At 60.3% G+C, this 110,905-nt stretch carries 106 protein-coding genes, 5 tRNA genes and 3 pseudogenes (1 of these 114 cut by a window edge); 65 read left to right on the top strand and 49 right to left on the bottom strand.

Translation table 11 applies throughout. The features are described from left to right. The 11 genes from AAZU54_RS12650 to tssB form a co-directional block, all read right to left on the bottom strand. A protein-coding gene (locus AAZU54_RS12650; protein ID WP_434727228.1) for a type VI secretion system Vgr family protein crosses the window boundary here: on the bottom strand, positions 1 to 607 show its 5' end (the start). Its footprint begins 1,481 nt before the window's first position; only the first 607 of its 2,088 coding nucleotides appear in the window; it begins with the start codon at positions 605 to 607; its stop codon lies off the left edge, out of view. 68 nt (positions 608 to 675) lie between these two features. Next, positions 676 to 1,194 (bottom strand): Hcp family type VI secretion system effector, encoded by a 519-nt coding sequence (locus AAZU54_RS12645; RefSeq protein WP_312151767.1) that lies wholly within the window; start codon positions 1,192 to 1,194, stop codon positions 676 to 678. Positions 1,195 to 1,322: 128 nt separating this feature from the next. Then, positions 1,323 to 2,129, bottom strand: a complete 807-nt coding sequence (icmH, locus tag AAZU54_RS12640) for a type IVB secretion system protein IcmH/DotU (RefSeq protein ID WP_312151768.1) — start codon at positions 2,127 to 2,129, stop codon at positions 1,323 to 1,325. 1 nt (position 2,130) lies between these two features. Beyond that, entirely contained in the window at positions 2,131 to 3,468 is a 1,338-nt protein-coding gene (tssK, locus tag AAZU54_RS12635) for a type VI secretion system baseplate subunit TssK (RefSeq protein WP_312151770.1), read from the bottom strand. 52 nt (positions 3,469 to 3,520) lie between these two features. After that, positions 3,521 to 4,309 carry a type VI secretion system lipoprotein TssJ gene (gene tssJ / locus AAZU54_RS12630; RefSeq protein ID WP_312151772.1) on the bottom strand — a complete coding sequence of 263 codons (789 nt, stop codon included), beginning with the start codon at positions 4,307 to 4,309 and terminating at the stop codon, positions 3,521 to 3,523. Further along, positions 4,306 to 4,890: an FHA domain-containing protein gene (locus tag AAZU54_RS12625; RefSeq protein ID WP_312151773.1), complete on the bottom strand. Its 585-nt coding sequence runs from the start codon at positions 4,888 to 4,890 to the stop codon at positions 4,306 to 4,308. The genes tssJ and AAZU54_RS12625 overlap by 4 nt, the downstream gene beginning before the upstream one ends. After that, the gene (gene tssG / locus AAZU54_RS12620) at positions 4,887 to 5,912 is read right to left on the bottom strand and encodes a type VI secretion system baseplate subunit TssG (protein WP_186556822.1); all 1,026 of its coding nucleotides are present in this window, start codon (positions 5,910 to 5,912) and stop codon (positions 4,887 to 4,889) included. The genes AAZU54_RS12625 and tssG overlap by 4 nt, the downstream gene beginning before the upstream one ends. Beyond that, positions 5,876 to 7,642, bottom strand: a complete 1,767-nt coding sequence (gene tssF, locus AAZU54_RS12615; RefSeq protein ID WP_434727227.1) for a type VI secretion system baseplate subunit TssF — start codon at positions 7,640 to 7,642, stop codon at positions 5,876 to 5,878. Before tssF ends, tssG begins: the two co-directional genes overlap by 37 nt. A gap of 3 nt (positions 7,643 to 7,645) precedes the next feature. Beyond that, the gene (tssE, locus tag AAZU54_RS12610; protein ID WP_186556813.1) at positions 7,646 to 8,056 is read right to left on the bottom strand and encodes a type VI secretion system baseplate subunit TssE; all 411 of its coding nucleotides are present in this window, start codon (positions 8,054 to 8,056) and stop codon (positions 7,646 to 7,648) included. Continuing rightward, complete coding sequence (gene tssC, locus AAZU54_RS12605) at positions 8,053 to 9,543, bottom strand: type VI secretion system contractile sheath large subunit (RefSeq protein WP_434727226.1); 1,491 nt, start codon at positions 9,541 to 9,543, stop codon at positions 8,053 to 8,055. Before tssC ends, tssE begins: the two co-directional genes overlap by 4 nt. A gap of 54 nt (positions 9,544 to 9,597) precedes the next feature. Then, on the bottom strand, positions 9,598 to 10,101 hold the full coding sequence (gene tssB, locus AAZU54_RS12600; protein ID WP_434727225.1) for a type VI secretion system contractile sheath small subunit: 504 nt from the start codon (positions 10,099 to 10,101) through the stop codon (positions 9,598 to 9,600). 354 nt (positions 10,102 to 10,455) lie between these two features. On the opposite strand from tssB, the gene vasI reads away from it, so the two are divergent. From vasI to tssM, 3 genes are read left to right on the top strand one after another with little or no spacing between them, the layout of a single operon-like run. Continuing rightward, positions 10,456 to 11,088 carry a type VI secretion system-associated protein VasI gene (gene vasI, locus AAZU54_RS12595; protein WP_434727224.1) on the top strand — a complete coding sequence of 211 codons (633 nt, stop codon included), beginning with the start codon at positions 10,456 to 10,458 and terminating at the stop codon, positions 11,086 to 11,088. Further along, on the top strand, positions 11,076 to 12,530 hold the full coding sequence (gene tssA / locus AAZU54_RS12590) for a type VI secretion system protein TssA (protein WP_434727223.1): 1,455 nt from the start codon (positions 11,076 to 11,078) through the stop codon (positions 12,528 to 12,530). Before vasI ends, tssA begins: the two co-directional genes overlap by 13 nt. Before the next feature lie 9 nt (positions 12,531 to 12,539). After that, on the top strand, positions 12,540 to 16,172 hold the full coding sequence (tssM, locus tag AAZU54_RS12585) for a type VI secretion system membrane subunit TssM (RefSeq protein ID WP_434727222.1): 3,633 nt from the start codon (positions 12,540 to 12,542) through the stop codon (positions 16,170 to 16,172). Positions 16,173 to 16,240: 68 nt separating this feature from the next. Here tssM and nhaA read toward each other — a convergent pair whose 3' ends face one another. After that, positions 16,241 to 17,431: a Na+/H+ antiporter NhaA gene (nhaA, locus tag AAZU54_RS12580; RefSeq protein WP_186556782.1), complete on the bottom strand. Its 1,191-nt coding sequence runs from the start codon at positions 17,429 to 17,431 to the stop codon at positions 16,241 to 16,243. A 560-nt stretch (positions 17,432 to 17,991) separates the two neighbouring features. On the opposite strand from nhaA, the gene AAZU54_RS12575 reads away from it, so the two are divergent. From AAZU54_RS12575 to AAZU54_RS12550, 6 genes and pseudogenes are all read left to right on the top strand, one after another. Beyond that, on the top strand, positions 17,992 to 18,957 hold the full coding sequence (locus tag AAZU54_RS12575) for an ABC transporter substrate-binding protein (protein ID WP_405129809.1): 966 nt from the start codon (positions 17,992 to 17,994) through the stop codon (positions 18,955 to 18,957). 15 nt (positions 18,958 to 18,972) lie between these two features. Continuing rightward, positions 18,973 to 19,935 (top strand): aliphatic sulfonate ABC transporter substrate-binding protein, encoded by a 963-nt coding sequence (locus tag AAZU54_RS12570; protein ID WP_312152416.1) that lies wholly within the window; start codon positions 18,973 to 18,975, stop codon positions 19,933 to 19,935. 93 nt (positions 19,936 to 20,028) lie between these two features. Further along, positions 20,029 to 20,658, top strand: coding sequence for a dermonecrotic toxin domain-containing protein (locus AAZU54_RS12565; RefSeq protein ID WP_186556777.1), 630 nt, complete (start codon positions 20,029 to 20,031; stop codon positions 20,656 to 20,658). Further along, positions 20,592 to 20,882 (top strand): annotated as a pseudogene (locus tag AAZU54_RS12560) (hypothetical protein); the annotation flags it as partial. The gene AAZU54_RS12565 and the pseudogene AAZU54_RS12560, both read left to right, overlap by 67 nt. Before the next feature lie 395 nt (positions 20,883 to 21,277). Continuing rightward, positions 21,278 to 22,132 (top strand): NEL-type E3 ubiquitin ligase domain-containing protein, encoded by an 855-nt coding sequence (locus tag AAZU54_RS12555; protein WP_434727221.1) that lies wholly within the window; start codon positions 21,278 to 21,280, stop codon positions 22,130 to 22,132. A gap of 101 nt (positions 22,133 to 22,233) precedes the next feature. Beyond that, positions 22,234 to 26,310 carry a dermonecrotic toxin domain-containing protein gene (locus AAZU54_RS12550; RefSeq protein ID WP_434727220.1) on the top strand — a complete coding sequence of 1,359 codons (4,077 nt, stop codon included), beginning with the start codon at positions 22,234 to 22,236 and terminating at the stop codon, positions 26,308 to 26,310. A gap of 63 nt (positions 26,311 to 26,373) precedes the next feature. On the opposite strand, the gene AAZU54_RS12545 is transcribed toward AAZU54_RS12550, so the two are convergent. The 3 genes from AAZU54_RS12545 to AAZU54_RS12535 form a co-directional block, all read right to left on the bottom strand. Beyond that, positions 26,374 to 27,945, bottom strand: a complete 1,572-nt coding sequence (locus tag AAZU54_RS12545) for a hypothetical protein (protein WP_186556774.1) — start codon at positions 27,943 to 27,945, stop codon at positions 26,374 to 26,376. Positions 27,946 to 28,106: 161 nt separating this feature from the next. Continuing rightward, complete coding sequence (locus tag AAZU54_RS12540; protein WP_186556773.1) at positions 28,107 to 28,601, bottom strand: DUF934 domain-containing protein; 495 nt, start codon at positions 28,599 to 28,601, stop codon at positions 28,107 to 28,109. Further along, positions 28,585 to 30,237, bottom strand: coding sequence for a nitrite/sulfite reductase (locus AAZU54_RS12535; RefSeq protein WP_186556772.1), 1,653 nt, complete (start codon positions 30,235 to 30,237; stop codon positions 28,585 to 28,587). The genes AAZU54_RS12540 and AAZU54_RS12535 overlap by 17 nt, the downstream gene beginning before the upstream one ends. 215 nt (positions 30,238 to 30,452) lie before the next feature. Here AAZU54_RS12535 and AAZU54_RS12530 point away from each other — a divergent pair, with 215 nt between their 5' ends. After that, a complete protein-coding gene (locus AAZU54_RS12530) occupies positions 30,453 to 31,541 on the top strand; it encodes an ABC transporter substrate-binding protein (RefSeq protein ID WP_405129815.1) in 1,089 nt (362 codons plus the stop codon). Between the two features lie 269 nt (positions 31,542 to 31,810). Here the strand turns inward: AAZU54_RS12530 and AAZU54_RS12525 are convergent, their stop codons facing one another. Beyond that, a complete protein-coding gene (locus tag AAZU54_RS12525) occupies positions 31,811 to 32,029 on the bottom strand; it encodes a DUF2970 domain-containing protein (protein WP_186556771.1) in 219 nt (72 codons plus the stop codon). 86 nt (positions 32,030 to 32,115) lie between these two features. Further along, positions 32,116 to 35,823: a methionine synthase gene (gene metH, locus AAZU54_RS12520; RefSeq protein WP_186556769.1), complete on the bottom strand. Its 3,708-nt coding sequence runs from the start codon at positions 35,821 to 35,823 to the stop codon at positions 32,116 to 32,118. A gap of 206 nt (positions 35,824 to 36,029) precedes the next feature. Here metH and AAZU54_RS12515 point away from each other — a divergent pair, with 206 nt between their 5' ends. The 5 genes from AAZU54_RS12515 (at position 36,030) to AAZU54_RS12495 (ending at position 41,524) form a co-directional block, all read left to right on the top strand. Next, positions 36,030 to 38,294: a fatty acid cis/trans isomerase gene (locus AAZU54_RS12515; protein WP_405129839.1), complete on the top strand. Its 2,265-nt coding sequence runs from the start codon at positions 36,030 to 36,032 to the stop codon at positions 38,292 to 38,294. Positions 38,295 to 38,495: 201 nt separating this feature from the next. Then, complete coding sequence (locus tag AAZU54_RS12510; protein ID WP_186556758.1) at positions 38,496 to 39,530, top strand: acyltransferase family protein; 1,035 nt, start codon at positions 38,496 to 38,498, stop codon at positions 39,528 to 39,530. A 58-nt stretch (positions 39,531 to 39,588) separates the two neighbouring features. Further along, complete coding sequence (gene nfuA, locus AAZU54_RS12505; protein WP_186556756.1) at positions 39,589 to 40,173, top strand: Fe-S biogenesis protein NfuA; 585 nt, start codon at positions 39,589 to 39,591, stop codon at positions 40,171 to 40,173. Between the two features lie 260 nt (positions 40,174 to 40,433). Continuing rightward, positions 40,434 to 41,039, top strand: a complete 606-nt coding sequence (locus tag AAZU54_RS12500) for an SCO family protein (protein WP_186556755.1) — start codon at positions 40,434 to 40,436, stop codon at positions 41,037 to 41,039. Continuing rightward, on the top strand, positions 41,039 to 41,524 hold the full coding sequence (locus tag AAZU54_RS12495) for a copper chaperone PCu(A)C (protein ID WP_186556754.1): 486 nt from the start codon (positions 41,039 to 41,041) through the stop codon (positions 41,522 to 41,524). The genes AAZU54_RS12500 and AAZU54_RS12495 overlap by 1 nt, the downstream gene beginning before the upstream one ends. Positions 41,525 to 41,622: 98 nt before the next feature. Here AAZU54_RS12495 and AAZU54_RS12490 read toward each other — a convergent pair whose 3' ends face one another. The 8 genes from AAZU54_RS12490 to AAZU54_RS12455 all read right to left on the bottom strand — a co-directional run bounded on the left by AAZU54_RS12490 (position 41,623) and on the right by AAZU54_RS12455 (position 47,248). Next, entirely contained in the window at positions 41,623 to 41,850 is a 228-nt protein-coding gene (locus AAZU54_RS12490) for a hypothetical protein (RefSeq protein ID WP_186556753.1), read from the bottom strand. 61 nt (positions 41,851 to 41,911) lie between these two features. Continuing rightward, positions 41,912 to 42,745, bottom strand: coding sequence for an AraC family ligand binding domain-containing protein (locus AAZU54_RS12485; protein WP_434727219.1), 834 nt, complete (start codon positions 42,743 to 42,745; stop codon positions 41,912 to 41,914). Further along, positions 42,742 to 43,056, bottom strand: a complete 315-nt coding sequence (locus tag AAZU54_RS12480; protein ID WP_186556751.1) for an AzlD domain-containing protein — start codon at positions 43,054 to 43,056, stop codon at positions 42,742 to 42,744. Before AAZU54_RS12480 ends, AAZU54_RS12485 begins: the two co-directional genes overlap by 4 nt. Beyond that, complete coding sequence (locus AAZU54_RS12475; RefSeq protein WP_186556750.1) at positions 43,053 to 43,754, bottom strand: AzlC family ABC transporter permease; 702 nt, start codon at positions 43,752 to 43,754, stop codon at positions 43,053 to 43,055. Before AAZU54_RS12475 ends, AAZU54_RS12480 begins: the two co-directional genes overlap by 4 nt. A 116-nt stretch (positions 43,755 to 43,870) precedes the next feature. After that, positions 43,871 to 44,533, bottom strand: a complete 663-nt coding sequence (locus AAZU54_RS12470; RefSeq protein WP_186556846.1) for a sel1 repeat family protein — start codon at positions 44,531 to 44,533, stop codon at positions 43,871 to 43,873. 175 nt (positions 44,534 to 44,708) lie between these two features. Continuing rightward, positions 44,709 to 45,800 carry a hypothetical protein gene (locus tag AAZU54_RS12465; protein ID WP_186556749.1) on the bottom strand — a complete coding sequence of 364 codons (1,092 nt, stop codon included), beginning with the start codon at positions 45,798 to 45,800 and terminating at the stop codon, positions 44,709 to 44,711. 36 nt (positions 45,801 to 45,836) lie between these two features. Then, a complete protein-coding gene (locus AAZU54_RS12460; protein ID WP_186556748.1) occupies positions 45,837 to 46,469 on the bottom strand; it encodes a LysE family translocator in 633 nt (210 codons plus the stop codon). 2 nt (positions 46,470 to 46,471) lie between these two features. Further along, on the bottom strand, positions 46,472 to 47,248 hold the full coding sequence (locus AAZU54_RS12455; protein ID WP_434727218.1) for a YqcI/YcgG family protein: 777 nt from the start codon (positions 47,246 to 47,248) through the stop codon (positions 46,472 to 46,474). A 160-nt stretch (positions 47,249 to 47,408) separates the two neighbouring features. Here AAZU54_RS12455 and AAZU54_RS12450 point away from each other — a divergent pair, with 160 nt between their 5' ends. After that, the gene (locus AAZU54_RS12450) at positions 47,409 to 48,329 is read left to right on the top strand and encodes a LysR substrate-binding domain-containing protein (RefSeq protein ID WP_264235919.1); all 921 of its coding nucleotides are present in this window, start codon (positions 47,409 to 47,411) and stop codon (positions 48,327 to 48,329) included. Here AAZU54_RS12450 and AAZU54_RS12445 read toward each other — a convergent pair. Beyond that, positions 48,326 to 49,222, bottom strand: coding sequence for a LysR family transcriptional regulator (locus AAZU54_RS12445; protein ID WP_392463255.1), 897 nt, complete (start codon positions 49,220 to 49,222; stop codon positions 48,326 to 48,328). The two genes, AAZU54_RS12450 and AAZU54_RS12445, sit on opposite strands and share 4 nt — an antisense overlap. A 121-nt stretch (positions 49,223 to 49,343) precedes the next feature. On the opposite strand from AAZU54_RS12445, the gene AAZU54_RS12440 reads away from it, so the two are divergent. The 7 genes from AAZU54_RS12440 (at position 49,344) to AAZU54_RS12410 (ending at position 60,148) form a co-directional block, all read left to right on the top strand. Then, positions 49,344 to 50,555 carry an MFS transporter gene (locus AAZU54_RS12440; protein ID WP_434727217.1) on the top strand — a complete coding sequence of 404 codons (1,212 nt, stop codon included), beginning with the start codon at positions 49,344 to 49,346 and terminating at the stop codon, positions 50,553 to 50,555. 78 nt (positions 50,556 to 50,633) lie between these two features. Then, a complete protein-coding gene (locus AAZU54_RS12435; protein ID WP_434727216.1) occupies positions 50,634 to 52,994 on the top strand; it encodes a DNA polymerase II in 2,361 nt (786 codons plus the stop codon). A gap of 81 nt (positions 52,995 to 53,075) precedes the next feature. Beyond that, positions 53,076 to 57,626 carry an NEL-type E3 ubiquitin ligase domain-containing protein gene (locus AAZU54_RS12430; protein WP_434727215.1) on the top strand — a complete coding sequence of 1,517 codons (4,551 nt, stop codon included), beginning with the start codon at positions 53,076 to 53,078 and terminating at the stop codon, positions 57,624 to 57,626. Positions 57,627 to 57,856: 230 nt separating this feature from the next. Then, a complete protein-coding gene (locus AAZU54_RS12425; protein ID WP_186556741.1) occupies positions 57,857 to 58,411 on the top strand; it encodes a DUF4174 domain-containing protein in 555 nt (184 codons plus the stop codon). Between the two features lie 95 nt (positions 58,412 to 58,506). After that, positions 58,507 to 59,526, top strand: a complete 1,020-nt coding sequence (gene sohB / locus AAZU54_RS12420) for a protease SohB (protein WP_186556740.1) — start codon at positions 58,507 to 58,509, stop codon at positions 59,524 to 59,526. Positions 59,527 to 59,679: 153 nt separating this feature from the next. Next, positions 59,680 to 59,753, top strand: a tRNA-Cys gene (locus AAZU54_RS12415). Between the two features lie 230 nt (positions 59,754 to 59,983). After that, positions 59,984 to 60,148, top strand: coding sequence for a hypothetical protein (locus tag AAZU54_RS12410; protein WP_186556739.1), 165 nt, complete (start codon positions 59,984 to 59,986; stop codon positions 60,146 to 60,148). A 175-nt stretch (positions 60,149 to 60,323) separates the two neighbouring features. Here AAZU54_RS12410 and AAZU54_RS12405 read toward each other — a convergent pair whose 3' ends face one another. Next, positions 60,324 to 60,923, bottom strand: coding sequence for a hypothetical protein (locus AAZU54_RS12405; RefSeq protein WP_312152000.1), 600 nt, complete (start codon positions 60,921 to 60,923; stop codon positions 60,324 to 60,326). Positions 60,924 to 61,386: 463 nt separating this feature from the next. Here AAZU54_RS12405 and AAZU54_RS12400 point away from each other — a divergent pair, with 463 nt between their 5' ends. After that, positions 61,387 to 61,578, top strand: coding sequence for a hypothetical protein (locus AAZU54_RS12400; protein ID WP_434727214.1), 192 nt, complete (start codon positions 61,387 to 61,389; stop codon positions 61,576 to 61,578). A gap of 46 nt (positions 61,579 to 61,624) precedes the next feature. Here AAZU54_RS12400 and AAZU54_RS12395 read toward each other — a convergent pair whose 3' ends face one another. Then, entirely contained in the window at positions 61,625 to 62,038 is a 414-nt protein-coding gene (locus AAZU54_RS12395) for a DoxX family protein (protein WP_312151998.1), read from the bottom strand. A 104-nt stretch (positions 62,039 to 62,142) separates the two neighbouring features. Next, positions 62,143 to 62,227: transfer RNA gene (locus AAZU54_RS12390), tRNA-Leu, on the bottom strand. Between the two features lie 226 nt (positions 62,228 to 62,453). On the opposite strand from AAZU54_RS12390, the gene AAZU54_RS12385 reads away from it, so the two are divergent. The 4 genes from AAZU54_RS12385 (at position 62,454) to AAZU54_RS12370 (ending at position 65,804) form a co-directional block, all read left to right on the top strand. Further along, complete coding sequence (locus AAZU54_RS12385) at positions 62,454 to 62,738, top strand: hypothetical protein (RefSeq protein WP_186556735.1); 285 nt, start codon at positions 62,454 to 62,456, stop codon at positions 62,736 to 62,738. 83 nt (positions 62,739 to 62,821) lie between these two features. Next, positions 62,822 to 63,964 (top strand): two-component system sensor histidine kinase NtrB, encoded by a 1,143-nt coding sequence (locus AAZU54_RS12380; RefSeq protein WP_186556734.1) that lies wholly within the window; start codon positions 62,822 to 62,824, stop codon positions 63,962 to 63,964. Positions 63,965 to 63,989: 25 nt separating this feature from the next. Then, on the top strand, positions 63,990 to 65,438 hold the full coding sequence (locus AAZU54_RS12375) for an ATPase domain-containing protein (protein WP_434727213.1): 1,449 nt from the start codon (positions 63,990 to 63,992) through the stop codon (positions 65,436 to 65,438). A gap of 12 nt (positions 65,439 to 65,450) precedes the next feature. Further along, the gene (locus tag AAZU54_RS12370) at positions 65,451 to 65,804 is read left to right on the top strand and encodes a response regulator (protein WP_186556732.1); all 354 of its coding nucleotides are present in this window, start codon (positions 65,451 to 65,453) and stop codon (positions 65,802 to 65,804) included. Positions 65,805 to 65,880: 76 nt separating this feature from the next. Here the strand turns inward: AAZU54_RS12370 and csrA are convergent, their stop codons facing one another. The 8 genes from csrA to AAZU54_RS12330 form a co-directional block, all read right to left on the bottom strand. Next, entirely contained in the window at positions 65,881 to 66,075 is a 195-nt protein-coding gene (gene csrA, locus AAZU54_RS12365) for a carbon storage regulator CsrA (RefSeq protein WP_186556731.1), read from the bottom strand. 253 nt (positions 66,076 to 66,328) lie between these two features. Then, positions 66,329 to 67,345, bottom strand: coding sequence for a DNA topoisomerase IB (locus AAZU54_RS12360; RefSeq protein ID WP_186556730.1), 1,017 nt, complete (start codon positions 67,343 to 67,345; stop codon positions 66,329 to 66,331). Positions 67,346 to 67,403: 58 nt separating this feature from the next. Next, entirely contained in the window at positions 67,404 to 68,495 is a 1,092-nt protein-coding gene (gene modC, locus AAZU54_RS12355) for a molybdenum ABC transporter ATP-binding protein (protein ID WP_186556729.1), read from the bottom strand. Between the two features lies 1 nt (position 68,496). Next, positions 68,497 to 69,177, bottom strand: coding sequence for a molybdate ABC transporter permease subunit (modB, locus tag AAZU54_RS12350; RefSeq protein WP_186556728.1), 681 nt, complete (start codon positions 69,175 to 69,177; stop codon positions 68,497 to 68,499). Continuing rightward, complete coding sequence (modA, locus tag AAZU54_RS12345) at positions 69,177 to 69,935, bottom strand: molybdate ABC transporter substrate-binding protein (protein WP_312155624.1); 759 nt, start codon at positions 69,933 to 69,935, stop codon at positions 69,177 to 69,179. The genes modB and modA overlap by 1 nt, the downstream gene beginning before the upstream one ends. Before the next feature lie 136 nt (positions 69,936 to 70,071). Continuing rightward, positions 70,072 to 71,145, bottom strand: a complete 1,074-nt coding sequence (locus AAZU54_RS12340) for an NAD(P)H-dependent flavin oxidoreductase (protein ID WP_186556726.1) — start codon at positions 71,143 to 71,145, stop codon at positions 70,072 to 70,074. A gap of 48 nt (positions 71,146 to 71,193) precedes the next feature. After that, entirely contained in the window at positions 71,194 to 71,364 is a 171-nt protein-coding gene (locus AAZU54_RS12335) for a hypothetical protein (protein ID WP_186556725.1), read from the bottom strand. Between the two features lie 5 nt (positions 71,365 to 71,369). Next, positions 71,370 to 71,672: a DUF1883 domain-containing protein gene (locus AAZU54_RS12330; protein WP_186556724.1), complete on the bottom strand. Its 303-nt coding sequence runs from the start codon at positions 71,670 to 71,672 to the stop codon at positions 71,370 to 71,372. Between the two features lie 162 nt (positions 71,673 to 71,834). On the opposite strand from AAZU54_RS12330, the gene AAZU54_RS12325 reads away from it, so the two are divergent. From AAZU54_RS12325 to AAZU54_RS12295, 7 genes and pseudogenes are all read left to right on the top strand, one after another. Then, positions 71,835 to 72,194, top strand: a complete 360-nt coding sequence (locus tag AAZU54_RS12325; protein ID WP_186556723.1) for a hypothetical protein — start codon at positions 71,835 to 71,837, stop codon at positions 72,192 to 72,194. Positions 72,195 to 72,339: 145 nt separating this feature from the next. Continuing rightward, positions 72,340 to 72,990: a c-type cytochrome gene (locus AAZU54_RS12320; protein ID WP_312156277.1), complete on the top strand. Its 651-nt coding sequence runs from the start codon at positions 72,340 to 72,342 to the stop codon at positions 72,988 to 72,990. Further along, positions 72,987 to 73,898: a c-type cytochrome gene (locus AAZU54_RS12315; protein ID WP_405129827.1), complete on the top strand. Its 912-nt coding sequence runs from the start codon at positions 72,987 to 72,989 to the stop codon at positions 73,896 to 73,898. Before AAZU54_RS12320 ends, AAZU54_RS12315 begins: the two co-directional genes overlap by 4 nt. 290 nt (positions 73,899 to 74,188) lie before the next feature. Then, on the top strand, positions 74,189 to 75,028 hold the full coding sequence (gene galU, locus AAZU54_RS12310; protein WP_016391540.1) for a UTP--glucose-1-phosphate uridylyltransferase GalU: 840 nt from the start codon (positions 74,189 to 74,191) through the stop codon (positions 75,026 to 75,028). 98 nt (positions 75,029 to 75,126) lie between these two features. Beyond that, positions 75,127 to 76,482 (top strand): glutathione-disulfide reductase, encoded by a 1,356-nt coding sequence (gorA, locus tag AAZU54_RS12305; RefSeq protein WP_186556721.1) that lies wholly within the window; start codon positions 75,127 to 75,129, stop codon positions 76,480 to 76,482. Between the two features lie 274 nt (positions 76,483 to 76,756). Further along, a pseudogene (locus AAZU54_RS12300) lies at positions 76,757 to 77,176 on the top strand (fimbrial protein); the annotation flags it as partial. Between the two features lie 53 nt (positions 77,177 to 77,229). After that, entirely contained in the window at positions 77,230 to 77,967 is a 738-nt protein-coding gene (locus AAZU54_RS12295; protein ID WP_405129829.1) for a fimbrial biogenesis chaperone, read from the top strand. A 16-nt stretch (positions 77,968 to 77,983) separates the two neighbouring features. On the opposite strand, the pseudogene AAZU54_RS12290 reads toward AAZU54_RS12295, so the two are convergent. After that, positions 77,984 to 78,037, bottom strand: a pseudogene (locus AAZU54_RS12290) (hypothetical protein); the annotation flags it as partial. Positions 78,038 to 78,124: 87 nt separating this feature from the next. Here AAZU54_RS12290 and AAZU54_RS12285 point away from each other — a divergent pair. The 4 genes from AAZU54_RS12285 to AAZU54_RS12270 all read left to right on the top strand — a co-directional run bounded on the left by AAZU54_RS12285 (position 78,125) and on the right by AAZU54_RS12270 (position 81,194). Then, the gene (locus tag AAZU54_RS12285) at positions 78,125 to 78,376 is read left to right on the top strand and encodes a FimD/PapC C-terminal domain-containing protein (protein ID WP_434727212.1); all 252 of its coding nucleotides are present in this window, start codon (positions 78,125 to 78,127) and stop codon (positions 78,374 to 78,376) included. Positions 78,377 to 78,546: 170 nt separating this feature from the next. Next, a complete protein-coding gene (ahpC, locus tag AAZU54_RS12280; protein ID WP_186556717.1) occupies positions 78,547 to 79,110 on the top strand; it encodes an alkyl hydroperoxide reductase subunit C in 564 nt (187 codons plus the stop codon). A gap of 124 nt (positions 79,111 to 79,234) precedes the next feature. Continuing rightward, positions 79,235 to 80,797, top strand: coding sequence for an alkyl hydroperoxide reductase subunit F (gene ahpF / locus AAZU54_RS12275; RefSeq protein ID WP_312152173.1), 1,563 nt, complete (start codon positions 79,235 to 79,237; stop codon positions 80,795 to 80,797). Positions 80,798 to 81,002: 205 nt separating this feature from the next. Then, positions 81,003 to 81,194: a hypothetical protein gene (locus AAZU54_RS12270; protein ID WP_186556715.1), complete on the top strand. Its 192-nt coding sequence runs from the start codon at positions 81,003 to 81,005 to the stop codon at positions 81,192 to 81,194. A gap of 1 nt (position 81,195) precedes the next feature. On the opposite strand, the gene AAZU54_RS12265 is transcribed toward AAZU54_RS12270, so the two are convergent. The 3 genes from AAZU54_RS12265 to nhaR all read right to left on the bottom strand — a co-directional run bounded on the left by AAZU54_RS12265 (position 81,196) and on the right by nhaR (position 84,131). Beyond that, positions 81,196 to 81,843, bottom strand: a complete 648-nt coding sequence (locus AAZU54_RS12265) for a YceH family protein (protein WP_186556714.1) — start codon at positions 81,841 to 81,843, stop codon at positions 81,196 to 81,198. Positions 81,844 to 81,908: 65 nt separating this feature from the next. Next, positions 81,909 to 83,120 carry a serine/threonine transporter SstT gene (gene sstT / locus AAZU54_RS12260; protein ID WP_405129830.1) on the bottom strand — a complete coding sequence of 404 codons (1,212 nt, stop codon included), beginning with the start codon at positions 83,118 to 83,120 and terminating at the stop codon, positions 81,909 to 81,911. A 117-nt stretch (positions 83,121 to 83,237) separates the two neighbouring features. Then, positions 83,238 to 84,131, bottom strand: coding sequence for a transcriptional activator NhaR (nhaR, locus tag AAZU54_RS12255; RefSeq protein ID WP_434727211.1), 894 nt, complete (start codon positions 84,129 to 84,131; stop codon positions 83,238 to 83,240). Between the two features lie 135 nt (positions 84,132 to 84,266). On the opposite strand from nhaR, the gene AAZU54_RS12250 reads away from it, so the two are divergent. Together AAZU54_RS12250 and AAZU54_RS12245 are read left to right on the top strand one after the other, a co-directional pair. Beyond that, positions 84,267 to 84,509 carry a hypothetical protein gene (locus AAZU54_RS12250; RefSeq protein WP_186556711.1) on the top strand — a complete coding sequence of 81 codons (243 nt, stop codon included), beginning with the start codon at positions 84,267 to 84,269 and terminating at the stop codon, positions 84,507 to 84,509. Positions 84,510 to 84,536: 27 nt separating this feature from the next. Further along, positions 84,537 to 85,289, top strand: coding sequence for a TerC family protein (locus tag AAZU54_RS12245; RefSeq protein WP_186556710.1), 753 nt, complete (start codon positions 84,537 to 84,539; stop codon positions 85,287 to 85,289). Between the two features lie 91 nt (positions 85,290 to 85,380). Here AAZU54_RS12245 and AAZU54_RS12240 read toward each other — a convergent pair whose 3' ends face one another. Beyond that, positions 85,381 to 85,557: a hypothetical protein gene (locus AAZU54_RS12240; RefSeq protein ID WP_186556709.1), complete on the bottom strand. Its 177-nt coding sequence runs from the start codon at positions 85,555 to 85,557 to the stop codon at positions 85,381 to 85,383. A gap of 156 nt (positions 85,558 to 85,713) precedes the next feature. Between AAZU54_RS12240 and AAZU54_RS12235 the strand changes: the two genes are divergently transcribed. Then, the gene (locus tag AAZU54_RS12235) at positions 85,714 to 86,457 is read left to right on the top strand and encodes a PA2778 family cysteine peptidase (RefSeq protein ID WP_186556708.1); all 744 of its coding nucleotides are present in this window, start codon (positions 85,714 to 85,716) and stop codon (positions 86,455 to 86,457) included. Positions 86,458 to 86,553: 96 nt separating this feature from the next. Here the strand turns inward: AAZU54_RS12235 and AAZU54_RS12230 are convergent, their stop codons facing one another. Next, positions 86,554 to 87,837 (bottom strand): NAD(P)/FAD-dependent oxidoreductase, encoded by a 1,284-nt coding sequence (locus AAZU54_RS12230; RefSeq protein ID WP_186556707.1) that lies wholly within the window; start codon positions 87,835 to 87,837, stop codon positions 86,554 to 86,556. A gap of 200 nt (positions 87,838 to 88,037) precedes the next feature. On the opposite strand from AAZU54_RS12230, the gene AAZU54_RS12225 reads away from it, so the two are divergent. The 4 genes from AAZU54_RS12225 to AAZU54_RS12210 all read left to right on the top strand — a co-directional run bounded on the left by AAZU54_RS12225 (position 88,038) and on the right by AAZU54_RS12210 (position 89,731). Then, positions 88,038 to 88,114: transfer RNA gene (locus AAZU54_RS12225), tRNA-Val, on the top strand. Between the two features lie 194 nt (positions 88,115 to 88,308). Further along, positions 88,309 to 88,385 (top strand) — tRNA-Val (locus AAZU54_RS12220). 138 nt (positions 88,386 to 88,523) lie between these two features. Further along, positions 88,524 to 89,093 (top strand): SPOR domain-containing protein, encoded by a 570-nt coding sequence (locus AAZU54_RS12215; RefSeq protein ID WP_312154634.1) that lies wholly within the window; start codon positions 88,524 to 88,526, stop codon positions 89,091 to 89,093. Positions 89,094 to 89,305: 212 nt separating this feature from the next. Next, positions 89,306 to 89,731 carry a GTP pyrophosphokinase gene (locus tag AAZU54_RS12210; RefSeq protein ID WP_186556135.1) on the top strand — a complete coding sequence of 142 codons (426 nt, stop codon included), beginning with the start codon at positions 89,306 to 89,308 and terminating at the stop codon, positions 89,729 to 89,731. A 3-nt stretch (positions 89,732 to 89,734) separates the two neighbouring features. Here the strand turns inward: AAZU54_RS12210 and AAZU54_RS12205 are convergent, their stop codons facing one another. From AAZU54_RS12205 to AAZU54_RS12195, 3 genes are all read right to left on the bottom strand, one after another. Continuing rightward, a complete protein-coding gene (locus tag AAZU54_RS12205) occupies positions 89,735 to 90,427 on the bottom strand; it encodes an endonuclease (protein ID WP_186556134.1) in 693 nt (230 codons plus the stop codon). Between the two features lie 6 nt (positions 90,428 to 90,433). Then, positions 90,434 to 90,676 (bottom strand): DUF1654 domain-containing protein, encoded by a 243-nt coding sequence (locus AAZU54_RS12200; RefSeq protein ID WP_186556133.1) that lies wholly within the window; start codon positions 90,674 to 90,676, stop codon positions 90,434 to 90,436. A 226-nt stretch (positions 90,677 to 90,902) separates the two neighbouring features. Beyond that, the gene (locus AAZU54_RS12195) at positions 90,903 to 91,991 is read right to left on the bottom strand and encodes an asparaginase (RefSeq protein ID WP_186556132.1); all 1,089 of its coding nucleotides are present in this window, start codon (positions 91,989 to 91,991) and stop codon (positions 90,903 to 90,905) included. A 395-nt stretch (positions 91,992 to 92,386) separates the two neighbouring features. On the opposite strand from AAZU54_RS12195, the gene AAZU54_RS12190 reads away from it, so the two are divergent. The 7 genes from AAZU54_RS12190 to AAZU54_RS12160 are packed head-to-tail and all read left to right on the top strand — an operon-like array spanning position 92,387 to position 99,312. Continuing rightward, positions 92,387 to 93,340 carry a sugar ABC transporter substrate-binding protein gene (locus AAZU54_RS12190; protein ID WP_186556131.1) on the top strand — a complete coding sequence of 318 codons (954 nt, stop codon included), beginning with the start codon at positions 92,387 to 92,389 and terminating at the stop codon, positions 93,338 to 93,340. A gap of 20 nt (positions 93,341 to 93,360) precedes the next feature. Then, the gene (locus tag AAZU54_RS12185; protein WP_434727210.1) at positions 93,361 to 94,914 is read left to right on the top strand and encodes a sugar ABC transporter ATP-binding protein; all 1,554 of its coding nucleotides are present in this window, start codon (positions 93,361 to 93,363) and stop codon (positions 94,912 to 94,914) included. Beyond that, positions 94,911 to 95,906, top strand: a complete 996-nt coding sequence (locus tag AAZU54_RS12180; protein ID WP_434727209.1) for an ABC transporter permease — start codon at positions 94,911 to 94,913, stop codon at positions 95,904 to 95,906. The genes AAZU54_RS12185 and AAZU54_RS12180 overlap by 4 nt, the downstream gene beginning before the upstream one ends. Positions 95,907 to 95,910: 4 nt before the next feature. Further along, positions 95,911 to 96,939 carry a LacI family DNA-binding transcriptional regulator gene (locus tag AAZU54_RS12175; protein WP_186556128.1) on the top strand — a complete coding sequence of 343 codons (1,029 nt, stop codon included), beginning with the start codon at positions 95,911 to 95,913 and terminating at the stop codon, positions 96,937 to 96,939. Positions 96,940 to 96,948: 9 nt separating this feature from the next. Next, positions 96,949 to 97,857: a ribokinase gene (gene rbsK, locus AAZU54_RS12170; protein WP_312152644.1), complete on the top strand. Its 909-nt coding sequence runs from the start codon at positions 96,949 to 96,951 to the stop codon at positions 97,855 to 97,857. Then, the gene (gene rbsD / locus AAZU54_RS12165; RefSeq protein ID WP_186556126.1) at positions 97,854 to 98,258 is read left to right on the top strand and encodes a D-ribose pyranase; all 405 of its coding nucleotides are present in this window, start codon (positions 97,854 to 97,856) and stop codon (positions 98,256 to 98,258) included. The genes rbsK and rbsD overlap by 4 nt, the downstream gene beginning before the upstream one ends. Positions 98,259 to 98,304: 46 nt before the next feature. Beyond that, complete coding sequence (locus AAZU54_RS12160) at positions 98,305 to 99,312, top strand: nucleoside hydrolase (RefSeq protein WP_434727208.1); 1,008 nt, start codon at positions 98,305 to 98,307, stop codon at positions 99,310 to 99,312. Here AAZU54_RS12160 and AAZU54_RS12155 read toward each other — a convergent pair. After that, positions 99,284 to 99,496: a hypothetical protein gene (locus tag AAZU54_RS12155; protein WP_186556124.1), complete on the bottom strand. Its 213-nt coding sequence runs from the start codon at positions 99,494 to 99,496 to the stop codon at positions 99,284 to 99,286. The genes AAZU54_RS12160 and AAZU54_RS12155 overlap by 29 nt on opposite strands. A gap of 286 nt (positions 99,497 to 99,782) precedes the next feature. Here AAZU54_RS12155 and AAZU54_RS12150 point away from each other — a divergent pair, with 286 nt between their 5' ends. Beyond that, on the top strand, positions 99,783 to 100,106 hold the full coding sequence (locus AAZU54_RS12150) for an I78 family peptidase inhibitor (protein WP_186556123.1): 324 nt from the start codon (positions 99,783 to 99,785) through the stop codon (positions 100,104 to 100,106). Positions 100,107 to 100,265: 159 nt separating this feature from the next. Here AAZU54_RS12150 and AAZU54_RS12145 read toward each other — a convergent pair whose 3' ends face one another. Beyond that, positions 100,266 to 100,478 carry a cold-shock protein gene (locus tag AAZU54_RS12145; protein ID WP_110993890.1) on the bottom strand — a complete coding sequence of 71 codons (213 nt, stop codon included), beginning with the start codon at positions 100,476 to 100,478 and terminating at the stop codon, positions 100,266 to 100,268. A gap of 164 nt (positions 100,479 to 100,642) precedes the next feature. Further along, a complete protein-coding gene (locus AAZU54_RS12140) occupies positions 100,643 to 100,945 on the bottom strand; it encodes a hypothetical protein (protein WP_186556122.1) in 303 nt (100 codons plus the stop codon). A gap of 332 nt (positions 100,946 to 101,277) precedes the next feature. Here AAZU54_RS12140 and thrS point away from each other — a divergent pair, with 332 nt between their 5' ends. The 11 genes from thrS (at position 101,278) to AAZU54_RS12085 (ending at position 110,611) form a co-directional block, all read left to right on the top strand. Further along, the gene (gene thrS / locus AAZU54_RS12135; RefSeq protein WP_186556121.1) at positions 101,278 to 103,200 is read left to right on the top strand and encodes a threonine--tRNA ligase; all 1,923 of its coding nucleotides are present in this window, start codon (positions 101,278 to 101,280) and stop codon (positions 103,198 to 103,200) included. Next, positions 103,200 to 103,751 (top strand): translation initiation factor IF-3, encoded by a 552-nt coding sequence (gene infC, locus AAZU54_RS12130; RefSeq protein ID WP_186556145.1) that lies wholly within the window; start codon positions 103,200 to 103,202, stop codon positions 103,749 to 103,751. The genes thrS and infC overlap by 1 nt, the downstream gene beginning before the upstream one ends. A 61-nt stretch (positions 103,752 to 103,812) precedes the next feature. Next, a complete protein-coding gene (rpmI, locus tag AAZU54_RS12125; RefSeq protein ID WP_008100408.1) occupies positions 103,813 to 104,007 on the top strand; it encodes a 50S ribosomal protein L35 in 195 nt (64 codons plus the stop codon). Positions 104,008 to 104,034: 27 nt separating this feature from the next. Beyond that, complete coding sequence (rplT, locus tag AAZU54_RS12120) at positions 104,035 to 104,391, top strand: 50S ribosomal protein L20 (protein ID WP_003250671.1); 357 nt, start codon at positions 104,035 to 104,037, stop codon at positions 104,389 to 104,391. Between the two features lie 109 nt (positions 104,392 to 104,500). Continuing rightward, positions 104,501 to 105,517: a phenylalanine--tRNA ligase subunit alpha gene (gene pheS / locus AAZU54_RS12115; protein ID WP_186556120.1), complete on the top strand. Its 1,017-nt coding sequence runs from the start codon at positions 104,501 to 104,503 to the stop codon at positions 105,515 to 105,517. Positions 105,518 to 105,548: 31 nt separating this feature from the next. Continuing rightward, positions 105,549 to 107,930, top strand: coding sequence for a phenylalanine--tRNA ligase subunit beta (gene pheT, locus AAZU54_RS12110; protein ID WP_186556119.1), 2,382 nt, complete (start codon positions 105,549 to 105,551; stop codon positions 107,928 to 107,930). 4 nt (positions 107,931 to 107,934) lie between these two features. Beyond that, positions 107,935 to 108,237, top strand: coding sequence for an integration host factor subunit alpha (gene ihfA, locus AAZU54_RS12105; RefSeq protein ID WP_009394049.1), 303 nt, complete (start codon positions 107,935 to 107,937; stop codon positions 108,235 to 108,237). Further along, on the top strand, positions 108,218 to 108,574 hold the full coding sequence (locus AAZU54_RS12100) for a MerR family transcriptional regulator (RefSeq protein ID WP_043213594.1): 357 nt from the start codon (positions 108,218 to 108,220) through the stop codon (positions 108,572 to 108,574). Before ihfA ends, AAZU54_RS12100 begins: the two co-directional genes overlap by 20 nt. A gap of 98 nt (positions 108,575 to 108,672) precedes the next feature. Further along, positions 108,673 to 108,749: transfer RNA gene (locus AAZU54_RS12095), tRNA-Pro, on the top strand. A gap of 638 nt (positions 108,750 to 109,387) precedes the next feature. Beyond that, positions 109,388 to 109,558 carry a hypothetical protein gene (locus AAZU54_RS12090; protein WP_186553617.1) on the top strand — a complete coding sequence of 57 codons (171 nt, stop codon included), beginning with the start codon at positions 109,388 to 109,390 and terminating at the stop codon, positions 109,556 to 109,558. A gap of 252 nt (positions 109,559 to 109,810) precedes the next feature. Then, positions 109,811 to 110,611 carry a hypothetical protein gene (locus AAZU54_RS12085; protein WP_186553616.1) on the top strand — a complete coding sequence of 267 codons (801 nt, stop codon included), beginning with the start codon at positions 109,811 to 109,813 and terminating at the stop codon, positions 110,609 to 110,611. The last annotated feature ends 294 nt before the right edge of the window (positions 110,612 to 110,905 follow it).

The raw sequence follows: 110,905 nt of genomic DNA, 5'->3' as shown, positions 1-110,905 counted from the left end.
CATCGTCGTCTTCGGCCTTGATCACGCTGCGGCTGATCAGGCCCATCTCCAGCAGGCGGTCGGTGATGATCAGTTGATGGCCGGTGGCGCTGTGCTCGAAGCTGTAGATAAAGCCTTCTTCGGCGGCCAGGCGGGACAGGAAGTCGAGGTCGGTTTCACCGGCCTGGACACAGAATTCGCGAACCTGATGGTCGAAACAGGCCACCAGGCTGACATTGCTCAGCCGCTGGGCCTGGAACATCAGCTCAAGGATTTGCGGCACGGTCTTTTGCTGGAAGGTCCGCCAGTTCGAGCGCAGGCTGGCGCGGGCCAGCTGTGGTTCGACCAGCGCCTGGTAGCGGGTGCGAGAGAAGCCGCTGTCACCCTGGCTGAAGCTGCTGACCAGGCCGTGCACGTAGCGCACCGGGCGTGGGCCGTGCCAAATGGTGAACAGCACAGGCTGGTCGAGCAGCTGGGCAAAGTCGACGTCGGCGTCTGCGCTGACCAGCTCCAGGTTGAGCTTGAACGGGGTGCTCAAGGCTTCATCGAGAGTGAACGAGACCACCTCGAATGCGGCGTCGCCGACCAAGGGTTGCAAGCTGTAACGAAGATCGGATTGGCGGGGCATACAAGTCCCTGTGCGCGGTCTGAGAAAGAAAATGCCCGGGCAGGCTGACCCTGCCCGGAGCACGGCTGTCAGGAGGCGATAGGTTTGCGCCAATCGTCAGAACCCTCGGTCCCCGAGGTTTCGTGGGTCCAGGTGATTTTGCGATAGGACAGGGATACTTCGATCAGTTGGGTGTAGTTCTCGTTCTTCATGTTTTGTACGTGCGGTAGCACGGTGTTGATGTCGACGATGGTTGCGTCCTCAAGCTTGGTCGTGAAGAAATGCTCCTGTTTGCCCTCCACTGAAGTGCGGTACCAGTTGATCTCGACGGTTGGCAGCATTTCTCCGCTGGCCAGTGCGCCATACATCAGCGGCGTGGCTTTGTTCAGCGCGCTGGTGAAGGTGAAAGGCTTGTGCACCCGTTGGCCGGCAGGTTGACCACTTTGCGGGTCGGTCGGGACGCTCACCTGGTGTTTGATTTCCTGTACCAGGATCTCGTCTTCATGACCCTCGACAAAGACGTTGCCGACCGAGTCGGAGGTGAAGGCTCCAGCAGTGATGTTGCCCTGGGTTTTGCCTTCGATCTTGATGTAAGCGGGTGTTGGCATGGCAGACTCCTGTGTCCATGTAAAAGCACGCAACCCTCAGGGGCAGGCGTGGCCATCGCGGGTCGATGGGCTTGTCAGCAAGGCATGGGCCTTGCTAATTCGTTGAATTCCAATCACGTGCTTGCCGGTCACTGCAGGATGCCGTTGAGCGACTGCAGCACCTCGGTGGTAATCACATGCAGGCGGTAGCTATAGAAGGTGTACAGGGCGGCAAGGGCGACTGCGCTGATCACCAGTGGGCTCCACCACGGCCATTGGCGGTTCATCCGAAAGTTACGCGGCGCGACATTGGTCAGTGGGTCGCTCAAGTACTCCGGGACCGGGCCTCGCAGTTCGCGAATCTGCCGGTGTAGCTTGACGATGAGGTTCTGCAAGGCCTCGTCGCCCTTGGGCAGGATGGCGTATTTACCCTTCAAGCCCATGCACAGGCACAGGTACATGAACTCCAACACCTGCTGATAGCGCTGCGGTTCGAGCATCATTCGCGAGAGCACGGTAAAGAACTTTTCCCCGCCCCAGGTTTCCTGGTGAAAATCGCTCAGCAGCGGCTGTTGGCTCCAGCTGGAGTTCTTGCCCCAGGGGGTGCTCATCACGGTTTCATCCAGGTACAGGCACAAGGAGTAGGAATAGGCCAGCATGTGCGCAGGCTCATAGTTGTGCTGGCGCAGCTCTGCCAAGACGCTAGTGATCTGGTTGTGGACGTCCTTGTACAACTGCTTGATGTCTTGATGATCGTCCAGTGTCTGCAAGCGCATGGCCAAGCCAAACAAGGGCATTGCCGCATCGATCATGAGGTTGCTGAAGGCGCCGCGCAGTTGAAATTGCGGGTCAGCTGGGTAGCCTGGGTAATCGGCTGGGGCCGCGCTATGGGGTTGTTCGAGCAGCCCGTGCAACTCGGTATCGATGGCGCCAGGGGTACTTTTCTTGTCGCTCATGTCATTCGCTCCTGATCGCCCAGAACTGCAACTCAAGCCCTGGGAACTCGCCGGCGATGTGCAAGCCAAAGCCGCTACTGTCGTTCATCACCTGCCAGGCCGGATTGCGTCGATCCAGCTCGAAGTAACTAAAGCCTGCATGGAACGGCAGCTCGCGTGGGGCTACCGGGAGCGGCAGCAGGGGAATACCAGGCAATTGCAGCGGCACCAGGTCGGTCAGTGCTTCAAGTGAGGTGACCTTGGCTTTCTGCGTGAACTGCTGGCGCAGCGACTCTACTGGCACGCTGGCGCGTATCGCCAGGATGAACTGCGCGCTGTCCAGCAGGCGCCGGTCTTCGAGGGTTGCGACCAACACACCGTATTGGCGTTGCTCAAGCGGCAGTGACACCGCCCGAGGTTGCAGGACAATGCTCAAGGTGCGCCGCAAGGCGTCCTCCAGCGGTTTGAAGCAAGTGTGCAACGCGCTGTGCTGATAAGCCGGATACTCCTGTGGCAAGCGACTCTCATCCGTGAAGGTCACCAGTTCGCCACAGGCTTGGCTCATGGCCAGGTACAACTGCTCAGGGTGGGTATGCGGCTGTCGCGCCAGATGCTGGAAGCACGGCCACCAGCGGTTCATGGCTTGCAGCAGATTGAAGTCACTGATGTCGGCCACCCCCGACTGTCCTGACGAACCTATCCGTGCCGCAAGGTTGCGAGCGCGCTCGCGCAGGGTGTTGCAGACTTCATCGAGAAAACGTTTGAGCGAGGGCACCGCTTGCACAGAGATGCAGGTGGGGTAGACGCTTTCGTCCAGCACCAGGCTGCCGTCGGGGCGACGCTCCAGGATGCGCCCCAAGGCTAGGCGGGTGTAGGCGCTGGCGTCTTCACTGTCTCGTTTGAGTTGCAGGTTGAGCACTGCCAGATCCACAGCCGCGATGTCGCCGTCGTCGGTATGGGTATCCTTGATATCTTCGGTGTTGGCGATGTAGCGATAGTTGGCGCTGCTGTCTGGCCAGCGTACTTCACGGCCGCCGTCGCTGCGCAGTGGCAGGCACAGGTACACGTCGTTCTGGTGCGTGAGGTTGTCGATGATTTCCAGCGGTGCAGGAGGCGGCAAGTCGCCGGGGATGTCGAACACCGTGCCGTCGGGCATGACGCCCCGAGCCCGGGTAATGGCGATCTTGCCAAAGCATAAGTACTCCTGATTCAGCTGCAATTCGCTGAACCCATAGAACGAGCTATTGAGGCTGCTCAGGCGCTGGTGAACGGCGGCTTCGCTGGCCCTCGCCAACTGCTGAAAGTGTTGCGGCTTGACGAACAAGCCTTCGCGCCAGACGACAGGGTTGCGTGAGCTCATGGGCGCTCCGAATCAGAAGGGAAGGTGCAGAGGGACAACAGCCAGGTGAGCATCAGCTTTCTTCCTTGAGCAGGATCTGTGAGTCGTTGATCTGTACGGCGAGCACCACCTTGCGACCCCGCGGCTGGACGCGCAGGACCTGCTTCCAGGTGGTGTCCTGTTGGTTGCTGTAATTAGCAATTACGGCAATGAAACGGGTGTCGGCATCGAGCGCTTCGAAGGGCACGAACTTGAACTGACCTGGCGTCAGGAGATAGTCGTCGTCACGTATGTAAGTGCTGCGCAGGGCCTTGGCCGGGTCTTGTTCCAGGCCCGAAAAGACGGCGTTATGCAGCAGTGAGTCGTCACGCAACTGGAAGATCTTGATGGCGATGGGCGTGGCGATCTGCTCAGCCGATACCGTCTGCGGCTGCGCCAGGCTCAGGTGCACTGCCGGGTCGTCGTAAGTGCCTGGGCTGCTGTCCTCCATGGACGAGCGCGGCAGGGTTGGTTGTTCCTGTTCCTGTTCCTGCTCTATAGGAGACACGGCTGGAAATTGCTCTTGCAGATACGCCAGCAGTACTTCGACCTTTTCAGTCAAGACCTGTGGGTTGCCAGCAGTGAGACTGACTGCATAGGGGCTTGGCTCCAGTACTGCATCGGCAACCGTGGCATCGAGGCTTCGTGGGTTGCCATTGAGGGTGGGGCTGGCATACAGGCTGAAAGCAACCTGGGTTGGCTGATCACTCGCAGCGCCCACCGGTATGCTGGGGTCCATCAATACCTGGCCAACCTTGCTCAAGACCGTGCAGCCCAGCAGGGGTAGAAACAGTGCAGCGATTATCAGGGGACGCAGCTTCACAGCTTTTCCCCTAGGCGGATATTGGTCATGGTGGTGTCTCCTGCAGGGTGCAAAGTAGATGGGGCTTCCAGTGCCAGTAGGGGGTCGCAGCCACTGTCGGCTTTGAACGCCTGGCAGATGTCGAGCACGGCGGGACAGGTGGGGGCTGCTGGCTCCAGGTCCAGGGTGCCGGCCGGCAGATCGTTCACCAGGGCATCCAAGAGGCGCTTGCCCGGCTCGAACAGTTCTTCCAGGGCGCCGCGACTGGCCTGCTGGCTGGGTGGGTCGCGGTGATAGTGGACCAACACGCGATAGGCGCCGATACGCAGGCAATCGCCTTCCTGCAGGCGCACCGCAGCTGTGCCTGCAAGGCTCATCTGGTTGTCATTGAGGAAGGTCTGGCCACAACGATCAACGGCGCAAAAGCTCTTTTCACGCCAACGAATCTCGCAATGGATGGGCAGAATGCGCCGCTCGCGATCGATCAACAGCCAGTCGGCGCCGACGCTGCCGAGCGTGCCGCCGCGGTTGTCGAACTGATGGCTGACGGTGACGCCATGCTGCAGTTGATCGGGATTGCTGATAGTCAGGGTCATCTTCATGAGCGCACCCTGATGAGTACCTTGGGGCTGGTCGCGCCGTGCCGATCATCGATAAAACTGGTCCAGCCCAGGTGGCTGCCTTGCGAGCGGCTCAAGTTGAACGGCGGCAGTTGCTGCTGTTTGAGGCGTAGCTCCAGGTCGTAGGCCAGGCCATCACGCAGGAGAAAATCAATCAGCGCCCGCAAACGCCCAAAATTGATACCGCTGGGCAGGAAGTCGCGTAGTTGGGCTTGGTCAAGATCACCAATCAGAATGGCGAACTTGCTGCTGCGGGTTCGGCTGCGATCACCGACAATGAAGGCGCTGCCCAACTGGCCATTGGTCAGGCCAAGACTGACCCTCTGGCGGACATCGAATGACACCGAGCGCTTTTCGAATTCGCGGATCTGTACCTGCCGCAGATCAAAACAGTGGGCGATGATCCCGGCCACCGTGCCGGGGGCGCGGCTGCGGCTGGCAATCACCCCGGCAAAGCTGAGCAGGCGGCTCCAGGGCAATGCCGTATCCACCCGCAGTTGCTCGTTACCCAGGCCGATCAAGGCGTAGATATAGGCAGAAAAGTGGTCGCTGGCTTGGGTCTGGAAGCGGATGTAATAGCGGTACTTGCGCCAGATCCGGTGGAGCAGGCTGAGCAAATAGTGATTGAAGAAATCGAAGAATGCCGGGCGCACGCCTTTGCCCTGGGCATGCTCGTAAGCGAGCTGGTCCAGGTAGTAGCTGGGCAGCGGTGAGTCTGTACCGTGCAGCCCCAGGAAGGTGGTGCAAACCCGGTAGCGGTCATCGTTGTCTGCCCGCTGCGGCAGGCGCTGCGCCTCCAGCACGTCGGCCACCGGAAAGGTCAGGCGAGGGTCGCTGCCAAGGCGTAGCCGCGGCTGCGTAGCATCTGCTGGCCTATGTGGCTCAAGGTCATCATCGTGCAAGCCATGCAGCCTCTCCAGCAATTGGAAGAAATTGTGCAGATGAGCTTCGGCGAGCAGCGTGTCGGCTAGATCAGCGGTTGTCTGCCGGTCAGCAAGGGCCATGTGTAGTGCTCGTTGTTGGTGGTGTTGATCACTTCCAGTTGATGGAAGGAATTGATGCTGGCGTAGAGGGCAAAGAAGTGCGACAGCACGCAGCCGAACAGGTACAGGTCGCCTTCGCAGCGAAAGGCGTCCTGATCGAGTTGCAAGTGTGTGCGCAAGCCGCGTACGGGCAGGCCCTTGATCAGCCAGTCCAATGGTTCGGTCTTGGCATGGCCAATGCCATCGAGGCGCTTGCGCGTGGCGCGTGCCTGCTGAATGTCATGCAGGGCAGCGAAGTCGTAGGCGCCGAGCACCGCCTTGAGCGGTTCGGCCGAGAGCAGCGAGAGATAGTTCAGCGACAGGTTGGAGATCAATGTCCATTGCAGCTGGCCATCCAGTACCGGTCGGTACGGCCGGGTCGGTCGGCAGATGTTGCGGTAGCTGGCCAGCGGTGGAGTGGCCTCGGTGGTGACACTGATATCGCCAATGCCCAATGCCAAGGGTAAATCCCGATTGGTACAGGTCAGGTCGACCGAGGCGGTTTCCAATTGCCCGACATACAGGCTTTCGTCAGCGCGGACGAACGCCATGCGGTGCACCAGCCCGTCGCCGCGCAACGACTCTTCAACCCGGCAGCGGTAATACAGCGCGGTGCGTCCCTGGGCGTGTTCGATTTCATGGGCGAACGATTCAAAGGGTTGGAACACGCGTAGCTGCTCACCTCGGCTGCCATCTGCGGTTACTCGCCAGCTGGCCACGCGGTCGACGCTGAAGATCTCGTAGGCCTTCGGGCGCTGACCACTGGGCGTCAGCCGCTCCTGCTCGGCCTGGCCAGACAAGTCGATGGGTTCGGCGCTGTGCTCGAACAGGTTGATGGCCGGCGTGCAGAACAAGCTGAAGTCAGCTTTGCTGATACGCATCGAGCCGGGCAGTGGCCGGGTGAAGTGAAATTCGATGCGCACCCTGCGGCTGTCCTGGTTCGGCCACAGCTGGGTGAGGCCGGTCAAGCTGAAGAAGTGGAAGCGCTGCGGGAAGACAAAGTACTCCTGCACAATCCGGTAGCCGTCGAAGACGTTGCGCGGATAAGGCAGCAAGGCCTCTTCGGGGCTAAAACCGGGAAAGCTGACGGTGCAAGCCGGTAGCCTGCGCACTTGACCGTTGATGATCACGCTGATGTTCTTCAGGTATTGCGATAGCCACAGGTACAGCATTTGAGCGCTGCCATGATCGCCACTGAGGTGGAAGTCCAAGCTGTGGCAGGCCAGGGTGTTCAGCGGGCGCTCAACCAAGGTGTTCAGGTCAATGGCAACGCTGCAGTTATCGAGTGTCTGTGTGGCACTGGCCTGGTGGATCTCAAAAGGATGAAGTGTGACCTCGGTACAGGTTCGATACTCGCAAGCGATGCCGTCCACAGGGCGGGAAAACAGCCGTGAGCCCTTGGCTACGCGTTGTGACTCACTCAGAGACTGCTCCAGCGGGGTGAACTGGATTATCGTTGCGCTGGGCAGCGGCCGTAGGTAATTGGGCCACAGCATCTGCAGCATTGAATGGGTCAGCTCTGGCAGGTCATCGTCGAGTTTCAGGCGCAGTTTTGCCGTGAGAAACGCGAAGCCTTCGAGCAGCCGCTCGACATCTGGGTCGCTACTTTCTTTACCTAGATATTGCGCGAGCTGCGGGTTGTCCCGAGCAAAGTCGGCACCCAGCTCGCGTAAATAACGCAGCTCTTCGCTAAAACGTTGTTTCAATGGCATGGGTTACCTCACCCGGGTGTAGCGGTTTTGGCCGTTGACCAGCAACTCGATCTGCAACTGCTCGGCACGGTTGTTTACCCGCACTTGGCAATCGAGGCGAAAGTGCAGCTCCAGCGGGGTATTGGCGTCCGGTACGCCATGCAAGGTGCGAATGCGGATGCGCGGTTCATAGCGTCCAATGGTGCGGCGGATGTCGGCACTCACTTGAGCCAGCAAATCACCGCTCCTCAGGTCGTGGCCGTTGAAGTCGCGCAGGCCCAGGTCAGGGCTGCTTTGCGAGCAGCCCTGACGAGTATTGAGCAGTGTCTCGAGGTGGTGCTTGATGGCCTCGAATGTCTGGCCTGCCTGTTCATGGCGGCATTGCTGTCGACTGGGTGGGTTATCTGCAGCCAGGCGATCGAACAGGCTGCTCATTCGGTATCGAGCCGACCGACCAGGGAGATCTCGAAATTCGCTCCCATGTACTTGAAGTGTGGCCGCACAGCCAGGGATACCTGGTACCAGCCCGGATCACCGGCAACTTCCGAGACTTCGACTTTGGCGGCGCGCAGTGGTCGACGGCTGCGTACATCGGCCGAGGGGTTTTCTTGGTCGGCGACATACTGCTTGATCCACTTGTTGAGCTCGCCTTCCAGGTCGGCGCGTTCCTTCCAGCTGCCGATCTGTTCACGCTGGAGCACTTTGATGTAGTGGGCCAATCGGTTGACGATGAACAGGTAGGGCAGTTGGGTGCCGAGCTTGTAGTTGGTTTGCGCCTGCTGGCCTTCTGGCGTCCTGGGGAACGTCTTGGGCTTTTGTACCGAATTGGCCGAGAAGAACGCCGCGTTGTCACTGTCCTTGCGCATGGTCAGGGCGACGAAGCCTTCTTCGGCCAGCTCGAACTCCTTGCGATCAGAGATCAACACTTCGGTCGGTATCTTCGCCTGCAGTTGACCCAAAGACTCGTACAGATGCACGGGCAGGTCTTCGACGGCGCCTCCGGATTGTGGGCCGATGATGTTCGGGCACCAGCGGTAGCGAGCGAAGCTGTCGTTGATGCAGCTGGCCATCAGGAAGGCGGCGTTGCCCCACAGGTAATTGTCATGCTGACCGTTGATGGTCTCGTCATAGCTGAAGCTGCTGATGGGTTGCTCATGGCGGTCGTAGACCGAGCGCAGCATGAAGCGCGGCAACATCATGCCGACATGGCGAGCGTCTTCGCTGTCACGGAACGATCGCCATTTAGCGAATCGCGGCCCCTCGAAAATGTCTTTGACCTCCTTGAGGTTGGGCAAATCTTCGAAACTGCTCAAGTTGAAGAATTCAGGGGCGGGTGCGGTAATGAACGGCGCATGGGACATTGCACCTACCGAAGCAACATAACTTAATAGCTTTATATCGGGCGAGGAGGGGCCGAAGTTGTAATTGCCGACCATGGCCGCCACCGGCTCGCCACCAAACTGGCCAAAACCTGCGGTATAGACATGTTTGTAGAGCCCGCTGCTGGTGATGTCGCCGGCATTGTCGAAGTCTTCGAGGAGTTCGGCTTTGCTGACGTGGAGCACTTCGAGTTTTATGTTTTCGCGAAAGTCGGTGCGGTCCACCAGTAGTTTCAAGCCGCGCCATGCCGATTCAAGTTGCTGGAACTCGGGTTGATGCAGGATAGCGTCCATTTGTTTGCTAAGGACTCGGTCGACCTCAGCAATCATCTGGTCCACGCGATGCTTGTTGATCAGTTGATCAGGCTCATCGCTTTTGAGGATGTTGGATATGAATGCAGCGACGCCCTGCTTCGCGACTTGATAGCCTTCTTGACTGGGAGTGAGCAGGGTCTCGGCCATGATCTGGTCGAGCAAGGTCTGGTTGCCGATTGTCTGGTCAGCACCGTCAGAGGTGAGGGTCTGGGTATTTTGGCTGGGCATGGTGACGCTCCGTTGTCAGTGCTTCATTGAGCTGATGCTCAGGTCTTGGCTGCTTCAATCTTGTTCGGTGGCTTCGATCACCAGGTCCAGCTCATGGGCAAGCTGCTTGCGTGCTTGCTCGTCAGTGAGCAGCTGTTGCAAGTGTTTGCGAAAGGCGGGGACGTTGCCCAGCGGGCCTTTCAGGGCCACCAGGGCTTCGCGTAACTCGAGCAACTTGTTCAGTTCGGGCACTTGGCGGGCGATTTGGTCTGGGCCGAAGTCATTGATCGAGTTGAATTGCAGGCGCACTGCCAGTTCAGCATCGGGGGCTGCGCTGAGGCTCGAAGGCACGGCCATGCTCAAGCTCACCGCAGCCTCGCTCAGCACGCTGTTGAAGCTGTGCTTGTCGATGCGCATGAGCTGGCGATCTTCCAGAGTGCGTGTATCGATCAGGCCGAAATTGCCCAAGACCAGCATCTTGTGGGGCAGTTCTATTTCGGCCTGCTGGTCGCCTGTGGCAGGTACGTATTTGATGTTGATACGTTCTTTGGGTGCAACGGAACTTGAGCTTTTAGCCATGCGCTACATTAACTCCCTGTTAAGTTTGTAGGATGTTTCTTACAGTGCTTCCTGTTAGGGTTGCTTTTGTAGGTTTATTCTGACAGTTGATGTTGCATTTGTACTTATTGTTTATTTGAGCTTTTGCTTTGTATTTAAACGATGCATGGATGAAAGTGGCTTGGTCGAGTTTAAAAGTGTAAAGAAATATTTGTTTGTGGCCTGGCCTGAATCTGCTCTAAGCTCTGCGCTTGTCGAGTTTTCTAGCTTTGTACGCGGCGCATTGCTCTTCAGGTAAATGCTTTGGAAGTGTGCGTCCGTATGGGCGTATGAGAGTGGAGTAGAGCTGCGGTGAACAAACAATGCACTTATGGAATGGGTGTTTTATTGTTGCTCGGCTTGGGGCAAGTGTTCGCCGAGCCTGAGCGCGATTGCACGCGAATTGTTTCCAATGTCGAGCGTTTGGCCTGTTTTGATGAGGCGGCCGGAACCCCTTCGCGGGTGCCGCTGGTAAAAGCCACGTGGTCAGCACCGGAGCTGAGCGCACCTAGCGTGGCTCGGGTCATGACCAATGAGGCCCCGCGAATGCCGGACGACCTGGCGTTTCGCATGAGCGTGCAGCGTGAGGGGCAAGTGGGGCAGACGCGACTGGTGATTTCGGCGCCTGCGATCGCCGCGGTCGAGCCGCGGCCCTACCTGGCCATCAGTTGCGTGCAGAACATCTCCAGATTGCAGTTGATCACCGCGCGACCTGTTGAGGGTAGCCGAGTGATGGTGCAGCTGCGCACCGAGCATCGGGCGACCGGTGCGCAGCCCTGGCAAGTCATGGAAAACGGCCAAGTGTTGGATGCTGGCCGGGGTCTACCGGCCATTGAGCAGATCAAGGTGTTGATCGGTGCCAAGCGGATCCACATCGTCAGCGATCATACGGCGCTCGATGGGCTGAGTTTCGATGCTCAAGGGCTGGACCCTTTGATTGATCAGGCGCGCCAAGCATGTCGTTGGTAGCCAGGGTGTCGAGCGATGACATCGCCAGGCTGCTGGCGCCCATTGACCTCAAGCTTGCCGCGGGTCTGTTCGATATCGAGGATGAGACCTACCAGGCGATCGATCAGGAGATGGTCAAGCTTGGCGGATTGCATGAGGGGGCTATCGATTGGCCATTCATCGAGGAAGCCTCCCGTCAGTACCTCAGTAGCCACTGCAAGCATTTGCGTATCGTCGGCCATCTGGGTGTCGTGTGGTTGCGCAAGCGCTGCTGGGAGCACTGGTGTCACACGCTGCAGTTGCTGGCGGGCATGGTTGAACACTATTGGGAAACCGCCCATCCCAAGCCCGGCCCAACGGGATTTCTGGGCAAGCGCAAACTGGTTGGTGTGCAGGTCAAGCGATTGACCGAAGCGCTGCCTCAGCTCGACCGCTTTAGCTACACACCGGCCTGTGCCGAAACGGCGCAGAAGGCAATTGCCTCCCTGTTGCAACAGGCGGGCTCGGCGCAGCTTGATCTGCCGGCGTTGCAGGCGCTTGAGCGCTTGCTGGTAAAGCACAGCGACTCTGTCATTGGAGTCGGTAACGAACCTGCTGGCAAGCCTGTTTCACCCGCCCGCAATGCTACCCCGCTCGCTGAAGCATTCCTCCCGGCCAAGACCACCGTGTCGCTCGGCAATGAGCGCGAAACTCGGCGCGCGGTGCTGAGCATGGCCGAGTTCATCAATCAGCAAGACCTGTATGACCCGACCGGCTATCAACTGCGAAGGTTTGGCTTGTGGGCGCACATCCAGGCTGCGCCGGGCGCCAGGCAGGATCATCGCACCGAACTGATGTCGGTCCCGGCAGACATCGTCAGCGGATACGAGGAGGCGCTGTCGAGTACCGCTATTGATCCGGCCCTGTTGCTGCGAGTGGAGAAAAGCGTCACTGCCTCGCCGTATTGGATTCGCGGCAGTTTCCTCGCTGCAAGCATCGCATCGCGTTTGGCCATGGCTGAAGTCGCCGAAGCGATCCGCTGCGCAACGGCTCGCTTCGTCCGTCGCTTACCCGCCGTGCAACAGCGGTGTTTCAGCGATGGCGTAGCGTTTGTCGATGAGCAATGCCTGGCATGGCTCAAGGGCGCGGAAGCATCGCCTGCCCAGGCCGCAGGCTCGCAAGAATTTTCTGGGCTGCGCGAAGCGTTGGTCGAGCAGATGGAGGTTGAAGGGGTGGAAGCGGTGCTGTTGCGCCTACAGGCCCTGCAAGCACAGCACAGTTCGCCGCGCGAGCGCTGCCATACCACGCTGATCGCTGCCGATCTGCTCGGTGCCCGTGGCGTGTCTTGGCTGGCTCACGACCTGTGTGCCAGTGTCGCCCGGACCATGCAGGCCACCACCGCCCAGCTGTGGGAGCCGGAGGTTTATCAAAAGCTCAAGCACTACGCAGGCACATCATCACTGATTGACCAGGACAAGGAGTAGCAGTCCCTGATGAGCACATATTGGAGACATCTGAAACGTTGGGGCTTGCCGCTGGCCACCCGCGCAGGGCTGGCCATGCCGCTGCTGCTCGCAGTGGGTGGGGTATTGTTGCTGGTCGCCATCTGGTGGCTTGGCCCGCAGTGGACTTGGCGTGGGCAGCAGCCACTGGCCAGTCTTGCGCACCGCAGTATCGCCAGTTTGCTGGTGGTACTGGTGCCCTTGCTGTGCGGGTCGCTGGTGCTGGGCGCGCGCCTGCGTGGCTTCCAAGCACAGCGTCAGCAGGAGGCCGCTGTCGAGGCAGATCCGAGCCTGTCGTTCGTGCAAGCACAGGAGCGAGCGCTCGATCGAGGGCTGGCAAGCTATCTGGACAATGCCGGCGGCCGTCGTGCGCTCTATCAGTTGCCGTGGTATCTGGTTGTCGGCGAGCAAAACGCTGGCAAGACCAGCTTCATCACCCGTTCCGATCAGCATTTTTCTCTGACCCGTATCAGCAAGGCGCAGGCCCTCAGTCGCCAGGATGACGACCTCGCCTATCCAGTGGACTGGTGGATCAGGAATGAAGCAGTGATCATCGATCCGCCCGGCGAACTGATTACCCAGCAGTCACTTGAGGGCCTTGTGCCTGACGCTGACGGCAAGCCGTCAGCCGTCCTGCCTGCGGGCACTCAGGCCAAGCTCTGGCTGCACCTGCTGGATTGGCTGGCGCGCAAGCGCAGCCGTAGAGCCTTGAATGGTCTGCTGCTTGTGGTCGATCTGGCATCGTTTTTGCATTCGACGCCCGAGCAGCGCATGGCTTTGGCTGATGTGCTGCGTACCCGCCTGTATGAGGTGAGCCGTCAGCTGGGCTCACGTTTGCCTTTGTACGTGGTACTGAGCAAGTTCGATCTGCTTGACGGTTTCGATCAGCTTTTTGCGCGCATGAGCCAGTCTCAGCGAGAGCATATGCTTGGATTCAGCTTCAAGCTCGATGCCATTAGCTCATTCGACGCGTGGCTGGATGAGCTGATCGCCCATTACGATCAGTTGATCGAGATCGCCCAAGAAATGGTGCTCGATAGCATGAGCGGCTTGAGCAGTGCTGAGCAGCGCCAGCGGCTGGTTTCGTTGCAGGGGCAGTTGATGGGGCTGCGCCCGGCATTGATGACGTTCCTTCGACACGCATTGGCCAGCGATCGCTTCACGACGCCGGCACTGGTGCGCGGACTGTACCTGTCTTCGGTGTTTCAGCAGGGAGAGATGAACAACGCGTTTGTCCGCGAAGCGGCGCAACCCTACAACGTTCTGCCACCGCTGAGCGATGGCAAGCCGCAAGGCAAAGCCCTGGTCTATTTTGCCCAGCAGGTGTTCAAGCGGGCGATATTTCCCGAAGCGGGATTGGCGGGTGACAACGTCAAGGTCGCTCGCGACAAACGCCGTCTGTTGTGGCTGAGTTCGGGCGTTGGTGTGCTGGCCTTTGCCGTGCTTGGGGCAAGCTGGCATCGCTACTTTGATCACAACCGGGACCAAGCGATCAGCGTGCTGGCCAAGAGTCAGGCGTTCAGCGATGGCGAAGTCGATCAGCGCCTGGATCCTACCGGCCGCAACCTGCTGGTGCCTTTGGATCAGATCCGGGATGCCGTTTCGGTGTTTGGCGACTATCGCGCTGCGTGGCCGGTGGTGGCCGACCTTGGTCTCTACCAGGGCCGTGCAATTGGTCCGATGGTCGATCAGGCATACCTGACGCTACTGTCGCGGCGTTTCCTGCCGGCCCTTGCCAGTGGGGTCGTCGACGCGATGAATGCCGCCGCCGATGGTAGCGAGCAACAGATGGCGGCGCTCAGGGTCTATCGGATGATCGAGGACCGGCAGAACCGGCGAGCGCAGTGGGTAGAAGATTGGATGGCACACCAGTGGCAATCTGCCTACCCTGGGCAGGGGCAGCTACAGCGTGACCTTATGCGGCATTTGCAGTACGCCTTGGCCTACGCCGACACCGATCTACCGCAGTTCCGTCAACGAGTCAGTGAACTCCAGCAGATACTGGGTAAAGTCCCGCTGGCGCAGCGTGTCTACGCAAGCCTTAAGCGGCAGGCTCAAGATCAGTTGCATACAGGCTTGGATTTGCGCCATCAGATAGGGCCTGCGTTCGACATCGTCTATCAGCCAACCTCAGCAAACGTGGCTGCGAGCGACGGCATCCTGCTGGCGCCATTGCTGACGGCGAAGGGTTTCAGGGACTATTTCGAACCGCACAGCGAGCACATCACGGACATGGCCATGATCGACCAGTGGGCCCTGGGTGAGCGGCGTCAACTGGACTACTCCGCGGCCGACCGCGCTGCATTGACTGAGAAGATCAGCAGCTTGTACCGCGCTGACTACATCGACAGTTGGCGCCGGGCGTTGAATGAGTTCGCGGTGACGGACTTTCACGACTTGAGCCATGGGGTGTCGGTCCTCGACCAGATCACAGGACCGGCAGCGCCGCTGCGCCGCTTGTTGGAGACTGTACGCGATAACACCACCATCGACTCGTTGACCGCCGCGCAGTCCAAGCAAGCAGGGGCTATCACGGCACTGGCGGGAGGCGGGGAGCCTGCTCAGCAACAGGCCGGAGGAATACGCAGGGCGTTTATAGGCTTGAATGAAATGCTTGAGGCGAGGGGTGAGCGGCCAAGTTATTACGACGAAACCCTTGGCGCGATCACCGCGCTCTATGACTACGCCAAGGCCGTGCAAGATAGCCCCGATCAAGGCAAGGCTGCCTTGCAGGTGGTGCTGCAGCGCTTTTCGATGAAGGGACCTGATCCGATTGCAACCCTGCAGCGGGTCTCAACCGGCCTGCCTGAGCCCATCCGCCAGCAGGTTAAAAAGGTCGCCGAGCAAACTGCCCAAGTGTTGGTAATCGAAGCCTTGCGAGAGCTGGAGCGGCGTTGGGATGCTGAGGTCTACAGCTTCTTCCAGCAGCGGCTTGCGGGGCGTTATCCATTCGTTGCACGAGCCCCCGATGCGGCGTTGGATGATTTCGAGGCCTTCTTTGGGCCCAAGGGGCGCCTGCAGCAATTCCAGGATCAATACCTTAAGGTGTTTCTGAAGGACAACCTCGATGCACTTTATGCCGACAATCGTGGCGGCTACCTGATACGCACCGATGTCATCGAGCAGTTGGAAGTAGCAGATCGAATCCGCGAAACCTTTTTCGATCACCGAGGCAATTTGAGTGTGCAGTTCAGCATCGAACCCTTGGGGCTCAGTGCGAACCAGCGTACCAGTGTGCTTGACCTGGATGGCCAGCTGATTTCCTACACCCATGGTCCTAGCTTGATCACCGGGGTGATCTGGCCCAATACCTTGAACCCGCAGGTGCGTAGCAACCTGACCTTGCTCAAGCTCAATGGCAACAGCAGCAGTCTTGAGTATCGTGGCCCGTGGTCGATGTTCCGCTTGCTCAGTCGGGGCGCGCTCAATGGGCGTACGGCGACCAGTGTCGACCTGAGCTTTCGTACAGGAGACGGCATGATGCGTTATCAACTGAGTTCGGAGAAAGCATTCAACCCGATCACCCAACAGCCGTTCAAAGGCTTCCGGCTACCGCGCACCTTGCTTGAGCAAGGTAGCCCGCGGGTGGTTCAGGCTGGGTTAACCAGCAGTGGCGTACGCTAGGCGCAAGAAGCGAGTCGAAAGCAAAACCGGGCCATCAAGGCCCGGTTTTTTATCGTGTGATAGACCACTTACTCGGTTGTCTTCGGCGCCCAGCGCAAGATCACGCAAGCGATCACCGCCGACAGCAACGACCCCAGCAGAATCCCGATCTTGGCCTGATCGATCAGCTCCGGCTGCCCTGGAAACGCCAGCTCGCCAATGAACAGGCTCATGGTGAAGCCGATTCCGCAGAGCATTGCCACCCCGTAAATCTGCAGCCAGCTGGCGCCCTGCGGTTTAGAGGCCAAGCCGGTTTTCACTGCCAGCAGCACCCCCGCGAACACGCCCAACTGCTTGCCTAGCAACAAACCCAGGGCGATCGCCAGTGGCAGTGGTGCCAGCGCATCGCTCCAGCTCAGGTTGGCGAACGAAACACCGGCGTTGGCAAAGCCGAATACCGGCACGATCAGGAACCCCACCCAGGGCGCGATGGCGTGCTCAAGTTTGAGCAGCGGGCTGTCGCTGGCGCCTGCGCTGTACGGAATCAGCAGGGCGCCGACGACGCCGGCAATGGTCGCGTGGACACCCGACAGCAAGGTGAAGTACCACAGCGCCGCAACGCCGATCAGGTAAGGCCACAGTGTCACTACGCGCATGCGGTTAAGGCCCAGCAGCAGGGCAACGATGCCCGCTGCAGCGCCCAAGGCGAGCAGGTCGATCGATGAGGTGTAGAACAAGGCGATGATCGCCACCGCGCCCATGTCATCGATGATCGCCACCGACACCAGCATCACCTTCAACGACAGTGGCGCGTGCTTGCCGAGCAGCGCCAGGGCGCCGACGGCGAAGGCGATGTCGGTGGCGGCGGGGATCGCCCAGCCGCTGGCCAGGCCCGGTTCGACCGCTGAAACCTTGAGGTAGATCAGCGCGGGTACGGCCATGCCCATTAGCGCCGGCAGCGCCGGCAGGCGGCGCTGCTCCCAGGTCGCCAGGCGGCCGTCGACCATCTCGCGCTTGATCTCCAGGCCAACCATCAGGAAGAAAATCGCCATCAGGCCATCGTTGACCCAGTGGTGCACGGTCATCGGGCCGAGCTTGTCAGTGAAGGTCGGGCCTACCGGTAGATGCAGCAGGTGTTGATAGGCGCTGGCCCAGGGGCTGTTGGCGATGACGATGGCCAGGGCGGCGGCGAGCATCAGCAGCACGCCACCAGCAGCCTCGCTGGCCAGCAAGCGCTGCAGCAAGGGCCGCCGCTCGGCGGTAGGTAGGGAAACGTTCATGGGAAGGTCCTCGTTCATGGATTCGCCCTCGATGCCGCTGCGGTTGGCCAACTAGCGAGCACAGCAAAGCGCTGGCGGGGGTTGACCCGAACCAGTGCGGCGGTAGGCGAGAAGAAGGGAAGGGGCGTGCGCAACCCAGCTAAAAAAAGCGGGAACGGAAAACGCCATAGACATTGGACAGCTGCGTGCAACATGGACGGACTCTCGGAAAACAAATGAATGTTCTCCGTATTCGGGATGGCTCCCGGGCGCACGCAGCACACGCCAGGCGGCAATTTTACAGAGTATTGGCGGCAATGTTCCAGTTTAATGCATCGAAATGTTGCTAATAGCCGGTTTTGCTCAGCAGCGGTTTATCCCTAGGCACGTGCGTTAGATGCGCTCCTCAAGCCGTCACGGGTCAGCAGTGGCATGAGCTGGCTCGAACTGGGTTGCTTGACCTTGCTTGTTAAAATGCATATTAGGTTATTCCTAAAATCAATTTAATTAATTACGCAATGCTCTATAGAGTCTGTTCCAGACAGCTAGTACCTGGCCAGGGACAACCCTTAAGGAGCACCATGCCAATCCGCTCGCGTTTTCTGCTTTTCGCCGCCGCTTTGCTGGCGGCTACCCAGGCGCTCGCCGCCGACCGCCTGACCCTGCGCATTGGCGATCAGAAGGGCAACATGCGCGCCCAGCTCGAGGCCGCCGATGCCTTGCGCGACTTGCCCTACGACATCCACTGGGCCGAGTTCCCCGCCGCCGCGCCGTTGGCCGAAGCATTGAATGCTGGCGCCATCGATGCCGGCATCATCGGTGATGCGCCGCTGTTGTTCGTACTGGCCTCCGGAGCGCCAGTCAAGGCAGTTGCGGTGGACAAATCCGATCCCTATGGCACGGCGCTGTTGGTGCGTCCGGATGCGCCACTACAGTCTGCAGCTGATCTCAAAGGCAAGCGCATCGCGACCGGCCGCGGCTCGATCGGTCATCATCTGGCACTCAAGGCTTTGGATAAGGCCGGCCTGAGTGAAAAGGACGTTGAGTTACGCTTCCTTGGCCCAGTCGACGCCAAGATCGCATTGGCCAATGGCTCGGTCGACGCCTGGTCGACTTGGGAACCCTATACCGCATTGGCCGAGTTGAGTGGCCAGGGTCGGGTGCTGGTCGATGGCCGTGGCCTGTCCAGCGGTAACAGTTTTCTCGCCGTGACCGATAAGGCGCTGCACGACCCAGACCGCCATGCGGCTTTGCAGGACTACCTCAAGCGGCTGGCTGGCGCCCAGGTGTGGGCGTATCAGCACCTGGATAGCTATTCGCACACCCTGGCCAAGATCATCGGATTTCCTGAGGACGCCGCTCGCCTGCAGTTCGAGCGGCGCCAGTTACGCTGGCAGGCTATCGACGCCAAGACCATCGCCGAGCAGCAGGAGACCGCCGACTTCTACCACGCCCATGGGCTGATGCCTCAGCGCCTGGATGTGTCACCCACTTTTGCCAAAGACTTCAGCGTGCCGAACGCCGAGGCCGTTGCGGCGCAACATTGATCGGGAGAACAGCTCATGCTTGCATTCAAACACTTGCGCCATCTGGCCGTTGGGTTAGTGCTCGGCGGCCTGCTACCGGGTATCGCCAGCGCCGAACAGACCCTGCGCATCGGTTACCAGAAGTCCTCGACCTTGCTCACCCTGCTCAAAGCCCGTGGCACACTCGAGCAGCGTTTACAGGCCGAGGGTATCCGGGTCAGTTGGCACGAATTTCCCAGTGGCCTGCCGCTATTGGAAGCGCTGAACCTGGGCAATGTCGACCTGTCGGCAGACGTTGCCGACACGGTCCCCGTGTTCACCCAGGCCGCTGGCGCGCGGCTGACTTACTTCGCCCGAGAAACGCCATCGCCTAGCGCCCAGGCGATCCTGGTGCCTGCCGATTCTCCGCTCAAGACCCTCGCCGACCTCAAGGGCAAGCGCGTGGCCGTGACCAAGGCGGCGGGCAGCCACTACCTGCTGATCCAGGCCCTGGCCAAAGCAGGCTTGACCTTCAAGGATATCAATCCGGCCTACCTGATCCCCGCCGATGGCCGCGCCGCATTCGAGAACGGCAAGGTTGATGCCTGGGTTACCTGGGATCCGTACGTAGCCAGCGCCCAGCGCCAGCAAAATGCGCGAATCCTCGCTGACGGCACCGGGCTGGCCAGCTATCAGCGCTACTACCTGGCTGGCAGTGACTATGCCAAGGCGCATCCGCAAGTGCTGGAGCAGGTCTACACCGCCCTGCGCGAGGTCGGCGCCTGGACCAAGGCCAATCCCGCGGCCGCAGCCCGAGTACTCGGCCCGCTGTGGGGCAACCTGGACAGCGCCACGGTGCAGCAGGCCAATGCCCGGCGCAGCTATGAGGTGCAGCCGGTGCAGGCGGATAACCTGGTTGAGCAGCAGCGCATTGCCGATGCTTTCTGGCGTGAAGGCTTATTGCCCAAAACGGTTGATGCGCATGCGGTGACGCTGTTCGAACCACGGGTGAGCCAATGATTGCCTGAATGGGGGGTGGCGCAGACATAGCTACCGCCGTCGCCGTAAGGAGGAATGATGTGCTGGCGGCTTTGCCACAAGAGAGCACGCAGCATGTCCAACGCCCCCATCCCCGATGACTCCGTCGATGCCCTGATCGCCAGTCGGCTGCCCGCCTGGCTGGTTACAGCCTCGCCAGCAAACGTGAACAAGTTGCATCAGAGCCTGTGCGCGCAACAGCGTGTCCAGCATCAGTTACACGCGTTGTTCGAGCGTGTCACGCCGCTGGACCACTTCGCCGAACCATTGCTCAAACAGGCGTTGGCGCCGCTGATGCTCGATGTGCGCACAGCCACGTTGCAGCTAAAGACAGTGGTGCACTTTTCGCCCTATGTGGCAGGTGTGCCTGAAGGTAATGCGATCGTGACCCGGACGCAGCCGCTGTTGGCGGCCGCGCTGCATAACTTCAGTGAAGGCGAAACACTGCCATTGGCCTTGTTGGAAAGCTCGGCGGTGCTCGATGCGCTCGGGCAGCGGCAGACGCTGACGGTTCAGGCGTTCATGAGGTTGTGTCGAACCCTGGATCTGGGCGAACGCTACCAAAACCACTTGCGCGCCCTGTTCACTCCACGCTTGGCGGGGCGGGTGGGCCGGCTAGGTTTCTGCGTCGCTCGCAAGTGGCGCGACGCATTCGCCGGGCCTGGCAGCGTCAGACCCGTACTGTGTCCGGTGGCTTTGAGTTGAGCCTGCGGGGCATTCGAGTCGGCTCGCTGCCCAGTTTGCCAGAGACGGTCGACTTCACTCACGTGACCCACCTGACCCTGTGCAACCTGGATCTTACCAGCATGCCCGAGGGTTTCTTGAGCCGCTTTGGTGGGGTGACGCATCTGGACTTGAGTGGTAATCAACTGACTGCCATTCCGAATGAGCTCGAGCATCTGACTCAATTGACAGAGCTGCATTTGCCGGGCAATCAGATTGTCATCGATGCTCAAGGCAGCCAGCGCATCGCAGGGTTGCGTCGATTGCAAGTGCTGACCCTGGATCATAACCCTATTGGCGGCGTACCAGAGCTCAGTCGGCTGGCCTGGCTGCACAGTCTGTCCGCGCGCGACTGCGGTTTGAGTGAGCTACCGCTGGGGGTGCTGCGTCATGCCAATCTGGTGCTGGCCGATCTGCGCGACAACGCTATCGTCGAACTCAGTGATGAGGCTATACACCTGCTGCAGGTGCGCCCAAGCCGTATCAACCTGCATGACAACCCATTGTCGCCAGACGCAGTTGAGCGTTTGCAAGAGTTGCTGCAGGCACACAGCCACATGCTGCGAGCCCTCATGTCGGGGCTCTGGCGCGTGATGCCTGGTTGGACAGTCTTACTGGCGCCGAGCGTGCGCGGCGCAGTGCGCAATGGGAGCGTCTGGTCGCGGAGGAAGGAGCAGGGGATTTATTTCGGTTTCTGGCTGACCTATCTCGTTCCAGTGACGCGCTTAATCAGCCGGAGGAATTGCGCCGCAGGGTTTGGCAAATCATCGAAGCTTGCGTGCACAACACTCAAGTGCGCGAGGCGGTGTTCCAGCAAGCGGCGGGGCCGCGCAGTTGCGCCGATCAGGTGCTGCTGATCCTGAGTACCCTGGAGGTACGGGCGTTGGTGGTTCAGCGTACGGCGGGGCTGCTCGATGCAACGGCCCAGGCCCCGTTGCTGCAACTGGGCAGTGAGCTGTTTCGCCTTGATCAGGTCGACCGGATTGCCACTGAGCACATCAGCCGGTTACGCCTGAACCCCGAGGCCGTGGTCGACGAGGTCGAGGTTCACCTGGCGTATCGAGTCGGCTTGGCCAGGCTGTTGGATCTACCAGGCCAGCCCAGTCACATGCACTATGAGCATTTCAGCGACGTCAGCTCCACCCAGTTGATAGCCGCCAGGGCCGCCATCGTGCGGGCCGAGACCATTACTGCGTTGAGCGAGTCACTGGCGGCGCGCGAGTTTTGGCAGGAGTACCTGCGGGCAGTCCACAGCGGGGCCTTCGAGACGCTCAATGCGCCGTTTCATGAGCGCCTCGAAGCACTGCTGGAGCAGGCATGGACACTCGGCGAGCGAGTCTATCTGGAGCGAGTCGCAGCGTTGTCGACCGAGCGCGCCTTGCTCCTGCGATTGACCCGCGAGGCCTATGAACGTGACTCACGTTGGCACACAAGGGGAAGGTCCGAGCGGCCCTGAGCCTGAGTAAACGTTGCAATGCACCATTGCTTTAAGTAATGCCGATGCTGGCTTGTGGAATGGTCTGCTTAGGGCCTTCTCATCAAGGACAGGATCGCCCAATGACAGCTGCATTGTTTCGTCAGGATAGCGTTGATGCGCTGATTGCCAGCCGGCTACCCGCCTGGCTGACCGACTCATCGGCAGAACACATCGGCCGGCTGCGCAGCAGCCTGAACCAGCAACAGCGCAGTCAGCACCAGCTGGCGGCGCTGTTTGCCAAGATCACCCCGCTCGATACATTCGCTGAGCGCGCGCTCGCCAATGGTCTGCAAGCGCAATTTCAGCTCAGCATCGATGTGCGTCAGGCCAAGCTGCGTCGCACCAGCAGCGCCATCATTGCCTCAGTTGCGCCCGGTGGGCTGGGCAGGACCGTGCAGGAAACCCGCGAAATCAGCCTGCTGGCAGCTGCGCTGCATAACTTCGCCGCGTCGGAAACGGCGCCGTCGGGTGGGCTTGAAACCGCCGTGCTGGTGGACGCCGATGACGAGGCGCTGCCGCTGTCGGTGCAGTCGTTCATGGCGTTGTGCGGTAGCCTGGACATTGGTGCGCAGTACCAGCAGCACTTGCGCTCAGTCCTGCCGGCGACCGGCGCTGCCGGAAAAAAAATCGAAGCGTTGCTGGAGGAGGGCGCTCGGGCAAGCCTTGATGCGGCTGTACGCCTTGCGGCGCTGCGCGGCGATATTGATCAGCGCAGCTATTTTCAGTTTCTTCCGGTCATGGCCAAGGCGCCGGTGGTGGCCGCCGATGCTTCGCGGCTGCTGCCTTTTGATCTGCGGGTGCTGGGTAAGCGAGTACGTGGGGCGGTGGCGTTCGAAGTGCGTCGCGGTGGTTTGGCCACTGCGCCATTGGAAGGAGTAGTTGCGTGGATTCCAGATGATCCGCAAGGCGCGCTGAGCCGCTACCGCACTTGGGATGAGTTGTTTTCAGACCTGGGCCGGCGCTTGCAAAGCCCAGGTTACAGAGCGTTTTTCCAGCGCTTTATCAGTGAACGTGATCGTGTCGCGTTCAGCAGTGCCCTGGCGCCTCTGTTGAGCGCTAACACAGCGGCTGCGATCGAACTTGACGGGCGCTACTTCAGCATCGGCACACCACTGTTCGCGCATCTACGTAAAGTGCGCATCGACACTTTGCTCGACGATGCGCAAGTGTTGGCCACGCCTAGCGCCGAGGTCGACAGCGCGCAGCGCGACAGGCGCCTGAGCGACTACGCCAGCGCCGGCCTGGATGTGCTTGGCTTGGCCAGTTTATTCATCCCTGCGCTCGGCTTGCCGTTGTTGGGTATCACAGCCCTGCAAATCGCCGAGCACGTGTATGAGGGGTATGCCGATTGGCGCTTGGGCGATCGTCAGGGTGCGTTGAATCACGTGTTGGGGGTGGCAGAGAATCTGGCTCTTGGTACGGCGGTTGCGGCAGTAGGGGTTGCTGCAGGCAGGCTGATCGAGCGCTCTGCTTACGTTGATGGGCTGATACCGATCCAGACCGCAACAGGTGCGCTGAAATTGATCAGCGCCGATCTACCCGGCTATGCCCTGGGCGATCTTGGTCTGCAAGTGGGCGAGCGTAGCGCTGTGGCCGGTCAGTTGCGGCTGCGCACCCCATCGGCGACGTATCAAGTGCTCGAACGTGCGCCAGGGGCAGAACTGCGCATCCAGCATCCGACCAATCCCCACGCCTATATGCCGTTGCTGGAGGACAATGGCGAAGGTGGTTGGCGCCATGAGCTGGAAACTCCTCAGGAGTGGCAAGGTGCCGCGCTGTTGTTGCGCCGCCTGGGCAGTCGTTGGGCCGAGCTGGACGAGCAGAGCGCAGAGCGAATCATGCACATTACCGGCTTCGATGAAGATCGCCTGCGCCGCTTGCATTTGGATCATGCGCCAGCCCCGGCGCGTTTGCACGATGCGTTACAGGCGTATCAACTGCGCGAACAACAGCCCGGCTTGATTGGCGTGGCATTCGCCCAGCAGTTCAGTGCCCTGCAGGTGCCATCAACACCAGCTCAGCAGTTGTTACGCCAGCACTTCTCCAGCCTGAGCGCACGCGCAGCGCAACAGATCGTTAGCCAGGCAAGTGCCGAGATGGTCGAGCAGATGCTCGCCTCCCAGCGCGTGCCGCTGGCCCTGGCGAGCGAGGCGCGTTGGTTGATCCGCGATTATCGGCTGGACCGCGCCTGTGCCGGTTTCTATCAGGCCTCGGCGATCAACGCAGATGGACAACGTTTGGCACTGGGCCTGATCGCCGACTGGGCGCCATGGTCGTCGGCAGTGCGTATCGAGTTGCGCGACCTGACTTCGACCGGCGCGCTGCTGGCTGAGGCCGGCCCGGCAATGGCCGCGCAAGTGCGGCTAATCGTCAAGACTGCGGAAGGTTATCAAGCCCTGGCAGCCACTGGCGCATTGCTGACGACTGCTGCACCGAGCGACAGCCTGTTCACCGCGCTGTGGCTGCATCTGGATGAGGCCCAGAAGCAGCTCATGGGGGGCGCTGGGCGCTCAGCACAACAGTTGGCAGAGGCCCTGGCAGTTCGTGCGTCGGCTCGACGCGAGCAAGTCGCTCAGTTGCTGGGTATGGCGCCGATCGAAGGCAATGTGCGCGCGCCGGTGCGCCTGGGTGATGGCCGTCTGGGTTACCCGTTGAGCGGTGGGCAGCCCGACAGGAGACTGACCGGATCGGTACTCACTACCGAAGATCAAACCGCTCGACGCTCGATCCACGCCGGCTTGCGTCAGCTGTTCCCGCATTGGCACGCGGCGGATGTGACCTGGATGGCCCATCAGCTTGCCCAACGCCCCGCAAGGACGGTGTGGACGGCCTTCAGCGAGCTGAGCAGCCAGGTACGTGGTTTGCGATCGAGTCTGTGGCGCTGGTACGTTCAGGCGACAGGTGCAACGTATACCAGTCGCCAGCGGGTCGGGCGTTTGCTCGCCCAGGCCTGGCAGCCCCACGACTTTGGCCCTGGCGGCATCAGTAGCTTGAGAATCGAGGGCGAGCGTGTCGGTACGCTGCCCACGTTGCCGGCCAACGTGCACTTCGCTCATATCCGTAACCTCAGCTTGAGCAACATCGGTTTGTCGACGCTCGAGCAGGCGTTCTTGGCGCGCTTTTCCAATCTAACCAGCTTGCTCCTCGGCGGTAATTCCTTGACCACGGTCCCGGACCTGGCATCGTTCACGCGCCTGACGCGATTGGACCTGCAGCGCAATCAGCTGAGCCAAGTTCGCGGGCTTGGCCAGCTTACCCAGTTGACTCAGTTGAGACTCAATGACAATCAGCTGAGCGAGCTGCCAGGGCTGGAAAACCTAAGGCGGTTGTCGCGCCTGGATTTGCAGGACAATCGACTGACTGGCGTGCCTGGTCTTGAAAACCTCGTTTTGCTAATCCAGCTGGATCTCAGCGGTAATCGCCTGACGGCGTTATCAGGGCAGCTCGAACGGCTGACTGGGGTGCAGTTTCTGAACATGGGCAGGAATCAACTCACGGCTGTACCGCAGGGGATCGAGCGGATGGTCGGGTTGAATCAGTTGAACCTGGCCAGCAATCAGTTGACTGAACTGCCAGACTCGCTGGGCCAGCTAGCAGGGTTGCTGCATCTGCATCTGGGAGGTAACAGGTTGTCTGTCGTGCCAGTTGCGCTTGGCAATCTGACGCAATTGAGGATTCTCAACTTGGCCTCCAACCAGCTCACTGAAATTCCGCTCGGTTTGGAACGGTTACGGCAAATGACCGAGTTGTATCTGGGTAATAACCAGATCGTCATCGATCTCGCAGGCGGGCAGCGGCTTGAGGCATTTAGCCGTCTGCAGATGTTGAGCCTGAACCGTAACCCGATAGGCATGATCGCGCCACTGCGCAACTTGGACCACCTGCGTCACTTGGCGCTACGCGAGACCGGCTTGACTGAGTTTCCGCTGGCGTTCCTTCAGGCCCATCCGCAGCTGCATGTAGATATTGCCGGCAACTTGATCGTGGAGTTGAGCGAACAGGCGCTGCAGTGGGTTCACCAACATCCGCATCGGGTCAATCTAGCCAATAACCCGTTGGATGAGGAGGCTATGGCGCGCTGGCGGGCTGCGCAGATGCGTATCGATACCTTGAGACGTCAGGGGCGCAGTGTTTCCTGGGAGCAAGAGAGGCTTTGACAGGGCTGGGATACCGCGCTCATTCGTGCCAAAAGGCCAGGATGAGCGCGGGGTGAAGCAGGCTTAGGCGGCAATCGCCGAAGGCGTAGATTGCAACTGCCAGCGGCTGCGCAAGCTTTGCAAGGCGTCATCGAGGATCGATGCGCCGGTTTGCTCGCGAGCGTTGCGCTCACGGCGCATCACATCATCGAGCACGCCCAGCAGGTTGCGCGACTGACTCGCCGAGGCCGGTGTGGTCACATCTTCGGTGAGTTCACCTTTGACGTAGGTGCGCACCCGCTCGCTCTGGCTGGCGTGCTGAGTAGCGCTGGCTTCTACCAGTCGACCTTTGTCATAGGCCAGGCGGGTGGAGCTGCTCGATTGGTCGTTGATCTCGTGGTAGCTGTAGTTCTGCGACTCGCGGTCCATCCCCAGCTGTATGTCCACCAGGGGGTTCAGGCCTTTGTGATAGGCAGCCTTGAGTTCGGCTTGCTGGTCTTGTTGCACTGAGCGGTTCAAGCCACTGCCCTTGAGGCTGGTTGACTGCGAAGCACGATAGCTGAAGCGGTCTGATTCCTCGGGGTGCAGAGGGTTGCTTTGCCCAGGTGTCTGGCTGATCGAGGCGGAAAAGTCCGCCAGGCCACTGAGCAAGGCGCGCGAGCCGGTATCGATCAGCGAGATACGGTCGTTGACCGCCTTCTTGCCATTGTCTGCGGCATTGAGCTGAGTGAATGCGTCCTTGAACTGGCGCATCAGGTTCTCGTCGCCCTTGCCACGTTTTTGCGCCGCGTCGAACTGGTTCAGGTAGTTGTCGATCGCCGCCTGACGTTGCGCCGTGCTGCCAAGCCGGGTGCTGGAGGCGTCGAGGTCGAGCTGCACGCGCCCCGACGGACCTTGTAGGGCGAGGCTGCGCGACTGCTCGTCCAGGCGCAGGTCGAAGGTCTGTGTTTCCCCGGCTACATCAAGGCTGGCGTTGAGCTGTAGCGAGGTGAACAGCGCAGGATCGACCTTTACCAAGTCGCCAATCTGTACCCGCGGTGGTACTTGGGTCAGGCCGTTGAGGGCGGACTGGAAACCGTCCGCCAGCCCGGCCAGGCCCTTGAGCTCGTCTGCGCTCAACTGGCCGCCTTGCACTTCTGCGCTTACCGCCAGCCCTTGTTCGCCGCTGGCCAACGACAGTGTCACTGTAGCGCCCGAAGCCGTGGTGAGATTGAACGTCACCTTGTTGGTGGCGTTTTCCCGCAGGCTGTCCTGTTGCAGGCGCAGTCCAGTGGCATCAGGTTGTTCAGTGCCTGAGAAGGTGAGCACAGACTGCGAGATGTTGCGCCCACCATTGGCCGCCAACTGGTCGAGCAGCGCCGCGCCAATGCCGGCGAAGCGGCCGCCATTGGACGAGGCTTGCACCGCGATGGTCATGGCCGTGCCGAGCTTGTTGCCGCTGTCTTTTTCCCAGATGTAGCGCACCTGGCCAGTGCTGGCCAAGCCGTTGGGGCTGTAGGTTTGCACCGGCGTGGTTTGACTCTGGCCAAGGCTCACGCTGGTGCTGGGTGTGGCCGCGGCGGTGCTGCTCTGGCTGCTGGTGCTAATGGGCGCCAGCGCACGCACTGGTGGCGTGTAGACAGGTGTGAAGCGCTGTGCGGCAGTGATCGCATTCATGGTCGGCTTCCGTGCAGATCTTAGGCTGTAGCCCTTGATATCGGCATGCCACTAGAAAACCTGAGGGTTTATTGCGCTCTGCGTGTTCAGCCAGGAGATTACGGCAGCGCAAAAACCAACCAGCCCGCGCAAGGGCGGGCTGGAGGGTGAAGCGATAACGATCAGCGTCGACGGAACAGCGGCAGCGGTTCGTCAGTGGCGGCCTGGTAGGTCACCGAGAAGTCCTTCAGGCCTTCAAGGGCATCCACTGGATCCTTGTCGGCGCGAATGGCAAATGCATCGAAACCGCAGCGAGCCAGGAAGAACAGCTGGTCGCGCAGGACGTCACCGATGGCACGCAGCTCGCCTTTGAACTGGTAGCGGTCACGCAGCAGGCGCGCATTGGAGTAGTTGCGCCCGTCGGTGAACGCCGGGAAGTTCAGGGCGATGACCTGGAAGTGTTCGACGTCGTCACCGATCTCTTCGGCTTCTTCGTCGCTGTCCAGCCAAATACCCAGGCCACCATCGCGCGCCTTGAGGGCATGCGCGTGGTCGCGCCACAACTGCAGCGGCACGATGTAGTCGTCGCAGTTGGTCAGCTCGTCGAACGAGGTTTCCTTGGGCAGCAGGTGCCAGGTTTCGTCGACCAGCTGGTTGTTCTTAATGATTCGCTGCATAGACGCGCTCCTTGAAGGGGTCGATGCCAATACGTTGGTAGGTGTCGATGAAGCGCTCTTCTTCGGTACGTCGCTCAACGTACACGTCGATCAGCTTCTCGATCACATCAGCCATTTGGTCTTGAGCGAAAGACGGGCCGAGGATCTTGCCCAGGCTTGCGTCACGCGCAGCGTTGCCACCCAGCGAGACCTGGTAGAACTCTTCACCTTTCTTGTCCACGCCGAGAATACCGATGTGGCCAACGTGGTGGTGGCCGCAGGCGTTCATACAGCCGGAGATGTTCAGGTCGATCTCGCCGATGTCGAACAGGTAGTCGAGGTCATCGAAACGGCGCTGGATCGATTCGGCGATCGGTATCGACTTGGCGTTGGCCAGCGAGCAGTAATCGCCGCCCGGGCAGCAGATGATGTCGGTCAGCAAGCCAATGTTCGGCGTGGCAAAGCCGCTTTCGCGCAGTTCCTGCCAAAGCGCATGCAACTGGCGCTGCTCGACGTCGGCCAGGATGATGTTCTGCTCGTGCGAGGTGCGCAGGAAGCCGAAGCTGTAGCGCTCGGCCAGGTCGGCAACGGCGTCGAGCTGCTTGTCGGTCAAGTCGCCTGGGGCAACGCCGGTCGGCTTGAGCGACAGGGTCACGGCCACATAGCCAGGGCGCTTGTGCGCGCGGGTGTTGCGCGAACGCCAGCGGGCAAAGCCTGGGAATTGTTGATCGAGCTCGGCGTAGTCGACGTTGTCCAGGGCCTGGTAGGCCGGGTCGACGAAGTGGCGCGAAACGCGCTCGACTTCGGCCTCGGTCAGGGTGGTGTTGCCGCCACGCAGGTGGACCATTTCGGCCTCGACCTTCTCGGCGAACACTTCTGGGGTCAGCGCCTTGACCAGGATCTTGATCCGCGCCTTGTACTTGTTGTCACGGCGACCGTAACGGTTGTACACGCGCAGGATGGCATCGAGGTAGCTGATCAGGTCCTGCCACGGCAGGAACTCATTGATGAACGAACCGACCACCGGGGTACGCCCCAGGCCACCACCGACCAGGACCCGGAAGCCCAGCTCGCCGGCCTCGTTGCGCACCGGCTCCAGGCCAATGTCGTGCACTTCGATGGCGGCGCGGTCTTCCTTCGAGCCGTTGACGGCAATCTTGAACTTGCGCGGCAGGTAGGCGAACTCGGGGTGGAAGGTGGTCCACTGGCGGACGATCTCGCACCATGGGCGCGGGTCGACGATTTCGTCGGCGGCGACGCCTGCGAACTGGTCAGTGGTGGTATTGCGCAAGCAGTTGCCGCTGGTCTGGATCGCGTGCATCTGCACGGTGGCCAGCTCTGCCAGAATCTCGGGGATGTCTTCCAGCGCCGGCCAGTTGTACTGCACGTTCTGGCGGGTACTGATGTGCGCGTAACCCTTGTCGTAGTCGCGAGCGATCTTCGCCAGCAGGCGCACCTGAGTCGAGTTCAACTGACCGTAGGGCACCGCGACACGCAGCATGGGCGCGAAACGTTGGATATAGAGGCCGTTCTGCAGGCGCAGAGGGCGGAATTCTTCTTCGCTCAGCTCACCGGCCAGGTAGCGGCGGGTCTGATCACGGAACTGCTTGACGCGGTCCTCGATGATCCGCTGATCGTACTCGTCGTATACGTACATAAAAGTCCTGTCTCAGGCTGCATGCAGCTAATCGCGCGCACGGCCGCGCACTCCGGTTCGGAGCCGGGGAACGATATCAGGTTGTATTTATGCGCTAAAGTGATGTTTTTGCATATGAAAAGAACTAAACGGACTAAGTGAGACTGACTGGCATTTATCCGCGCAGTCGGGGCGAATAGGTATAATCCGCGGTTTGCTCCGCAGGGATGTACCTCATGTTCAAGGCGCTGCTTCGCACCGTCGGTCAGGGTCTGTGCTTGAGCCTGCCCCTGGCAGCGGGCGCGCAGGCCGCTTCGGTGGTGTTTCTCAACCCGGGTCACTCCAATGAAAACTTCTGGGTCAGTTACTCGCGCTTCATGCAGGCGGCAGCACAGGACCTGGGGATGGAGTTGCGCGTGCAATACAGCGAGCGGCGTGCGGACCTTGCCCTGAGCCAGGCGCGGGCGATTCTCAAGGGGCCGCAGCGGCCCGATTACCTGGTGCTGGTCAACGAGCAATATGTGGCGCCGGAGATCATCCGCTTGTCACGTGGCAGCGGGGTCAAGCTGTTTCTGGTCAACAACGGCCTGACCGCGACCCAGGCCAGCAGTATCCAGGCCCAGCCTGAGCGCTATGCCCCGGTATTGGGTACCCTCACCGGGAACGACGAGCAGGCTGGCTACCAGATGTTGCGCGAGATGGTCGCGTTGCTGCCGCGCTCCAGTGGGCCGGTGGATCTGCTGGCGTTCGCCGGGATCAAGACCACTCCTGCATCGCAACTGCGCGAGCAAGGTATGCGCCGCGCTTTGGCCGATTTCCCCCAGGTACGCTTGCGTCAGGTGGTGTATGGCGGCTGGAGCCGGCAGCGCGCGTACGAACAGGCCCAGTTACTTATCGAGCGCTATCCGCAGGTCCAGCTGGTCTGGTCGGCCAATGACGAAATGGCATTCGGCGCCATGCAGGCGTTCGAGGCGGCTGGGCGCAAGCCAGGCGTGGATACCGTCTTCAGCGCCGTCAACAGCTCGCCTGAAGCCCTGCGTGCGCGCATCGATGGGCGCCTGGGGGTGTTGATGGGTGGGCACTTCAGTGTGGGTGGTTGGGCCATGGTGATGCTGCATGATGATGCCCGGGGCGTGGCGATCAACCGTGATGGCCTGCGCGAGCACAGCCTGCCCGTGCTGCAATCGATCGATCAGGCCAAGGCCAGGCGTTGGCTCAAGCTGCTGGAGGAGGACGATCATGGCGTTGATTTCCAGCGCTACAGCGCCGAGGGGCGCCCGGCGGATTATCAGTATCCTTTTCTTACGTCACCCGTCGACTATTGAAAGACCCTGCTTGAGGGAAGGGCATTGCTCGTCTTAACTGCTGGTGGTGAAGTGCATTCCCATAACCACTACAAGAGGCAATGCAATGGGAAACTCAACCAAGGTCCGCAAGCCTGACAGTAGTGTCGATGCCTGGGCGATCCTGTGCCTGATCGTTCTGGTGGTCGTCACCGCTGTGTATTGGGTCAGCCATCAGTAGCGCAAAAACTTCAGACCGTGGATTCAACCTGAACCGCCCGTGGAAGGGATTTCCACGGGCGGATTGCGTTTTAGCGGGCAGTCAGGTGCAGGGCCAGTTGCACCAGGCCGATCAGCACCAGGATGAAAATCAGGGTGAACAGCGTGCCGAGGGCGATGAAGTGGCTGGCCTTGCCGTGGGTGAAGTCACGGGCGCGGTTCTTGCCGCTTTGCACGCCAAAGGCGGCGGCGAGAATGCTGTGCAGCATTTGCCAGAAGGTGGGCGGTTTGCCCTGGCTTGAGTCGTCCATGAGGGGCTCCTGAAGGCTTTCAGAAACGATCAGGGACAAGTGTAGACCTTTCGATTTTTGGGGCCGCAAAGCGGCCCCAATCAATCTCAGCTGTCGTAACCCAGGTTCGGCGCCAACCAGCGCTCGGTCACGCTCAACTCCTGGCCCTTACGCGCGCTATAGCGCTCGACCTGATCCTTATCCACCTTGCCCACGGCAAAATACTGCGCCTGCGGGTGGGCAAAGTACCAGCCACTGACCGCCGCCGCCGGGAACATGGCGAAGTGCTCGGTGAGGAACACCCCGCTCGGGCCGGTCTGGCCAATCGCCGTGCCGTCGAGCAGGCGGAACAGGGTTTCCTTCTCGGTATGATCCGGGCAGGCCGGATAACCCGGGGCAGGGCGGATGCCGCTGTATTGCTCCTTGATCAGCGCCTCGTTGTCCAGGTGCTCGTCGCGGGCATAGCCCCAGTGCTCTTTACGCACCTGTTCATGCAGCCATTCGGCGCACGCCTCGGCCAGGCGGTCGGCCAGGGCCTTGACCATGATCGAGCTGTAGTCGTCGCCTTTGTCCTGATAGGCCTTGGCCACTTCTTCAGCGCCAATACCCGCGGTGGTGATGAAGCCGCCGACATAATCAGTGACGCCGCTGTCCTTGGGCGCGACGAAGTCGGCGAGCGACAGGTTCGGCTTGCCATCGGGCTTGATGGTCTGCTGGCGCAGGTGGTGCAGGGTGGCCAGCGTCTGGCCGTCGTCGCCATACACTTCGATGTCGTCATCGGCGACCTGGTTGGCCGGCCAGAAGCCGAACACCGCGCGGGCGCTGATCAGCTTTTCGTTGATCAGTTTGTCGAGCATTTCCCGGGCATCTTTATAGAGCGCCGTGGCCGCTTCGCCGACCACCTCGTCGGTGAGAATGCGCGGGAACTTGCCGGCCAGGTCCCAGGAGATGAAGAACGGCGTCCAGTCGATGTATTCGGCCAGCACCCGTAGGTCGATGTTCTCCAGCACCTTGACGCCGGTGAAGGAGGGCACCGCCGGCGAATAAGTGGCCCAGTCGTACTTGGGCTTGGCGGCGATCGACTGGGCGTAGCTCAGGCGCTCGGTGCGGGCACTGCGGTTGGCGGTGCGCTCGCGTACGTCGACATACTCCTGGCGAGTCTTCTCGACGAAGCCGGCCTTCAGCTCCTTGGACAGCAACTGGGTGGCCACGCCGACCGCGCGCGAGGCGTCGGTCACGTAGATCACCGCATCGTTGGAATACTTGGGCTCGATCTTGACCGCCGTATGCGCCTTGGAAGTGGTGGCGCCGCCGATCATCAGTGGCAGGTGGAAGTCCTGGCGCTGCATTTCGCGGGCAACATGCACCATCTCATCCAGCGACGGGGTGATCAGGCCGGACAGGCCAATGATGTCGCACTTCTGTTCGCGGGCGGTCTGCAGGATCTTCTCGGCCGGGACCATCACGCCCATGTCGACGATGTCATAACCGTTGCAACCGAGGACCACGCCAACGATGTTCTTGCCGATGTCGTGCACATCGCCCTTGACCGTGGCCATGAGGATCTTGCCCTTGGCTTCAGGTTTGTCGCCTTTCTCGGCTTCGATGAACGGGATCAGGTGGGCCACGGCCTGCTTCATCACCCGCGCCGACTTGACTACTTGCGGCAGGAACATCTTGCCCGCGCCAAACAGGTCGCCAACCACGTTCATGCCGCTCATCAGCGGGCCTTCGATGACTTCGATCGGCCGCGCCGCTTGCTGGCGGCACTCTTCGGTGTCTTCGACGATGTAGGCGGTGATGCCTTTGACCAGCGCATGTTCGAGGCGCTTGTCGACAGGCATCGAGCGCCACTCTTCGTTTTCCACTTCCTTGGCCGCGCCGCCGCCTTTGTAGTCGTCGGCAATGGCCAACAGGGCGTCGGTGCCTTCCGGAGTGCGGTTGAGTACCACGTCCTCGACCTTGTCACGCAGCGCGGGCGGGATCTCGTCGTAGATCTCCAGCTGTCCGGCGTTGACGATGCCCATGGTCAGGCCATTCTGGATCGCGTGGTAGAGGAACACCGAGTGGATCGCCTCACGCACCGGGTTGTTGCCACGGAACGAGAACGACACGTTGGACACCCCGCCACTGGTCAGGGCGTGGGGCAGGTGGTCGCGGATGTAGGCGCAGGCTTCGATGAAGTCCACGGCATAGTTGTTGTGCTCTTCGATGCCGGTGGCGACGGCGAAGATGTTCGGGTCGAAGATGATGTCCTCGGCGGGGAAGCCAACCTCATTGACCAGGATGTCGTAGCTGCGTTTGCAGATCTCGCGCTTGCGCGCCGCGGTGTCGGCCTGGCCGACCTCGTCGAAGGCCATCACCACTACCGCAGCGCCATAGCGCTTGCACAGGCGGGCGTGATGCTTGAAGGCTTCGACGCCTTCCTTCATCGAGATCGAGTTGACGATGCCCTTGCCCTGGATGCATTTAAGGCCCGCTTCGATCACTTCCCACTTGGAGGAGTCGATCATGATCGGTACGCGGGAGATGTCTGGCTCACCGGCGATCAGGTTGAGGAAGCGAACCATGGCCGCCTGAGAGTCGAGCATCCCTTCGTCCATGTTGATGTCGATCACCTGGGCGCCGGCTTCGACCTGCTGTAGGGCGACTTCCAGGGCTTCGGTGTAGTTCTCTTCGCGAATCAGGCGGGCGAACTTGGCGGACCCGGTGATGTTGGTCCGCTCGCCGACGTTGACGAACAGCGACTGGCGATCGATGGTGAACGGCTCCAGGCCCGACAGGCGGCAGGCCTTGGCGATCTCGGGGATTTCACGCGGCTTGTACTTGGCCACCGCTTCGGCGATAGCCTGGATATGTGGCGGGGTGGTACCGCAGCAACCACCGATGATGTTGAGAAAACCACTGGCGGCGAACTCTTCGACCACGGCGGCCATTTCGGCCGGGGTTTCGTCATACTCGCCGAAGGCGTTCGGCAGGCCGGCGTTGGGGTGCGCCGATACATGGGTGTCGGCCTTGGTCGAGAGCTCTTCCAGGTACGGGCGCAGGTCCTTGGCGCCGAGGGCGCAGTTAAGGCCCACGGAAATTGGCTTGGCGTGACGCACCGAGTTCCAGAACGCTTCGGTGGTCTGCCCGGACAGGGTTCGGCCGGAGGCGTCGGTGATGGTGCCGGAGATCATGATCGGCAATTCGATGCGGTCATCTTCGAACACTTGCTGCACGGCGAAGATCGCCGCCTTGGCATTGAGGGTGTCGAAGATGGTTTCGATCAGGATCAGGTCGGCGCCGCCGGCGATCAGGCCGCGGGTCGCCTCGATGTAGTTGGCGACCAACTCATCGAAGGTGACGTTGCGATAGCCCGGGTCGTTGACGTCCGGGGAGATCGAGCAGGTGCGGCTGGTCGGGCCGAGCACGCCAGCGACGAAGCGTGGCTTGTCCGGCGTTTCCAGGGTCTTGGCATCGGCCACGCGGCGGGCGACCCGCGCGCCTTCGACGTTCATCTCGTAGGCCAGCGATTCCATGCCGTAGTCGGCCTGGGAAATCTGCGTGGCGTTGAAGGTGTTGGTTTCGAGGATATCGGCCCCGGCGTCGAGGTAGGCCTTCTCGATCGCGGCGATGATATCGGGCTGGGTCAGCAGCAACAGATCGTTGTTGCCCTTGATGTCGCTTGGCCAATCGGCAAAGCGCGTGCCACGATAGTCGTGTTCCTCCAGACGGTAGCTTTGGATCATAGTACCCATGCCTCCGTCGAGGATCAGTATGCGCTCCTTGAGTGCTTGCTGAAGTGCTTGGAGACGAGCGCTACGGTCGGACATAGGACTACCTGGTCGGGCGAATAACAGAAGGTGCGCAATGATAGCAAAGCTGTGCGGTTTTTAGGCATGCTGGGCTTTTGCATGAATTTCCCTCATGTTGACGCACCCCGCGACCGGTAGGCAATCGTGATGGCTTTACTAGAAACCAGGACAATCTGCACATGGTGCATCGCTGTTTACTTGCCATAACCACCGCCTTGACCCTGATGATCAGCGGGCTGGCGGTGGGGCAAGCCCCGCAATCGAGCCCGGCAATCTCCTACACCCGGGATATCCAGCCGATCTTCACCGAGAAATGCGTCGCCTGCCACGCCTGCAACGATGCCGCTTGCCAGCTCAATCTGGGCAGTGCCGAAGGCGCCGAGCGCGGTGCCTCCAAGGTGCCGGTGTATCAAGGCGAACGCAGCCAGGCAGTGCCTACCACGCGATTGTTCTACGACGAGCAGAATGAACAGGGCTGGCGCAAGCAGGGCTTCTATTCGGTGCTCGATCGCCAGGGCAGCCAGGCTGCGCTGATGGCACGCATGCTTGAGCTTGGGCACAAGACCCCGCTGACGCCCAATGCCAAACTCCCTGAAGAGATCGTGTTGGGGCTCAACCGCAACAACATGTGCCCCTTGCCTCTTGAGTTCGACGCCTATGCCGGCGCCCACCCCAAGGAGGGCATGCCGCTGGCGGTCACCGGCCTGACCGATCAGGAGTACCAGACCCTGCAGCGTTGGCTGGCGGCCGGTGCGCCGGTCGAGTCGCAGCCGATCCAGCCCAGTGCAGTCGAGGCCAAGCAGATCGCCGATTGGGAAGAGCTGTTCAATCGCCCAGGCTCCACCGAAGCGCTGGTAGGCCGTTGGCTGTATGAGCACCTGTTCCTGGCGCACATTCATTTTGTCGGCGGCGAGCAGGGGCATTTCTTCCAGTGGGTGCGCTCGCGCACGCCAAGCGGCCAGCCGGTGGACTTGATCGCCACCCGCCGGCCCAACGATCCACCGGGCACCGACTTCTATTACCGCTTGATGCCGGTGCAGGGCGTGATCGTCCATAAAACCCACATCACCTACCCGATGGGGCCGCAGAAGCTCAAGCGGGTCAAACAGCTGTTCTACAGCGGCGACTGGCATGCCGCCGCGCTGCCGGGCTACGGCCCGCGCCACCGGGCCAACCCGTTCGAGACCTTCGAGGCGATTCCGGCCGTGGCGCGCTACCAGTTCATGCTGGATAACGCCGAGTACTTCGTGCGCACCTTCATTCGCGGCCCGGTGTGCCGCGGGCAGATCGCTACCGACGTGATTCGCGACAACTTCTGGGCGCTGTTCCAAGAGCCTGCGCATGACCTTTATGTCACCGATGCCCAGTACCGTGGCGAAGCCACGCCGCTGTTGGCCATGCCTGGCCAGATCGATGATGTCGGCAGCGTACTGAGCCTCTGGCACGCCTATCGCGACAAGCGCAACGAGTACGAGAAACTGCGCCGCCAAGCCTATGCCGAACTGCCGGCGCCGGGCTGGTCGACCTTGTGGGCGGGCAACGACAACGCGTTGCTGAGCATCTTCCGCCACTTCGACAGCGCCTCGGTGACCAAGGGCTTGATCGGTGATGTGCCCAAGACCACCTGGCTGTTCGACTACCCGCTGTTCGAGCGCACCTACTATCAATTGGCGGTCAACTTCGATGTGTTCGGCAACGTCTCGCACCAGTTGCAGACGCGTCTGTACTTCGACTTGATCCGCAATGGCGCCGAGGTCAACTTCCTGCGCCTGATGCCGGCTGACAAGCGCGGGGCAATCCTCAGCGACTGGTACCAGAACAGCGGCAAGGTGAAGATGTGGCTCGATTACGAGGACATCGACACCGATACCCCAAGCGGGCTCAAACTCGATGAGCGCGACCCCAAGCGCGACTTTGGCCTGAAACTGCTGCAGCGCACCGGCAGCCTCAACGCGGCGCCCGATCCGATCAACCGCTGCACCGGCGCGTACTGCTCGCGGCCAGAGATGACGGCTGAGTTCCGTGATGTCGAGCAGAGCCTCAGTCGCCTGGTTTCGCGCCCAGCTGCGGGCTTGAAGGTGATCAACCAGCTGCCTGAAGCGAGCATGCTGCGCATCGAAGGGCAGGGTGGCCAGCGCCAGGTCTACAGCCTCCTGCGCAACCGCGCGCACAGCAATGTGGCATTCCTGCTCGGCGAGGCTTATCGCTATCAGCCGGGGCTGGATACCTTGACCTTGTATCCGGGGGTGCTGAGCAGCTATCCCAACTTCATCTTCAACATCCCGGCGAGCGATGTGCCGGAGTGGGTCGAGGACATGGAAGCGGCTCGCGATGATCCGGCCAAGTTCGAACGGATCGTCATGCGCTGGGGCGTGCGGCGCAGCCACCCTGAGTTCTGGCGCTACTTCCATGACCTGAACAGCTTCATCAAGCAAACCCAGCCGGTGGAGGCGGGGGTGCTGGACATGAACCGCTACGAGAACCTGTAACATGACCGCCGGGAAGGTCGGCTGATCTTTCCCGGCATCCTGCGGTCCGACTCTGGGAGTGGTCCCGAATTGTGCTATCGCGGGGCAAGCCCGCTCCCACGCCATCGCTCGAATGCCAAGGGGCGTGGGAGCGGGCTTGCCCCGCGATAACCATCGACGCCGATACGGGACCTGAATGCACCCGGACACGCAGGGCTTTTCATGCTGTATTCGCTTCAGGCACTTCGGGCGTTCGCCGCCTGGGTGGTGGTCTGCCACCACTTCATGCAGATCTTCTTCGACTTCCACGCCACCGGCCCGGTCGGCCAACTGCTCAGCGATCGCGGGGCGGTGGGCGTGGACATCTTCTTCGTCATCAGCGGGCTGGTGATCTACCTGTCGACCCGCGACAAAGACATCGTGCCCAGCCAGTTTCTGCTCAATCGAGCACTGCGGATCATTCCGGCCTATTGGTTCTATACGGTCTTGATGGCGGTCCTGCTGCTGGCGGCCAGCCGCTGGATGCCGCACCAGGTGTTCGACTGGCAGCACCTGCTGTTGTCTTTGCTGTTCATTCCGGCGGAAAACCCCGGCGGATATGGCCTGTATCCGACGCTTAACGTGGGCTGGACGCTGAACTTCGAGATGTTCTTCTATCTGTTGTTCGGCCTGGCATTCCTGGTGCGTCAACGCCATCACCTGCTGCTGGTGACTGCCGCGTTGCTGCTGGTGAGCGAGGTGCTGGGCCGGCTTGGCGTGCTCAGTCGGTTCTACAACAACGACATCATCTATGAGTTCTTGCTGGGCATCGGCCTGGGGGTGCTGTACCGCCGCGGCCTGATCCGTGAAGGCCTGTGGCTACCGCTGGCGATGCTGGTGGCCGCCGGTTACGCCCTTTATCACCTGGACGCCTCGCTGCGCCTGCTGCACTGGGGCCTGCCCAGCGCACTGGTGGTGTTGGCGTTCATCTCGCTGGAGCCGTACTTTCGCGGCAACCAGTTGCTCAAGGCGCTGGGTGATTGCTCCTATTCGGTGTACCTGATTCACGTGCTGGTACTGTATGCCGGCTGGTTCGTCAGTGAGCGATTCGCGCTGAACCCCTACCTGGTATTCGCCTTCTGCGTGCCGTCCATTGGACTAATGTCGTGGCTCAGTTATCAATGGCTCGAACGTGGCTTGTACCAGCGGATGAAGGCCTGGTTCGCCGCACGTTCGGCGCAGGAACCGGCATTGGCGCTTTCCCGAGTCAAATGCTAGGACTTTGTTCGAAGCCTGGGTTGGCGTACACTTGCCGGCAAGTCTGTGAGGAACTTCCATGAGCGCTATAACCATTACCGACGCCGCCCATGATTACCTGGCCGATCTGCTCTCCAAGCAGAACACCCCGGGTATCGGCATCCGTGTTTTCATCACTCAGCCGGGCACCCAGTACGCAGAGACGTGCATTGCCTACTGCAAGCCAGGCGAGGAAAAGCCCGAGGACACCGCCTTGGGTCTGAAGAGCTTCACCGCTTACATCGACGCGGTCAGCGAGCCGTTCCTTGAGGACGCGCTGGTCGACTACGCCACCGACCGCATGGGTGGCCAGCTGACCATCAAGGCGCCGAACGCCAAGGTGCCGATGGTCAACGAAGACAGCCCGATCAACGAGCGGATCAACTACTACCTGCAGACCGAGATCAACCCAGGTCTGGCCAGCCATGGTGGCGCGGTGAGCCTGGTCGACGTGGTCGACGATGGGATCGCTGTGCTGCAGTTTGGCGGTGGTTGCCAGGGCTGTGGCCAGGCCGACGTGACCCTCAAGGATGGCATCGAGCGGACCTTGCTCGAACGTATTCCTGAGCTCAAGGGTGTGCGCGATGTGACTGACCACACGCAGAAAGAGAACGCCTACTACTGATAGTCGGTGGTTTTCTTGCCGGCCTCATTGCGGGTCAAGCCCGCGATGAGGCCGAATAAGCGCCACAAGAATCAGCTCTCTAGCAACAATCTGTTACCGATTCAACCCCTGCGACAACAGGCCGCAGCCGCGAAATTCAAGGCCTGCAGCCCCATCGACCCCATCGTCGGGTAGAACACCCCAAGGTGTCATGCCAGAATGCCGCGGTTTTCGACCGGCCCTGCCCAAGGGCTGGCACCTTCCCTGTAAAGGATGGTTCCATGAATGATCTGTTGACCCGGCGCGCGGTTGTCGCCGGGATGGGCGTACTCGGGCTTGGCCTGCTGGCGGGTTGCAATCCGGCGCGGAGCTTGGACTTCAAGTACGGCAAGAACATGAGCAACGAGATCCTCGGGCGTTCTTTCCGCCTCAAGGACACTCAAGGCAATGTGCGCACCCTGTCGAGCTTCTATGGCTCGATGCCGATGATCTTCTTTGGTTTCACCCAGTGCCCGGCGGTCTGTCCGACCACCCTGGCGCGTGCGGCGCAGATCAAGAAGCTGATGGGCCGCGATGCCGGCTTCCTGCAAGTGGTGTTCATCACCCTCGACCCTGAGCGCGATACGCCAGAAGTGCTCGACGCCTACGTCAAGGCCTTCGACCCGTCGTTCACCGCGCTGACCGGCACCCCTGAGGAAATCGCCGAGGTGGCCCGGGAGTTCAAGGTGTTCTACGAGAAGGTGCCAGCGGGCGATACCTACACCATCTCCCACTCGTCCACCAGCTACGTCTATGATTCGCGCAGTACCCTGCGCCTGAGCCTGGGGCACTCCTTGAACGCCAAGGAATGCACAGAGGACCTGCTCACTTTGATGGAGATTTGCTAATGGCTGTTTTGCTGCAACCGATCAAGCGCGGCCTGGCCGCCCTGGCCTTGCTGGGCATGGCCTTGCCGGCCCTGGCTGAAACCACCGTTAGTGATGCCTGGGTCCGCGCCACCGTGCCGCACCAGCAGTCCACCGGAGCCTTCATGGTGTTGACCGCAACCAGCGACAGCAAGCTGGTCGGCGTTGCCTCGCCAGTGGCCAAGACCGTCCAGGTGCATGAAATGACCATGAATGGCGACGTGATGGGCATGCGTGAAGTCAAGGCGGTCGAGCTGCCGGCAGGCAAGGCAGTGAGCCTCGATCCCAATGGCTTGCACGTGATGCTGATGGGCTTGCATGAGCAGGTCAAAGAAGGCCAGCAAGTGCCGCTGACCCTGACTATCGAAGATGCCAAGGGGGCCAAGCAGACCCTGCAAGTGCAGGCGCCAGTACGCGCGCTGACCGCTGAAGCGGGCGCAGGCCACGAGCACGCTCACCAGCACTAAACGCTTGGGCTGCTATGCAGCGCATTGGCGGCTCAAGGCCGCTCACGCAGGGGCCGCGTTGCCCTCTGCGGGAGCGGCCTTTTTGCTTGACGGTGGCCTCAACCGCGAAAACGTGGCAGTGGCCGGTCGATCGTCAGCGAAGTCAAGGTTTTGCGCACTTGTGCCTCTTCTGCCTCCAGCGCTTTGAGACTGTCGCGAATCTTGCCGGCCGCGGGCACATCGCCCTGCCGGTCGATCCATTCGGCGATTTCCTTGCACGCACTGGTCAAGCGGGTTTGGCGCTGGTTCATCAGCGTCAGGAGGGTGTTGAGCTCTTTTGCGGACATGACAGGATCCTCCGTTCAACCCTGTCAGTGTAGCAGTGGCTGGCATTGCTGCCGGATCCGGCTACAGGCTCAGGCAGGCCGTGCGATAAGCGCCCGGAGTGACTCCATAGGCCTGCTTGAACTGGCGACTCAGATGGCTCTGGTCAGCGAAACCCAGGGCAAACGCCACCTCGGCGGCGGCCATGCCCCTTTTCAATAGCTCCCGCGCGCGACCCAGTCGGCGTTGCTTGAGCCAGGCATGCGGCGGCAGGCCAGTGGCTTGGCGAAATACCCGGGCGAAATGGAAAGGCGAGAGGTTGACTGCCACCGCCAGGCTTTCCAGCGACGGTGGGTCGGCCAGTTGGCTTTCCAGCAGCTCGCGGGCGCGAGCCACGGCCAACGGCTCGTTGCCCGGTGCGCGCGGCTGGGCGCCATGGCCGTGCCGCTGCACCAGCGCCAGCACGGCGTGGCGCCAGGCGGTCTGCTGCTCGAGGGCGCTGGCACCGGATTCGGACAACTGATGCAATTGGCTGAAGGCCGCGGCCAGGGTTGGGTCCTGGATCACGCTCTGCTGAAAATGCGGCATGCCATGACGGCCCAGCTCCAGCTCCTCCAGCACCCCGGTGACCCGGGCATGTTCCGGATAAAAGCCGCGATAACGCCAGCCGGCTTCATGAGCGGTGGCGCCGGTGTGCAGTTCATCGGGATTGATCAGTACCATGCTGCCGACCGGCGCCAGGTGCTCGCTGCCGCGGTGCCAAAAGCGTTGCGCGCCGGACTCGATCACGGTGAAGACGTAGCCTTCGTGCACGTGTGGGGCGAAGCGCTGCTGGAAATACCGCGCATGCAGCATCTCGACATCGCCAAGCGCCGGCGCCTGCCACAGGTGGGTTTGTTCGCGCAGGGGCGTGCTCATGCCAGACAGCTGCGCAGCAAAAAGAAGATCAACATGCTCACCAGCATGCTCAGCAACACGCTGCGGGTCAACAGCACCAGGGCTATGGCGACCAGGGACCCGAGCAGGTAAGGGTTGCTCGGGCTCAGGTCGAGCTGATGGCCAGGCAGGAAGATGATCGGCCCGCAAATCGCAGTGAGCATGCCCGGTACCGCGAAGCCGAGAAACTGCCGGGCATTGGAGCTCAGGCGCAGCGGCAGGCGCGGTTCCAGAAACGCATAGCGGTTGAGAAACACCACCAGGCCCATGGCCAAGATCAGCAGCCAAGTCATGCGCGTGCTCCCGAGAACTTCTGGCAGATGAAGCCGGCGCCCATGCCCAGCAGGCCGGCGGCGACCAGCGCGGTTTCCCAATGCCAGGCACTGAACAGCACCGAGCAAAACAGCGACACTGCCACGCACACTACGGTTGGCACATTACGCACTACCGGCGCGATCAAGGCGACGAACGTGGCGACAATCGAGAAGTCCAGGCCGAGTTGGTCCAGGTGGGGGATGTTCTGGCCCAAGATGATGCCGGCCAAGGTGAACAGGTTCCAGGCGACATAGAAGGTGAGACCCACGCCCAGGGCATACCAGCGGTTGAATTGCTGCTGGTCGTAATGGCTGGTCAGGGCGAAGAATTCATCGGTCAGCAAGAAGCCAAGGCCCAGCCGCCAGCCCAGCGGCTGGCCCGACAACAGCGGGCGCATGGACAACCCGTACAGCAGGTGTTGGGAGGTCAGTAGCAGGGTGGTCAGCAGGATCGAGAGCAGGCTGGCGCCACTTTTGAGCATGCCAATGGCCACCAGTTGCGCAGCCCCCGCAAACACGATGGCCGACAGGCCTTGGCCCTCCCAAGGGCTGAGGTTGGCTTCGATGGCCATCGAGCCTGCCAGCAGGCCCCATGGGGCTACGGCCAGGGACAGCGGCAAAATGGCGATGGCGCCGTGGAGGAAGGCGGTACGGGCGATGGGCTGACGGCTGGACATGGTGGCTCAAACACATCTACAGGGCAGAGCAGCATGGCAGAGGGCGGGGGCGCTGGCTTGAACGATCTTGCTTGTTTGTTCCCTGCCCGGCGCTGTCGGCGGGGCAGGGGGCTACTTCAGCGGTGGCTGGTCAAGCGCTGCTGCGCGGCAGCACAGCCATTGATCTCCACGGCTTTTTGCAGCAACAGCTGGCGATGCTGCGGATCAAGGTCGCCAAGCAGGCGGTACACCTCGGCCTGATAGTCGCGCTGACGGCCCCACTGCATTTCCAGCCCCTGCGGCTGGCTGCGGTTGCAAGCCAGGCGTACCGCTGGCTGCGGATAGTACGGCGCATACAAGGTGGCCATGTTCGGAATCGCTTCCATGGCGTCACGGTAGGCAGGGCTGGCGTTATAGGGCGGGCACCAGGTAGAGATCGCTGGTGCGGGAGGGGCAAAGCCTTGCTTGAGGCTGGCTTGCAGCAACGGGCAGGCCGCATCGGGGATCTGCGCCGCTGGCAGGTAGGTCATGTAGTACAGCGCCAAGCGGTATTGCGCCACCGGATGACCCAGGGCGACCGACTTTTTCAGCAGGTCTACCGCAGTTGGCAGGGTGCGGGCCAGCGCTTGGCCCTGACGGCTGAGTTCTGGATCGCTGTCGATCGCCGTGCGCAGCGCGCTGGGGCTGTCTTCGCGGTTGTCTGCCTGCTCCAGCAAGGGTAGGGCCTGGCGGTACAGCAGATCGGCGTGCGGATCGATCTGGATCTCCAGTGCTTGCGCGCCGAGCGGAGCCAGGGCCATGAGCAGGGGCGAGAACAAGACAGCGCGACTCACGGATGAGCCTCGTAGGCGGTCAGTTGCGACCAGATGGCGGTGGTGTTCATTGCGGTTACGCATGTGCCTCAGGCAAATCAGAGCGACGACGGCGTATTCTAGCCACCCCAAGGCCCCCGCCGAAAGACCATTGCCGCGTTTATCAGACGAGCTTGATCGGCGTCACTTTGCGTTGGCTGTACTTTTCCTGGGCCAGGCCCAGCTTTGCGGTGATCACCTTTGCCAGGGCATTGTTGCCTAAGTCATTGAAATGCAGGCGATCGACGAACAGCGACTGGCCAAAAACCGGCGAGCTGCTGAGCATGCTGTTCATGTCATAGCAGGGCACCGACTCGGCTTCGCTTTTAATTCTTCGGAAAAAGGCTACATGCTGTTGACTGTCCTGCACGTCAGCCAGCAGCCGATCGAAGTTGGTCGGCTGACGTTGCGCCGCCATCATCAGTTGCTCGCCATCGGGCAGGCTTTCCCGGCACCAGGGCAGCAATGGCTGGAGAATGAAAGTCAGGGTGGCGTGGCTGTCGGCCAGCAGGCGATCCCATTGGCGCAGGGTGCGCCCGATGCAGTCGGCGGCGCGCATCAGGCGTTTGTCCGGGGCGGGCAGTGACCAGTCGGGGGTTGGCGCCTCATGACGCGGCAGCAGGGCGTGGCCCAGGCGCTGCCACAGCGATTGGCGGCGCGGCGTGTCGAGCGTCGGCACGCCTTCGTTGAAGCTGTTCAGGTAGGTCTGATAGGCGCCGCCCTGATGCTGCGCATGACCGGCCGCCATGATCTCGCCCAAGGCTTCCTGGGCGAGGGTGTTCAGCCCGCTCAGGACCACCACGTGGCCAATGTTGCCCAAGCGATGCTGGTGACTGAGAAACATCAGCAATTCTTGAGTGGCATTGAGGCCACACCCGGCCAGGCTCAACCAGACTTCGCCGGTGAGCATCGACAGGTGCGAGGCCACTGTGTGTTCATCATTGCTGGCGCCGATGCCCAGTGCGGTCGATCCGCCTACCAACAGGTTGACCCGGGCACTGGCGCCGCGCTCGGCCGGCGAATAGCGCTTGCCCGCACAGTGGCTGTAGCGCAGGCCCAGCGCATCGGTATTGATCGTGCCGGAGCGATAGCCACGCTCGTGCATATAGAGGGTATGCGGGGCTCGGCGACTGCCCAGTTGCAGGAAGCGTTGGTAGTCCTCCTGCAAGGGGAGGGGCGCGCCCAGGACGTCCGTAGCGGTGTCGATCGGTCTCATGGACGTTCCTTGTGGGTGGGTAGGTCAGCGGCCGCGTCAGGCCGTCAGCTCCTTGAGGTTGTAGAGCAGGCCACCGGCGGCGATCAGCAGCAAGGCCACGCCCGAAGCCAGGCTGATCAGGCGGTTGCTGCGCTGCGAGGCAATCTTGCCGATGGCGAAGATGTACAGGCTGAGCACGGCGAAATCGATGGCGATCCACAGCAATGACAGCACCACCATGCTCTTTTCGAACGACTCGGTGATCTGGATGAACTGGGGGAAGAAGGAGATGAAGAAGATGATGTCCTTGGGGTTGGAGATGCCCACCATGAACCCTTGCAGCAAGCCGCCACGCCCGGGTTTTACCGGCGCTTGCACCATCTCGGTGTCCGTTACTGGAGCCTGCAATGCTTCGCGCAGCGTGGCGACGGCGATGTAGCCGATGAACAGGCAGCCCAGCAAACTCATGCCGTTGAGCCAGACCTTGTCGATGGCAGCGCTGGTCATGATGATCCAGGCTGCGGCGCCAATCAGCACCAGCGACGCCCAGTTGGTGCCGATCGCGGTGAACAGGGCTTTGCGCGACCCGGAGGCGGCGGCAGTGTTGACGATCAGTGCGACGACCGGGCCAGGGGTGGCGATCAGCAGCAGCACGGTCAGGGCGTAAGTGGCAGTCAATGCGGTATTCACGGTCAGTTCTCGATCAATGTGTCGGGTGTTGCATGGGCGTGGAATGGGCAACGTGCAGGGTTCAGCGAGCCGTGCTCCTGCAACTGGTATTGCTTCCACTCGTAGTTGTCTTGTTGGCCGAAGAAGCCCAGGGAGTCGGGCATCACGCCATCGTTGTAGTGCCTTACCCGCTCGCGGATCTTGCCGCGAATGCGCTGGCCGCTTTCGGTGGCAGCGCTGGCCACTTCGTCGAAGCTTTCCCGTGGGTTGATCACAAACACGATGCTGTCGCCCAGGTTGCGGCTCTTCATCACGCGGTGGGCGGGAAAGTTCATGTTGATGAACAGCGGCATGCCGGCGAAGCAGAATGACCATTGGCTGTCATGCGGATCGCCCGGCACGTCCTGCGGCCAGGGCTGGGGGTCGCGCGCGTGCACGCCCTGCAGGACTTTCCACGCCAGTGCCTGCTGTTGCTCAAGGCTGCCGCCAGAGGCAGTCTCGAGAAACACCAGCAGCGGGGTGCCGATGCGCTGCTTGAGCGGGATCGGCTCGATGGTGCGGACATAATCGGCCAGGCCCTGCGCCATGTCGTCGGCCATGTGCTCGGCGCGGGCGAAGACGATGTGGCAGGTCTTGGCGGCGACCGCCTTGCGCCCGAACAGGCAGGGAAAGTCGGGGTTGGCGAGAATGTCGCGAAAATGTTGGATAGTTTTATACGTCCAGTGATTGGCATTCTGGACATGTTCATTGGCCAGCTCTAGCGCATCCAAGCGATAGCAGTTTCCATAACCCGTAAACATGGTTTCCCCAGGAGTTCTAATAATCGTTTCCGCCGTTAGTTAGGCGGTTTCGCTCTATGTATTTGTTGTTTTCAAGCATTTTCTGAGAACGACTTGCAGTTGTAAAATGCCTGGAACTATGACCTACTATTAGTCTCACTCATGATTGGGAAGGCGATCGATGTCGGAACGGATTCAGGCACTGCACGCGCTGCGCGCCTTCGAAGTGGCCTCGCGCTATGGCTCGTTCACCCGCGCGGCAGAAGAGCTGGCGCTGACCCAAGGCGCAGTGAGCCATCACATCAAGACCCTCGAGTCGCTGTTTGGCTGCGACTTGTTCGAGCGGCGCGGCCCCAAGCTGCGCCTGACCGAACACGGCCGGCTGTTGGCCCAGGAGCTCAAGGTCGGCTTCAAGATCATCGAGAACGCTTGCGCGCTATTGCGTCAGGACCGCTATGGCCTGCGCCTCAAAGCGCCGTCGACCCTGACCGTGCGCTGGCTGCTGCGGGCGCTGGATGCGTTCAAGAAGGTCGAGAACAGTTGCAGCGTGCAACTGTCGAGCGTGTGGATGGACATCGACAGCGTCGATTTCTATTCCGAGCCCTACGACTGCGCCATCCTTCTGGCCAACGGACGCTTTGCGGCCGACGTCGAGAGCTTCAAGCTGTTTGATGAATGGCTGATCCCGGTCTGCCATCCCGACTACCTGCAGGACGATGCCCCCGCTCTGTCGGCGCTCAAGCAGTGCGAGTTTCTCCATCCCTCGACCGACCGGCGCGACTGGCGGCGCTGGCTGGCGCGGATGGATGCGTTGGACATCAGCATCGACCAGGGCCAGGTGTTCGACACACTCGATCAAGGTATCTCGGCGGCCCAGCAGGGGCTGGGGATTTCCGTGGTCGACCTGGTGCTGGCCAGTGCCGATATCGGCGCCGGGCGCCTGGTAACGCCGTTCAAGCACGCCGTGGCCACAGGTGATGGCTATTACATGACCTGGCTCAAAGCCAGCCCCAAGGCCCGGCAGATGCAGCGCCTGCGCGATTTTCTCCTGGCCCAGGTGCCGCCGCTGGCGTCCAAGGAAATCAACTATCTGTATGGCTAGGCCTGCCGTTCCTGGAACACCCGCTGCAGCATGAAGTCTATGAACACCCGCAACTTTGGCGGCATCTGCCGGCCTGAGGGCCACAGTAGGTAAAAGCTGCCGCGCCGCTCCATGAAGTCGTCGAGCACGCTCACCAGGCTGCCGCTGGCCACTTCCTTGCGCACGTTGAAATCTGGCAGGCAGGTAATGCCGCGGTGGTTGAGGGCGAAGCAGATGCGCGTCTCGACATGGTTGCAGACCATCGAGATGGGGATGTCGTAAGCCTGCTCGGGATGCTCGCGGCGCAGCGGCCAGCTCTCCAGCTTGCCGTTGCTGGGGAAACGGTAGTGCAGGCAGGTATGGCCGCTCAGATCGCGCGGATGCTCCGGCACGCCGCGTTCGCGCAGGTACTGCGGCGAGGCTACCAGGCGATGCTGGAAGTGGCCGAGGAACTTGGCATTGAGCCGCGAGTCCACTGGCTGGCCGCCGCGCATGACCACGTCGAAGCCTTCGCCGATGATATCGACCATGCGGTCGCTGAAGTCCAGGTCCAGTTCGATCTGTGGGTACAACGCCATGAAGTCGGCAAGGGCTGGCATCACTAAGCCGGTCACCTGAGGCAGGCTGACTCGCAGCCGCCCACTCGGTGTTTCGCTGGCCTGCGACAGCGCCTGCTCAGTGGCTTCGATCTCCGCCAGGATGCGCCGACTGCGCTCCAGGAACAGCGTGCCCTCGGCGGTCAGGGTGATGCTGCGTGTGCTGCGGTGGAACAAGCGTACCCCCAGGCGCGCCTCCAGCCTCGCCACCCGCTTGCCCACCGCCGAGGCACTGATGCCCAGCGATTGCCCGGCAGCGACGAAACTGCGGGTTTCGGCAACCCGGTTGAAGACCACAAAGCCGCTGAGGCTGTCCATGTGCTGCTCCCGATTGCGGACATCAACGTCCGAGGTGAGCGGAATTCTACCCATCTTTTTCCGTAATCCACACCGACGCAAGATGCCTGCCTCTTGATCAGCAACATGAGGCGTTCTCGCCATGCACCAAACTTCTCAAGCGGCCATCGCGACAGCGGCCGATACTCCCTCCTCAGCGCAACGCTTGCCGCTCAGTGGCCTGCTCGCGCTGGCCATGACCGGCTTTATCGCCATTCTCAGCGAGACCCTGCCGGCCGGGCTGCTCGGCCAGATTGCCGGTGGTATGCAGATCAGCCAGGCGATGGCCGGGCAGTGGGTGACTGCCTATGCCTTGGGTTCGCTGCTGACCGCGATCCCCTTGGTGACCCTGACCCAGGGCTGGTGGCGCCGGCGCACGCTGCTGCTGGCGATTGCTGGGTTCATTGTTTTCAACGGTTTGACGGCGATCTCCGAATCCAATGGCCTGACCCTGGTGGCGCGCTTTCTTACGGGTGCCGCTGCGGGTTTGGCATGGGGGCTGATCGCCGGGCATGCCCGGCGCATGGTGCCGGTGGCGCGCCAGGGCAAGGCGATGGCAGTGGCCATGGTCGGCGCGCCGATTGCGCTCTCGCTGGGGGTCCCGGTTGGCACCTGGCTGGGTGAGTGGCTGGGCTGGCGCGCCACTTTTGTGCTGGTTACCCTGGCCTCGGTAGTGTTGGCGCTGTGGGTATTGCGGGCGGTGCCGGATTTTCCTGGGCAGGCGCCAGGACAGCGCGCCGGGGCTTGGCAGGTGTTGCGCACACCGGGGGTGGCAGTCGTTTTGCTGGTCATTCTGGCGTGGGTTCTGGGTCATAACATCCTTTACACCTACATCGTGCCGCTGCTGGCGGCGGCAAGCATGGCGGCGGACACTGGCCTGGTGCTGCTGACCTTTGGCCTGGCGGCGTTGCTGGGCATCGTGGTGGTGGGCCTGTGGGTCGATCGCCACTTGCGATTGCTGGTGTTGTTGAGCTTGGCAGGTTTTGCCGTGGCAACCCTGTTGCTTGGCCAGGAGGCGCCGACGCCTGGGGTGGTGTATCTGAGCGTGGCACTCTGGGGCCTGACCTATGGCGGCGCGCCGACCCTATTGCAGACAGCCTGCGCAGATGCAGCAGGCGAGGGCGGTGATGTCGCCCAGTCGATGTTGGTGACCGTATGGAATACTGCGATTGCCCTGGGTGGGGTGGCCGGTGGCTTGTTGCTTAGCGGTAGCGGGGTCGGCGCGTTCGCCAGTGTGGTGCTGGTGATGATCGCGCTGGCCGGGATTCTCGCCTGGTCGGGTCGCCGCGCCGGGTTCGTCGCGGGCGGGCGCTGAAGCGAACGGCTGGCGATAAGGCCGACAACGGCGCAACAAGGTAGAATCGGCGCCTATCAATGTGTGGAGTTCAACGCGGTGGAGTTGCAGCAGGGTTTCGTCCTCACCCGGCACTGGCATGACACGCCCGAGGGCACCTGCGTGGAGTTCTGGTTGGCCACTGACCAAGGACCGCGCCAGCTACGCCTGGCGGTTCAGGAGTCAGTCGCGTTCATCCCAGAGATCCACGCCGCACATGCCCGGGCCCTGCTCAAGGATGAGCAGGGCGTTGAGCTCAAGCCACTGCGTCTACGTGACTTCGAGCAGCGTCCGGTACTTGGCCTGTATTGTCGCCAGCATCGCCAGTTGATGCAGTTGGAACAGCGTCTGCGTGGCGCCGGGGTCGAGGTCTACGAGGCCGATATCCGCCCGCCGGAGCGCTACCTGATGGAGCGCTTCATCACCGCGCCGGTGCTGTTCGATGGCAAGCCCGATGCCTATGGCGTGCTCTGCGACGCCCAACTCAAGCCGCACCCCGACTACCGCCCGCCGCTGCGCCTGGTCTCGCTGGATATCGAAACCACTGAGCGCGGCGAGCTGTACAGCATCGCCCTGCAAGGGTGCGGCCAGCGTCAGGTGTACATGCTCGGCCCGGCCAATGGCGATGCCAGCGGCTTGGACTTCGATCTGCATTACTGCGACGACCGCGCGCAGCTGCTGCAATGCCTTAACCAGTGGATGGCCGATCACGACCCCGATGCAATCATTGGTTGGAACCTGGTGCAGTTCGACCTGCGCCTGCTGCATGAGCACGCCGCCCGGCTGCACCTGCCGTTGGCCTTGGGACGCAATGGTGCGCCAATGACCTTGCGCGCCCATTCAGGCCGCAACCATGTGTTCGCCGACGCCCCGGGCCGGCTGTTGATCGACGGTATCGAGGCGCTGCGCTCGGCGACCTGGAGCTTTGCTTCGTTCAGCCTGGAAAACGTTGCCCAGACCCTGCTTGGCGAGGGCAAGGCGATCGATACGCCCTACCAGCGCATGGACGAGATCAACCGCATGTTCGCCGAGGACAAACCGGCCCTGGCCCGTTACAACCTCAAGGACTGCGAGTTGGTCACGCGGATCTTTGCCCACACCCGGTTGCTCGAGTTCTTGCTTGAACGCTCCACTGTCACCGGTTTGCCGGTGGACCGCAGCGGCGGCTCGGTGGCCGCGTTCTGCCATTTGTACATTCCCCACATGCACCGGTTGGGCTACGTCGCGCCGAATCTGGGCAGTCGACCTGATGAAGCCAGCCCCGGCGGCTTCGTCATGGACTCGCGCCCTGGTCTGTACGATTCGGTACTGGTGCTGGATTACAAAAGCCTCTACCCCTCGATCATTCGTACCTTCCTGATCGATCCTGTGGGCTTGGTCGAAGGCTTGCGTCAGCCCGACGATGAACACTCGGTAGAGGGCTTTCGCGGGGGGCGTTTTTCGCGCACTCGCCACTGCCTGCCGGCTATCGTCGAGCGGGTGTGGCAGGGCCGCGAGGCGGCCAAGCGCGCCGACAACGCGCCGCTGTCACAGGCGCTGAAGATCATCATGAATGCCTTCTATGGCGTGCTCGGCTCCAGCGGCTGTCGTTTCTTCGATCCGCGCCTGGCCTCGTCGATCACCATGCGCGGCCACCAGATCATGCGCCAGACCCGGGCGCTGATCGAAGCCGAAGGTTTCGATGTGATCTATGGCGATACCGACTCCACCTTCGTCTGGCTAAAAAGCGCCCACGATGAACAGGCTGCGGCGCGCATTGGCCGCGCGCTGGTGGCCAAGGTCAATCAGTGGTGGCGCGAGCATCTACGCCAGAGCATGGGCCTGGAGTGTGCGTTGGAATTGCAGTTCGAAACCCATTATCGGCGCTTTTTGATGCCGACCATTCGTGGTGCTGAAGAGGGTAGCAAAAAGCGCTATGCCGGCCTGGTGCAGCGTGCCGACGGTCAGCAGCAGATGGTCTATAAGGGTCTGGAATCGGTGCGCACCGACTGGTCGCCGCTGGCCCGGCAATTTCAGCAGGAACTCTATGAGCGGATTTTTCGTGGCCAGCCCTATCGCGACTATGTGCGTGAGTATGTGCGTGCCACCCTGGCTGGCGAGCAGGATCAGCTACTGATCTACCGCAAGCGCCTGCGCAGGCCGCTGGCTGATTACCAGCGCAACGTTCCTCCGCATGTGCGCGCCGCGCGACTGGCCGATGAATTCAATCTGCGTCTGGGCCGGCCACGGCAATACCAGAATGGCGGTTGGATCAGCTACATCATCACCACGGCAGGCCCCGAACCGTTGGAGAACCTGCAATCGCCGATCGATTACGATCACTACCTCAGCCGCCAGCTACAACCGGTTGCCGACGCTATCCTGCCCTTCGTCGACGATGACTTCGCCGCGCTGACCGATCGGCAACTGCTGTTGTTCTGAGCGCCCGTAGTAGATATCTAGCTCTTTTCCTGTGCAGCGATCCTTAGGCTGGTCGGTTTAAACTCACAGGAGGGCCTACCCATGGGTGCCGGCCAGGTATCACAAGCAAACACCGCCAAAGCCACCGCAAGCGCTGACGATCCACGGCTTGAGACGCTGCGCAACACAGCGGCGGCGTTTCAGGACAGCATCATCGGCAAGCGATTACCGGCTTGGCTGCTCAAAGTCCCGGTCGACCAGATGAACGTATTGGGCGAGGCACTGAGTAAAAGCCTGGAATTTCGTCAGCAGTTGGCTCGAATGCTTGCGCGAATAGACAACATTGACGATTTCGTCGCCTCCGCCCTGCAGACCGCCTTGGACGAGCGGCATGCGCCAGGGTACAACGTGCGGCGTTTGAGGTTTTTACAAGGCCGCCGTGAGCCAGTCATCAATGCGCAGCCGGTGGGTAGCCATCTCACCAAAGTAGTGTACGAAGACAAACCCTTGCTCGAAGTCGCCATGCGTAACTTCACCGCCGAGCAGGCTCAGGCTGACGGCCAGCCTAGGGGCAATCGCCTGCTCATCAGTCGCCAGGGGTTGCGCCCGGCACCCACTGCGATCGAGTTTGCCGCGTTGTGTCGTGAGCTCGACCTGGGTGAACACTACCAGCGCCACCTCAGCGCTGTTCTCAATCCAAGCGATAATCCAAAAGGTGTGGAGTCGCTGCTGGTCGGTGCATACCGCTACGCCATGGCGGTAGATGCCTATCAGGCCCGGTTCATGGGCATCTTGAGTGATAGCGAGTTGCAGTTGGTGCTGGGGATGTCGCTGGAGGGCAAAACGGGGCGTCTGGCTGGAAATCTGGTGGTAGCCAAGCAGTTGCGCCTGATTGGATGCATGCTGGAGCAAATTGTCGTGCTCGAGGTCATCGACCAGGGGCCGCTTTTGAACACCACCCGCCAGATACTGTTGTATATCCCAGGTGATCCCTATGGCGCTTGGAGCACGTTCTCAAGTTTGACCCGGATGGCCAGAGCCCTCGGCCAGCGCTTGCGGAGCAACGCTTACCTGCAGTTTTTCAGACGGTTTGTGCGCTTGCGCGACAGTCAGGCGTTCTTTTCCGTCATCATTCCTGCCTATGCAGACTTGCCTGTCTGGGCCAGTTTCGACTTGCAGGAGTACCTACAGCCGTATCCGGTGCCCCTGTTCAACAGCCTGGCGCGTGCGCGTATTCGCCAGATCAAGGATGATGCGGCGCTGATTGCAACGCCCGTTGCCCAGCTTGATCGTGAAATTCAGCGTGGGCATGACCAGCGTCTGGCTGCCGAAGGCTGGACGCTGGTCAATGTCGCAGGGTTGTTTGTTCCGCAGATTGGCATCGTGCTGCTGGCGGTTACGGTCTGGGAACTGCTGGGCGAGGTTTACCACGGTATTGAGACATGGCGTGAGGGTGACACCAGCGAGGCGCTTGAACACCTTCACAATGTTGCCGTCGATCTTGCGACGATAGCTGCCACTGCGGTCGGGGTGGCGGCAGTGCGGCGACAATGGAATCGCTCAGTGTGGGTCGACAACCTGGTTCCGGCGCGGCTGGAGGATGGCAGCACAAAACTGTGGCAGCAAGACTTGGTGCCCTTTCGCAGTGCTACAGTCCCCAGTGGAACAGCGGTTGACGCGGAAGGAATCCAGCATCTGGACGGTCAGTCCTGGGTCGAGATAGACGAGCAAACCTATCCAGTCATCCGTGGCCCTGCCAATCGGACTTGGCAACTGCGCTCGATTGATGGGCATGGCCCAGAATTGCAAGGCAATGGCGCGGGGGCATGGCGCCTGTGGAGCGAGCAGCCGGCTGAATGGGACGATAGATTTCACCTTTTCCGGCGCCTGGGTCGCAATTTTAGTGGCTTGGATGACGAGCAAATCGATCAGGTTTTGATCTGCAATGGTCTTGAAGCTGATCATCTGCGCGCTATGCATGTCAGTGACCAGCCCGCGCTGGCGGGACTGCTCGATAGTGTATTGCGATGCCGACTGGATGCACGTATTCGCCGTTTGGTCAGTCGCCTGCGCTCGGGCGAAAAGGTTGAAGACATCACCGTGCTGCAGCATGCGCAAAGACTGGCCGGAGCTGCCGGGCTTGCTGATCAGGCGCTGGCTGAGCTGGCTTGGTCCGAACGTCGGAAGTTGTTCCGGGACCTTTACGATGCCATGCAAGCCACTCACAGCCCTAGCAGCAGTGCACTGTGTCGGGTGTTTCCGAGTCTGCATCGGGGCGCTGCCGATGAGCTGTTGGAAGCGGCGAGCAGCAATGACCTACGCCGCCTGCTGGAAAGTGGGCGGATCCCTTTGCGCCTAGCCGAGGCTGCGCGGGCCAGTTCGCTGGCCATTCGTACGGTCCGTGGCTATGAAGCGTTCTACCTGGATACGCCGCAGACTGCAGATTTGGCCAGGATAGCCCTCGGCATGCTCAAACATCTTGCCGGGTCCGCACAAGGGGTGCGCTGGCGCTTGTTCGAAGGCAATGCCCTTGGACCTTTACTGCTGACAACAGGGGAGGGCAAGCAAGTGGTGGACCTGGCGCATGTCAATGGTCGATTCCTGCGTCTGGGTGCTAAAGGGCTGGCCGACGGCGAGGCGGGCGAGTTTTTTGAAGTGATGGTCGGTGCCCGTACAGCGCAGCAATGGGCCTCCATGGGTATTGGCGAGCCGTTCTCGCACAACTTGCGGGTGCTGCTGGCTCGCCAGGCTGTACAGCGGCGCGAAGAGGTCGCCCAGCTATTTACCCGAGTGCAGCGCAGTGGCACCTTCCGCCCACCGCAACGCCTGGCAGATGGACGCCTTGGCTATCTGATGGGAGGGTGTACGCCCAGTGGCTTGTGTGGTCGAGATAGGTCGATGCCTGCGATGCTGCGAGAGCTGTTTCCTACCTTCACTGACGAGCAAGTCATCGCCTGGGTCGAGAATGTCCTCCAGTCTGGTCGCAGGCCAGAAATCGTCATGGCAAGCCTGCGCGCGGAGCTCGCTGATCTCAACGGTTGCCTGGATGACTGGGTCATGGAGGGCGACGTCGAGCTGGCAGCTGAGCGCGTTTTCGTCAGGCGGACGTTGCTCAATGGCTGGCGACGCCGGACGGCCGCTCCCTACGATACCAGCCAACCAAACGCCAACTTTCACATGATGCTATATGGGGCCAAGCCAGAAGGTTTGCCGCAGTTGCCGGCGCGGGTCAGCTTCGGTCATATATCCAATCTCGCACTGCTGCACATGGATCTTGAGGAGATCCCGACGAGTTTCCTGTTGGCGTTCAGTCGCCTGCGAGTGTTGGACTTGGGGGATAACCACTTGACCCGACTGCCGCAACCATTGTTGCAGATGCAGCAGTTGCGCTCGCTGGTGCTGACCAACAATCAGATCGTCCTGGATCGGGCCCAGGCAACTGTTTTAGCCAGTTGTGAAGAGCTCGAGTACATCGACCTGTCTCATAACCCCTTGGGCCGTACTTTTACTCTGAGCGGAATGAGCCGACTGCGCTGGCTGAACCTGCGCGCCACCCGCATCAGCCAGGTTCCTTCGGCACTGACCGATCGACCGATGATGTATTACGCGGACCTGCGCGACAACCGCATCACCCACTTACCAGAACAGTTCTATCAAGCACCGTTGCTAGTCAGGCGCAGGATCCGCCTGGCGGGTAATTCATTTGGGGCGACTGAGGTCTTGCGTTTGCAGATGGCATTGACGGCACCCCTGGAACCAGTCGATGCAGACGCTGCTGGCGAGCAGTCGATCAATGCGCGCGAACTGTGGGGCGATGCCGTGGGGCCGGGTTACCGCGGTTCGATGGTTAGTCGCTGGGACGCGATTGAGCAGCGACCCGAGTCAGAGCGTTTTTTCCGGGTATTGCGCCAGTTGCTTCAATCGGCGGATTTTCACCGTCGACCTCGTCCGGTCGCGTTACGTGTGTTGGCGTTACTGCAATTGATGACTGACAACCCGGTACTGTGTGATGAACTGTTCAGCGTGGCCAATGATGAATGGGGCTGTCAGGACGGTGCTACCTGGTGTTTGAGTAACCTGGAATTAAAAGTCCTAGTGTGGAGTGCCCGGAACAATACCGAAGGGAATTCAGAAAGCGCGTTGCTGGACTTGGGTAAGCGCCTGTGGCGTCTGGATGAGGTTGACCGTTTGGCAGTGCAGGACATCGTTGCTCGCGCTGGCAATCCTGACGAAAGCGAAGTTGGCCTTGCTTATCGACTTGGTCTGCGTGAACGCCTGAACTTACCGGTGGAGGTGGGCGACATGAGCTTTCGGCCCATTGCCGGGGTTGATGAGACGCGCCTGGAGCAGGCGTATGTGCAGGTCTTGGAGGCTGAAACACAAGAGCGACTGGCGCGTTCGTTAGTCGAGCGCGATTTTTGGCAGGCCCATCTGGAGCGCACCCGGGCTGACGAATTCAGTCGAATGGATGAGCCATTTCATGAGCGGCTCGAAGCGCTCTTCGATGATCAGGCATTGTCCGACCAGGACAAGAAGCTGCAATCGGACGCGATCAGAGATGAGCAGCTGGCCGCGCGTCGAGGGCTGATGCTTGAGGTGACGATCCGCGCCCTGGAGGAAGGACCGGCGGACCCGCCAATTCACGTGCGTTGAGTACGGTATAGCTGAAAGCGGCACGTCAGCTCACCTCGGGCGGCTTTGAACTATGCTTTGTCTGGGTGTCGGCATTTCCGGAGATGCCGATATCCCGGTCTGGAGAAAGCTTGGAAATCGCCGGTAACTTTTCCTCTAACCACTTGCTCTGTCAGGTGGTTTAGTCTCCAGAGCGGATTTTTCTCCATGATCTGTAGTCACTGGTTTATCGAGATAGTAAGGAGATGCACATGCTCGTCCGGTCACTGACCCTCGCCACCTTGCTCGCCGTTAGTGGCCCACTGTTCGCCGCCGACAGTGATGCCCCCCTGGCCAAAGAGTTGGGTAAGGCACGGCCTTTGGTAGTCATTGCCCCAAGCTCGGCGGATCCAACCCTGCGTGGATTGAATGAAGCCCTGAAAGATCCTGCTACCCAGGCGGCTTTCAAGGAACGTGGGCTGGTCCTGTATAGCGTTGCCAACATGATGGGCATGCGCGAGGACAAGAACCTTGAACAACAAACCACCATGGCCCTGATCCGTGAACTCAAATTAGGCGCAAGCAAAGGCACCAAGGTAATCCTGGTGGGCAAGGACGGCGAGCGGCACGTGCTCAAGGATGATGACAGTGGTGAGAAGATCGACCCGCAGGTGATCATCAAGGCTGTGGACGAACTGCCCGCTAACGAGAAAGCCGTAACGGCCCCAGAACCTGTCGCTGCCGCTGTGGCCGAGCCCAAGGCAAAGGACGCTAAACCGAGCAAACCGGCCAAGCCCGCGGCGCCTCCCAAGCCGTTGGAAGACTGAAGGCCAAAGCGCCCGGTTAAAACCTTAGGCCGTCGTACCAAGTCACCCCAACCTTAGGTACGATGGGCGATCAATTTTGTGCTTTGAGGATTACTGTGGAATTTCTTGCCGAATACGCAAGCTTTCTCGCCAAGACCGCAACCCTGGTAATCGCCATTCTGGTGGTGCTGTCGGCCATTGCTGGCCTGCGGGGCAAAGGGCGGCGCAAGCCAGGTGGGCAGTTGCAGGTCACCCGCCTCAACGATTTCTACAAACAGCTGCGCGAGCGTCTTGAGTCAGGTCTGTACGACAAGGCCGAGCTAAAGGCCTTGCGCAAGCAGCAAGCCAAGGCGGATAAAAAGCTCAAGAAGACCAAGGCTGAGGATAAGACCCGGGTCTTTGTGCTCGACTTCGATGGTGATATCAAAGCCTCGGCCACTGAAAGTCTGCGCAATGAGATCACTGCTTTGCTCACTCTCGCCACCCCTAGTGATGAAGTGGTGTTGCGCTTGGAGAGCGGCGGCGGCCTGGTGCACAGCTACGGCCTGGCAGCTTCGCAACTGGCGCGCATTCGCCAAGCTGGTATCCCGCTGACCATCTGTATCGACAAAGTCGCTGCCAGCGGCGGTTACATGATGGCCTGCATCGGCGAAAAGATCATCAGCGCGCCGTTTGCCGTGCTTGGCTCGATTGGCGTCGTGGCACAGCTGCCCAACGTCAACCGCTTGTTGAAAAAGCACGACATTGACTTTGAGGTGCTGACCGCGGGTGAATACAAGCGCACCTTGACCGTGTTTGGCGAGAACACCGAGAAAGGTAAGGAGAAGTTCCAGGAAGACCTGGACGTCACCCATCAGCTGTTCAAGGATTTTGTCGGACGTTATCGTCCGCAATTGCACATTGATGAGGTGGCAACCGGTGAGGTCTGGTTGGGTGTCGCTGCATTGAACCGCAAGCTGGTTGATGAGCTGCGCACCAGTGACGAGTACCTGAGCGATCGCGCTCGCGAAGCGAATTTGTTCCACCTGCATTTCGCTGAGCGCAAGAGCCTGCAGGAGCGCATTGGCATGGCGGCTAGCGGGACTGTCGAGAACACTCTGGTGGGTCTATGGAGCAAACTCGGCCGCCTGCGCTAAGACCTTGAACCCCTTGAAGATTTTTTCGGTTCAGGGGGTTGCAAGGAACTTCGAATGCAGACATAATGGCCTCCATCGAAACGCAGGTTGCTTGAAAAAGCGCTTAAGTTTCAAGGAGATAGCAAAGCGTAAGCCGCTAGATCCGAACTTTGAGGCCGAGTAGCAAAGTGGTTATGCTCCGGATTGCAAATCCGTCTACGCCGGTTCGATTCCGACCTCGGCCTCCATATTCGAAAGCCCCGCAGATTAACGTCTGCGGGGTTTTTCTTTGTGGGTCGGAAAAGTTGGGAGTTCCTTGGCGGGGTCCTGCGCCATCCGGCCGATTGGATTATGTCGGGATCTGCAGAAATTTTGCGGCGATCGGGCTTTATTCGTCATTTAGGCCTGTCTTGCCGGGAGCAGGTGTATAGTGGCGGGCGAGTCCTCTCTTTGGGCGGCTCACCTACGAGGTGTCAGCATGTACCATTCCACGACCCAGCAGGCGCAACTGCGCTTGAATGAGCAAATCGAGCAGTTCCTTTCCAAAGGCGGCACGATCAAGGAAATTGCCAGGGGCGTTAGCGGATTCAATCCTGCCGCGCCTAAGGTGCACTGGACCAAAGCTCAGGCTGCCAAGGCCTGAGCGTCAATTGGGGATGGGGCTTGGCTGATCCATTTTGCGTCATCATGGACACCGAGCTTCGTCAGCGACTGACTGGCAGTTTCACGGTCAGGCTCTACCGAGCCCGGCAGTTGTTGAGGCTCGGCAATCGAATCTTACAGGATGATCGCTAGCATGCTTGAGCGCAGCTGCGCGGTCAGAGATTTGACACCTGCGGTTCGACCACTTCAGTAGAAGCTTCGGCGGTTGAGGCTGCTGGCGCGTTGGAGAGTGGCGAGATGGTTACCGCATAGCGGCCAAGATCGCTCTCCTGGCGCTGGAAGTTGATCGCGACGTTCTCACCTTTCCAGCTCATGACCTCGCTCAGATAAGACGCGCCCGAACTCATCTTGATCCAGTGACTCTGCTGAACGCCAGGTTCGCCGAAGCGATCGGTGAGCATTTCGGTGACGAGATAGAGACTGTTGGCGTTGCCGCTGAAAACCAGCTCATTCACCTTCCCGTCGCTGATGCTGGCGATCAGGCTGTAGCCTGGCGAGATAGGCAGGTAGGGCAGTCCACGAACTTCGAATTGGTTCGGTAGTGCGCTGGCGACACGGCACAGGGTAGTGGGTCTGACGCTATCGGAAGGGCACTCTTCAACTTGTTCGAGGAAGTTGCCCTGTAGGTCGATACCGAGAAAGGCCGTAGGTTCCTGAGCCCAGGGGGTTACGGATTCAGCAGCAGCAAATGGCGCCCACGCAGGCAGCGCGACGCACAGGCTCATCCTGGCGGCCAGGGAGAGAAGCGGCCTCATAGGGTCCTTCCTTGGGTATTAATGTGGAATAGGGCAGCAGAATACTGGCCTGAGAATGATTTTCAATAATGCTAGTATGACATCATCCTGCGCTGTAGATCAACCCTCAGGTCGGCCTGGGGGGTGGCTTGGCCTACCATAAGATTGGGCAACAAGGCATGTTTAGCGGGGTGCGGGGAAAAGGCGGCAGAAAAAGAAAACCCGCCAGCAGAGGGCGGGTTGAAAGAACGTACGAAGCACCCTGAGTGTGCCTACGCACATGTCAGAAATTCGTGAAGATCATGTCGCCAGTCTGTTGAGGGCTTTCGCTACCCATAAAAAAGCCCGCCATGAGGCGGGCAAGGACGTTTTGAAGGGAGAGCTTGCAGTCTGATGTCGGGCAGTTAAGTCAGCATTAACGGCCCGGTGATTGACCGCGACCGTTGAACGGCCTATATAGGCGTGCTTATTTCAGGAGCCCGGCATGCACGACGACGATGACCTTCCAGAACCTGAGCATGATCATCTGCTCGACCACGAGTTTCTCTACCAGGATCTGGATTCCGAGGCCGATGCCCAGGGCATTGAAGATGACATTGAGGAAGATGAAGATACCCTCGATGACTTCGATGAGCAGGATCATCCCGCCTGGCATGATGACGTCGACGACGACTGAGCCTGCGCTGCACGGCCCTTACGCAGCGCGGCTCGAGACGCTGTGTTCAGTGACGATCCAGCGAAAATCGTCCAGCGCCAGTGACTGCCAGCAAAAGTAGACCACCGACGATACTCAGGTTCTTGAAGAATTGGGTCATGTTGGCGCTACGTTCGGGATCCACCATGTTCCAGTAGGGGTGGCCGATGATTGCTGTGCCGAGCACGAACAGAGCAAATAGAAACGCCAATGGCCGAGTGTAGAAGCCCAGGATCAACACGATGGCGACGAAGAACTCCATGATCACCGCAATTGCCGCCGCCAGCGTCGGCGCCGGGGCGCCCAGTGAGCCTAGATAGCCAACCGTGCCTTCGAAGCCTGTGAGTTTGCTCCAGCCAGACATGACGAACAGGATCATCAGCAGGATGCGGGCAAGCAGGATTATCACATCGCGTTGACCTTCGAACAGGGAATAGCGCATGGCGGTGTTCCAATGGACCGAGACATACTCCACTTTAGCAGTTGCTCAAAAGATTTGTGCCGGGCATGAAAAAGGCGCCACATGGGCGCCTTTTCAAGGAAGATTGGTGCGAGTGGCGGGACTCGAACCCGCAAGGCTCACGCCGACAGATTTTAAGTCTGCTGTGTATACCAATTCCACCACACTCGCACGTTTGAAAGGGCCTCAAGGACCGGGGCGCTTCGTAGTGAAGGGCCACGCAATCAAGCGCGCTTTATAACCCATCGTTATAGGTGAGTCAACTCAGCGGCTGATATGGCCTGATCGAACCTAAGCTTTTACGGGGGGCGTAGGGCGGCAATTGCTAAAGGTGCAATTGACACATTGCCAGCATTAGGCCACTGTTCGAAACTTTGGATCCAATGAGCTAGATGCCATGTCTGCCGACCTATCGTCTGTACCATCGCCGAGTGTCGTACGGCCTAAGCTGTTTTGGCGCATAGTGTTTGCTCAGGTCTTCGTTATAGCGGCTTTCCTTTACTTCAGCCTGTTGTGTCTGGGCGGCTATCTGCTGATGATCGGCTTCGATGCAGAGCACACCGTTCAGCAGAGGGGGCTGGCGATCGCGGCTGGTGGCGGCGTTGTGCTGGCATGCCTGTGGCTGCTTAGGGTAACGATGCCGCACAGGCTCAGCCCGGTTTTGGTCGAGCGTGAGACCTGAAGAGTTTCGCTTGATGGCCTGAGGGCGAGTAGACTCTGAACTACGCTCAATTTGTCTTTCCCTGCGGTGCCCGTGGAGCTTACATGGTTTCAACCGACCGCCTGGACCAGCCTGAAGTGCCCACCAACCGCTATGAACAGCTGGTTCAGTCGGTAGTGGACTACGCCATCTATATGCTCGACCCTGCCGGTAACGTGGTGTCGTGGAACGCCGGTGCTGAGCGCATCAAGGGCTACCGTGCCGATGAAATCATCGGCCAACATTTCTCGGTTTTTTTTACCCCCCGAGATTGTGTCGAGGGGCGCCCTGGGCAACTGTTGCGCCAGGCACTGGAGCAGGGTGTTGCCCAGGATGAGGGCTGGCGAGTACGCAAGGACGGTACGCAGTTCTGGGCCTTGGCGGCCCTGGATGTGATTCGTGACGAGCAGGGCCAGATTGTCGGCTTGGCCAAAGTTACCCGCGACATCACCGATCGGCGCGAGTCGGCACTGCAACTGGATGCCATGCGTGCCCAACTGTTCCAGGCGCAGAAGCTCGAAGCCTTAGGGCAGTTGACCGGCGGCTTGGCGCATGACTTCAACAATCTGCTGACCATCATCCTCAGTTCTGCCCGCCTGGCTGCAAGTAGCCAGGATCCTGAGCGCGTGCGGCGCCTGCTCGAGCATATTCTTGATGCTGGCCAGCGCGGAACTCAGCTCACCCAGCGCTTGCTCAGCTTTGCTCGTCATCAGCAGTTGAACGTCACGCGTATCGCGCCAGCCGAGCTGATCGATTCGACCCGTGGTTTGTTGGAGCATGCGCTGCCCAGTGAGATAGTGCTTGAGCAACATCTGCAACCGGATGTACCGATGATCCAAGCCGATGCCGGGCAGTTGCAAATGGTCCTGCTCAACCTGTTGTTCAATGCCCGTGACGCCATCGAGGGTGAGGGGAGTATTCGGCTTGAGGTGAACGCTGTTGAGTTGTCAGGCGAAGTCGAGGGCTTGCACGGCAGCTTTGTGTGTTTCGATGTGCAGGACACCGGTCAAGGTATCGAGGCGAAGGTGCTGCCACGCATCTTCGAGCCGTTTTTTACCACCAAGGCCTTCGGCAAAGGCACTGGGCTTGGTTTGAGCCAGGTCTATGGCTTTGCCAAGCAAAGCAATGGTGCGATCTGTGTAATTAGCGAAGTGGGGGTTGGCACGCGCATGAGCCTGTACTTGCCCGTTGCCCAGATCGGTCCATAGCACGACATCCAATTAGGTGGACACCATGGTAGAAGCACTCAAGCGGCTGACCACCGGCATAGACGGGCTAGATGCGCTGCTCAAGGGCGGCTTGGTGGTGGGTGCCTCCTACATCGTCCAGGGGCCACCTGGCGCGGGCAAGACGATCTTGGCCAACCAGCTGGCCTGGGGGCATGTGCGTGAGGGCGGCAGAGTGCTGGTGGCCACCTTGCTTAGCGAGTCTCACGAGCGCTTGTTTCAATACCTTTCGACACTGGAGTTCTTCGATCAGGCCCTGGTCGGCGATCAGATCCAGTTCGTCAGCGCCTTCGATACCCTGGAGCAGGAGGGGCTGGAGGCGGTGGTCAAGCTGTTGCGTCAGGAAATCGCCCGGCAGCAGGCGACCTTGCTCATCGTCGATGGGTTGCTCAATGCCCGGATACGCGCGGAAACGACCCTGGATACCAAGAAATTCGTTGCTGAGCTGCAGGGCCATGCCGCCTTCGCCGGTTGCACGGTGTTGCTGTTGACCAGTGCCCGCCTACAGGAAGGCAGCCCCGAGCACACCATGGTCGATGGGGTGGTTGAGCTCAGCGAGCAGTTGGTTGGAAGCCGCGCAATACGCCATATCCAGCTGCGCAAGACACGCGGCAGTGGTGCCCTGGCAGGGTTGCATGAGTGCCTGATCGACGAGGCTGGGCTCAAGGTATTTCCACGTCTGGAGTCGCTGTACAGCCATCCTAGCCAACCAGGCACCGCGAGCCTGAACCAGATCACCACCGGTGCGCCTGCGCTGGACGAGATGCTCGGTGGTGGTGTGGCCACTGGCTCAACCACTCTGGTCATGGGGCCCTCGGGGATTGGCAAGACATCGCTGGGGCTTGCCTTTCTGTCCGCCGCCACCGCGCAGGCGCCGGGTTTGCATTTTGGCTTCTATGAAACCCCAGCGCGCTTGCGCCTGAAGGCCGCCGCGCTGGGTTATGACTTTGCCACCCTGGAACGCTCGGGCGCTGTGCAGCTGTGTTGGCAACCGACCACCGAAGGTTTACTCGATCAGCTGGGCGCGCGGTTGCTCGCTCAAGTTAAGGCGTTGGGCGCCAAGCGAGTGGTCATCGATAGTCTGGGGGCGTTCAGTCGGCTGGCTGCGGACCCCACGCGACTCAATGGCTTTTTCCGTGCGCTGATCGGCGAGCTGCGCGCTCATGACGTCAGCGTGCTGATGACCTGGGAGATGCGTGACCTGTTCGGCTCGGAGATCAGCGCGCCCGCGCCGGATCTGTCGAGCATTGTCGATAATTTGCTGCTGACTCGTTTCGTCGAGCTGGATGCGCAGTTGCGCCGCATGCTTTCAATTCTCAAAGTGCGCGACAGTCACCACGACCCTGCGCTTCATGAGCTGTGCCTGGGGCCTCCTCAGGGTGTCACGCTGCGCAAAGCGTTCGAGGGTGCCTCGGGAGTGCTCTCTGGTAGCGCTGTGCCGCAGGAGGGTGGGTGATGGGATGAGGCGATGAATACCATCCTGATCGTCGATGACGAGTACCTGATAGTCGAAATCCTTGCCTATGCATTGGAGGATGAGGGCTTTGCGGTTGAAAAAGCGGGCGATGGCACCAAGGCACTGGAAGCCTTGAAGGAGAAGCGGGTAGACCTGGTCATTACTGACTTCATGATGCCGAAGAAAAACGGTGAAGAGCTTGCCAGGGCAATCCGTGACGAGCTGGAGCTTGCAGACCTGCCGGTGATTCTCATGAGTGGCGCGCAAGCCAGCCAGGCCAGCCCTGAACTGTTCGTTGCGGTGTTTGAAAAGCCATTCAATCCGATAGAGCTGATCGCCAAAGTGCGGGAACTGCTGGGCGGCTGAAGGCCAGGCAAAATCCCGCATCGGCGGGCCGATCGGTCAAGCGCATCCGTGCGGCTTCAGGCGATGCAGATCAGTGCTATTCGTCGTTATGTTTTTCCGGCGCTGGGTTGCCAGCCTGGATACGTTTGAAAATCTCTTCACGATGAACCTGAACATCCTTCGGTGCATCGATGCCGATCCTCACTTGCATCCCTTTAACGCCCAGAATGGTGACTTTGATGTCATCGTTGATGACGATGCTTTCGCCAACCTTGCGGGTGAGTATCAGCATGTAGTTCTCCTTGGTAATGATGAAAACCGTGCGGCCATTTACCGCTGCGGCGGGAGCTTGTCCCTCTTCCTTCTCATTAAAGACGCTTTCGGCGGACAGGAATTCCCCCGCTGACAAAATCTGTTGCCTGTCTCTAGTTGCAGGTGCCGATTTAACCCATTAAGGCGCCATCGGCGAAGGTGCTCGGTGGCAAGAATAGGGGGCTTACGCTCATATTGGAAATTTCTCTGCTTGATGGTGAGGATAGGGTGAGTCAATCGAGGGTTTGCAGGTCCTGCAGAAACCGCAGCAAGGCGACTTCTTCAGGCTCCAGGCCCTTGCGCGTGCGGGTTTTGGGCAATGCGGCGAGTCGGCCCAGGTGGAAGTGCTCCAGCACCGCTGGGTGAATGTAGCAACGCCGGCACACCGCAGGGGTGTTGCCCAAGCGGCTGGCAACCTGGCGAACGATTGCGCTGACCTGGCGCTTGGCTTCGCTGTCCGGCTCCCAGGCCAGGGGGCGCAGCAGGCTCAGGGCCAAGCTGCTGCCGGCCCAGGTGCGGTAGTCCTTGGCCGTGAAGTCGGCACCGGTCAGCTGTTGCAGGAACAGGTTGATTTCACTGGAACCGACGCTGTGACGTTGGCCATTTTCATCCAGGTATTGAAACAGCGACTGCCCTGGTAGCTCCATGCAACGCTTGATCAACCCGGCTAGACGACGGTCGCGCAGCGTCACGTTGTGCTCCACTCCGCGCTTGCCGCGAAACTGAAAACGAATCGTGCTGCCCTCGACCTTGACGTGCCGCGCGCGCAGGGTGGTCAGACCATAGGACTTGTTATCGCGCAGGTATTGGCGGTTGCCGATGCGAATCAGCGTGGTGTCGAGCAGGCTGACAACCAGCGCCATGACCTTTTCCCGGTCCAGGCCTGGCCGGCGCAGGTGGCTGTCCAGTTGCTGGCGCAGTGCGGGCAATACTTGGGCGAACGCCAGCATCCGGCCATATTTATGCTGGTCACGCAGCTCGCGCCACTGGCTGTGGTAGCGGTACTGCTTGCGCCCGCGTGCATCACGCCCTGTCGCCTGCAAATGGCCCTGTGGGTCGGCGCAAATCCAGACGTCGGTATAGGCGGGTGGGATGACCAGCGCAGCGATGCGCGCCAGGGTCTGGCTATCTCGCACGCGATTGCCGTCGGCATCCAGGTAAATGAAGCGGTCGCGCCAACGGCGCCGGCTCAGTCCGGGCTGGCTGTCGTCGACATAATGCAGGGTGCGGGGCAGGGGGCAATCGAGCATGAGGCGCCATCCATCGACCAGTTACCTGATCAGTGGACAGCGGCAAAGTCGCTGATGCTCAGATCAATAGCGCCACTGATTTGATCTGTGCCCAGAGCATCTGCCCAGGGCGCAGGCCGAGCTGGTCTGCCGAGTAACGGGTAACACGTGCGAGCAGGGCACTGCCGGCAGCGTCGAGGCTGACCAGTACATGGGCGGGGTTGTCGGCTTCGCGGTATTCACGCACCCGCACTGGTAAGCGATTGAGAATGCTTGACGCGCTGTCGGCGGCCAGCGCCAGGCTGACGTCGCGCGCCTGCACCTTGAGCCGGTGGGTGCTGCCGACCACCAAAGACGGGTGGGCGATACGCAACAACTGAGTGTCACTGCCGGGTAGGCGCAGATCGAACAGCTGATAGTGCGGGTCATGGCCCACCACCACGCCCTCGAGCACCACGCCAGCATCTTCACCTTCGGCCAGCGACAGGTCGAGGCGGGCCAGGGTCTGGCCAATCGGCCCGCTGGCCATGGCCTTGCCCTGTTCGAGCAGTACCAGATGATCAGCCAGGCGGGCGACTTCATCCTGCGCATGACTGACGTACACCACGGGGATGTCCAGTTGATCGTGCAGCCGTTCCAGGTAAGGCAGGATCTCGCGCTTGCGCGGTCCGTCCAGGGCTGCCAAGGGTTCATCCATCAGCAACAGCCGCGGGCTGCTGAGCAGGGCCCGGGCAATGCCCACTCGTTGCGCTTCGCCGCCTGACAGCGTGGCTGGCTTGCGCTCGAGCAAATGGCCGATACCGAGCAGTTGGCAAGCTTGGTCCAAACTGACTTTGCGCTCACTGGCCTTGATGCGTCGCCAGCCGAACTCAAGGTTGCCGCGCACCGAGAGATGCGGGAACAGGCTAGCCTCTTGGAACACATAGCCGACCGGGCGCAAATGCGGGGCCAGAAACAAGCCGCGTGCGCTGTCTTCCCAGACCTCGCCATTGACTTCGATATAAGCGCTGCTGGCGCGCTCAAGCCCGGCCAGGCAGCGCAGGCAAGAGGTCTTGCCGGAGCCGGAGTGGCCAAACAGCGCGCTGATCCCGCGCCCTGGCAGCTGCAGGTCGACATCCAGGGTAAAATCGTCGCGGCCAAGGGTCAGCCGCGCCACTATCGATGAACTCATTTCAGCTCCAGCCAGCCTTGCCACGCCGGCCCGCATAGAGCAGGAGCAGCACCAGGAAGGAGAATACCAGCATGGCCCCGGCCAGCCAGTGCGCTTGCGTATAGGCCATGGCCTCGACGTGATCGAAGATCTGCACCGAGACCACGCGGGTCTTGTCCGCAATATTGCCGCCGATCATCAGCACCACGCCGAATTCGCCCACGGTGTGGGCAAAGCCAAGGATGCTGGCGGTGACAAAGCCAGGTCGGGCCAGCGGTAGCACCACGTGCACGAAGGTATCCCAAGGACTGGCACGCAGGGTTGCGGCGACTTCCAATGGGCGTGGGCCGATGGCGCTGAATGCGTTTTGCAACGGCTGCACCACGAACGGCATCGAATACACCACCGAGCCGATCACCAGCCCGGCAAAACTGAATACCACGCTACCCAGGCCGAGCGCCTGGGTGGCCTGGCCGATCCAACCGTGTGGCCCTAGCGCGATCAGCAGGTAGAAGCCAATTACCGTCGGCGGCAGCACCAGCGGCAAGGCCACCACCGCGCCGATTGGCCCGCGCAGCCATGACTGGGTACGCGCCAGCCACCAGGCGATGGGTGTACCCACCACCAGCAGGATCAAGGTGGTCAAGCTGGCCAGTTTGATGGTCAGCCAAATCGCTCCCAGGTCACTGGCGTCGAGTGGCATCAGATTTCATAGCCGTAGGATTTGATCAGCGCAGTGGCTTTTGCACTCTTGAGATAGTCGACCAGGGCTTTGGCCGCCGGATTGTCCTTGCCTTTGTTGAGGATGACTGCGTCTTGACGGATCGGCTCGTGCAGATCGGCAGGCACTATCCAGGCCGAGCCGTTCTCGACCTTGCCGTCCTTGTAGATTTGCGACAGGGCGACAAAGCCCAGTTCGGCATTGCCGGTGGAGACGAATTGGAACGCCTGGGTGATGTTCTGACCTTCGACGATCTTGCCTTTGGTGGCTTCGGTCAGTTGCAACTTGTCCAGAACATGGGTAGCGGCCAGGCCGTAGGGCGCGGTCTTCGGGTTGGCGATGGATAGGTGCTTGTAGTCATTACTTTTCAATACAGCGCCTTTGTCGTCGACATAGCCAGGCTTGGCTGACCATAGCGCCAGGGTGCCGATGGCATAGGTGAAGCGCGAGCCTGCGACGGTTTCTTTTTCCTGCTCCAGTTTGGCCGGGGTGCTGTCGTCGGCGGCGAGGAACACTTCGAATGGCGCGCCATTCTTGATCTGCGCATAAAACTGCCCGGTGGCGCCATAGGCAGCCACCAGTTTGTGGCCGGTGTCCTTCTCGAAGTCCTTGGCAATGGCCTGGATCGGAGCGGTGAAGTTGGCGGCGACGGCAACCTGGACCTCATCTGCCCATGCACTATTGAGGGTAATCAGGCCGGCCAGTGCGGTGACGGCCAGGTGTGACAGATGAATACGCATGAAGCAGCTCCAGAGGGCAGGTTATCGTTATGTGGCTGACTATATAGCGATAACCCGCTGATCGGGAAGAGGCACGCTGAACGTCTACGCGCGGGCTTGCCCCGCGATAGGGGCCAGAACGATAACAATCCCTGACTCAGCGCCCCAATTGGGCCAATGCCTTCTCTGCAATGTCCCGGGTCAACTCGCCCGCCGGCATCGCCCGCCCCAAACGCAACGCCTGGCCCGACCACAGATTGCTGAAATCACTGCTGCCTTTGGCATCACTGATTGCCCGCAACGGCATTAACGCACCGCCGGCCAGCGGAAAGCGCGGCGCCAGCTCACTCATCGGCCCCAGCTCGCGCATGATCCGATTATTGATGCCACGCGCCGGTCGCCCGGTGAACAGGTTGGTCAGTGCAGTATCGCTGGCAGGTGCGCTGTCCAGCGCCTGCCGGTGGGCAGGCGACACCTTGGCCTCGGGGCAGAACAGGTAGGCTGTGCCAATCTGCACTGCCGATGCACCCAGGGCCAGGGCCGCGACCAGTCCGCGATGGTCGCTGATGCCGCCCGCAGCGATCACGGGCACGCGCACCGCATCCACTACCTGCGGCACCAGGGCAAAGGTGCCGATCTGGCTGGTGATGTCCTCGCTCAAGAACATGCCGCGATGCCCACCCGCTTCATAGCCCATGGCGATGATCGCGTCGCAGCCATGGGCCTCTAGCCACAGCGCCTCTTCTACCGTGGTGGCACTGGACAGCACCTTAGCGCCCGTTGCCTTGACCCGTTGCAGCAGGTCGGCACGTGGCAGGCCAAAATGGAAGCTGACCACTTGCGGCAGTAACTGTTCGACCAATTGGCAGCTGTGCTCATCGAACGGCGCGCGGTTGGAAACAGGCGTGGGAGCGTCAAAGTCTGCCCCGACTTCTTCATAGTACGGCTTGAGTGCCTGCTTCCAGCGCGCGTCACGCTCAACATCGGCGGCTGGCGGTTGGTGGCAGAAGAAGTTGAGATTCAGCGGTCCCAGGCAGGCAGAGCGGAAAGCGTCGATCTCGCTGCGCACCTGCTCCAGGCTGAGCATGGCGCAAGGTAACGCTGCCAGCCCCCCGGCATTGCCCACCGCAATCGCCATGGCCGAGCCCGTGGCGCCGGCCATGGGCGCCTGGAGAATGGGCACTTCGATGCCCAACAGATCGAGAATGCGGCGGTCTGACCAGGTGCTCATGCGCGACTCCTTGGGCGGTGTGACGACGGGGGCTTACCTCTGAGGGGGTTACAGGGCCTTGCTGACCTGGATGTCGCTGATCTTTTCAGCGTCATCGCCATGGATCTTGCGCAACGCTTGCAGGGCCTGCTCGGTGGAGCTGTCGGGCATCAGGGCGAAGTCCCAACGGCGCTCGCCATCGAGTTTGTACTTGATCACGTATTTGATGGTCTGAGTCATGGGGCTTATCTCAGTTGCGACGACGAGCGACGGATGATCTTGATCTTGTGGGTGAAGGTCGGCTTACGCGTGACCGAGATCGGGCGCGGGGTGACGGTATCGATGGTGATGTTCCAGAAACCGGTGCTCGGCACGGTGATCTTGGCCGGGAAGCGATCGAAGGCGCCGCCGTGGTAGGTGTGACGACCGCCATTCTTGAAGCTGCGGAAGTTGGCGTCGTTCATCAGGCGGATGTTGCAGCGCTGGGAACACTCGATAACGACGATATCGTCCTCGTTGAGATGCTCGCGCTGGTGTACGAATTTCATGTGATGCTCCGCAAGGTTTATCTTTGCAAACGCGAAAGATATCACGATGTAAGGGTACACTCGCGCCCCTGTTGACCGGGCTACGGATAAATCCGCCAAAGCAGGGAGCAAATCCGCCCGGGCGTTGTCATACACAATCTTTAAAGGGCAGAGGTACAACGAATGAAGTGGGTGGTGGCGGCGATGACCTTGACTTTGGGCGGCTGCGTCAGTGTTTCGGAACTGGAGCAATCGCGAGAAACCATGGATGTGATTTCAGGCAAGACCCCGCGTGCTTACGCTGACTGCGTCAAGGCCGAGCTGGCTGACAGCCGCGATTCCTTGCAAGAAGAGCAGCGCGGTGATGGCCTGCGCCTGATCGTGCCGCAAAAGCTGACCGCAGGTACCGGCCCGGCCGCGCTGCTGGACATCGACAAACGCGGCAGCGGCAGCAGCATCAAGCTGCGTGAGCGTTTGAACAACTTCCCCCTGCGTTTGGGTGATGTTCGTACCGCTGCGACCAAGTGCATCTCAGGATCTTGATCTAGCTCAGCTCAGGAGCAATTAACGGGCAGATTGCCATCTTCTTGTCCGGTAGGCGTTGTTCCCTGCCGGAGGATAAGCCTAGACTTTTTGTGCTTATACCCATTAAGCCTAAGCTTATAACAAGGAAATGGAGCGTCCCGTGATCAAACCGTTGAGTCGCGTCGCGATCAGCACTGCGCTGATCCTGGCCTGGCCTGCGGCGCATGCCGCCGATGGCCAGAAAATCTTCACGCAAGGTGGGCAGAATCCTGCCGCCATGGCTTGCCTGGGCTGTCATGGCGCCGATGGCAAAGGCATTGCCCCCGCAGGCTTCCCCCGCTTGGCTGGACTCCCCGCCGGATACCTCAACAAGCAATTGGGCGACTTTCGCAATGGCAGTCGCAAGCAGGCGGTCATGGAGCCGCTGGCCAAGGCCTTGAGTGAAGAAGAAGCCAAGGCCGTCAGTGCCTACCTGGCCAATATGCCCAGTGACCCTGCCCCCGAGCAGCGCCGGCAACAGATCGCCACCGATCCGGTGAGGCGCCTGGCGCTGTATGGCGACTGGAGTCGGCATATCCCAGGTTGTGTGCAGTGCCACGGGCCGGGCGGAAGCGGCGTAGGTGAGCACTTTCCGCCGTTGGCCGGGCAGCCGGCCAGTTACTTGGTGGCGCAACTCAATGCCTGGCGCGATGGCAGCCGCAGCAACGACCCCAACCAGTTGATGGTCGGCGTGGCCAAGGCGATGACCGATGCTGAGGTTACGGCAGTTGCCGCGTTCTTCGCCGAGCCTCACGGCCAGGAGGCCAAGCCATGAAGCCGATGATCCCAGCAATGTTGCTGTTGGCCGTGGGCAGCCTTCAGGCGGCGCCGATTGCCATGGAAGATCAGTCCCAGCTCAAGGTGCCAGGCATGCAGGTTGCCACGCAGTTCACCCCGCCAGCGGAAAGTGAGCTGCCGGACAACGCGTTTGGCAAAATGGTCCGCGAAGGTCATGCGCTGTTTGTCGATACCCGTAGACTGATGCCCGAGGCCGTGGGTAATGGCATGAACTGTAGCAACTGCCACCTTGACCAGGGACGCATGGCCTTCTCTGCGCCGTTGTGGGGTGCGTATCCGATGTATCCGGCGTATCGCAAGAAGAACGACAAGGTCAACACCTTCGCCGAGCGCATCCAAGGCTGCTTCCAGTTCAGCATGAACGGCAAGCCACCGGCTGCCGACAGCCCGCAGATGACTGCACTCAGTGTCTACGCCTACTGGCTCTCGACCAAGGCGGCTACCGGTATCGAGACACCGGGTCGCGGCTACCCGGAGGTTCCTAAGCCCAAGGGCGGCTACGACTTCAAGCGTGGCCAGCAGGTGTATCGCGAGCAATGCGCGATTTGTCACGGCGACCAGGGCGAAGGTCAGCAAGTGGCAGGGGAATACGTGATGCCGCCGCTGTGGGGCAAGGACTCCTATAACTGGGGCGCAGGTATGCACCGGATCAACACGGCGGCGTCGTTCATCAAGTACAACATGCCACTGGGCCGGCCCGGCAGCCTGAGCGATCAGCAGGCTTGGGATGTCGCCGCCTGGATCAATCGTCACGAGCGCCCGCAGGATCCGCGCCTGGTCGAGGGTTCCATCGAGAAGACCCGGGTGAAGTTCCACGCCAATGACGGGGTGAACCTTTATGGACAGAAGGTCGAAGGATTGCTGATCGGCCAGGGCAGCGAGTAATCGTCCGGACGATAGAGGGGGGCTGCAAGGCAGCCCCTGTGCCTGTACCGCGGTTGCTGAATTCTTTGCTTCAACAGGCGAACCAAGGCGCTTCGAACAACTGCAATCCCCTCAAAATCGTGGGGGTGATTGGTTTTCACTGAGCGCAATATTTACGATTGGTCGGAACTATCTACACTGGGTTATCTCTATCATGGCATCGGTCGCCCGAGGGCGGGGCATTGTAAGGTGCGTGCCGCCTGATTAGACTGCGCCGAATTTCGTACGCAAAGCCCTTGTTAAGGACGTATATGATCAAAAAATGCTTGTTCCCGGCAGCCGGCTACGGCACTCGCTTCCTGCCCGCTACCAAAGCCATGCCCAAGGAAATGCTGCCGGTGGTCAACAAGCCACTGATCCAGTATGGCGTTGAAGAGGCACTGGACGCTGGCCTGAACGAGATTTCCATCGTTACCGGCCGCGGCAAGCGTGCCCTGGAAGACCATTTCGACATCAGCTACGAGCTGGAAAACCAGATCAAGGGCACCGACAAGGAAAAATACCTGGTCGGTATCCGTCGCCTGCTTGACGAGTGCTCGTTCTCCTACACCCGCCAGACCGAAATGAAAGGTCTGGGTCACGCGATCCTCACTGGCCAGCCGCTGATCGGCGATGAACCTTTCGCCGTGGTGCTGGCAGACGACCTGTGCGTCAACCCGGAAGGCGATGGCGTGCTGACCCAGATGGTCAAGCTGTACAACCAGTTCCGCTGCTCGATCATCGCCATCCAGGAAGTCGATCCGCAGGAAACCAACAAGTACGGCGTAATCGCCGGCGACATGATCCGCGACGACATCTTCCGTGTGACCAACATGGTCGAGAAGCCGGCTCCAGAAGACGCTCCGTCGAACCTGGCGATCATCGGTCGTTACATCCTGACCCCGGATATCTTCGATATCATCAAGAACACCCCGCCGGGCAAAGGTGGCGAGATCCAGATCACCGACGCGCTGATGCAGCAGGCGCAGAACGGCTGCGTGATTGCCTACAAGTTCAAAGGCAAGCGCTTCGACTGCGGCGGCGCCGAAGGCTACATCGACGCAACCAACTTCTGCTTCGAGAACTACTACAAGACCGGCAAGGCGTACTGATTCGCCACGCCTGGTCGACAAGCCACCCCTCGGGGTGGCTTTTTTGTTTGTGGCGGCCAACGGCGGTATGCTGAGCGCCAGCCAAGGAGACTGAATACATGGCCTACGATTTTGATCTGTTCGTGATTGGCGCCGGTTCCGGCGGTGTGCGTGCCGCGCGCTTTGCAGCGGGCTTCGGTGCCAAGGTCGCTGTGGCCGAGAGCCGCTACCTGGGCGGCACGTGCGTAAACGTTGGCTGCGTGCCGAAAAAACTGCTGGTCTACGGGGCTCACGTGGCCGACGAGCTGGAGCAAGCTGCAGGCTTCGGCTGGACCTTGGAAGAAGGGCACTTCGACTGGGGTACCCTGATCGCCAACAAAAACCGCGAGATCGAGCGCCTCAACGGCATCTATCGCAACCTGCTGATCAACAGTGGAGTCACCCTGCTGCAAGGCCATGCTCGCCTGACCGGCGCCCACGAAGTGGAAGTCGAAGGCCAGCGCTACAGCGCCGAGCACATCCTCATCGCCACCGGTGGCTGGCCGCAGGTGCCGGACATTCCTGGCAAGGAGCTGGCTATCACCTCCAACGAGGCGTTCTACCTCAAGGAGCTGCCACGGCGGATCCTGGTAGTGGGTGGCGGCTATATCGCTGTCGAATTCGCCGGCATCTTCCAGGGCCTGGGTAGCGATACCACGTTGCTTTATCGCGGCGATCTGTTCTTGCGCGGCTTCGATGGCTCGGTGCGTACCCATCTCAAAGAAGAGCTGGATAAACGCGGCCTGAATCTGCAGTTCAACAGCGATATCCAGCGCATCGACCAGCAGGACGACGGCAGTCTCAAGGCCACCCTCAAGGACGGTCGCGAGCTGATCACCGACTGCGTGTTCTACGCCACCGGCCGACGGCCGATGCTGGATAACCTCGGGCTGGAAAATACCGGTGTGGAGCTCGACCCGCGTGGCTTCGTGCGCGTCGACGAGCAGTACCAGACTACCGAACCGTCGATCCTGGCCATTGGTGATGTCATCGGTCGCGTACAGCTGACGCCGGTCGCGCTGGCTGAAGGCATGGCGGTGGCACGGAGGCTGTTCAAGCCAGAGCAATACCGCCCAGTGGACTATCAGAACATCCCGACTGCGGTGTTCAGCCAGCCGCCGATTGGCACGGTTGGACTGACCGAAGAGCAGGCGCTGGAAGCCGGGCACAACGTGCAGATATTCGAGAGCCGCTTCCGCGCGATGAAGCTGACGCTGACCGACATCCAGGAAAAGACCTTGATGAAGCTGGTGGTCGACGCTGACACCGACAAGGTACTGGGTTGTCACATGGTTGGGCCTGATGCCGGTGAGATCATCCAGGGCTTGGGTATCGCGCTCAAGGCGGGCGCCACCAAGCAACAGTTTGACGAAACCATCGGCGTCCACCCGACGGCGGCCGAAGAGTTCGTGACCATGCGTACTGCGAGTCGCTGAGTGTCGGTCCTGGCTGTTATTGCCGGGTACAGCTCTGACGTGCGGGGCTGAATTTTCCTTCTTTTATGATCTTATCGCCTTACTGTCAGAAACTTTCCACCTCTCGATCATTGCTCGGCACTACGCAGGTAGTGTCGGGCGGTTTATCTGGTCGTTTCTGTTAGGTTTCATGAAGGCAGCTATGAGCACTTTTTCCAAGGCAGTAATGGTTGGCAGCGTACTTCTCTGAGTAGGGGCTGCGCAGGCTACGGACGGAACGGTCAATTTCAATGGGGAGTTGACGTCCTCCACCTGCCGCGTTACGGCAGGTACGAGCAATCAAACGGTTCAGCTGGATCCTGTCGATATTGGAGATCTGAGAAATGCTGGGGATGTTGCTGGAACAAAAAGCTTCAATATTGAATTGGAGTTTTGCCCGCCAGGTATCAGCACGGTAGGTTTGGCGTTCGAGGGGGATAAGATCAATCAGAACGGTCGTCTCAACATCGCGCCGAGCGGTTCGAAGAATGTTGAGCTAGAAGTGTTGGCTGCGAACAATGTTCAAAACCTAAGGTCTCCCGAAAGTTCGGCTAATGTAACGACTGTTAGGGAGGGTGCGGGTCGGTTCGATTTCGAAGTTCGCTACTATGCGACTGGACAAGCGACGCCCGGTGATGTCCGCTCCAGCGTCAACTATATTCTTAATTACCTGTAAGTAATCTGCGCAGCCCCTCGGGGCTGCCTTTTGTATATCCCGAGCACATCACCATGGCTAATTTACTCAACGTCTGTAGGCGAGGAGCGATAGCTGTTGCCTGCTTGATATCATTTCACGCCAACGCCGGCGTGGTCATCGCCGCCACGCGGGTGATCTTTCCTGCCGAACAGACAGAAGTCACTGTCAAGCTGAGTAATCGAGGGGTTTCTCCTTTCTTGGTGCAAGCTTGGATCGACGATGGACGTCCGGAAGTGCCGTTGGAACAACTAAGAGTGCCGTTTAGGTTAATGCCTCCGTTGTTTCGACTGGAGGTTTGCAAGTCGCAAAGTCTCAGGATTTTTCACACCGGGGATGGCATGCCGCCGGATCGTGAGAGTTTGTACTGGCTCAATGTCTTGGAGGTGCCTCCCAAAGAGCAGGGCAATGCCTTGCAGTTTTCATTGCGCTCACGAATAAAGCTTTTTTATCGCCCGCATGGCTTGCCGGGATCCTCTGCCGATGCGTATCAATCGCTGACGTGGAAGATGGCGCGTGAGGGTGGCGGTTGGGGTGTAGTGGCTACTAATCCTGGACCTTATCATATTAATTTGGCGAAGCTGGATGTTCACGTGGGGCAGCAAGTGATTAGTTTGAATCCTTCGTATATTTCGCCTTTTTCGAGCAAGCGCTTCGTATTGGAGAAAGTACCAAGAGTGAGTGCCGGTGAGTTGCATTTCTCAACCATCGATGATTATGGCGCGGTGCGCGACGGCCTTTCCACTGCTGATTCAGCACCAGGTCGAGGCTGAAGTCACCTTCCGGCACCACCGTCTCTTGCTCGAAGCGCGTCAGATCAGCCGCACTACCCTGGCGCAGCATTTCTGCATCGAACTCAACACCGAAGGCTGCAGCGGCTCCCAGTCCGGAAGTCAAGACAACGAGCAGACGCCTGCAGACACGAAGCGCGTGAGCCTCTTGATAGCAAGAGCCGATCACCTCATTGCTCCCACGTTAGAGAAACAGCTGCGGGGGCCCTTGGTGTTCGATGAGCAGGGTAAAGAGCAGGGTATGGTGGGTCAGGGTGGCCAACTGTATGTCCGCTCCGATGACGAGCAGAGCAGGTGGAGGGTGGTCTGGGGCGAGGCTGTGGAGGAGCAGTGCTGGACAGCACCTCATCAGGAAGCGGGCGCAGAACAAGCCCTATTGGTATGCACGTGAATGGGTGCTGCGGCCAAAGATTGGCTTTAGGAATCAAACAATCTATCTGCAACCCAGCTTTATAGCCAAAACCAATCAGCAGCATCAGGTTTGCCAATGAGCCTTTATCGGGGTGGGCGGTTAGGATTCTCTGCGTCAACCATTTCAAACCCCATGAAGGAGCGCATCTCATGCCTATCATCAACAGCCAGGTCAAACCGTTCAACGCTACTGCCTTCCACAACGGCGAATTCGTTCAGGTGAGCGAAGCCGATCTGCAAGGCAAGTGGTCCGTCGTGTTCTTCTACCCGGCCGATTTCACCTTTGTCTGCCCAACCGAGCTGGGCGACCTGGCCGACAACTACGCTGAGTTCCAGAAACTGGGCGTGGAAATCTACGGCGTGTCCACCGACACCCACTTCACCCACAAAGCCTGGCACGACACCTCGGAAACCATCGGCAAGATCAAGTACCCGCTGATCGGTGACCCGACCCACGTCATCTCGCGCAACTTCGACGTGCTGATCGAAGAAGCCGGCCTGGCCGATCGCGGTACCTTCGTGATCAACCCAGAAGGCCAGATCAAGATCGTCGAAATCAACGACGGTGGTGTAGGTCGCGACGCCAGCGAGCTGCTGCGCAAGGTCAAGGCTGCTCAGTACGTTGCCGCCCACCCAGGCGAAGTCTGCCCGGCCAAGTGGAAAGAAGGCGAAGCCACCCTGGCACCATCGCTGGACCTGGTTGGCAAGATCTAACGCCATGCCCCAGCTGCGGGCGGTGAGCAACCGCCACTTCTAAGTTGTCACCGCCCCGTAGAAAACGCCCGGGCGACCTCGCCTGGGCGTTTTTATTTACACGTTTGAACAAGGAATCGCCCGTATGTTGGACGCCACGCTTAAATCGCAACTGAAAACCTACCTGGAGCGGGTCACCCAGCCGATCGAGATCGTTGCCTCCCTCGACGACGGCGCGAAGTCCCGCGAATTGCACGACCTGCTGGTGGAAATCGCCGGCCTGTCGAACCTGATTACCTTGAGCAAGGATGGCACCGACGCCCGTCGCCCGTCGTTCTCGCTCAATCGCCCTGGTGCGGACATTAGCCTGCGTTTCGCCGGCATCCCTATGGGCCATGAGTTCACCTCGCTGGTACTGGCGCTGCTGCAAGTCGGCGGCCACCCGTCCAAGGCCAGTGCCGAAGTGATCGAGCAGATCCAGGCGCTGGAGGGTGAATTCACCTTCGAGACTTACTTCTCGCTGTCATGTCAGAACTGCCCGGACGTGGTCCAGGCGCTGAACCTGATGGCAGTGCTCAACCCTAACGTGCGCCATGTGGCCATCGACGGTGCCCTGTTTCAGGAAGAGGTCGAGGCGCGCAAGGTCATGGCCGTGCCGAGCATCTACCTCAACGGCGAAGTGTTCGGCCAGGGCCGGATGGGCCTGGAAGAGATTCTCGGCAAGATCGACACCAACTCCGGTGCTCGCCAGGCCGAGAAGATCAACGCCAAGGGCGCTTTCGACGTGCTGGTGGTCGGCGGTGGCCCGGCCGGTGCTGCAGCGGCGATCTACGCCGCGCGTAAAGGTATCCGCACCGGTGTTGCCGCTGAGCGCTTCGGCGGTCAGGTGCTCGACACCATGGCCATCGAGAACTTCATTTCGGTTCAGGAAACCGAAGGGCCGAAACTGGCTTCGGCGTTGGAAGAGCACGTCAAGCAGTACGACGTCGACATCATGAACTTGCAACGCGGCGAAGCGCTGATCCCGGCCACCGATGGCGGCCTGCATGAAGTGCGTCTGGCTGGCGGTGCGTCGCTCAAGGCCAAGACCGTGATCCTGGCCACGGGCGCCCGCTGGCGCGAGATGAACGTGCCCGGTGAGCAGCAATACCGCGCCCGTGGCGTGGCCTACTGCCCGCACTGTGACGGCCCGCTATTTAAAGGCAAGCGCGTGGCAGTGATCGGGGGCGGTAACTCTGGTGTGGAGGCGGCCATCGACCTGGCGGGTATCGTGGCCCAGGTAACCCTGATCGAGTTCGACAGCCAACTGCGCGCAGACGCTGTCTTGCAGCGCAAGCTGTACAGCCTGCCCAACGTCAAGGTGATCACCAGCGCACTGACGACTGAAGTGCTCGGTGATGGCGAAAAGGTCAACGGTCTGCGCTACAAGGACCGCACCACCGACCAGCAGCACGACCTGGCGCTGGAAGGCATCTTTGTGCAAATCGGCCTGCTGCCTAACACCGATTGGCTCAAGGGCACGGTCGAGTTGTCGCCGCGCGGTGAGATCATCGTCGACGCCAAGGGCCAGACCAACATCCCGGGCGTGTTCGCCGCAGGTGACGTGACCACGGTGCCGTACAAACAAATCGTGATCGCGGTGGGTGAGGGGGCCAAGGCATCGTTGTCGGCGTTCGATCACCTGATCCGGACCTCTGCGCCAGCTTGATTGCGCTAGCTCAATGACAAACGCCGCCTGCTTGGGCGGCGTTTTTTTGCGCCAGTCAGTCCCGCCCTCATCGCGGGGCAGGCCCGCTCCCACGCCGTCTTGCCCGGCGATAAGCTCGGACTGACACTCGATGTTCATCGTTCGTACAGAGCGTTCCAGGTGGTGTGTCTATAGTAAAGACAGACACCTGCCAATGAGGCTTCTGATGCGTTTGATCAGCCGCGAACCCTGGTGGCTAAAGCCACCCCAGCCTGGGCAGAACGAGCAGGACCTGCACTGGGGCTATCTGGAAATCTACGCCGACGGTAGCACCAAATTTGTCGACGAGCGCCCCAGCGATCAGGAACTGGCCGAGCGCAAGAGCTGCCGCAACTTCCCAGATCCCGCAACGCCCTGATTCAGCCTTCGAGCAGCGCCAGGCGCTCTTCCAGCGCAGCGATGCGTGCCTCAAGTGCTTCAATGCGCTCTTGCGAGACACCCGCTGCCGGGCTTCTATCGCCAGCACTTTGTTGGCGTGCAGCCAGAATGGCCTCGATTTCCGCCGGGTCACCCAGGGCATGGGTGTAGCGGTCTTCACGCTGCCCTGCCTGACGTGGCAAATGCACCGCCAGCTCACGGGAAATCAAGCGCTCCAGCTGATGCTGAACCTGCTCGCCATCTTCGAATTCATGCAGACGATTGCTGCGTGTCAGCAGTTCATTGATGGTCTGTGGCCCGCGCAGGAACATCAGGCCCATCAACACCAACTGCGCCGGCACCAGCTCCAGCGCCTTGTCCACCCGCTGCTCCCAGCGGTCGGCACGGCTACCCATCTGCAGGCGGGCAAAACCTTGCCCTTCGAGTGTGCGCAGCGCCTGGCCGACCTGGCCTGGAGAGAGGTTCATGACCGGCTCACGGCTGGTTTTCTGGTTGCAGGCCAGGACCAGGGCGTTGAGGGTCAAGGGGTAACTTTCAGGGCTGGTAGCCTGCTTTTCGATCAGCGAGCCAAGAATGCGGATTTCGGTGCTGGTGAAGCGGCCTTCGCTGGCGTTTTGGTGTTCTGACATGGCCCTGTCTCGTTGCGAGGAAAGGCCCCTAGACTAGGGGCCTGGCAGGGTAAAGACAAGCAGCCTCAGGCGCCGCGACGCGCCTGGGCTTCGCAGGCTGCGGCGGTGAAGATGACGTCGGTGGAAGAGTTCAGGGCTGTTTCCGCCGAGTCTTGCAGCACGCCGATGATGAAGCCAACTGCCACCACCTGCATGGCGATCTCGCTGGGGATGCCGAACAGGCTGCAGGCCAGTGGAATCAGCAGCAGCGACCCACCTGCCACACCCGAGGCGCCGCATGCGCACACCGCTGCGACAACGCTGAGCAGCACTGCGGTCGGCAGGTCGACAGCGATACCCAAGGTGTGCACCGCCGCCAGGGTCAGCACGGTGATGGTGATTGCCGCGCCGGCCATGTTGATGGTCGCACCCAGGGGGATCGACACCGAATAGGTATCCTCGTGCAGGCCGAGCTTCTGCGACAGTGCCAGGTTGACCGGGATGTTGGCCGCTGAGCTGCGGGTAAAGAATGCGGTGATACCGCTTTCGCGCAGACACAGCAGTACCAGTGGGTAGGGGTTGCGGCGGATCTTCCAGAACACGATCAGCGGGTTCATCACCAGCGCCACGAACAGCATGCAGCCAATCAGTACCGCCAGCAGGTGCAAGTAGCCAAGCAGCGCTTGCAGGCCGGACTGGGCCAGGGTCGAGGCGACCAGGCCGAAGATCCCCAGCGGCGCGAAGCGGATCACGACGCGCACGATCAGGGTTACCCCGTTGGACAGGTCATCGACCACGGTGCGGGTGGTTTCTCCGGCATGGCGCAGGGCAATGCCCAGGCCGATGGCCCAGGTCAGTACGCCGATGAAATTGGCGTTCATCAAGGCGCTGATGGGGTTGTCTACGGCGCTTAGCAGCAGGTTTTGCATCACCTCGGTGATGCCCCCAGGGGCACTCAGCGAGGCCTCGCTGGCGCTCAACACCAAGGAGGAGGGAAACAGCATGCTGGCCACTACTGCGACAACGGCCGCGGCGAAAGTGCCCAGCAGGTACAGCCACAGAATGGGGCGGATGTGGGTTTCCTGACCGTGACGATGGTTGGCGATAGATGCCATGACCAGGATGAACACCAACACTGGCGCCACCGCTTTGAGGGCGCTGACGAATACCTTGCCCAGAAACGCCATATCACGCGCCACGGCGGGGGCGAGCAGGGCCAGGGCAATGCCGGCGACCAGGCCGATGACGATCTGGGTCACCAGGCTGGTACGGTTGAGCAGACGAAGGACGGGGGACATGTGCAGCACAATCTCAGGGACTTGGACGGGCGCGACTTTACCATAGACCTTGGTCGGCCGGTTTCGGCCTCTGCGCTGCAAATCGCTGCGCCGGACCGCTAGCGAACGCCCTGGCCATCACCAATTGAACAGCTCCCGCCGCGCGCCCTCGGTAATGGCCACGATCCCCGGATGCTTGACCTTGCGCTCCACCGAGATCGCATAGAACGACTCGTTCACTGCCTCGGTCTGGCCGATCAGCACCACCCCATACTGGCGGCAGACCTCCTCGGCAATCACGCTGGGGGCGACGAAAATGCCGCTGCCAGACTGGCCGAAGGCCTGCATCAAGGCACTGTCGTCGAATTCGCCAATGATTCGCGGTTGCACATGTTGCTCGGATAGCCAACGCAGCAGCCGGCTGCGCACTACGGTTTCCTGGCCTGGGATCAGCAACGGAGCATCGTTGAGGCAGCCGGGGAAGGGCTGGTGGTGGCGTTCGGCCAGGGCAGGGGTAGCGAAGAAGCTCAAGCCACATTCGCCGAGCTTTTGGCTGTAGCCTTTGATATCCAGGTGGCTAGGCATCGGGCTGTCGGAAATCACCAGGTCCAGGCGCTGGATGGCCAGGTCCGCCAGCAGTCGCTCAAGCTTGTCTTCCCGGCAATTGATGCGTAGCACGCCTTCAAGCTCCATGGTTGGCGCCAGCAGTCGATAGACGATCGACTTGGGCACCACGTCAGCCACCCCGACCCGGAACAGGATCTGCTCCTGCGGCCCGGCGCGCAGCATGGCCTCTAGCTCGCCGCCAATCTGAAACATCTGCTCGGCGTACACCAAGGCCTGGCGCCCGGTTTCGGTCAGCTCAAGCTGCCGACCGACCCGCTGGAACAGCTCCAGGCCGTGGGTCTGCTCGAACAGGCTGATCTGCCCGCTGATGGTCTGCGGGGTGAGGTTCAATTGCTCGCTGGCGCGGGCAATGCTGCCTGTGCGGGCGACCACCCAGAAATAATGCAACTGCCGGTAGTTAAGCATCTCGGGATTACCATTATTCGTAATAACCGAAGTATAACCGCTAAAAAAACGAATTTTCCGGATGTTTCCAATTCACTAGAATGCCTCCCCATCAGGCATCGTGCGTGCCGCCCGGACATGACAAGTGAGGAACCCATGCTACAACTGAAATCCATTGGCACCCCGTTGGTGCTGGCCTTGGCGCTGTTCACCATGGCAGGCTGCGACCAGGCGGAAAAATCTGCCCAGCAAATGCTCGATCAGGCCGCCGAATCGGCCAAGCAAGCGATCGACGATACTAACAAAGCCGCCCAGCAGGCTTTGAACGACGCCATCGGCGGCGAGGGCGAGAAGTCGTCCAAGCCAGCCGCTGAGCAAGACAAGACCCAGGACATCTGATTTACAGACCCCAAACAGGATTGATTCATGGAATATTTGCTGGAACTCGCCGCAAGCCCGACCGCCTGGGTTGCCCTGGCCACTCTGGTGGCGATGGAAGTCGTATTGGGTATCGACAACCTGATCTTCATCTCGATCCTGACCAACAAGCTGCCGGTGGAGTATCGTTCCAAGGCTCGCCGTATCGGTATCAGCATGGCCTTGATCATGCGCCTGGCGCTGCTCAGCACCGTGGCTTGGATCGTCCAGTTGACCGATCCTGTGATCGAACTGTTCGGTAATGCCTTCTCCTGGAAGGACATGATCCTGATTGCCGGTGGTCTGTTCCTGCTGTGGAAGGCGACCAAAGAAATCCACGAAAGCGTCGACCCGCATGGTGCCAAGGAGGAGGCCAAGGTTTCCAGCACCGTCACCCTGGGCTTCGCTGCAGCGATCTTCCAGATCCTGCTGTTGGACATCGTGTTCTCGGTCGATAGCATCATCACCGCCGTGGGCATGACCGAGCACTTGCCGATCATGATCATTGCCGTGATCGCTGCCGTGATCGTGATGATGGTTGCGGCCGATCCGCTGGCCAACTTCATCAACGACAACCCGACGGTAGTCATGCTGGCCTTGGGCTTCCTGATCATGATCGGTATGACCCTGATCGCTGAAGGTTTCGGTGCGCATGTACCGAAGGGCTATGTGTATGCGGCGATGGCCTTCTCGACCGTGATCGAGATGCTCAACATCTTCGCTCGTCGGGCGCGGTTGAAGCGTGAGGCGGCTGAAGGTTAAGCAACAGTTAGCTGCAAGTTGCACTTAGTATTGGGGCCGCAAAGCGGCCCCAAGTCTTTTAAGAGCAATTGCAGTTAGGGGCGGTGAAGGCTCAATGCGCCCCAGCATGCCGTCGAGCGCGGCGCACAGACTGCTGCTTGGGTTGGACCTGCGGCGGCAGGTGATGGTGCGAGTGACGACGCACGATGCGCAGTACACCCCAGAGCATGGCGGCAGCGACACTGATCCACATACCCACCAGCATAAGAATTGCCATTGTCAGGCTCATGTGTGCCTCCTTCTCTCAGGCAAGCCCCAGGCTCGCCCTCCAGACACTGCTTTAGTCTAGCTCGCCCCCCGTGACGTTCCATTGACCAAAGGTCTATCCCTTGGGTCGATTTGTTCCAAGCCGGTGTCGGACTATACCCATGCACGTCTGCGATCTATGATCTGTGCCCACGGCCGGGCGCTGCCTGCCTGGCATCCAGACAAGCGAGTGTCCATGTTGCAACAACCCCTCAAGTCGTCGGGCAGCCTGCCGCGTCATATCCTCGCTGCGTGTCTGCTGATCGCCAGCCTGGCTGGTTGCGCGGGCGGCCCTGCGCCTGCATCCAAGGGCCTGCCACAGCGGGTCGAAATCAGCAGCGTGCCGTTCTTTCGTGGCAATGCCAACCACAGTGGGGCCATGGCCCTGGCAATGGCTTTGTCCCAGCAGGGCGTGCGCATTACCCCAGGCTTGCTCGATAAACCCCTGAACTTGCCACAAGGCGTTGACTCGCTGCAGACGACCATTCCTGCTGCTGCGCGTGACTACGGCATGTTGGTCTACCCGTTGGACCCGCGCCTGGATGCCTTGTTGGCACAGGTGGCCGCCGGTAATCCAGTCTTGCTGCGCTATCAGGAAGGCGCTGCCTGGTGGAGCGAGCCGCGTTACGCCGTGTTGGTCGGTTATGACAGTTACAAGCAACGGGTGCTGCTGCGCTCGGGCATGCATCGGCGCCAGCTGATGGCGTTCGACGACTTTGCCGCGGCGTGGGAGAGTGCAGGGAGTTGGGCGGTGCTCGTGCAATCACCACTGCAATTGCCAGCCCAAGTAGATCGCCAGCGCTGGCTGAAGGCCGCGGACGAACTGGCCCGCGCAGGCCAGGAAACTGCCGCCAAGCAGGCCATTAGCAGTATCGGCCAGTAACTCAAGACATAAAAAAGCCCACTCCTACCAAGACCCTATCGTCCGTGTAGAAGCGGGCTCTCCCGCGATGAGGCTGTTAAAGCCCCCGTACCTCTATTAGAAGCCCAGGCGATCGCGCAGGCTGTAGTACCAGGCACCCATGGCGCTGAACGGTACGCGCAGCAGCTGGCCACCCGGGAACGGGTAGTGCGGCAGGCCGGCGAAGGCATCGAAACGCTCTGCCTGGCCACGCAAGGCCTCAGCCAGCACTTTGCCCGCCAAGTGGGTGTAGGTCACGCCGTGACCCGAGCAGCCCTGCGAGTAATAGATGTTGTCGCCGATGCGACCGACTTGCGGCAGGCGCGACAAGGTCAGCAGGAAGTTACCGGTCCAGGCGAAGTCGATCTTCACATCTTTGAGCTGCGGGAAGGCCTTGAGCATCTTCGGCCGGATGATCGCCTCGATGTTGGCCGGGTCGCGCGCGCCGTAGACCACGCCACCACCGAAGATCAAGCGCTTGTCGCCCGTCAGGCGGTAGTAGTCGAGCAGGTAGTTGCAGTCTTCGACGCAGTAGTCTTGTGGCAGCAGCGTGCGCGCCAGCTCATCGCTCAGTGGCTCGGTGGTGATGACCTGGGTGCCGCACGGCATCGACTTGGAGGCCAGCTCAGGGACCAGGTTGCCCAGGTAAGCGTTGCCCGCAACGATGATGAACTTGGCACGGACTTTACCCTGCGGTGTATGAACCACTGGATTGGCGCCGCGCTCGATGCGCACAGCTGGAGTCTGCTCGTAGATCACGCCACCCAGCGATTCGACCGCTGCCGCTTCGCCCAGCGCCAGGTTGAGCGGGTGGATATGGCCGCCGCTCATGTCCAGCATGCCGCCGACATAGCTATCGCAAGCGACCACTTCGCGGATGCGTTTTTGGTCCATCAGCTCTAGTTGGGTGTGGCCGTAGCGTTCCCACAGGCGCTTTTGCGATTCCAGGTGGCCCATCTGCTTGCTGGTCAGTGCAGCGAATACGCCGCCATCTTTGAGGTCACACTGGATGTTGTACTTGGCCACGCGCTCACGGATGATGCGTCCGCCTTCAAAGGCCATCGCGCCCAGCAGTTCGGCTTGCTTTGGGCCGACGGTGCGTTCGATGACGTCGATATCACGGCTGTAGCTGTTGACGATCTGACCGCCGTTGCGGCCCGATGCGCCGAAGCCAACTTTGGCCGCCTCGACGATGGTCACCTTGAAGCCGTTTTCAAGCAGGAACAATGCGCTGGAAAGACCGGTGTAGCCGGCGCCGATTACGCAGATATCAGTCTCCACCTCACCCTGCAGCGCCGGACGTGGCGGCACCGGGTTAGCCGAGGCGGCGTAGTAGGACTGGGGGTAGGGGGTATTGGCCATGCTCGAGAAACCTCGTGTTTTATATTTTTAACGAATGCACCGATGCTATCAATAATAATAAACACCCGCTAGTCGTATGGTGAAAATCCTTTACGAGCGGCGCTTCTTTAGTCGTGAGCAATAACGTTTAAGATTCAGGGGGTTAGCGTGAAAAAAAGTGTTGACAGCTAATCTGGAATGCGTAGAATGCGCCCCACGACAGGCACATAGCTCAGTTGGTTAGAGCACCACCTTGACATGGTGGGGGTCGTTGGTTCGAGTCCAATTGTGCCTACCAAATCGAAGAAGGGCGATCCGAAAGGATCGCCCTTTTTGCATTTCGGCGGGTGGCTTTTGCCTCGTGGCTGCGGCGCTTTCGCGGGCAGGCTCGCTGCCCTAGGCTTAGTTGCTGCAAATGGCAAAGTTTTTGATTTTTCTGAAAAAAACGCTTTACAGCTTGGTGTATCATTCGTAATATGCGCCCCACACGACAGGCACATAGCTCAGTTGGTTAGAGCACCACCTTGACATGGTGGGGGTCGTTGGTTCGAGTCCAATTGTGCCTACCAAATCAGAAGAGGGCGATCCGAAAGGATCGCCCTTTTTGCGTTTCGCATTCCAGCTGGAAATACCCTGCGGCAGCCTGCCCATCGGCGGGAGAGGGGCGTCATGCTAGACTGCGGCCCTTCGAATCTGGAGATACACGCGTGCGCAAACTGGCAGTGGTAATGGCAGTGCTGGCCCTGGCGGGCTGTAACAACGAAGTTGACGGCGTGCATAAAAAGGTGGCCGAACACCTTAGCAATCCCAAGACCGCCAAGTTCGCCAACGTGCGCTTCGACACCCAAGGCTCCATCTGTGGTCAGTTCCGCGGCAAAGACGACGCGGGCAAGTTTGAGGCCTATCGCAGCTACGTGGCGATCAAGCGCGATGGGCAGTACGAAATTATCGTCGATGACACCGGCAATAATCTGCGCATTCGTGAGATTTGCGGCGGTGCCGACTTGCAGCGGCGTGCCGAGGCAGTGGCAGATCAGCCGGCGCCTGAAGGTTGGGATGTGGAAGTGATCCAGGGGGCCAACATGGGCGCCTTGAGCGACATGACTGCGCGCCTGATCGAGAAGGGCATCCCCTCTTCGGTCGAATACCGAGATGGCAAACCGGTGGTATTGATGGGGCCTTTCCCGACCAAAGAAGAGGCTGAGGCGCGCAAGGCCGATGTCATGGCGCGGCAGGGTACTGATTCGATCGTTATTCAGCACGGCGTCCAGCGCTGAGCTTCATTGGCTTTTCGGGCTCTTTCGCGGGGCAAGCCCGCTCCCACGCCGATCGCGCCAACCTTTCGTTTGTGGTGAGCCTGTGGGAGCGGGCTTGCCCCGGGATGAGGCCCACATCCGCGATAGAGCCTACGCTTGCCATGCGCGGGCTGTCCTGCAACGCCCGTCCCAGCTATGCTTGCCCCTGAGGGCGTAGAGCAGGGAGGGGCCTCATGTCTACACTGGAGCGGGCCATCGTTGTGGCCGCCAGAGCGCATGAAGGGCAGTACGACAAGGGTGGCGCGGCGTATATCCTTCACCCGTTGCGGGTGATGATGCGGGTGTCCACGCCTGAGCAGCGCATTGTAGCCGTGCTTCACGACGTGTTGGAGGACACCCAGCTGACCGTTGCCGATCTAGCACGCGAAGGTTTTCCACTGAAGATTCTCGCGGCGCTGCTGTCGCTGAGTCGGCGCAGGGGGGAGAGCTACGAGGCATTCGTGGTGCGCCTGGGTGATGATCCATTGGCCAGAGAGGTCAAGTTGGCCGACCTTGCCGACAATAGCGATCTCACCCGCATTGCGTGTCCAGGGCCTGCTGACTTGGCCAGGTTGATCCGTTATCAGGAGGCCAGCGCCTACTTGCAGGCGCTGGCTTGAACTTCAGCTGCAGGCCTTGAGGTTCACCGGACCGACAAACTCGTTGCCGCGCCCCATCACGCAGGCCACCTGCTGATTACGTTGCAGCTCCCAGGTTTGCGGCGGGTAGGTCTTGTTCCAGGCTTCGAACAGTTGCCGGTCCTGTTTGGACAGGCGCAAGTTGTACTGCTTGCTCATATAGAAGTAGGTGCGCGCGATCATCCCGCGGATCGAAGGCCGCGGCATGACTTTCTTGGCCTTGAAATCCACTTGGGTCAGGCAGCTGCCATATTGCCCATGCTGCTCCGGTAGCCAGCCGAAACTGTAGTTGCTGCGGTCGCCATTCACCTCGCCAATACTGGGTACCAAGTTGTGCAGGTCAGCTTCTGCACGCTTGTACACGGTGTCATTGCGCGAGCAATTCTTGCGTCCGCCGTCTTGCCAGCACTGGCGTTGATGGCCAATCTGCCAGGCCGGAACGATGTGCTCCCATTCAATGCGCGAGGCGCGCTGGGCATTCTTGCGCGGCTGGTAACCGCAGGAGGCCAGGTCAACTTTGTTGCCGTTGTACTTGCAGCCGCAATAGAACTCGGTGGATTGCGGTGCATATAGCCGCCACGCGACCTTCTTGGCTTCCTGGAAGGTGCGCGGGGCGTCGGCGTGGGCAATGGGGGTGGTAAACAGCAGGCAAGCGGCGGCGAAAAGTGAAACTCTCATGTGCGATCAATCTTCCTTCGGCACGGTCCAGAAGATTTGCACGCCGCCGTCATCGCGGTGGGCGAGGGTGACGTTGTCGTTCTCGGCGATCTCATCGAGCAGGGTTGCCCAGTCTTCGGGCAGTTCATGTTCAAGGCGGAAGATCAGTGCGGCGCGGCTGCGCTGGGCGGTAGGGCTGTTGATGATCTTCTGAATGCGCTCCCCAAGCAGCTGATAGGGCGTAGGGGTGGCTTGAGAGGTACTGGCCATTGGGCTTTTCCTTGTTTTGCTGTATGCACATACAGTATTTCACTGTAGGTTATTTCGCAACAGTATGTAAGTCGAAAAGCCTATAAGACCGTGGTAGAAGGTTTCGTTCCGAGCAATTCGAGATTTTGCTTACTCAAAAGAAGGTAAAAGCTGATTGCTCTTGGGGCGGGCCTGCCCGGGCGATAGGGTCGCAATGGTTCACATTGCGACCCCACTCACGCGCCTATCAGTATTCCCAGAAAATCCGCTGCAGCTCTTTACTGTCCTGGGTCTTGGTCATCGCGACCATGGCCAGGATCCGCGCCTTCTGCGGATTCAGGTCATGGGCCACCACCCAGTCATTCTTGTCATCGGGCTGTTCTGCGTTGCGCAGGACAAAACCGCCAGCATTGACGTGCGAAGAGCGAATGATCTGCACGCCATTCTTGCGCAGCTCTTGCAGGGCAGGGACTACCCGCGACGACACCGAGCCATTACCCGTACCAGCATGGATCAGTGCTTTGGCGCCGTTTTGTGCCAATGCCTTGTAGGCGGTATCGGTCACGTTGCCGTAGCCATAGGCGATGTCCACTGCGGGCAGGCTGTTGATCTGTTTGATGTCGAACTCGGAATTGACCGTATGGCGCTTGGCTGGCAGGCGGAACCAGTACGACTTGCCCTCGACCACCATGCCCAGCGGCCCCCAGGCGCTCTTGAACGCTTCGGTCTTGATGTTGACCATCTTGCTGACATCGCGGCCCGACTGGATTTCATCGTTCATGGTCACCAGTACGCCTTTGCCACGCGAATCTTTATTGCTGGCCACGGCGACCGCGTTGTACAGGTTGAGCATGCCATCAGCGGACATGGCGGTGCCTGGGCGCATCGAGCCAACTACTACGATCGGCTTATCGGTCTTTTCCACCAGGTTGAGGAAGTAGGCAGTCTCTTCCAGGGTGTCGGTGCCGTGAGTGATGACGATGCCGTCGACATCATTGCTCTCGGCCAGCTCTGCAACACGCCTGCCGAGCTTGAGCAGGTCTTCATTGCTGATGCTCTCGGAGGCAATCTGCATCACCTGCTCGCCACGCACGTTGGCCAGTTGCGCCAGTTCAGGTACCCCGGCAATCAACTTGTCGACCCCAAGCTTGGCGGCCTGGTAGGTGGCGCTGTTGGCAGCACTGGCACCGGCGCCAGCGATGGTTCCGCCGGTGGCGAGGATCACCACATTGGCCAGTTTCTGTTGTTGCTCGGCTTCTTTGGCCGAGACGGCGGTGGGCAGAATTAGCAGTAGGGCGAGTGCCCCAGGGGCGAAGGATTTCAGTGCGGTTTTCATCGTTATTGTTCTCTCTCTTCCTAATGAGATTTATGAGTCGCACAGCTGTGAAGGCAGTTTTCGTACCAGATAGCGGCAGCATCCTGTTGAACCAGCAGCAATTGCTTCTTTGTCAATTCGCCCCCCTCAGGTACAGGGGAAAGCAGGGGTGCGTGCGAAGTCTACGGCCGATGTTTCGAGCAGCAAAAACCAGGCAGCAGCCACTGTCATTCGGCTTCCCGAACAAGCGTAGGAAAAGATGTTCGGTTTTCCGGGTATTTTCCGGATATTCTCCACGCTCATGGCCAGGCGACACTACGGCAGAGGGATTTGACAAACGCGGGTCTTGTTTCCATAGTTATTTACCGCAAACGTTTGCGATCCGATAAAAAACACAAAATTCGGAGTCATCTTCCATGAAACTGCCGTTCCCCGCTCGTCTGTTGACCCTCGCTGTCGTCTCCACGCTGTCCTTGGCATTGCCTTTCTCGGTTAAGGCTGAAGACAAACCTAAAGTCGCCTTGGTGATGAAGTCGCTGGCCAACGAGTTCTTCCGCACCATGGAAGACGGGGCCAAGGACTACCAGAAACAGCACCCCAACGACTTCGACCTGGTGCCCAACGGCATCAAGGACGAGTCCGATACCGGCAACCAGATCCGCATCGTCGAGCAGATGATCGCCACCGGCGCCAAGGCCCTGGTAATTGCTCCTGCGGACTCCAAAGCCCTGGTGCCGGTGATCAAGAAGGCCATGGACGCGGGCATCACCGTGGTCAATATCGACAACCGCCTCGACCCCGAGGTGCTCAAGAGCAAGAACCTCAGCGTGCCGTTCGTTGGCCCCGACAACCGTAAGGGCGCGCGCCTGGTCGGTGATTACCTGGCCAAAGAGAAGCTCAAGGCGGGTGATCAGGTCGGCATCATCGAAGGCGTACCGACCACCACCAACGCCCAGCAGCGCACCGCCGGCTTCAAAGATGCCATGGACGCTGCGCAGATGAAGGTCGTCTCGGTGCAGTCGGGCAACTGGGAGATCGACAAGGGCAATGCCGTGGCCGCCGCCATGCTCAACGAATACCCTGAACTCAAGGCGCTGCTGGCGGGTAACGACAGTATGGCCCTGGGCGCGGTGTCTGCGGTACGTGCCGCTGGCAAGACTGGGCAAGTGCAGGTGGTTGGCTACGACAACATCAATGCCATCAAGCCGATGCTCGAGGATGGCCGCGTGCTCGCCACCCTCGACCAGGATGCCAAGAAACAAGCGGTCTACGGCATTCAGGCGGCGCTGCAGATGATCAAGGGCGAAAAGCCTGAAGTGGATGCCGATAACGTCATCCAGACGCCGGTCGAACTGATCACCAAGCCTTGAGCCCAGCAGGAGATACGGCCATGTCTGCATCGGCCTATGAAACGGTGCTCGCTGTCAGCGGCCTGGGCAAGAGCTACGCCCAGCCGGTACTTGGCGACGTTGCCCTGAGCCTGCGCGCCGGTGAGGTACTGGCGCTGACCGGCGAGAACGGCGCCGGCAAAAGCACCCTGTCCAAGCTGATCAGCGGCCTGGAGACCCCCACCACCGGGCAGATGACTTACCGCGGCCAGGTCTACGCTCCAGGTAGCCGTAGCGAGGCCGAGGGTCTCGGCGTGCGCATGGTCATGCAGGAGCTAAATCTGCTGCCGACCCTGACCGTGGCTGAGAACCTGTTTCTCGACAACCTGCCCAGCCGCTTTGGTTGGATCAGCCACAAGCGCCTGCGCCAGTTGGCTGGCGCCGCCATGGCTCAAGTCGGCCTGGAGGCGATCGATCCGGATACGCCGGTCGGCGAGCTGGGCATCGGTCATCAACAAATGGTCGAAATCGCCCGTAACCTGATCGGCGACTGCCATGTGCTGATCTTCGATGAGCCGACTGCAATGCTCACCGCCCGCGAGGTGGAGCTGCTGTTCACGCAAATCGAGCGTCTGCGCCAGCGCGGGGTGGCCATCGTCTATATCTCCCACCGCCTGGAGGAGCTGCAGCGGGTGGCTCAGCGCATCGCCGTATTGCGCGATGGCAAGCTGGTGTGTGTCGAGCCGATCCAACGATATAGCAGCGCCGAGCTGGTCAACCTGATGGTTGGCCGTGAACTGGGCGAGCATATCGACCTGGGGCGCCGCGACATCGGTGCGCCGTTGCTCAAGGTCGACAAGCTCAGCCGCGGTGACAAGGTCCGCGAAGTGTCGTTCGAGGTGAGGGCAGGGGAGATCTTCGGTATTTCCGGCCTGATTGGCGCCGGACGCACCGAGCTGCTGCGGCTGATCTATGGCGCTGACCGTGCCGACAGCGGCAGCGTTGCCTTGGGTCTGCCGCCGGCGCCTGTGACCATCGATTCGCCCAAGGCTGCGGTGCGCGCGGGCATTGCCTTGATCACAGAAGACCGTAAGGGCGAAGGCCTGCTGCTGACCCAGTCGATCAGCGCCAATATCGCCTTGGGCAACCTGGGTGCGGTGTCCCGCGCTGGGGTGCTCGATGGCGCCGCTGAAAGGGCTCTGGCTGAACGCCAGATCAACGCCATGCGCATCCGCAGTGCCAGCCCTGCCCAGCTGGTTGGCGAGTTGTCGGGCGGCAATCAGCAGAAGGTAGTGATTGGCCGCTGGTTGGAGCGCGACTGCCAGGTGTTGCTGTTCGATGAGCCGACCCGTGGCATCGACGTCGGCGCCAAGTTCGACATCTATGGCTTGCTCGCCGAGTTGGCGCGCCAAGGCAAGGCATTGGTGGTGGTGTCTAGCGACTTGCGCGAGCTGATGCTGATCTGTGATCGCATCGCTGTGCTGTCCGCTGGCCGTCTTATCGAGACCTTCGAGCGCGATGACTGGAGCCAGGACCAGCTGCTTGCCGCCGCATTCGCCGGCTACCAGAAACGTGACGCACTGCTGCACGACGCAGCCCCCAGGATGGACGCATGAAGACCACCCCCCTGCAAAACTCAGGTGCCGCTCCCGCGCGCCGTACTGCTACCTACTTTGGCCTGGGCACCTACCTCGGGCTGGCTGGCGCCTTGGCGGTAATGATCGTGCTGTTCTCGCTGTTGAGCAGCCATTTCTTGTCTTACGCGACCTTCAGTACCTTGGCCAACCAGATCCCCGACCTGATGGTGCTGGCAGTAGGGATGACGTTCGTACTGATCATCGGCGGCATCGATTTGTCGGTGGGCTCGGTATTGGCCCTGGCGGCCTCGGCGGTGAGCGTGGCGATCCTCGGCTGGGGCTGGAGTGTACTGCCTGCGGCGTTGCTCGGCATGGCAGTGGCGGCACTGGCCGGTAGCGTCACTGGCAGTATCACCGTGGCGTGGCGCATCCCCTCATTCATCGTCTCGCTGGGCGTACTGGAGATGGCACGTGGCTTGGCCTACCAGTTTACCGATTCGCGTACCGCTTACATCGGTGACGCTTTCGCCTGGTTCTCCAACCCCATCGCCTTTGGCATTTCGCCGGCGTTCATCATCGCCTTGGTGGTGATCATCGTTGCCCAGCTGGTGCTGACCCGCACAGTGTTTGGTCGCTACTTGATCGGCATTGGCACCAATGAAGAAGCCGTGCGCCTGGCAGGCATCGACCCGCGGCCATACAAGATCCTGGTCTTCACCCTGATGGGCCTGCTGGCTGGCCTGGCCGCGCTGTTTCAGATATCGCGCCTGGAGGCGGCCGACCCCAATGCGGGTTCTGGCCTTGAGCTGCAGGTGATCGCCGCCGTGGTGATCGGCGGTACCAGTCTGATGGGCGGGCGTGGCTCGGTCATCAGTACCTTCTTCGGCGTGCTGATCATCTCCGTGCTGGCCGCAGGCCTTGCGCAGATTGGCGCTTCGGAACCTACCAAACGCATCATCACCGGGGCGGTCATCGTCATCGCCGTGGTGCTCGACACTTATCGCAGCCGGCGCGCGAGCCGGCGGAACTGAACCCATGGCAACCATCAAAGATGTCGCGGCACTGGCGGGTATCTCCTACACCACCGTGTCGCATGTACTGAACAAGACCCGTCCGGTCAGCGAGCAGGTGCGTCTCAAAGTCGAGGCGGCTATCGTCGAGCTGGATTACGTGCCCAGTGCCGTCGCCCGCTCGCTGAAAGCTCGTAGCACCGCCACCATTGGCTTGCTCGTGCCTAATAGCGTCAACCCGTACTTTGCCGAATTGGCCCGGGGTATCGAGGATGGCTGCGAACGCAATGGCTATTGCGTGATTCTGTGTAACTCCGACGACAACCCGCAGAAGCAACGCAGCTACCTGCGGGTGTTGCTGGAAAAGCGCATCGATGGCTTGGTGGTGGCGTCGGTGGGCGAGGACAGCGATCTGCTGCACAGCCTGTCTGGGGTGCGCACTCCGATGGTCATCGTCGACCGCGCGTTGGAGGGGGTGGATGCTGATCTGGTGCGCATCGACCATGAGCAGGGCGCCTACCTTGCCACGCGCCATCTGTTGGAATTGGGCCATCGCGATATCGCCTGTATCGGTGGCCCTGCCGAGACCGGCGTCAGCCAGTTGCGTCTGGCCGGTTATCGTCGGGCGATGGCTGAGGCCGATGCGCCGATCGCTGCAGACCGTGTGCTGCACTGCGATTTCACCAGTCCTGGCGGGCATGCGGCCGCCGCGCGCTTGCTCGACGGCCCGCGCCCCACGGCGATTTTCGCGGGCAATGACATGATCGGCTTTGGCGTGCTGCGCGCAGCGGCCGAGCGCAACATCAATGTGCCTGGTGAGTTGTCGGTGATCGGCTTCGACGATATCGAGCTTAGCCGTTACGTCTATCCGCCGCTGACCACCGTTGGCCAATCGATCCGAGAGCTGGGTGAAAGCGCGGCCGAGCTGCTGCTCTCGCGGATCGCTACGCCCCGGCGCGAGTCGGCGCAAGCCGAGCAGCGGATCGTCGCGCCGCGCATCGTCATGCGTGAGTCCACCGGGCCGCGCCCAGACTTGTTCAATGATTACCGTTAAGGAATTGCCATGGATGCCAAGGTAGTAGTGGTCGGCAGCCTCAACATGGACCTGGTGGCCCGCGCCACGCGTTTGCCGCGCGGTGGTGAGACGCTGGCCGGCGACAGTTTCTTCACTGTTCCGGGAGGCAAGGGTGCCAATCAGGCGGTGGCGGTTGCACGCCTGGGTGGCAGCGTAGCGATGATCGGCAACGTCGGCGATGACGCCTACGGCCAGCAGTTGCGCCAGGCGCTACAGGTCGAAGGTGTTGACTGCCAGGCTGTGAGCGTGTGCGACGGCGTGTCCAGTGGGGTGGCGTTGATCGTGGTGGATGCCTCGAGCCAAAACGCCATTGTCATCATTCCCGGCGGCAATGGGTTGCTCAGCGCTGAGGCGGTGCAGCGTTTCGACGCCTTGTTGCAGGCTGCCGAGATCGTCATCTGTCAGCTTGAGGTGCCGCTGGAGACGGTAGGTTGGACCCTGGCCCGCGCCCGCGAGCTGGGCAAGACCGTCATTCTCAATCCTGCGCCGGCTAGCGAGCCGCTGCCGGCGCAGTGGTTTGCCCATATTGACTACCTTACCCCCAATGAAAGCGAGGCCGAGGCCCTGACTGGCCTGCCCGTGACGGACCAGGACAGCGCCCGTCGCGCCGCAGAGCAGTTGCTGAAGCTGGGCGCGGGCAAAGTGATCGTCACCCTCGGCGCTCAAGGTGCCTTGTTCGTCAGTGCCAACGGCAGCCAGCACTTCCCGGCGCCGCACGTCGAACCGCTGGACACCACTGCGGCCGGGGACACCTTCATTGGTGGTTTTGCGGCAGGGCTGTCGCAGGGGATGGGGGAGGGTGAGGCGATTGCTTTTGGTCAGCGCGCCGCGGCGTTGTCGGTCACCCGAGCGGGCGCCCAGCCGTCTATTCCTTACGCCAGGGAGTTGCAGCCGTGAAGAAAACCGCGCTGCTCAATATCGCCTTGTCCCGCACCATTGCCGGTTTGGGGCACGGCGATGTGGTGATTATTGGTGACGCGGGGCTGCCAGTGCCGGCGGCTGTCGAACTGATCGACTTGGCCCTGACCCCTGGGATTCCTGATTTCGCCAGTGTGCTGCGCGCGGTGCTGAGCGAGATGCAGGTCGAGCGACACGTGCTCGCCGAAGAGCTGTTTCAGGTTTCGCCGCCGGCCTTGGCGGAGATCGAGCAGCTCTATGCGCAAGGCTTGCTCGGCGGGCGTGAACGTCTGCACCACAGTGAGTTCAAGGATCTGAGCAGGCAGGCCAAGGCTATCGTGCGCACGGGAGAGTGCCAGCCCTATAGCAACATTGCCCTGATCGCTGGCGTTACCTTTTAAGTTCAGGGCGCAAGTCTTCCATCCATCACGCAGCAAGGAGTGCTCGATGCTCAAACGTTTGCTACAAGGAGTCGTACTGATGTCCACCATCGCCGCCGCCACCCTGCAGGCCGCGCCTCGCGACCTGATCATCGATACCGACCCCGGGGCGGACGATCTGGTAGCGCTGTTTCTAGCCATGGCCTCGCCTGACGAGCTGAACATTCGCGCCATCACCACCGTTGCCGGCAATGTGAGATTGGAAAAGACCTCACGCAATGCTCGCCTGGCGCGCGAGTGGGCGGGCCGGGAGGAGATCCCTGTATATGCTGGCGCCGGCCGCCCGCTGGTGCGCCCGCCAATCTACGCCGCCCAAGTGCATGGCGAAGAAGGGCTTACGGGCGTCAGTGTGCACGAGCCAAAGCAGGGCCCGGCCAAGGGTAATGCGGTGCAGTACCTGGTCGATACCCTGGTCGCTGCCGAGCCGCATAGCATCACCCTCGCCATGCTCGGGCCGCAAACCAACCTGGCTTTGGCATTGATCCAGCAACCCGATATCGTCGACGGCATCAAGGAAGTGGTGGTGATGGGTGGTGCGCACTTCAATGGCGGCAATATCACCCCGGCTGCGGAATTCAACCTGTTCGCCGACCCGCATGCCGCGCAAGTGGTGCTGGCCAGTGGTGTCAAGCTCACCTATCTGCCGCTAGATGTCACCCACAAGCTATTGACCAGCGAGACTCGCCTCAAGCAATTGGCTGCGGTGGATAATCGGGCCAGTAAGCAGGTGGTGGATATTATCAACGCCTACATCCAGCACGATATGGACCTTTACGGCATGCCTGGCGGCCCGGTGCATGATGCCAGTGTCATTGCCTACCTGCTCAAGCCCGAGTTGTTCAGCGGGCGGCAGCTCCACATGACAGTCGATAGCCGCGAAGGGCCAACCTTCGGCCAGACCGTGGCGGATTGGTACGGTGTACTCAAGCAACCGGCCAATGTGCTGTGGATCGCTGAGGGCGACGCCCAGGGCCTGTTCGACCTGCTCAGCGAGCGCCTGGCTCGATTGCAATAGCTTCGTGCGGCGCGTAGCGCTCGAGCACCTGTTCGATGAAGCTGCGGGTCGCCTCACTGCCGCGATCGCGCACCAGTAGATCGACGGCAATCAATAGCAGTTCCTCGGGTGTGCCTGGGCTGTAGGCGCTCTGACCCTCGGCCCATTTGACCTTGATATCGGCATCGATGGTGTGACTGCTCATGGGAGATTCTCGTGACGGCCCGGGCGATGAGGCGAACACCTGACCCTGGCGTTCGTGGGGAGGCATGCTGCGCTCCACTTATTGCAGTAAATCATGCCTTTGCGTCAATAGCCCTGCGACTTAGGCATAAGAACGCTCGGTTGGCAAACTATCGGTGTGGTGCAAAATCCGGTCACGATTAGCGTTTCGCCTCAAGCGGCCGATTCAGGCAGACTTGTGCGGTTTTGCAACAAATTTTGCGTGGAACTGTCGCATAGAGCAGTTCCCATGATGATTAGGAGGATTCATGTTCCGTACTCGTGCTTCCCTGGCAATCCTGCTGGTGGCTACAGTCCTGGCAGGTTGCAGCACAGGCGGTTCTTCCGGCGCTGCTGGCAACGCCCCGGCGGCTCCAGCCGGTAACGACGGCCGCTGCGAAGCCAGTGGCGCCGACTTTGCAGTTGGCAAGCCGGGCACCCCGGACCTGCTCGAGCAGGCGCGCAAGGCCAGTGGCTCGCAGATGGCGCGTATCCTTAAGCCACACGATGTGATCACCCTGGAGTATCGCTCTGAGCGCTTGAACTTGAACGTTGATGAGCAGGGCAAGGTCATTCGCGTTAACTGCGGCTGATCTGGTCCTGTCGTCGGGCGCAAGTCCGCTGCCACGTATTGGTTTGAGCGATTGAGTGGGAGCGGGCTGCCTCGCGATGGGAAGCCCTGCCACTGGCGGCGCAAATCCCAGGCATAAAAAAACCCGCCACAAGGGCGGGTTTTTTTACAGCAATCCGAATTACTCCGGACGAACCTGTGCAGCCTGCATGCCCTTCTGGCCGCGTTCAGCGACGAAGGAAACAGTCTGGCCTTCTTTCAGGCTCTTGAAGCCGTCGGTTTCGATGGCTTTGAAGTGTACGAACAGGTCGTCGCCGCCGCCTTGAGGAGTGATGAAGCCGAAGCCTTTCTCATCGTTGAACCACTTGACGGTGCCGGTTTGGCGATTGGACATGGGGTGAATCTCCAGAAACATGATTTTTTATCGAGGTGCAAATGTGGCCGAAGCTACGTGCGCCAGGTACATCATAGTCTAATTCTGCGGATGTCGCGCCTTTTACCTTCGGATTATGCTGATCCATCGCAAATAAAAGCGCAGTAAGCCACAAAATCGCCGTGTCAATTAGCCTTGCAGGCCTGCTGGACCACGGTTTGCGCCTTTTGCATCAATTTGGCGTCCACCCCGTCCTGGCTGTCCAAATCCTTGATTTCATCGTCTGTGAAATTCTTCTTGATGGCTTGTGCGCCACATTCACAGTGTTTTTTGGCTGTATTGGCGTCGACGCCCTGGCCGGTCGCCACCTGCTGGCACTGTGTCATATAGGCCGCTTGCTTGCCGGCCGGGAAATCGCCAGCGGTTGCAGCCATGGGCAGCAGCAGGGCGCTGGCGGCAGTCAGGGCCAAAAGAGACTGAAATCGCATAACCAGACACTCCTTGGGTTAGGTCTCATACAGAGTAGGATGCTTCAGAAAGTCTGATAGGCAAATTTCCGCACAAGTTCAGCCTGGGGCGTAATTTCCAAATATTTCTGCCTGGGGTGCAACCCGCGTGCTAGCATGCTTGGCTTGCGGCGGCCTGGTGCCGGCTGCAATCCATTTTATTTTCCAGTCACTCTGGTTCGTCCCTGGCAAGCCGAAAGGCTTCTGCCACTGTGAGGCAGGCTTTCCCGCGGGAAAGGCAGGTCGGATCTTGTACTGGCTCATCCCAACCCACGTGACCTTTGGTAGGGGTCACCACTAGGAGAGGAGGCGCCATGCCCACTATTACTCTTCCCGATGGCAGTCAACGTTCGTTCGATCACGCCGTATCCGTAGCCGAAGTCGCTGCCTCTATTGGCGCAGGCCTGGCCAAGGCCACCCTGGCCGGCAAGGTCGACGGCAAATTGGTCGATGCGTGCGATCTGATCGAGCACGACGCCACCCTGCAGATCATCACCCCTAAAGATGAAGAGGGACTGGAGATCATCCGTCACTCGTGCGCCCACCTTATCGGCCACGCAGTGAAGCAGCTGTACCCGACCGCCAAGATGGTGATCGGCCCGGTGATCGACGAAGGCTTCTATTACGACATTGCCTACGAGCGCCCCTTCACTCCTGACGACCTCGCGGCCATCGAAAAGCGCATGCAGCAGCTGATCGAGAAGGACTACGACGTCATCAAGAAGATGACCCCGCGCGCCGAAGTCATCGACGTCTTCCACAATCGCGGTGAAGACTACAAGCTGCGCCTGGTCGAAGACATGCCCGATGAGCAGGCCATGGGCCTGTACTATCACGAAGAATACGTCGACATGTGCCGCGGTCCGCACGTGCCGAACACCCGCTTCCTCAAGGCATTCAAGCTGACCAAGCTGTCCGGCGCCTACTGGCGCGGCGATGCCAAGAACGAGCAATTGCAACGTGTGTACGGCACTGCCTGGGCTGACAAGAAGCAGCTGGCGGCCTACATCCAGCGCATCGAAGAAGCCGAAAAACGCGATCACCGCAAGATCGGCAAGCAGCTGGATCTGTTCCACCTGCAGGAAGAAGCCCCGGGCATGGTCTTCTGGCACCCGAACGGCTGGACCGTGTATCAGGTGCTCGAGCAGTACATGCGCAACGTCCAGCGCATCAATGGCTACCTTGAGATCAAGACCCCGCAAGTGGTCGACCGCATCCTATGGGAGAAGTCCGGTCACTGGTCCAACTACGCCGAAAACATGTTCACCACTTCGTCGGAAAGCCGCGACTACGCGGTAAAGCCGATGAACTGCCCATGCCACGTGCAGGTGTTCAACCAGGGTCTGAAGTCGTACCGCGACCTGCCGCTGCGCCTGGCTGAATTCGGTGCTTGCCACCGCAATGAGCCATCCGGCGCCCTGCACGGCATCATGCGTGTGCGTGGCTTCGTGCAAGACGACGCGCACATTTTCTGCACCGAAGATCAGGTGAAGAAAGAAGCCGCCGACTTCATCAAGCTGACCTTGGATGTGTACAAGGACTTCGGTTTCACCGACATCGCCATGAAGCTCTCGACCCGTCCGGTCAAGCGCGTCGGCTCCGAAGAGCTGTGGGATCGCGCTGAAGGTGCGCTGGCCGATGCCCTGAACGAGTCGGGCCTGGAGTGGGAATACCAGCCGGGCGAGGGCGCGTTCTACGGTCCGAAGATCGAGTTCACCCTGCGCGACTGCCTGGGCCGTAACTGGCAGTGTGGTACCCTGCAGTACGATCCGAACCTGCCTGAGCGTCTGGACGCCAGCTACATCGCCGAAGACAACGCCCGCAAGCGTCCGGTGATGCTGCACCGCGCCATCCTCGGTTCGTTCGAGCGCTTCATCGGCATGCTCATCGAGCATTATGCCGGTGTCTTCCCAGCTTGGCTGGCGCCAACCCAGGCGGTGATCATGAATATCACCGACAAACAGGCCGATTTCGCCCTTGAGGTGGAAAAAAACCTGACCGATAGCGGTTTCCGTGCCAAGTCTGACTTGAGAAATGAGAAGATCGGCTTTAAAATCCGCGAGCATACTTTGCTCAAGGTCCCGTACCTTTTGGTTATAGGGGACCGTGAAGTCGAAACGCAAACCGTCGCTGTGCGTACTCGCGAAGGCGCTGACCTGGGCTCCATGCCCGTCGCCCAATTCGCTGAGCTCCTTGCGCATGCGGTTTCCCGGCGTGGTCGCCAAGAATCGGAGTAATAACTATTAAGCGTGAAATGAGAAACGATAAACGAACTGCACCGAAGGCCCCGATCAACGAGAATATCTCGGCCCGCGAGGTTCGGTTAATTGGCGCTGACGGCGAGCAGATTGGCATCGTCTCGATTGATGAAGCGCTTCGTATCGCTGAAGAAGCGAAGCTGGATCTGGTAGAGATTTCTGCTGACGCCGTACCTCCTGTCTGCAAGGTCATGGACTACGGCAAGCACCTCTTCGAGAAGAAGAAGCAGGCCAACGAGGCCAAGAAAAACCAGAAGCAGATCCAGATCAAAGAAATCAAGTTTCGTCCAGGGACGGAGGAAGGGGATTACCAGGTAAAACTACGCAACCTGGTACGTTTCCTTAGTGATGGGGACAAGGCCAAGATCTCTCTGAGATTCCGTGGTCGTGAGATGGCCCACCAGGAGCTGGGCATGGAGCTGTTGAAGCGGGTTGAAGCTGACCTGATCGAATACGGCACCGTTGAGCAGCATCCGAAGATGGAAGGACGCCAGCTTATGATGGTCATCGCCCCCAAAAAGAAGAAGTAATCTCCCGGGCACGGCAGGCCTGATGATTATTGTGTAATTTTATCGAATGCGGAGTTCCAACATGCCAAAAATGAAAACCAAGAGCGGTGCTGCGAAGCGTTTCCTGAAAACGGCTTCCGGCTTCAAGCACAAGCACGCTTTCAAGAGCCACATCCTGACCAAAATGTCGACTAAGCGTAAGCGTCAACTGCGTGGTAGCAGCCTGCTGCACCCGTCTGACGTGGCAAAAGTCGCGCGCATGCTGCGCGTTCGTTAATTCTGGTCTAGATAGAGGAAGTTACTCATGGCTCGTGTAAAGCGCGGCGTAATCGCTCGTAAGCGTCACAAGAAAATTCTGAAACTGGCTAAAGGCTACTACGGTGCACGTTCGCGCGTATTCCGTGTTGCCAAGCAGGCTGTCATCAAGGCTGGTCAATACGCCTACCGTGACCGTCGCCAGAAAAAGCGTCAGTTCCGCGCTCTGTGGATCGCTCGTATCAACGCCGGTGCCCGCACCAACGGTCTGTCTTACAGCCGTCTGATTGCTGGCCTGAAAAAAGCGTCGATCGAAATCGACCGCAAGGTTCTGGCTGACCTGGCAGTGAACGAAAAAGCGGCGTTTGCTGCGATTGTCGAGAAGGCTAAAGCCGTTCTGGCTTAAGTACCCACGACAATCACCCGGCGATGCTAGCGTCGCTGGGTGTTGAACGTCATCGATAGGGGAAGAGCCTTCAAAGCTCTTCCCCTATTTTCGTATCTGGAGTCTGTACATGGAAAACCTGGATGCGCTGGTCTCCCAAGCCCTGGAAGCTGTGGAGCGCGCTGAAGACATCAATGCCCTGGAACAGATCCGGGTTCAATTTCTCGGCAAGAAGGGCGAGCTGACCCAGGTGATGAAGACCCTGGGCAACCTGCCAGCCGAAGAGCGCCCCAAGGTTGGAGCGCTGATCAACGACGCCAAGGAACGCGTTACCGAAGTGCTCAACGCACGCAAAGCTGCCTTTGAAGAGGCCGAGCTCAGCGCTCGCCTGGCGGCCGAATGCATTGATGTGACCTTGCCAGGTCGTGGCCAGACCACCGGTGGCCTGCACCCGATCACCCGCACCCTCGAGCGTATCGAGCAGTTCTTCACCCACATCGGCTACGGCATTGCCGAAGGCCCTGAGGTCGAAGACGACTACCACAACTTCGAAGCGCTCAACATCCCCGGCCACCACCCGGCGCGGGCGATGCACGACACCTTCTATTTCAATGCCAACATGCTGCTGCGTACCCACACCTCGCCGGTGCAGGTGCGGACCATGGAGTCCACTCAGCCGCCAATCCGCATTGTTTGCCCAGGCCGCGTCTATCGCTGCGACTCGGATATCACTCACTCGCCGATGTTCCACCAGGTCGAAGGCCTGCTGATCGATCGCGACATCAACTTCGCCGACCTCAAGGGCACCATCGAAGAATTCCTACGCGTGTTCTTCGAAAAACAACTGGACGTGCGTTTCCGTCCGTCGTTCTTCCCCTTCACCGAGCCGTCTGCTGAAGTCGATATCCAGTGTGTGATGTGCTCCGGCAAAGGCTGCCGCGTCTGCAAGCAGACGGGCTGGCTGGAAGTCATGGGCTGCGGCATGGTCCACCCGAACGTGCTGCGCATGTCCGGCATCGATCCGGAAGAGTTCCAGGGCTTCGCCTTCGGCATGGGTGCCGAGCGCCTGGCCATGCTGCGCTATGGCGTCAACGATTTGCGTCTGTTCTTCGACAACGACCTGCGGTTCCTCGCCCAATTCCGCTAGGCCCAATCGACGCAACTTTCAGGAGAACAGCATGAAATTCAGTGAACAGTGGCTGCGCGGTTGGGTCAACCCGCAAGTCTCCCGTGACGAGCTGGTCGCTCGTCTGTCCATGGCCGGCCTCGAAGTCGACAGCGTTACCCCGGCTGCTGGCCAGTTCAGCGGTATCGTCGTTGGCGAAATCCTGAGCACCGAGCAACACCCGGACGCCGATAAGCTGCGCGTCTGCCAGGTGAGCAGCGGCCAGGAAACCTTCCAGGTGGTCTGCGGCGCGCCCAATGCCCGTCCGGGCATAAAAATCCCCTTTGCCATGATCGGCGCCGAACTGCCGGGCGACTTCAAGATCAAGAAGGCCAAGCTGCGGGGTGTCGAGTCGTTCGGCATGCTCTGCTCGGCGGCCGAACTGCAGATCAGCGAAGAAAACGATGGCCTGCTCGAACTGGCAGCCGATGCCCCGGTTGGTGAAGACATTCGCCAATACCTGAACCTGGACGACGCCAGCATCGAAATTGGCCTGACCCCGAACCGCGGCGACTGCCTGTCGGTAGTCGGTCTGGCGCGCGATGTCAGCGCTCTGTACAACGTTCCGGTCACTCGTCTGGCGGTGCCTGCAGTCGCGCCCGCCCACGACGAAGTACGCTCGGTCGAAGTCAGTGCTCCGGCTGCGTGCCCGCGCTACCTGGGCCGGGTCATCCGCAATGTCGACCTGTCCAAGCCAAGCCCGCTGTGGCTGGTCGAGCGCCTGCGCCGCAGTGATGTGCGCAGCATCGACGCCGCCGTTGACATCACCAACTACGTGATGCTTGAACTCGGGCAACCGATGCACGCATTCGACCTCGCCGAAATCAACGGCGGCATCCGCGTGCGGATGGCCGAAGAGGGCGAGAAACTGGTCCTGCTCGACGGCCAAGAAGTGGCCCTGCGTAGCGATACCCTGGTCATCGCCGACCACACCCGGGCCCTGGCTATCGCTGGCGTCATGGGGGGCGAGCATAGCGGTGTCAATACTGAGAAGACCCGCGACCTGTTCCTTGAGAGCGCCTTCTTCGAGCCTATTTCGGTCGCTGGCAAGGCCCGTTCCTACGGCCTGCACACCGATGCCTCGCATCGCTACGAGCGCGGCGTCGACTCGCAGCTGGCCCGCGAAGCCATGGAGCGGGCTACCGCGCTGGTGCTGGAGGTCGTTGGTGGCGAAGCTGGCCCAATCATCGAGAGCGTCAGCGAGCAGCACCTGCCTAAAGTGGCGCCGATCACCCTGCGAGCCGAACGCATCACCCAGATGCTCGGCATGGAGATGGAGCCAGCACAGGTCGAACAACTGCTCAACGCCCTGGAACTGACGACCACCAGCAATGGGGCAGGGCAGTGGACCGTCAATGTTCCAAGCCACCGCTTCGACATCAGCCTGGAAGTCGACCTGATCGAAGAGCTGGCTCGCCTGTACGGCTACAACCACCTGCCGGTACGCTACCCGCAAGCGCGTCTGGCGCCAAAAGGAGCTCCGGAAGCCCGTGGCGAGTTGCCAACCCTGCGCCGCCTGCTGGTTGCTCGCGGCTACCAGGAGGCAATCACCTACAGCTTCATCGATCCGAAGCTGTTCGAGCTGTTCACCCCTGGCGTCGAGCCGCTACTGCTGGCCAACCCGATTTCCAACGACATGGCTGCCATGCGCGCCTCGTTGTGGCCGGGCCTGGTCAAGGCACTGCAGCACAACCTCAATCGCCAGCAAGATCGCGTGCGCCTGTTCGAGAGCGGCCAGCGCTTCGTCGGCCAGCTGGGTGATCTCAAGCAACAGCCGATGATCGCCGGCGTCGTCACTGGCACCCGCCTGCCGGAAGGCTGGGCCAACGCCCGTGACAACATCGACTTCTTCGACGTCAAGGCCGACGTAGAGGCTCTGCTGGGCTACTCTGGCGCGCTCAACGACTTCACCTTCGTTGCCGGCAAGCATCCAGCCCTGCACCCAGGTCAGACTGCTCGCATCGAACGTGACGGCAAGGAAGTCGGCTACCTCGGCGCACTTCACCCAGAACTCGCCAAGACCCTCGACCTGGACCGCCCGGTGTTCGTCTTCGAGTTGATCCTGGAAGAAGTGGTCGAAGGTCGCCTGCCAAAATTCAGCGAACTGTCCAAGTTCCCTGAAACCAGGCGTGACCTGGCTTTGATCGCAGGACGTGATGTAGCTTCGAGCTCGGTCCTTGAAGTAATTCGTGACAATGCAGGCGAATGGCTCACAGACCTCAGGCTGTTTGATGTCTACCAGGGTAAAGGTATTGATCCTGATAGAAAAAGCCTGGCCGTCGGCTTGACCTGGCAGCATCCATCGCGCACTCTTAATGACGATGAGGTGAACGCCACCCTGCAGTTGATCCTCACCTCGCTCGAACAAAGGTTGAACACCACGTTAAGGAAATAACGGCATGGGTGCTCTGACGAAAGCTGAGATGGCCGAAAGGCTGTACGAGGAGCTGGGGCTCAACAAGCGCGAAGCAAAGGAACTGGTCGAGTTGTTCTTCGAAGAGATCCGCCACGCGCTTGAAGACAACGAGCAGGTCAAGTTGTCCGGTTTCGGCAACTTTGACCTTCGCGACAAACGCCAGCGGCCGGGCCGCAACCCCAAGACTGGGGAAGAGATCCCGATCACCGCACGCCGCGTCGTCACCTTTCGTCCAGGGCAGAAACTGAAAGCCCGGGTTGAGGCCTATGCTGGAACCAAGCCATAACGACGAGCTGCCCCCCATACCGGGCAAACGCTACTTCACCATTGGTGAAGTCAGCGAGCTCTGTGCGGTAAAACCGCACGTGCTGCGTTACTGGGAGCAAGAGTTCCCGCAACTCAACCCGGTCAAGCGCCGCGGTAACCGGCGGTATTATCAGCGCCAAGATGTGCTGATGATCCGCCAGATCCGTGCGCTGCTGTACGACCAAGGCTTCACCATCGGCGGCGCGCGGTTGCGTTTGTCCAGTGATGAAGCCAAGGACGATACCACCCAGTACAAGCAACTGATCCGGCAGATGATTGCTGAATTGGAAGATGTGCTGGTGGTGCTGAAGAAGTGACCCGATCCGACGAGTGGAAAGTTTTTTGAAAAAAAGCTTCCATTAATCAGACGCTTAGGGTAGATTTCTCAACGTTCTCAGCAGTATCGAGAGCAGTTCGGGGCGTAGCGCAGCCCGGTAGCGCACTTGCATGGGGTGCAAGGGGTCGAGTGTTCGAATCACTCCGTCCCGACCAAAAATCCCTAAAAAATCCAGTCACTTAACGGTGGCTGGATTTTTTTTATGGGTGGCCTTTTCTTCGTCACCACCAAACAAGGAGAGTGATGATGGGGTGGCGGAAAAGAGTGAAGGTGCTTCTTTCGCCACTGATGACTAATCGTTGGCGCACAGTTGCTTTGGTAGGGTTCGCCGTATGGTGCGTTTTGCTCCGGTACGTAGACCTGGGTACGCTGCTGGTCGTGTTTAGTATGCCCTTCGGCATCGTTCTCTTTTGCATGGGCCCGTTGGAGTTCGTCCCAAAGAGCTGGTCCCGGTTTAATTTCTTTGTAGCTTCAATGATGAGCCTGTTTTTTCAAGGAAGCTTGATGTTTCTATGGATCGCCCTGTCCTTTGAGCTCCCATGGAGCAAAGCGGCCAGGGGTGTATTCATAGTTCTCTGCATTGCACTGCAAGTCATTATTATCAGTTGGATTCAACGCAGGACGATGCGTTCGTATATTCGAAAACGAAGCGAACAGCGCAACCGTGCGCAATGAATTGAGTCAGGCTCATCGTTCAAGAGGGGAAGAGCTGACGGGCAGCACGCGGTGTGAGGTTTTGCGATGGATGTGGATCTTTGGTATAACGCCCGGCCATTTCACAGGAAGGAACCTCATGAAACGCACCGTCATTGGAGCAATGCTTGTAGCCCTCACTGCGCTGTCGCTTAGCGGTTGCTGGGAATCCGAAGCAGAGAAGAAGGCCAAGGAACAACAGGAAGCGAGCGAGAACTTCTGGAACATCACTCCGCCTGATGAAAGCCAAGACGAGGGGTTCACGCCATGATTCGCTCCCTCGCACTCTCCCTGCTGGCCTTGTTCGGCGCTGCAATGCTCAGCGGATGCCTAGAGTCCAAAGCTGAGTAAGATTGGCCCCGCTCGACGCTTGGGCCGCATCTGGAGCGGCCGAGGCGATGATGCTGTTCTGCCGGAAGCGCAGAGATCCACGAGGCGATTTGGCAGCAGAGCTCTCGCGCTTTGCAAATGGAAACAATGTGATACCTTTTGCGTCCTTCAATCGACTTCAGGAAGAGGTCTCATGCAATTGGCTGTTGTTGCAAACGAACATAACGACGCGCAAGTACTGAAAAAGGCTTGCAAGAACGCTCATCTGAAGGGGTTAAGTGTCTTAGCCGCCGCCACTCTTGCCGCCCTCGCAAGCACGGCAACCCTGGCCGCAGACGATATTTCAGGCGTGGTCATCGGTTCCTCGTTGGCTGAAGCCAAGGCCGCCATTGCCAAGGCCAATCCCGACTACAAAATTTCTTCGTTGATGCTGACTACCGGCCAGGAAGCTGGCGTCACGGCGAAGACGGACGACCGGATGCCATGGACTGGCACCACCAATGCAGGCGGGCCATCCGACGAGTTTGCAGCGCTGCAGAACGAGTCTGGCAAGGTTTGGTTCATCGCTCGCGTTCAGCGCTTCGATGAAGGCGGGCGTATCAAGATCGACGCGCTCAAGGCAGCCCTGACGGAAAAGTTCGGTAAACCTTCCAGCACCTCGAACATGATGGGGCTCGGCTTCAACTGGCAATACGACCGCAACGGCAAACAGTGGTTTGGCTCTGGCGTGGCGCCTTGCCAGGGCGGCGCTCGCAGCAGCAATATCCCGGGCGTGTCGATAAGCGCCCCGCGTTCGTTCAGCCCAAACTGCGGCAAAATCATCTCGGTTGGCGCTTCGACGCAAAGTGACGACATGGTGCCTCACTACACTGTGTCGATCATTGATGCCAAGTCGATGTTTGATGAGCTGGCTGCTGGCGATGCCAAGGCAGAAGCTGAGCGCAAACAGAAACTGGCAGACGAGCAAGCAAGGGCGGTCAAGCCGAAGATCTGATAGCCGTTTGGTTTGAGCCGTTCTTTGCATAGGGTTTGGCGTGCGTTGCAGAAGTTGCAAGGCTGCGACTATCGCCAAACCCAATGTTTCCCCTTGTAAGATCATTTCTATCCGCCGCGGATTTCGAGATTGCGTGGGGGTGTAGAGGGATTAGAGCAGGAGGCAGGTTGATCTGGCCTAATGATTTTGGACACCTTCTACGGGCGCTATGATGGCGCCCAATTGGAGGCAAAATCAGTGCGAAAGTCATACTCGAAAGAACAGAAAATCCGGGCTGCTGAGATGGTGCTCGAC

It is taken from the genome of Pseudomonas sp. Je.1.5.c (genome assembly GCF_051129895.1).
Taxonomy (GTDB): domain Bacteria; phylum Pseudomonadota; class Gammaproteobacteria; order Pseudomonadales; family Pseudomonadaceae; genus Aquipseudomonas; species Aquipseudomonas urmiensis.
The sequence above is the reverse complement of the archived record's forward strand: the minus strand, read 5'-3'. Positions and strand labels throughout refer to the sequence as shown.

What these genes read in the sequence shown, in the direction of transcription:
- AAZU54_RS12645 (WP_312151767.1), bottom strand. Translation starts at nt 1,194, where the DNA reads ATGCCAACACCCGCTTACATCAAGATCGAAGGCAAAACCCAGGGCAAC.
- icmH (WP_312151768.1), bottom strand. Translation starts at nt 2,129, where the DNA reads ATGAGCGACAAGAAAAGTACCCCTGGCGCCATCGATACCGAGTTGCAC.
- tssK (WP_312151770.1), bottom strand. Translation starts at nt 3,468, where the DNA reads ATGAGCTCACGCAACCCTGTCGTCTGGCGCGAAGGCTTGTTCGTCAAG.
- AAZU54_RS12625 (WP_312151773.1), bottom strand. Translation starts at nt 4,890, where the DNA reads ATGAAGATGACCCTGACTATCAGCAATCCCGATCAACTGCAGCATGGC.
- tssG (WP_186556822.1), bottom strand. Translation starts at nt 5,912, where the DNA reads ATGGCCCTTGCTGACCGGCAGACAACCGCTGATCTAGCCGACACGCTG.
- tssF (WP_434727227.1), bottom strand. Translation starts at nt 7,642, where the DNA reads ATGCCATTGAAACAACGTTTTAGCGAAGAGCTGCGTTATTTACGCGAG.
- tssE (WP_186556813.1), bottom strand. Translation starts at nt 8,056, where the DNA reads ATGAGCAGCCTGTTCGATCGCCTGGCTGCAGATAACCCACCCAGTCGA.
- tssC (WP_434727226.1), bottom strand. Translation starts at nt 9,543, where the DNA reads ATGCCCAGCCAAAATACCCAGACCCTCACCTCTGACGGTGCTGACCAG.
- tssB (WP_434727225.1), bottom strand. Translation starts at nt 10,101, where the DNA reads ATGGCTAAAAGCTCAAGTTCCGTTGCACCCAAAGAACGTATCAACATC.
- vasI (WP_434727224.1), top strand. Translation starts at nt 10,456, where the DNA reads ATGGGTGTTTTATTGTTGCTCGGCTTGGGGCAAGTGTTCGCCGAGCCT.
- tssA (WP_434727223.1), top strand. Translation starts at nt 11,076, where the DNA reads ATGTCGTTGGTAGCCAGGGTGTCGAGCGATGACATCGCCAGGCTGCTG.
- tssM (WP_434727222.1), top strand. Translation starts at nt 12,540, where the DNA reads ATGAGCACATATTGGAGACATCTGAAACGTTGGGGCTTGCCGCTGGCC.
- nhaA (WP_186556782.1), bottom strand. Translation starts at nt 17,431, where the DNA reads ATGAACGTTTCCCTACCTACCGCCGAGCGGCGGCCCTTGCTGCAGCGC.
- AAZU54_RS12575 (WP_405129809.1), top strand. Translation starts at nt 17,992, where the DNA reads ATGCCAATCCGCTCGCGTTTTCTGCTTTTCGCCGCCGCTTTGCTGGCG.
- AAZU54_RS12570 (WP_312152416.1), top strand. Translation starts at nt 18,973, where the DNA reads ATGCTTGCATTCAAACACTTGCGCCATCTGGCCGTTGGGTTAGTGCTC.
- AAZU54_RS12565 (WP_186556777.1), top strand. Translation starts at nt 20,029, where the DNA reads ATGTCCAACGCCCCCATCCCCGATGACTCCGTCGATGCCCTGATCGCC.
- AAZU54_RS12550 (WP_434727220.1), top strand. Translation starts at nt 22,234, where the DNA reads ATGACAGCTGCATTGTTTCGTCAGGATAGCGTTGATGCGCTGATTGCC.
- AAZU54_RS12545 (WP_186556774.1), bottom strand. Translation starts at nt 27,945, where the DNA reads ATGAATGCGATCACTGCCGCACAGCGCTTCACACCTGTCTACACGCCA.
- AAZU54_RS12540 (WP_186556773.1), bottom strand. Translation starts at nt 28,601, where the DNA reads ATGCAGCGAATCATTAAGAACAACCAGCTGGTCGACGAAACCTGGCAC.
- AAZU54_RS12535 (WP_186556772.1), bottom strand. Translation starts at nt 30,237, where the DNA reads ATGTACGTATACGACGAGTACGATCAGCGGATCATCGAGGACCGCGTC.
- AAZU54_RS12530 (WP_405129815.1), top strand. Translation starts at nt 30,453, where the DNA reads ATGTTCAAGGCGCTGCTTCGCACCGTCGGTCAGGGTCTGTGCTTGAGC.
- AAZU54_RS12525 (WP_186556771.1), bottom strand. Translation starts at nt 32,029, where the DNA reads ATGGACGACTCAAGCCAGGGCAAACCGCCCACCTTCTGGCAAATGCTG.
- metH (WP_186556769.1), bottom strand. Translation starts at nt 35,823, where the DNA reads ATGTCCGACCGTAGCGCTCGTCTCCAAGCACTTCAGCAAGCACTCAAG.
- AAZU54_RS12515 (WP_405129839.1), top strand. Translation starts at nt 36,030, where the DNA reads ATGATCAGCGGGCTGGCGGTGGGGCAAGCCCCGCAATCGAGCCCGGCA.
- AAZU54_RS12510 (WP_186556758.1), top strand. Translation starts at nt 38,496, where the DNA reads ATGCTGTATTCGCTTCAGGCACTTCGGGCGTTCGCCGCCTGGGTGGTG.
- nfuA (WP_186556756.1), top strand. Translation starts at nt 39,589, where the DNA reads ATGAGCGCTATAACCATTACCGACGCCGCCCATGATTACCTGGCCGAT.
- AAZU54_RS12500 (WP_186556755.1), top strand. Translation starts at nt 40,434, where the DNA reads ATGAATGATCTGTTGACCCGGCGCGCGGTTGTCGCCGGGATGGGCGTA.
- AAZU54_RS12495 (WP_186556754.1), top strand. Translation starts at nt 41,039, where the DNA reads ATGGCTGTTTTGCTGCAACCGATCAAGCGCGGCCTGGCCGCCCTGGCC.
- AAZU54_RS12490 (WP_186556753.1), bottom strand. Translation starts at nt 41,850, where the DNA reads ATGTCCGCAAAAGAGCTCAACACCCTCCTGACGCTGATGAACCAGCGC.
- AAZU54_RS12485 (WP_434727219.1), bottom strand. Translation starts at nt 42,745, where the DNA reads ATGAGCACGCCCCTGCGCGAACAAACCCACCTGTGGCAGGCGCCGGCG.
- AAZU54_RS12480 (WP_186556751.1), bottom strand. Translation starts at nt 43,056, where the DNA reads ATGACTTGGCTGCTGATCTTGGCCATGGGCCTGGTGGTGTTTCTCAAC.
- AAZU54_RS12475 (WP_186556750.1), bottom strand. Translation starts at nt 43,754, where the DNA reads ATGTCCAGCCGTCAGCCCATCGCCCGTACCGCCTTCCTCCACGGCGCC.
- AAZU54_RS12470 (WP_186556846.1), bottom strand. Translation starts at nt 44,533, where the DNA reads ATGGCCCTGGCTCCGCTCGGCGCGCAAGCACTGGAGATCCAGATCGAT.
- AAZU54_RS12465 (WP_186556749.1), bottom strand. Translation starts at nt 45,800, where the DNA reads ATGAGACCGATCGACACCGCTACGGACGTCCTGGGCGCGCCCCTCCCC.
- AAZU54_RS12455 (WP_434727218.1), bottom strand. Translation starts at nt 47,248, where the DNA reads ATGTTTACGGGTTATGGAAACTGCTATCGCTTGGATGCGCTAGAGCTG.
- AAZU54_RS12450 (WP_264235919.1), top strand. Translation starts at nt 47,409, where the DNA reads ATGTCGGAACGGATTCAGGCACTGCACGCGCTGCGCGCCTTCGAAGTG.
- AAZU54_RS12445 (WP_392463255.1), bottom strand. Translation starts at nt 49,222, where the DNA reads ATGGACAGCCTCAGCGGCTTTGTGGTCTTCAACCGGGTTGCCGAAACC.
- AAZU54_RS12440 (WP_434727217.1), top strand. Translation starts at nt 49,344, where the DNA reads ATGCACCAAACTTCTCAAGCGGCCATCGCGACAGCGGCCGATACTCCC.
- AAZU54_RS12430 (WP_434727215.1), top strand. Translation starts at nt 53,076, where the DNA reads ATGGGTGCCGGCCAGGTATCACAAGCAAACACCGCCAAAGCCACCGCA.
- AAZU54_RS12425 (WP_186556741.1), top strand. Translation starts at nt 57,857, where the DNA reads ATGCTCGTCCGGTCACTGACCCTCGCCACCTTGCTCGCCGTTAGTGGC.
- AAZU54_RS12410 (WP_186556739.1), top strand. Translation starts at nt 59,984, where the DNA reads ATGTACCATTCCACGACCCAGCAGGCGCAACTGCGCTTGAATGAGCAA.
- AAZU54_RS12405 (WP_312152000.1), bottom strand. Translation starts at nt 60,923, where the DNA reads ATGAGGCCGCTTCTCTCCCTGGCCGCCAGGATGAGCCTGTGCGTCGCG.
- AAZU54_RS12400 (WP_434727214.1), top strand. Translation starts at nt 61,387, where the DNA reads ATGCACGACGACGATGACCTTCCAGAACCTGAGCATGATCATCTGCTC.
- AAZU54_RS12395 (WP_312151998.1), bottom strand. Translation starts at nt 62,038, where the DNA reads ATGCGCTATTCCCTGTTCGAAGGTCAACGCGATGTGATAATCCTGCTT.
- AAZU54_RS12385 (WP_186556735.1), top strand. Translation starts at nt 62,454, where the DNA reads ATGTCTGCCGACCTATCGTCTGTACCATCGCCGAGTGTCGTACGGCCT.
- AAZU54_RS12380 (WP_186556734.1), top strand. Translation starts at nt 62,822, where the DNA reads ATGGTTTCAACCGACCGCCTGGACCAGCCTGAAGTGCCCACCAACCGC.
- AAZU54_RS12375 (WP_434727213.1), top strand. Translation starts at nt 63,990, where the DNA reads ATGGTAGAAGCACTCAAGCGGCTGACCACCGGCATAGACGGGCTAGAT.
- AAZU54_RS12370 (WP_186556732.1), top strand. Translation starts at nt 65,451, where the DNA reads ATGAATACCATCCTGATCGTCGATGACGAGTACCTGATAGTCGAAATC.
- csrA (WP_186556731.1), bottom strand. Translation starts at nt 66,075, where the DNA reads ATGCTGATACTCACCCGCAAGGTTGGCGAAAGCATCGTCATCAACGAT.
- AAZU54_RS12360 (WP_186556730.1), bottom strand. Translation starts at nt 67,345, where the DNA reads ATGCTCGATTGCCCCCTGCCCCGCACCCTGCATTATGTCGACGACAGC.
- modC (WP_186556729.1), bottom strand. Translation starts at nt 68,495, where the DNA reads ATGAGTTCATCGATAGTGGCGCGGCTGACCCTTGGCCGCGACGATTTT.
- modB (WP_186556728.1), bottom strand. Translation starts at nt 69,177, where the DNA reads ATGCCACTCGACGCCAGTGACCTGGGAGCGATTTGGCTGACCATCAAA.
- modA (WP_312155624.1), bottom strand. Translation starts at nt 69,935, where the DNA reads ATGCGTATTCATCTGTCACACCTGGCCGTCACCGCACTGGCCGGCCTG.
- AAZU54_RS12340 (WP_186556726.1), bottom strand. Translation starts at nt 71,145, where the DNA reads ATGAGCACCTGGTCAGACCGCCGCATTCTCGATCTGTTGGGCATCGAA.
- AAZU54_RS12335 (WP_186556725.1), bottom strand. Translation starts at nt 71,364, where the DNA reads ATGACTCAGACCATCAAATACGTGATCAAGTACAAACTCGATGGCGAG.
- AAZU54_RS12330 (WP_186556724.1), bottom strand. Translation starts at nt 71,672, where the DNA reads ATGAAATTCGTACACCAGCGCGAGCATCTCAACGAGGACGATATCGTC.
- AAZU54_RS12325 (WP_186556723.1), top strand. Translation starts at nt 71,835, where the DNA reads ATGAAGTGGGTGGTGGCGGCGATGACCTTGACTTTGGGCGGCTGCGTC.
- AAZU54_RS12315 (WP_405129827.1), top strand. Translation starts at nt 72,987, where the DNA reads ATGAAGCCGATGATCCCAGCAATGTTGCTGTTGGCCGTGGGCAGCCTT.
- galU (WP_016391540.1), top strand. Translation starts at nt 74,189, where the DNA reads ATGATCAAAAAATGCTTGTTCCCGGCAGCCGGCTACGGCACTCGCTTC.
- gorA (WP_186556721.1), top strand. Translation starts at nt 75,127, where the DNA reads ATGGCCTACGATTTTGATCTGTTCGTGATTGGCGCCGGTTCCGGCGGT.
- AAZU54_RS12295 (WP_405129829.1), top strand. Translation starts at nt 77,230, where the DNA reads ATGGCTAATTTACTCAACGTCTGTAGGCGAGGAGCGATAGCTGTTGCC.
- ahpC (WP_186556717.1), top strand. Translation starts at nt 78,547, where the DNA reads ATGCCTATCATCAACAGCCAGGTCAAACCGTTCAACGCTACTGCCTTC.
- ahpF (WP_312152173.1), top strand. Translation starts at nt 79,235, where the DNA reads ATGTTGGACGCCACGCTTAAATCGCAACTGAAAACCTACCTGGAGCGG.
- AAZU54_RS12270 (WP_186556715.1), top strand. Translation starts at nt 81,003, where the DNA reads ATGCGTTTGATCAGCCGCGAACCCTGGTGGCTAAAGCCACCCCAGCCT.
- AAZU54_RS12265 (WP_186556714.1), bottom strand. Translation starts at nt 81,843, where the DNA reads ATGTCAGAACACCAAAACGCCAGCGAAGGCCGCTTCACCAGCACCGAA.
- sstT (WP_405129830.1), bottom strand. Translation starts at nt 83,120, where the DNA reads ATGTCCCCCGTCCTTCGTCTGCTCAACCGTACCAGCCTGGTGACCCAG.
- nhaR (WP_434727211.1), bottom strand. Translation starts at nt 84,131, where the DNA reads ATGCTTAACTACCGGCAGTTGCATTATTTCTGGGTGGTCGCCCGCACA.
- AAZU54_RS12250 (WP_186556711.1), top strand. Translation starts at nt 84,267, where the DNA reads ATGCTACAACTGAAATCCATTGGCACCCCGTTGGTGCTGGCCTTGGCG.
- AAZU54_RS12245 (WP_186556710.1), top strand. Translation starts at nt 84,537, where the DNA reads ATGGAATATTTGCTGGAACTCGCCGCAAGCCCGACCGCCTGGGTTGCC.
- AAZU54_RS12240 (WP_186556709.1), bottom strand. Translation starts at nt 85,557, where the DNA reads ATGAGCCTGACAATGGCAATTCTTATGCTGGTGGGTATGTGGATCAGT.
- AAZU54_RS12235 (WP_186556708.1), top strand. Translation starts at nt 85,714, where the DNA reads ATGATCTGTGCCCACGGCCGGGCGCTGCCTGCCTGGCATCCAGACAAG.
- AAZU54_RS12230 (WP_186556707.1), bottom strand. Translation starts at nt 87,837, where the DNA reads ATGGCCAATACCCCCTACCCCCAGTCCTACTACGCCGCCTCGGCTAAC.
- AAZU54_RS12210 (WP_186556135.1), top strand. Translation starts at nt 89,306, where the DNA reads ATGTCTACACTGGAGCGGGCCATCGTTGTGGCCGCCAGAGCGCATGAA.
- AAZU54_RS12205 (WP_186556134.1), bottom strand. Translation starts at nt 90,427, where the DNA reads ATGAGAGTTTCACTTTTCGCCGCCGCTTGCCTGCTGTTTACCACCCCC.
- AAZU54_RS12200 (WP_186556133.1), bottom strand. Translation starts at nt 90,676, where the DNA reads ATGGCCAGTACCTCTCAAGCCACCCCTACGCCCTATCAGCTGCTTGGG.
- AAZU54_RS12195 (WP_186556132.1), bottom strand. Translation starts at nt 91,991, where the DNA reads ATGAAAACCGCACTGAAATCCTTCGCCCCTGGGGCACTCGCCCTACTG.
- AAZU54_RS12190 (WP_186556131.1), top strand. Translation starts at nt 92,387, where the DNA reads ATGAAACTGCCGTTCCCCGCTCGTCTGTTGACCCTCGCTGTCGTCTCC.
- AAZU54_RS12185 (WP_434727210.1), top strand. Translation starts at nt 93,361, where the DNA reads ATGTCTGCATCGGCCTATGAAACGGTGCTCGCTGTCAGCGGCCTGGGC.
- AAZU54_RS12180 (WP_434727209.1), top strand. Translation starts at nt 94,911, where the DNA reads ATGAAGACCACCCCCCTGCAAAACTCAGGTGCCGCTCCCGCGCGCCGT.
- AAZU54_RS12175 (WP_186556128.1), top strand. Translation starts at nt 95,911, where the DNA reads ATGGCAACCATCAAAGATGTCGCGGCACTGGCGGGTATCTCCTACACC.
- rbsK (WP_312152644.1), top strand. Translation starts at nt 96,949, where the DNA reads ATGGATGCCAAGGTAGTAGTGGTCGGCAGCCTCAACATGGACCTGGTG.
- AAZU54_RS12160 (WP_434727208.1), top strand. Translation starts at nt 98,305, where the DNA reads ATGCTCAAACGTTTGCTACAAGGAGTCGTACTGATGTCCACCATCGCC.
- AAZU54_RS12155 (WP_186556124.1), bottom strand. Translation starts at nt 99,496, where the DNA reads ATGAGCAGTCACACCATCGATGCCGATATCAAGGTCAAATGGGCCGAG.
- AAZU54_RS12150 (WP_186556123.1), top strand. Translation starts at nt 99,783, where the DNA reads ATGTTCCGTACTCGTGCTTCCCTGGCAATCCTGCTGGTGGCTACAGTC.
- AAZU54_RS12145 (WP_110993890.1), bottom strand. Translation starts at nt 100,478, where the DNA reads ATGTCCAATCGCCAAACCGGCACCGTCAAGTGGTTCAACGATGAGAAA.
- AAZU54_RS12140 (WP_186556122.1), bottom strand. Translation starts at nt 100,945, where the DNA reads ATGCGATTTCAGTCTCTTTTGGCCCTGACTGCCGCCAGCGCCCTGCTG.
- thrS (WP_186556121.1), top strand. Translation starts at nt 101,278, where the DNA reads ATGCCCACTATTACTCTTCCCGATGGCAGTCAACGTTCGTTCGATCAC.
- rpmI (WP_008100408.1), top strand. Translation starts at nt 103,813, where the DNA reads ATGCCAAAAATGAAAACCAAGAGCGGTGCTGCGAAGCGTTTCCTGAAA.
- rplT (WP_003250671.1), top strand. Translation starts at nt 104,035, where the DNA reads ATGGCTCGTGTAAAGCGCGGCGTAATCGCTCGTAAGCGTCACAAGAAA.
- pheS (WP_186556120.1), top strand. Translation starts at nt 104,501, where the DNA reads ATGGAAAACCTGGATGCGCTGGTCTCCCAAGCCCTGGAAGCTGTGGAG.
- pheT (WP_186556119.1), top strand. Translation starts at nt 105,549, where the DNA reads ATGAAATTCAGTGAACAGTGGCTGCGCGGTTGGGTCAACCCGCAAGTC.
- ihfA (WP_009394049.1), top strand. Translation starts at nt 107,935, where the DNA reads ATGGGTGCTCTGACGAAAGCTGAGATGGCCGAAAGGCTGTACGAGGAG.
- AAZU54_RS12100 (WP_043213594.1), top strand. Translation starts at nt 108,218, where the DNA reads ATGCTGGAACCAAGCCATAACGACGAGCTGCCCCCCATACCGGGCAAA.
- AAZU54_RS12090 (WP_186553617.1), top strand. Translation starts at nt 109,388, where the DNA reads ATGAAACGCACCGTCATTGGAGCAATGCTTGTAGCCCTCACTGCGCTG.
- AAZU54_RS12085 (WP_186553616.1), top strand. Translation starts at nt 109,811, where the DNA reads ATGCAATTGGCTGTTGTTGCAAACGAACATAACGACGCGCAAGTACTG.